Source organism: Pseudomonadota bacterium (assembly GCA_039028155.1).
GTDB lineage: Bacteria > Pseudomonadota > Alphaproteobacteria > SP197 > SP197 > JANQGO01.
Map to the genome: position 1 here is coordinate 1 of JBCCIS010000011.1, position 114,648 is coordinate 114,648.

The following is a 114,648-nucleotide window of genomic DNA, read 5'->3' on the forward strand; positions in this document are numbered from 1 at the left end:
AGAACCGTAAATCCATTAAGAGATTGATACTGATAGTCGAGTTTATTCACATGGAGTGTGAATGTCTTTTTGTCCTTAACGTCAATTGTGAGGATATCGCTGTAACCCTCTTGACCAATGAAACCTGCGGCCGGTTCGCGGCCGAGGTTCCAGGTAAAGAGGACATCGTCGGTCGTCACCGGGGTGCCGTCGGCCCAGGTCGCGTCGGGATGGATCGTGTACGTGACGGCGACGCCAGTCGTGCCGTCGGGCAAGGTCTCTTTGACCGCCCGGCCGTTCTCGAAGCTGGGCAGTCCGGTACACAGCAGGCAGACGAGCTCCCAGGCCTGGTCGAACACGGTGAATGGCCGCTGGGTCATGCCCAGAACGAAACTCTGCGCCAGGCTGGTGTCGAGCACGGGGTTGAGCGACGGCGGGAACTGGCTGATGCCGATGATAAGCTCCGTGCGTTCCGCCGCCGCCGCGCGGGGCAGCAGCAGGACGACGATCGCCACCACAGTCAACAGTCTCAACACCGCCGGCACGTCCTCCAGGCCCCCGCCCGATGATTGTCACTGCTTAACGGCGTTCTGCCAACCGGTAGAGGGCCTTTTGTGTGACCACAAAGTCGACGCGGTCGTCGAGCAGGGCCCGCTGGCACTGTTCCGGGGTGTCGACAATCGGCTCCTCGTGCACGTTGAATGAGGTATTGATCAGCACCGGCAGGCCACTCGCCTGCTTGAAACCTTGCAGAATGTCGAAGTAGAGCGGGTTCGTGTCGCGCCTGATAACCTGGGGCCGCGCGGTGCCATCGACATGGACAACGGCGGGGATGCGCTCGCGCCAGGCCGGCTTGACCGCGCAGGTGATGGTCATGAAGCGGCAGGCGTAGCGGTTGAGGTCGCCGACTTCGAAGACCTCGCCGGCGTCCTCTTCCGCGACGACCGGCGCGAACGGCATGAACTCGCTCCTGGCCAGCCGCTGATTAAGGCTATCATTGATGGTTGCATCGCTGGGGTTGCCCAGGATCGTGCGTGCGCCGAGCGCCCGCGGTCCGTACTCCATGCGTGCCGTATAGATGGCGCCGGCCTGACCATTGGTCAGGCGCGTGACCGCCGCGGCGATCGGATCGCCCGGATCGACCGTCACGCCGGGCGTGCTTCCCAGCGCGGCGTCGATCGCGTCGCCGTGGTCCCGCCCCAGATAGACGTCATCCAGCCGATAGCGCTGATCGAGCCAATGGCCAAAGCCGTCTCGTTCGCGCAGGGCATCCAGGCAGGCGCCGACCGCCAGGCCATCATCGCCCATCGCCGGGAAGACGAAGACCTCATCGACATCGGTCTCTTCGGCGAGCAACCGGTTCAGCCTGACATTGGCGAAGATTCCGCCGGCCAGGCCCAGACGCCGGGCCGGGAAACGCGTCAGGAATCGCCGAACCGATCCCAGAACATGGTGCTCCAACAGCTGTTGGATCGATGCCGACAGGTCTTCGCGGCTGAACTGTTCGGCAAGGCCCGCCAGGAAGGTCTTCATCTCGGCATAGCTGCCGAAGTCGCTGGTGATCTCGCCGTTCTGGTTGACGTGGAATTGTTGCGCCATCTGATCAAAGCAGACGGGTTCGCCATAAGCCGCGAGCCCGGTCAGCTTGCCTTCGTGCCGGTTCATCTTCCAACCCAGCGCCTGGGTACAGTAGCCATAGGCCAAACCCAGACTGTCGATGCGGTTGGGCCGCAGCAGTTCCTCGTCGCCGCCATAAAGCGTCTGAAGCCCGCCGTCTCGGAAACCGCGCATGGAGTACTGCACGTTGTCGCCGCCGCCGTCGGCCGTATAGAGCAGGGCTTCGTCCCAGTCGGTGAAGAACAGCGCCGGCAAGGCGTGAGCTTCGTGGTGGTTGACGAAGAAAAGGTCCACGTTGTCGCGAAAGCCATAGCGGTCCAGCAAGGCCGCGCGATCGATGATGCCGAGCGCGTTCACGCTGTCGGCGCGGCGCAGCTCGAGCGCCAGAAAGCGTAGCTTCTCCGCATCCAGGGCCTGGCGTACGCGCCCTTCAATGGCGCGTCGGCCGCGGAAGTGCGTGTAGAGGCTTTGCGGCAGCGCAGAACGGGTGCTGGCGACGACATCGACATCGCGCCGCGTGACGCCGGCGATCGCCAAGACTTCGTCTACGCAGTCAACGGGTACATCGCCCCGGCCGTCACCCTTGCGCCTGGTCAGCCGCTCACGCGCGACCGCCGCCACCAGGCGGTAGCCGTCGAACAGCGCTGCGGCTGCATCGTGATAGCCGGGGTGGATCCCAAGGGTAAGCATAGGGCCGATGCTGAGAGGTTGGCGGGCAGGGGACGCATAACGGTTTCGCCCTGCTTGTTCAATGGCCGGCGGAGCCCGCAACGCTGGCCGTCAGGTCCGAAAATTGCCATCTTGGTTGGCGAGTCTGTGGCGTGAGGGGCTGACGGAGGGAGAGGGGAGTTATGACGACGGATTACGATCTGGTCGTGGTCGGCGGCAGTTTCGCCGGCCTGATTTGCGCGCGCACGGCGGCCATGCGCGGCCTGAAGGTCGCCGTCATCGACCGCCGCCGCGAACCCGGCGCTGCGGTCCACACCACCGGCATTCTGGTCAAGGAAGCCGCTGAGGAGATCGATCTCCCACCCGATGTGGTGCGGCGCATCCACGGCGTTCGCCTCTATGGTCCGTCACTCGCTTCCATCGATCTGGCCGAGCCCGGCTATTACTTCCTGGCGACCGACACAGCGCGTCTGTTGCGCTGGCTGGCGCTGGATACGGCCATGGCCGGCGCCAAGCTGTGCTACGGCACGTCCTACCGCGGTGCCTGTTACGAAGAGGACGGTCTTCGCCTGCGCGGTATCGATATCACGACCCGCTATCTGGTCGGTGCCGATGGCGCGCGATCGGCTGTCGCACGCACTTTCGGATTGGGCCTGAACAATCAGTTTCTGCAAGGCATCGAAGCGCATGTTCCGCTCGACGGCGGTATGGCGCCCAATCTGTTGCATTGCGTGCTCAACCGGCAACTGGCGCCGGGCTACATCGCCTGGGCGGTGCCCGGTGTCGAAACGCTTCAGGTCGGTTTGGCCGCGGCACGTGGGGTCAAACCGGATCTCGAGGCGGCGCTCGCCATGATGAACCAGATCGGCGGCATCGATACGTCGCAGGTGTTCGAACGGCGCGCCGGCCTCATCCCATGCGGCGGTCCGGTCCGCCCGTTCGCCACCGACCGTGTCCTGCTGGTCGGCGACGCGGCCGGTCTGGTCTCGCCGTTGACCGGCGGCGGTATCTATAACGCCTTCCGCTTTGGGCGCCGCGCCGCGCAAGCGGTCAGCGACCATCTTCTCGATCATGGACCTGAACCCAGCCGGGTCCTTGCCGGCGAGTATCCGGGCTACGGCGCCAAACTCATGATGCGCCGCGCGATGGATCACGTGGTCGGCGACCGTCTCGTCGACATGATGTTGAAGACGCCGTGGTTCGCCGAGGCGGCGCGGCAGATCTACTTTCGCCCCAGAGGCCTGTTGCGCGGCGTCAAGCTGGCGCCCGCGTTTCGCCCTTCAACGGTATCGCGCGCGATGCGTTAGCGGGCGCCAGATTAATCATCGACGGCCACCGGCGAGCTTGCGTGCGTCCGGGTGCGCCCTAAGCCGCAGCATGGCGATAACGCCGGCCGCCGGACCGATTGCCAGAAACATGAAAGCGTATTGCCAGCCGACCAGGTCGACGACCCAGGGCACGAGCTGGATGGTGATGAGTGTCAGAAGAAAACCGCCGCAATTTTGGGCCGTCAGCATGGTGCCGACCAGTTCCGGTTCGGCGAGTTCGGCCACACTGGCGGAAAACTGCGCGGAGTCCGCAACCACGGCAAAGCCCCACACCGTACAGACCAGCATCAGAACTACCGGTGGGCCGCCGAACAGGAAGCCGATGACAATCGCGCAGGCGCCACTTAGCGTCATGGCTGCCGAGGTCAGCAGTGTGCGGCCCCAGCGGTCGGCAATCACGCCGCCGGCGAGGCACCCCAACGCGCCACCCACGCCGATCGTGGCGAACGTCATGAAACTCGCCCAACCCGATGCCGAGGACCCGCCTGGATTGATCGCGAAGCTGGCGTTCAGGAAAACGATCAGCCACGCCCACATGGCATACAGTTCCCACATGTGACCTAGGTAGCCGAGGTTAGCCAGGCGCAAGGACGGCACGGTCCATGCCTTGAACGCGAGTCTGGGGTCGAGCTTCGGTGATTTGCCGAGGTTCGGACCCGGTTGGAAGAACCTGATGAGAAGTCCCGCGGCTACCGCGGCGACCGACGCCGTGGCAATAGTGAAACGCCAATCGACGCCGCCGAACCCGTTGAACAGATGCGGTGCGGCCGATCCCAGGGTCAGCGCGCCGACCATAATGCCGACCAGGGTGCCGAGATCGCCCTTGGCCCAGCTCGCGGCAAGCTTCATGCCGACGGGATAGACGCCCGCCATGCACGCGCCGGTAATGAACCGCAGCACCAGAACCCAGCCAGTATCGGGCGGCACGACCAGCATCAGCGCGTTGGCGGCGGCGGCGATCAGGCAGCTCGCCATGAAGAAGCGCCGTGGATCGAAACGATCGGCCAGTGCCAGCAAGGCGCTTGCCAGCGTGCCCGCGACAAAGCCGATCTGCACGCTGCTGGTTAGAAGCGAGGCCTGTGTGCCGGTCAGGCCGTACTCCAGAACAAAGGTCGGGACGACGGCAGAGGCGGAAAACCACAAGGCCATCGCCAGGACCTCGGCAAGCGCGAGAATGGCGATCGAACGCGATTTGGCAGATACCAGCAACGGGAACTCGGCGGCGGATTACGATCGGCGGTAACGCCATCTTGCAGTTTCAGTTAATCGCAAACCAGGGCATTCATGACCGATCGCACACACGGTCAATGTGTTGCTTGATAAATGCTTGGAATCAGTGGAAGACTCAGATGAGGCAACGGTGCCGATGCAGCAGTCCCAGGGGGCCGACCATGACCCACCGGTCAATCGCAGCGACCATTCTAAGCGCCTTCGCGCTCGTGGCTTGCGCCAGCGAGCAGCCTTATGAGCCGCCGCCGGTGAACTATTGGGTCACGGCATCGTCGGTCGACGTCGCATCGGCGTGCCTGGTGCCGGCGATGGATGGGTCGCTGGAGGGCAAGATGCACTATGAGTTGCCGCTCTTGCCGGGAGAGTACGCGGAGGTTCGCCCCGACAATGCGAAAGTCATGGGCGGCGGCGATCTCTACTATGTGAGCGTGCGGCGCCATACGGCTGGATCGACCGTTGAACTTCACGGCTATGGCGAGGCGTCGGACGTCTTGCGTCCGGTGATCGAGGGTTGCGTCTGACGGGACTGCGCCGGACGAAACGGCGGCCGTAGAAGCTGTCGATTGCCGCCTCGTGCGGCATGATGAAAATGGGGCACGAGAGTGATCTCGCCCTGGAGCATGGGGCAGGGATGAACGGTTCGGCAAAGCCGCAGGGAATCAAAACCAAAATAGCAGCGGCTGGCTTGGGAAACGTGCTCGAGTGGTATGATTTCGGCTGTTTCGGGTTTTTCGCCGTCATCATCGGACGCCACTTCTTCCCGTCCGATGATCCCTTCACCTCACTTCTATCGGCGTTCGGTGCGTTTGCCGCCGGTTATCTCGCGCGCCCGATCGGCGCGCTGGCGCTCGGCCATATCGGCGACAAGCTGGGACGCAAGACGGCGATGACCCTAGTCATCTCGGTCATGGGTGCGGCGACCGTCGGCATCGGTCTGTTGCCTGGCTACGACACGATCGGCGTGGCGGCGCCGATTGCTCTTGTCCTGCTGCGTTTGCTTCAGGGCTTCGCGGTCGCCGGCGAGTACTCGACCTCAACGGTGTTCCTGATCGAGCATGCGCCTGTCGAACGCCGGGGTTACGTCTCCAGTTGGTCGACCTTCGGCCAGTTCGTTGGTTTGATTTTGGGATCGGGGGTCGGCGCGCTCGTCAGCTCCTTGCTGACGGAGGCCCAGGTCGATGCCTGGGGCTGGCGTGTGCCGTTCCTGCTCAGCGTCATCATCACCGGTCTGGGCTTTTACTACCGCGCCGGCATCACAGAATCGCCAGCCATGGAAGATAGCGAGGCTCAGCACGGCTCGCCCGTTGTTGAGGCCGTGCGGACCGAGTGGAAGACGATCTTCATCTACCTGTGCATGATCGTCATGACCGGTGTCGGTTGGTTTGTCGCCTATGTCTACGCGGTCAACGATCTGACGTCGCGCATGCACGTCTCGACCGCCAAGGCCTTGGACATCAACACGCTCGCGCTGTTTGGCATTCTGGTCGTCACCCCGTTTGCCGGCTTGCTTTCCGACAAGATCGGCCGCAAGCCGTTGGCGATCTTCGCGGCCGTCGGCACGGGCGTGCTCGCTCTGCCGCTTTGGTGGCTGATCCACCACGAAAACTCGATCTACATCATCATCGGACAACTCACCTTCGCCGTCCTGTTCGCGGTCGGCTGGGCGGTCTATGCGGTGATGATGGTCGAAATCTTGTCGCCGCGTGTGCGCTGCACGGTGATCAGCATCGGCAACGGCATTGCCTATGGTGTCTTCGGCGGGTTGACGCCGCTGATCGCGACCTATCTGGTCGAGCGGACCAGTGACGATTACGCGCCGGTCTACCTTCTGATGGTGATGGCCCTGATCTCTTTCGTCGCCACCTTGACCGTGCCGGAAACCCTGAAGCGGGTGCGCGGCAGGCAAAGCGAAACGCCCTAGTCTGCTGTCATCGAGCGTCGATGCGGCTTGCCTGCGGTCGAACGCGGACGTGTGGCATTGCCGGGTCTCATGGCGCGCCGCCAAGCCCGACCGCGTCCCCGTTTGTTACCCCGCAAAAAGATCGATTCCGCTACCGACAACACAAGAAGTCGAACGTGTTCAACTTATCTGAGCGAGCCATACTTACCGCACTGCTGTAAGAAATGGTCATAGTCGTATGATTTAAAAAGAAAAAGGGGCCGGTCCTAAAACCGGCCCTAAGTTAATACCACGTTTATCAACATCGCGTGGCCGGGAACCCTGTTCACGCTCTGGATTGCCGTCGACGCGACGCAGCAACCATACACAATCCTCATTCTCTATCAATAAGGATTACTACTTTTGGAGTATGAATCCATGAGTTGTTTTTGTCATGTTCCTGCGATGGCCAATGACTGAACCGACTGAGTTGGCGTCATGCAGCCGGGCCGACCGACGGCTAAGGCGCGGGTCGCCTGGCGGCAACAGGATTGGCGGATGTGGTGAGTGGAGGCCCGGACCGGAATCGAACCGATGTAAACGGATTTGCAGTCCGCTGCATAGCCACTCTGCCACCGGGCCTTGGGGTCAGAACGAGCGGCGCTTGTCATAGGCCCGGCTTGGCTCCCGGTCAACAGCGCTCACACTTCCCTTTGTTCGCGTTTGTGCCGATGGGGATCTAGGCCTATAAAGCGCCGCAGGACCGGTTGACGGAGAATTCATGCTCGATTTCGATCAGGCACGGGAAAACATGGTGGAATGCCAGATCCGCACCAACAAGGTGACGGATGAGCGCCTGATCGAGGCTCTTAGAACCGTGCCGCGCGAAGCTTTCCTGCCGGAAGCGCTTAAGAGCGTTGCCTATATCGATGAGGATCTGCACCTGGGCGGCGGCCGCTACATGACCGAGCCGATGGTCTTGGCGCGTCTGTTGCAGGCCGCCGATGTCGGGCCGGGCGACGCCGCGCTGGTGGTCGGCTGCACGACCGGATACGCGGTCGCGCTGTTGGCGCAACTGGCCGAGACCGTTGTCGGTATCGACGATCGCGCGGAGCTTGTTGCCGCGGCGGAAAAAAACCTGTCGGCGCTGGGCATTGATAACGCGCCCGTCATCGAACGATCCCTGACCGAGGGATACCCCCAGCAGGCGCCCTATGCGATTATTCTGATCGAAGGCCGCTGTGGTGAGGTGCCGCAAGCCATCACAAGCCAGCTTGCGCCCGGCGGTCGGCTGGTGACGGTGATTGATGACGACGGTGTCGGCAAGGCGACATTGATCAAGCGCAGCGGCGACGTCGTATCAAGCCGTGTCCTGTTCGACGCACAGGTGCCATCGCTGACATGTTTCGCGCGTAAACCGGAGTTTGTTTTTTGACCACCAACGATCTCGACGCAGCTTTGGGAGTTTTCCGATGAACGTTGTGTTCAGAAGCGTGTATGCCGGATTGGCGGCAGGCGCGGCCTTGGTGGTAAGCGCGGTGCCATTGCATGCACAGTCTCTGGAAGAGGCGCTGGTTCAGAGCTACCTGAGCAACCCGACCTTGATGGCGGCACGTGCCCAGTTGCGTTCAGTCGACGAGAACATCGCGCAGGCACTCGGCGGATACCGACCGACCGTGACGGCCACCGGCGATCTGACACAAGAATGGACGGAAACCGACGTCACATCTTGGGACTCATCCAATCCCAACTCGCTCAACCTGACGATTACCCAACCGCTCTATACCGGCGGCGAGACCGAGGCGAGCACGAAAGTCGCTGAGAACCAGATCTACGCGCAACGGCAGTCACTGCTGTCGACGGAGCAGACAGTCCTTTTGGATGTGGTCACCGTCTACATGAATGTTGTCTTGGCGCGTGCAGTCTTGGAGCTCAACCGCAACAACGAGAGCCGCCTGGAGCGCCAGTTGCAGGCTACGCAGGACCAGTTTCGGGTTGGCGAGGTGACCCGAACGGACGTCTCGCAAGCCCAGGCCAGCCTGGCGACCGCGGTTGCCGATCGCCTGGCGGCGGAAGGCAGTTTGGCGTCCGCCGGTGCAGACTATGAAGAGATCATCGGCAGTCCACCCGCCGAACTGTCAAACCCGGGGCCGCTTGTTGGGATCCCGGCGACCAGCGACCAAGCGTCCGAAATTGCCGAGACTGAACATCCCGACATCTTGTCAGCCCAGTTTTTCGAACTCGCGGCAATCGATGGTGTCGACGTCGAGGAAGCGGATCTGTTGCCGGACGTCGATCTGGTCGGGTCTTACACACGCAACTACGACGTTAGCACCACCATCGACCGCCAGGATGTCGCGACGATCATGGCGGAGGTCACGGTGCCACTGTATCAGGCAGGCGTCGCCTCGTCGGAGATCCGCCAAGCCAAGCAGGATGTTTATCAGCTGCGCGAACAGGTGTTCGAAACGCGCCGGGAAGTTCTGGCGGACGTGATCACCGCATGGGAAGACCTGATCACGGCGCGCGCGCAGATTTCGGCGTTTCAGGAGAGCGTGGCGGCCAACGAAATCGCGTTGGAAGGCACCCAGCGCGAGGCAGAAGTCGGTGAACGAACCGTCCTGGACATCCTGGATGCCGAGCAGGCCTTGTTCGAGAGCCAGGTTGACCTGGTGAACGCCCAGCGCGACGAAGTGGTCGCGAGCTATGCCGTTCAATCGGCTATCGGCCGTCTAACCGCCGAGCGTCTACAGCTTCCGGTAGAATTGTATGATGTTGAAGCGTACTATCGCGAGGCGCGTGACTCATGGTGGGGCTGGGGTGGCCTTGAGGTTGAGGAGTGAGTGAGGCATTGCCGCAGAAGGGCGGCACCGGTAACCTTGACCCCGTCGAGTGCAGCGCAGGCCTGAAAAGCGAGGTTTAATGGCGAATCGACCCAGTGGGCAGGATCCCTCGATGGAGGACATCCTGGCCTCGATCCGTCGGATTATCGTTGATGACGACGACAAGGCCGCGGCGCGCGGGGATACTCCCGCTGCGGCTGCCGCCAACGATTCCGACGATGACGACGTTTTGGAACTGACCGAGGTGGTCAGTGATGAACCCGCCGGTGAAGCTGTCGGGTCGGATGCGAATGCGTCGGATAGTGATGACGATGACTCCGACGACGGCGATGTTCTGGTACTTGAGACCAAGCTGGACGACGAGGCCGAGGATGCCTTGGCCATCCCGTCAGACGTAGACGAGACCCAGGAAAACGAGGAGACCGCCGACGGCGGAGCAGACACAACCATGGCACAATCACCCGATAAATCCGACGACCGCCTGATGTCGCAATCCGCCGCCACGTCGGCCGCTTCCGCGCTGTCGAACCTGGTCCAGGCGTCCGATCCCGATCCCATGCGCGACGTGCCGAAGGGCAGGCCGGTCGAAGACCTGGCCATGGAGCTGTTGAAGCCGATGCTGCGCGAGTGGCTGGACGAGCATCTGCCGGCGATTGTCGAGCGGATCGTCGAGCGCGAGGTACGGTACCTGTCGCGGCGGCCTGCGGACGACTGATTACGCTGAAGTTTCGAATAGATCGTCTATAAAGCGGCGCCGCCGGGGAAACCGGGCGGCGCCGTTCTCTATCATTGGGATGAAGTGATGTTGGACAAGACGTACGACGCGCAAAGCGTCGAACAGAAGCTCTATGAAGGCTGGGACAAGGCCGGCAGCTTCGCCATCGGCGGGCGTGACAACGCCGAGCCTTTCACCATCGTCATCCCGCCGCCCAACGTGACGGGCAGCCTGCACATGGGGCACGCGCTGAACAACACGTTGCAGGACATCCTGATCCGGCGAGAACGCATGCGTGGCCGTGATGCACTCTGGCAGCCAGGCACCGACCACGCGGGCATCGCGACACAAATGGTGGTCGAGCGCATGTTGGAGGCCGAGGGCACCAACCGCCGCGACCTCGGTCGCGACGCGTTCATCGATCGGGTTTGGACGTGGAAGGCGGAGTCCGGCGGTTTGATCTCACGCCAGCTTCGCCGTCTCGGCGCGTCGGCGGACTGGAGCCGCGAGCGCTTCACCATGGACGAGGGACTGTCGAAGGCCGTGCTGAAGGTCTTCGTCGACCTCTATCAGCAGGGGCTGATCTACAAGGACAAACGCCTCGTCAACTGGGATCCGAAACTGCTGACGGCGATCTCCGATCTGGAGGTGCAGCAGCAGGAGGTCAACGGCCACCTCTGGCACTTCAAGTATCCGATCGATGGTCAGGAAGACCGCTTCATCACCGTTGCGACAACCCGGCCGGAGACGATGCTGGGCGACACCGCCGTTGCGGTGCATCCCGACGACGAACGCTACAAGGATCTCATCGGCAAACACGCCGTGCTGCCGCTGGTCGGGCGTAAGCTCATCATCGTCGCCGACGACTATGCCGATCCCGAACAGGGCACCGGCGCCGTCAAGATCACGCCGGCGCACGACTTCAATGACTTCGAGGTCGCGAAGCGCCACGGACTCGACATGATCAGTGTGCTCGACAAAGAAGGGCGGATTGTCAGCAGTTCGTTCTCAGATTTTCCCGATCGTCCCACGGCCTACGACGAAAGTGGCCTTGCTTACATTGGCGGTCAAGATGGTGTCGTCGGACCGATAACTGTTGATGAGATACCCGACGCGTATCACGGCCTCGACCGGTTCGAGGCGCGCAAGAAGATCGTCGAGGACATGGAGGCCGAAGGGCTGCTGGCCGGCATCGAGGACCACGTGCACATGGTCCCCTATGGCGACCGCGGCGGCGTGCCGATCGAGCCTTATCTGACGGAACAGTGGTATGTCGACGCCGCGACCCTGGCCAAGCCCGCGATCGAGGCGGTCGAGCAGGGGCGCACGCGTTTTGTCCCGGAGAACTGGACCAAGACCTATTACGAGTGGATGCGCAACATCCAGCCCTGGTGCATCTCGCGCCAGCTCTGGTGGGGCCACCAGATTCCCGCCTGGTATGGACCGGACGGTGAGATCTTCGTCGCCCACAGCGAAGAGGAAGCCAGCGCCGCCGCCGCCGAGCACTACGGCAAGACGGTCACGCTGGAGCGCGACCCCGACGTTCTCGACACCTGGTTCTCGTCGGGTCTGTGGCCGTTTTCGACCTTGGGCTGGCCCGACGAAACGCCGGAACTGAAGCGCTACTATCCGACCGACGTTCTGGTCACCGGTTTCGACATCATCTTCTTCTGGGTCGCCCGCATGATGATGATGGGGCTGCACTTCATGGGCGAGGTGCCGTTTCACACCGTCTACATCCACGCGCTGGTCCGTGACGAGAAGGGCCAGAAGATGTCGAAGTCCAAGGGCAATATCATCGACCCCTTGGACTTGATCGACGAATACGGCGCCGACGCGCTGCGCTTCACGCTTGCCGCACTCGCCGCGCCAGGCCGCGACATCAAACTCTCGAAGCAGCGGGTCGAGGGTTACCGCAACTTCGCGACGAAGCTTTGGAACGCCGCGCGCTATTGCGAAATGAACGGTTGCGTTCCCGACCCGTCGTTCGATCCGGCGTCGTGCAAGGAAACGGTGAACCGTTGGATCGTCGGCGAAATGGTCAAGCTGCGCATGCAGATCGACGGCGCGCTTGATGCCTACCGTTTCAACGATGCCGCGCAAGCTGCCTATCAGTCGACATGGAACACGTTCTGCGACTGGTACCTTGAGTTCACCAAACCCATCCTGACGAGCGACGACGCCGAGGCTGCTGCCGAAACGCGGGCGGCGACCGCGTGGGCGCTCGATCAACTGCTGCTTCTTCTGCATCCCTTCATGCCGTTTGTGACCGAGGAGCTGTGGGGTCAATTGGGCGGCGAAGGGCGTGGCGATCAATTGATCAAAGCCTCCTGGCCCGACTACGACGACGGCCTTGTCGATCACTCTGCGATGGCGGAGATGGACTGGGTGGTCCGCCTGGTCTCGACCATTCGCACGTTGCGCGCCGAGATGAACGTGCCGGCCGGCGCCAAGATCCCGGCGCTGCTGCGCGGCATGGAGGCAGAGACCGCCGCGCGGCTGGAACGTCACCGCGACCTGATCCTTCGTCTGGCGCGTCTCGACTCCGTCACTGCGAGCGACGAGACGCCGAAGGGTTCGATCCAGGGCGTGTTGGATGAGGCGACCCTCCTGCTACCGCTGGCCGATGTCATCGACATTGACCAGGAACGCGCACGGCTGGAAAAGGAGATCGCCAAGCTGGAGGGCGAGATCAAGGGCTACGACAAGAAACTCGGCAACGAGAAGTTCCTCGCCAAAGCGCCGCCAGAGGTGGTCGAGGAGCAACGCGAGCGGAGCCAGAGCGCGTGCCAAACCCGCGACCGCCTGCGTGACGCGCTGGCACGTTTGAGCGCGGCGTAAGTGGCTCACAATGGTGAAGTGAATTCAGGCGTCCGCTTAGAATTAGAAACTGGATTCAGGTGACGGCTCGGCTAACCTCACGGAAAGATATTTGCTGCCCGTGAAACCGAGGAAATCATGTCGAGCCGACGCCGCGTCCTTTACCTGATCCACAACCCCGCCTGGACCGACTGCCGCATCGCGGACGTCTTGTGCGCGCGCGACTATGAGATCGAGTATCTCTGTCATCCCCATGGTGATCCGCTGCCGGCTTCGATCGACGGCTATGCCGCCATGATCGTCGGTGGCAGTGATGAGGGCCACGCGGGCGAACCCGGCGCGCATCCCTGGGTGGCGCGCGAGATCGATTTCATTCGCGATGCGGTAGAGGCTGGCATGCCTTACCTCGGCATCTGCATGGGCTCGCAGCTCTTGGCGGCCGCATTCGGCGGCAAGGTCATGGCGCGCCCCGACGGTTTGACCGAGCTTGGCTTTTACCAGATCGAAGCGACGCCGGATGGCGTCGACCTCTTCGCCGGGACAAGCCACTTCTACCAGGCGCACTACGAAGGTGTGTTCGCCCTGCCTGACGAGGCGACCTTGCTGGCGCGTGGCCATCAGTTCCCCGTCCAGGCGTTTCGCATCGGACGCCACGCCTACGGCCTGCAGTTTCATCCCGACTACAAGCTATCGTCGGTGACCCACGAGGCGCTGGCCGATGAGCCCTACCTCGCCAGAATGGGTGTGCAGAGCGCGCACGAACAAGTCCGGCTTGCGCCCGTCTATGAAGCGTCAATCCAACGTTGGTCCGAGCGCTTTGTAGAGGGCTGGGTCGGCCTCGCGACGACAAGCGCTGCCGCTTGACAGAGGCTTAATCTTCTTCCGACCCGCACGGGGCCATGCCACAGTTGGGGTATGGCTGAGCGCATCAACCTTCCTGCCGGCGCAGCACGAGCGATCGCGTTAGAGCTCGGGGAGCGTGTGCGGATCGTCAACGTGGAGGGTCACCAGGTCGTTGATACCTGGGCCTTCGCAGCCGACGACTTGGCTGAGCACCTCTCGATGGAACACAGCCGCTCGGCGACCTATCGCATCCTGTTCAAACCGGGTGATACGCTTGTCACCAATCAGTTCAGGCCGATCCTGACCATCACCGACGACACGTCGCCCGGTATCCACGATACGCTGCATGCTGCATGCAGCGCGCCCAGCAACGTGTTCTATGGCGCCCCCAACACTCATCCCAATTGCGAGGACAACCTGAAGGCCGCCATGGCGGTGCGCGGTGTCGCGCTGGATCATGTGCCGTGTCCGTGGAACCTCTTTGAACACGCACCGGTGGCGCCGGATGGCTCCCTGTCCGATGAACCGTCCGCGGCGGAGCCCGGCGACTATGTCGAGCTTCAAGCCGAGATGGATATCGTACTCATCTGCTCGGCCTGTCCGTCGACGGTCGGCGATATCAGCGCAGGCCCGCCCCGGGGTGCGGCGATCGACTGTCTTGGCCGCCCCGATTCCGAGCCCACATGATCTCAAGTGTCCCGGCGGCAAGGATCAGCGCGCCACCAACGATTTCCCGCCAGCCGAACGCTTCACCTGCCCACAACGCCGCGCTGACCATGCCGACAATGATCTCCGACAGGATCAGGATACCGAACATGCCCGGCCTGATCCGCGTCGCGCCCCACAACAAGATCGCGTTCGACGGGATCAGGAAGAGGAGCGCAAGGAGGATCAACCACGGCAACACGCCAAGCATGGTTCCGCCACTCGGGGTCGGTCCCAGATGCGCGCCGAGCAGCCAGGCGAGGACGCCGGCGATGATCGAGCCATAGAGAAAGTAGGCGAACAACTGCGGGAACATGCCGGCCGGCTTGACCGCGTTCAGGCGCGCCGCGCCGGCGGCGATCATCAAGCCACCGGTCAGTGCCAGCCAATCGCCGGCATTCTGCGGCCATGGGATGCCGGTGTCCTCGGCAAACACGACCCACAACCCGGCAAGTGCCAGGAGAAGCGCAACCCAGCGCGCGCGAGTTGGAAGGTGGCGGTGAACCGCGCATTCGATCAGCGTGCCCCAGACCGGCGTGATGTAGAACAGCAGCAGCGCCCGCACGACATCGGTCAACAGAAAGCTGTTGGCGTAACAGGCGATCGCGCCACCAGTCAGGACACCGATGACGATCATGTCGACGCCGGTCGATTTTCCTTGCCGCCAGCGAACCAATGCGACGGGCGCCATCAGCGCAAGGGGCACGAGGTATTGGCCAAGCGTCGCCCAACCGCCGGTCAGCCCCGCGCCCTCGAGCGCGCGCTGGGGTAGCCAGTAGATGCCCCAGGCCGCCGCGGCCACGGCGACGGCGAGGGCGGGGATCAGCTCGGTCGATCGTTGCATAGGGGCTATCGGTCATTGTTCTGCGCCGGGCCAGCCTGCCTATACTAGCTGGCGGCGATGCGCACGGTTATTGTCGGCGTCTAATGATGTGGTCAGGAGATGGACATGGCGAGCTTGGACGAACGGTTGTCGAACGGCAGAACGGTCATCATGGACGGCGGCGTCAGCACGGAGATGGAGCGCAAAGGGCTCGCCATGAACGACGAGGTGTGGAGCGGTATCGCCCACGTCGTCAACGCCGATATCGTGCGCGAGGTGCACGAAGACTACATCAAGGCGGGCGCGGAGATCATCACGGCAAACTCGTTCGCCGCCGCACCGCATGTGTTGGAAGGCGTCGGCAAGCGGGACGACGCCAACCAAATCAACCACGACGCCATCAAGCTCGCCCAGCAGGCGCGCGACAACGTGGCATCCGTTGACGTATGGATCGCCGGCTCCATGTCCAGCATGCCGAGCCTGGAGAACATCGCTGTCACGGCCACCGGTCCCGATGCGCGCGAAAGCTATCGCCAGCAAGCCACGGTTCTGGCCGAAGCAGGCTGCGATCTGATCCTCGCCGAAATGATGATCGATACCGAAAACACGACCCTGGTCTTGGAGGCTGCCAAAGAGACCGGCTTGCCCGTGTGGATCGGCTTCAGCGCTGCCACCGACGACAAAGGCGAGGTGACGGCCTATCACGCGGAGATCGACTTCGCCGACATGCCGCCCGGCGACTTCGGCGAGGTCGCGGATAACGCCTTGGCATTCGAAGGCCAGGCCGCCGGTATCATGCATAGCGAGATTGAGGACACGACGCCGGCGCTCGACATGCTGCGCGAACACTGGTCCGGACCGCTGATGGCCTATGCGGAGACTGGCAAGTTTACCAACCCCCACTGGGATTTCTCGCGGGCGGTATCGCCAGATGACTATGCCGAGATTGCCGCCGATTGGGTGGCCAACCACGGCGTCAGCATCGTCGGCGGCTGTTGCGGGACGGGTGCCGATCACATCCGGGCGCTCAGCGCGCGTCTTGCGGGCTGACAGGAGGCTTGCGCGGCCTTATTGTCCGCGCAACCTAGCCAAGATCAATGTGGGAGAAACACCCCCATGACCCGATGGGATAAATCGAACCTGCCCAGCCGCCACGTTTCGGTCGGCCCGACAAGCGCGCCGCATCGCGCCTTCTATTACGCCATGGGTATGACGGACGACGATGTCGCCCAGCCGTTTGTCGGTGTTGCCACGACGTGGAACGAGGCCGCGCCCTGCAATATCACGCTAATGCGCCAGGCCCAGGCCACCAAGAAAGGCGTCAAGTCGGCCGGTGGAACACCGCGCGAGTTCACGACGATCACCGTGACCGACGGTATCGCCATGGGGCACGCCGGCATGAAGGCGTCGCTCGTCAGCCGCGAGGTGATTGCTGATTCCGTCGAGTTGACGGTCCGCGGTCATTGTTATGACGGTCTCGTCGGTCTGGCTGGGTGCGACAAATCGCTGCCCGGTATGATGATGGCGATGGTGCGCTTGAACGTGCCATCCGTGTTCCTCTACGGCGGCTCGATCATGCCCGGCAAGTTCAAGGGTCGGGACGTGACGATTGTTGACGTGTTCGAAGGTGTGGGCAGTCACGCGGCGGGCAATATGTCGGACGAGGATCTCCACGAGCTCGAGCATGTTGCGTGTCCGTCCGGTGGTTCGTGCGGCGGCCAATTTACGGCCAACACCATGGCGACGGTTTCGGAAGCCATCGGCCTTGCGCTGCCGAACTCCGCCATGACGCCGGCGCCCTTTGACAGCCGCGACAGCTATGCCGAGCAAAGTGGCGAGCAGGTCATGAAGCTGATCGAGATGGGCCTCAAACCGCGCGATATCGTGACGCGGAAATCGCTTGAGAACGCCGCCATGGTGGTTGCGGCGTCCGGCGGCTCGACCAACGCGGGCTTGCACCTGCCGGCCATCGCCCACGAAGCCGGTATCGATCTCACTCTGGATGACGTCACCGATATCTTCCGCCAGACACCCTACATCGCCGACATGAAGCCGGGCGGCAAGTATGTCGCCAAGGATCTCTACGAGGTCGGCGGCGTCCCCATCTTGATCAAGGCGCTGCTTGATGGCGGCTATCTGCACGGCGACGCCATCACGGTGACCGGCAAGACACTGGCGGAAAACCACCGCGATATCGTCGTGCCCGATGGACAGGACGTCATCTATCCAACCTCCAACCCGCTGTCGGAGACCGGCGGGGTTGTTGGCTTGAAGGGCAACCTAGCGCCCGAAGGCGCCATCGTGAAGATCGCCGGCATGGAGCGTCTGGCGTTCACCGGTCCCGCACGGTGCTTTGACTCCGAAGAGGAATGTCACCAGGCGGTCCTTGACCGCAACTACAAGGAAGGCGAGGTGCTGGTGATCCGCTACGAAGGTCCCAAGGGTGGGCCGGGCATGCGCGAGATGTTGGCGACCACGGGCGCGATCTCCGGTCAGGGCATGGGCCAAAAGGTCGCGTTGCTGACCGACGGGCGCTTTTCCGGTGGCACGCGGGGTTTCTCCGTCGGTCATATAGGCCCGGAGGCTGCGGTCGGCGGCCCCATCGGCCTGCTGAAGGACGGCGACATGATCACGATCGACGCGGTGAAGGGCACATTGGACGTCGATGTGTCCGATGCCGAAATGGCCGATCGTCGCAAGGCCTGGACCGCGCGGCAGACCGACTTCAACGCCGGCACGATCTGGAAGTATGCCCAGACCGTCGGCCCCGCGCGCTACGGCGCGGTGACGCATCCTGGTGGCCAGGCGGAGACGCACGTCTATAGCGAGATCTAGAGCGGGTCATGGTGAGGTGGAACCGTCTGACGGTTCCACCTCACCATGTAAATCCGCTCCCCATCAATGAGCGGAGCAGATTCACCTGCCCTGGCAGAATCGCGAAGCGATTCCCTCAATGCAGGATCTGCTCTGGGCGTCATTTGTATGATTGCGTGAGACGAGCGGTCGCGCCATGATCCGCCGTGCGAATGCGATTCGCACGCCCTGTGGCGGGGGCAGGGGCCACGTTATCTAGCCATATGGAGCCGCCGGCATGACGTCCGCTCAAGAAGAAAACCCTCGCGGCCGCCGTCGCGGCGGCCGCCAGGCTCGTGTTGCTTTACGCGCCGCGCCGCTGGCCGAAGAAGTCAAACCGGTCAGGCCGGGTTTGGAAGGCGGCACGTTCAAGCCGTTGGAAGACGACGGCATCAAACGCATCAACGAGACCGCGCTGCAGGCGCTGGAAGAAATCGGCCTGGCCGATCCGATCCCGTCATGCATTGAGATCTGCACGGCGGCCGGCGCGGTGCTGGGTGACGACGGCCGGCTGAAGTTTCCGCGCGCGTTGGTCGAGGACACCATCGCCAACGCCAATCGCGAGCTCGTGCTTTTTGGTCAGGAGTCCAGGCACGATATGGAGGTCGGCGGCCGGCGCGTCTACTACGGCACGGCGGGCGCCGCGACCCAGGTTATCGACCCGCTTGAGCGCACCTATCGCAACGCGACGGTCGAGGACCTTTACGAGGCCGCGCGCATCGTCGATGTGATGGACAACATCCACTTCTTCCAGCGGCCGCTGACGCCGACCGACGTGCTGGACCTTCAGATCCTGGATATCAACACGCTCTACGGCCCGATTGCCGGCACCACCAAACATGTCGGCTGCAGCTTCACGCTGGGCGAGAACATGGAGATGGTGTTCGAGCTTTTGCACCATGTCGCCGGTGGCGAGAAGGCGTGGCGCGAACGACCCTTCGTCTCGAACTCCAACTGTCATGTCGTACCGCCTATGAAGTTCGCCGAGGACGCCTGCCGTGTGCTGGAGGCGTGCGTTAGAAATGGCATGCCCGTCTTGCTGCTGTCAGCCGGTCAGGCCGGTGCGACGTCGCCGGCGGCACTGGCCGGTGCCGTCACGCAGGCAGTCGCCGAAGTGCTTGGCGGCCTGTGCTACGTCAACGCGATCAAACCGGGTGCGCCGGCTATCTTCGGCACGTGGCCGTTCGTGTCGGATCTCAGAACCGGCGCCATGTCCGGCGGGTCGGCCGAACAGGCGCTGCTCAGCGCGGCGTGCGCGCAGATGGCACAGTTCTATGATCTTCCCGGCGGCGCGGCCGCGGGCATGTGCGACTCGAAACTGCCGGACGTACAGGCCGGCTACGAAAAGGGCATCACCAACGTGATGGCGGGCCTGTCCGGGCTCAATCTCGTCTATGAGTCCGCGGGCATGCACGCCTCACTGCTCGGCTTCTGCCTCGACAGTCTGGTCATCGACAACGACATCCTGGGCAAATGCATGCGCTGTGTGCGCGGTATCGAGGTCAGCGAAGAAAGTGTCTCGCTTGATGTGATGCGCTCGGTCTGTCTCAGTGGGCCTGGTCATTATCTCGGCCACAACCGCACGCTGGAGCTGATGGAGCGCGAGTACATCTACCCAGAGATCGGCGACCGCACGAGCCCGAAGGAGTGGGTCGAGCGCGGCCGTCCAGATATCGTCGAACGCGCGGTCAAGACCAAGCAAGACATCCTGGCCAATCACTTCCCACGCCACATCAGCGACGACATGGATGCGCAGCTTCGCGCCAAGTTCCCCATCGAGCTGACCCGCGAGCAGATGGGCTTTGCTACGGTTTAGGACTCAGTTCTGTTGGCTGGCGCCGAACCTCTCCAGTCGCGGCAACCCGTCATCGGGGTCGATCCACGGCAGGCGATCCAGGCAATAGGTATGGACCGTCGGCGGAAAGGCGTCGGGATCGTCCAGGGTCGCCGTGAAGACGTGGACCTCGCCAGGCCAGTTCTCGCCGGCGAATGTCAGCGACGACCCGCAGGCCTTGCAGAAGCCGCGTTTGACGCCAGGTGACGATTCAAAGATCGCCCGTTCGCCCTTCAGCATCTCGAACTGATCATCGAACACGCCGACAAAGGCCACGGCTGGTGCGCCGGATGCGCGCCGGCAACTGCGACAGTGGCACATCGACTGGAACTTCGGCGTGCCAGTGATGCGGTAGCGAATGGCGCCGCACAGGCAGCCGCCTTCGTGGTTTTCTTCGGCCATCACGTCTGCTCCCCCGGGGCCGGGAGATCGATCTTCAGCCAGGCGATCCGGTCTTCGTTGTAGGTCGCATTGTCCGGCACCCAAGGCGCCGGATCGTCGAGTGTCGCAGACAACAGGTGCACTTCGCCGGGGAAGTCGTCGGCTTCGTAGGTGAGGGCGGTGCCGCATCTTGAGCAGAAGCCGCGCCTCACACCGGGCGATGAGGCATAAAACGAAGGTTCGCCGGCCGTCCACGCGAAGCCACCGGGATGAAGGTCGACAAAACCGGCGACCGGCCCGCCGGTCGCGCGTCGGCAGCTCTTACAATGGCATAAGCCGACGCCCTTCGGCGTGCCGGAAATGCGATAGCGAATGGCGCCGCACAGGCACCCGCCTTCATGGTCAGCAACCATATTGTCTCCTTGGTCATGGCGCGGCGTGCGGCAGGAGATTGTGGTCAGCTTACTAACACAGGTTCGTTCATGCAATGTTCTTATGCGATTAGGCTGTTGATGACTTGGCTTTGAGCGCGGTCACGCATCCGGTAGCCACGGCTGGCAGATATGGCGACTAGGAAGCTTAGTGGTCGTCCAGCTCGCACCACACCGGCGTATGGTCGGACGCTTTTTCCTCGCCGCGCGGCCCGCGGTCGATATCCGAGGCCTTCAACCGGTCAGCGGCATGCGGCGACAGCATAAGGTGGTCGATCCTGAGGCCGTTATCCCGCTGCCAGGCGCCGCGTTGGTAATCCCAGAAACTGTAGCGGTTGGGTTCTGGGTTCAGCACGCGGAAGGCATCCGTGAAACCGAGATACATGAGCGTACGAAAGTGCCCACGGCTTTCCGGCCGGCATAACGCATCATCGGCCCACCCGGCGGGATCGTAGACGTCGGCGTCGGTCGGACACACGTTGTAGTCGCCGGCCAGCACGACCAGCTCCTCGAGAGCCAGCAAGTCACGCGCGTGGTGGATCAGCTTTTCCATCCAGGAGAGCTTGTAGGGGAACTTTTCCGTGTTGGTCGGGTTGCCGTTCGGCAGGTAGATGCTTGCGACCCTGATGCCGCCGGTGAAGGCTTCGATATAGCGGGCTTGCTCGTCTGCCTCGTTGCCGGGCAGGCCGCGCCGTTCGACCTCTATCGGGTGTTTGGAGAGAATGGCGACCCCGTTATAGGTCTTCTGGCCATGGGTCTCGACGTTGTAACCGAGATCCTCGATTTCCATGCGCGGGAACTTCTCGTCGACGCATTTGAGCTCCTGGAGCAGGACGACATCGGGCGAAAACGACGAAAGCCACGCCAACGCGTTGGGCAGGCGGGCCTTGATGGAGTTGACGTTCCAGGTGGCGATTTTCATGGCGCCACCTTAGAGCACGGGGTGGCGCTTCAAAAGCTCAAGCAGCGCGTTTCGGCCGGTAAAGCGCGACGGCATTGTCGTGGAGCACGCGCGCCAGTCCGTCTTCGCCAATGGCCGAAGCGATGAGGTCGATGTCTCTCGTTTCGAACGGTCGCGGCGCGCGCGTCGACGGCATATCGGTGCCGAACATCAGGGCATCGGGATTGGCGACATCGATCGCCTTGAGAGCGGCGCTGATATCAAAGTCGAGGCGGCCGAAGCCGGTTGCCTTCACCTTGGCGCCGTGGCCGGCGAGGTCGAGCAAAACGGATTGGCCCGCCTCAGACAGGCCGAGATGATCGATCACGACACGAGGCAGGCTCTTCAACATCGCTAGATGCGGTGCGAGACTCTCGGCATCGGCATAAAGCTCGACATGCCAGCCGGCGAGGTCATGAACGCGCCGCGCCATCCGCTCGAGATTGTCCAGCCCCTCCGAGCCGCCACGCCGAAGGTTGAACCGCACGGCCCTGATGCCGGCCTGATCGAGCGACACAATGGTCTCGTCCGGCGTGTCGGCCGGCAGCTGGGTTACCCCGACATAGGCAGGCCCCAACACCCTCAGGGCATCCGCCAGGTAATCCTGATCGAAGGCCTGAAACGATCCGCTCACCACCGCGCCACCACAGACACCTAGTGGTTCGGCGCGATCCCGGTAATCGGCGGCCGTGAACGCCGGCGGCAGATAGCCGTTGTTGGCGACCAGCGAGAATTTTGGGTCAATGATGTGAAAGTGGGCATCGAACAGATGCCGCTTGGCGCTCATCGTCCAGCCGGGCCGATATCGCGCTTAAATGGCGAAGGACGTACCGCAGCCGCAGGACGAAGTGGCGTTCGGATTGTTGAGCGCGAAATAGGAACCTTCGAGGTTCTGAATGAAGTCGAGCTCGGAACCGGCGATATACTGAATCGAGATATCGTCGACCACGACCTTGGCGGCGCCTTGAGCGTACTCGATATCGCCGTCTTCGGGGCCCTTATCGATCTCGAAGTGGTACTGAAAGCCCGAACAGCCGCCGCCGGTCACAACGATCCTCAGCCGGCCCGCCCCAGGGTCGCCGCATTCCGCCGCCATGATCTCGCCAATGCGTTTCGCGGCGCTTTCGGTCACCGCAATACCGGCCGTGGGGGTTTCTGCGTTCATGGGGCCATCCTTCGTCCGCTCGTCCAATGTATGATGGCAGCGGGTTTTGTCAATGCAACGCTTTCGCATTGCCGCTAGCCGAACGGCCTACTACGTTCACGCCATGACTGAAATAGAAGGCTTTGGACCTCATTTGGCGGTTTACGCCTGCCGGCCAGAGGAAAGCCGTGGTCGCCGGTTTCCTGAACCGGAAAGTCCCGCCAGGACGGTGTTTCAGCGCGACCGCGACCGTGTGGTCCATTGCCGGGCGTTCCGTCGGCTGATGCACAAGACCCAGGTCTTCGTGACCACCGAAGGCGATCATTATCGTACCCGCCTTACCCACAGCCTGGAAGTAGCGCAGATCGCGCGTTCGGTATGCCGTAGTCTGGGATTGAACGAAGATCTGGCCGAAGCCCTTGCGCTGGCCCATGACTTGGGGCACACCCCGTTCGGACATGCGGGCGAGGATGCGTTGGACGCCGAAATGCAACCCTTCGGCGGGTTCGACCACAACGTCCAGACGTTCCGTATTCTGACCGGGCTTGAAACGCGATATGCCGCGTTCGATGGGCTCAATCTGACCTGGGAAACCCTGGAAGGCGTCGTGAAGCACAACGGACCCATGATCGATGGACCGGCCGGAAACGGCGTGCCCCAGGCTATCCGTCGCTATTGCGAGGCGCACGATCTGGAGGTCGACACCTATGCCAGCGCCGAGGCGCAGGTGGCATCCTTGGCCGACGATATCGCCTATCACAGTCACGATATCGATGACGGTCTTCGCGCGGCGCTATTCGATCTCGACGATTTGGCCGACGTACCGCTGGCAGGCGATGCGGTAGCCGAGGTCCGCGCCACCTATGACGGCGTCGAAACCGCGCGTTTGGTACAGGAAACCGTCAGGCGCATCATCGGGCGTCTGGTCTCAGACCTGACTGAGGAAACCGGTTTGCGCCTGGCGGAATCAGGCGTCGGCTCGGTCGATGACATCCGCTGGTATGGCGCGCCCGTCGTCGCCTTCAGCCCGGCCATCGATGAGGCGAACCGCGCGTTGAAAGCCTGGCTCTTCGCCAACATGTACCATCATGAGCGTGTCATCCAGGGCCGCTATGACGCCGAGACCGTGGTCAAGGGACTCTTCACCCGCTTCATGGCCGATCCGGCGCGCATGCCCGCCGAGTGGTCCCGCCGCGCCGCTGATCGCGACGAGAACGGTCGGGCGCGCGTGGTCGCCGACTACATCGCGGGCATGACGGACCGCTTTGCCCGTGACGAACATGCCCGGGTTGCTGTAGGTTAAGAAGATGAATGTTTACAGTCATTTCCAGGAAAGAGTTCAGGAGCTGGTGAAAGCCATGCACGCGGCCGGCGCGTGGTCGGCCGAGGTCGATGTCAGCCGTATCATGGCCGAACCGCCGCGCGATCCCGCCCATGGCGATGTCGCGACGAACGCCGCCCTGGTGCTGGCCAAGCAGGTCGGCGAGAAACCGCGCGACCTTGCCCAGCGCATCGCCGACGGGCTTGAGGGCACCGATGTGGCGGCGACCGATGTCGCCGGCCCGGGCTTCGTCAACATTCGCCTGGCCGACACGTTCTGGCATGACCGGCTGCGCGAACTGCTGTCCCTGGGGCCGATGGCGCTGCTCGGCGATGTCGGGCAGGGGCGCACCGCGAACGTCGAGTATGTCTCGGCCAATCCGACCGGGCCGCTCCATGTCGGCCACGCCCGCGGCGCGATCTACGGCGACGTCCTGGCTTCGCTGTTCGACGCCGTCGGTTTCAATGTCACACGCGAGTACTACGTCAACGATGCGGGCGCCCAGGTCGACACGCTGACCTGGTCAGCTTATCTGCGTTACCTCGAGGCGCTCGGCGAGACCATGGACGAGAGCGCCTATGAAGGCCTCTATCCCGGCGATTACCTCGTGGCGGTCGGTAAGACTCTGGCGGAGGAGCATGGAACGTCCCTGAAGGGCGCCGTTGGAGAGGCTTCGCGCAACGGTGCGTTGCCCGACGCGCTCGTTCCCGTGCGCCAAGCCGTCATCGACGCCATGATGGATCTGATCCGCGAGGATTTGGCCCGGGTCGGCATCACCCAGGAAATCTTCACCTCCGAACGGGCAATGGTCGATTCCGGCGGTATCGAGCGGTGCTTGGAGGCGCTGGAGGCAAAGCAGCTTGTCTACACCGGCGTTCTAGAGCCGCCCAAGGGCATGAAGCCGGAAGACTGGGAACCCGTCCCGCAGACTCTCTTCAAGTCGACCGAGTTTGGTGACGATCTCGACCGGCCGCTGAAGAAGTCCGACGGGACATGGACCTATTTCGCGCCGGACATCGCCTATCACAACGACAAGGTCAGCCGCGGTTACGACGTGATGATCGATATCTTTGGTGTTGATCACGCCGGCTATGTGAAGCGCTTGAAGGCTTCCGTCGCCGCGTTGTCGGACGGTAAGGCCGATTTCGATATCCTGCTGACTCAACTCGTCAACTTGTTCGAAGACGGCGAGCCACTGCGCATGTCGAAACGGGCGGGCCGGTTCGTCACCGTGCGCGACGTCGTCGACGCCGTCGGCAAGGACGTCCTGCGCTTCATCATGCTGACGCGGCGCACCGACGTCCCGCTCGACTTCGACCTGATCAAAGTCAAGGAGCAGTCGAAGGATAATCCCGTCTTCTATGTGCAGTACGCGCACGCGCGCGTCTGCTCAGTCATGCGCTTGGCGCGCGAAGCCGGCTTCTCGACCGATGATATTGCGAACGTTGATCTGTCGCCGTTGACCCATCCGGATGAACTGGCGCTGATCAAGCAGATGTCGCTGTGGCCGCGCATTGTCGAAGGTGCCGCTGAAGCGCATGAGCCACACCGCATCGCGACATACCTTCATGAGCTGGCCTCGGCGTTCCACAGTCTCTGGAACCTTGGCCGCGATGACCCGTCGCTGCGCTTCATGATCGACGACAACAAAGAGGTGACCCACGCACGTCTCGCGCTGATTAGCGGCGTGCGTCAGGTGATCGCCGCCGGGTTGGGCATATTTGGCGTTGAACCGGTGGAGGAGATGCGCTGAATGCGCGAGGAACCGAAACTCTTCGGATCACAGGGCCGGCCCGAACCCCGTCTGACCAAGGACGTCAACCTGCTCGATGTCGAGCCGGAGGCAGAGGACGTCTATGAAGAAGAGCCCATCGATGAGGTCTACGAGGACGACGATGGCGAACGCCGGCGCATTCCGTTCAAGGTGCTGGCGGCCGTGGCAATCATCGCGGCAATCGGCGCAGGCGCTCTTGGCGCGGCGATGTTCCTGGGCGTGACGGAGACGGCGCGCGAGCCCGTCGATGTACCGCTCATGACCGCCGACCCGACGCCCTATAGGGAGCGTCCCGAAGACCCCGGCGGACTAGAGGTGCCCTATCAGGACATCGAGGTCCTGGAGGCGATGGACGAAGACGAAGCCGGTGGCGAGAACTTCGAGGTCCTTCTGCCCGATCCGGAAGAACCGATGGCGCCGTCCGAGGTCGCCGAGGCTGAGACGATCGAGCCGGAGATACCGGTGATCGACATCGAGGATACGACGGCCGGCGGCGACATCGTCATTGAGGATACGCAAGGCGAGCTGGTCGGCACCGATACGGAAGCGCAGACTGTCGACATCGCGAGCTCGTTGCCGGTTCCGCCCCTGCCACCGGCCGCACCCGCCAAGCCCGGCGTCGCCACGGGTTCCGTAACGACACAAGAGACCACCGAGCCGAGCTCGACGGACACGGGTGGCGAGCTCTCGTTCGATGATGTGGCAGCCAGTCTGGGCGGCGATGGCGCCCAGGCGTCCGCGCCGTCAGCTAGCGCTGTTGGCGGCACGAAGATACAGATCGCCTCCTTTGGTTCGGAGGCCAAGGCCATGGAGGCGTGGACCAGTCTGCAGGCGCGCTTCCGCGATATCCTTGGCGCCTATCAGCCGGTGATTGACGAGGCGGTGCTCAGCAACGGGACGTTCTATCGCTTGCAGGTTGGTCCGTTCGCGTCGGATACCGAGGCGCGCAGCGTGTGTGACAGCCTGAAGGTCCGTCAGGTCGAATGCATCATCGTGGCGCCTTGACGTCTTTATGCCGAAAGCGCTGATCACGGATCTCGAGGGGCTGACCCTCAGCGATGCCGAAGCGCGCTGGCTCGAGGACGACGATCCACTCGGCATCATCCTGTTTGCGCGCAACATCGACACGCCCGAGCAGGTCGCAAAGCTGACCGGCGACTTCCGCGCCGTCGTCGGGCGCGATGACGCGCCGGTCATGGTCGATCAAGAAGGTGGCCGCGTCGCGCGCCTGCGCCAGCCGCACTTTTGGGACGGTGTCGCCGCCGGCAGACTTGGCGCTCTGGCGGATGACGACGCGGCCGAAGCGGTGTTTTTGGCCAACCGCATCATGGCCGACGACATGGCCCGCTGCGGCATCGATGTCGACTGCGCACCTTGCCTTGATCTCAGGCTCGCCGGTGCCGACAACGTCATCGGCGACCGCGCTTTCGACGCCGACCCCGAACGCGTCACGGTGCTGGGTCGCGCCGCTGCTGAAGGGCTGGCTGCCGGTGGCGTGCAACCGATCATCAAACACATGCCGGGTTACGGCCGGGTGCAGGCCGACCCGCACGTCAAGCTACCGGTCATCGATGCTTCGCTGGAGGAACTCCAAGCCGCCGACCTCGTTCCGTTCAAGGCGCTGCGCGGTCAGGCCTGGGGCATGACGGCGCACGCGGTTTACAGCGCCATCGATCCGGCCCGGCCGGCGACCCTGTCGCCGATCGTCATAAGCGAGGTCATTCGCGGCGCGATCGGTTTCGACGGCGTACTTGTCACCGATGCCCTGGACATGGAAGCGCTCTCCGGCAGCCATGCTGAACGCGCCATGCAGTGCCTGGAGGCCGGCTGCGATATCGCCATGCATTGCAACGCGCCGCTAGACGTGCGCCGCGCGGTCAGCGACGCCGTGCCGGATCTGAGCGGCGAAGCGAAGCGCCGGCTCTCCATCGCCGGCTCATCGAGACCTGCGCCGGCTTCGGGTTTCGATCGCGCCCAAGCGATTGACCGGCTGGGTTCGCTGATGGGCGAGGCGATTCACTGATGGGCGACATCACGGGTATCCTCTACACGATCTCTGTCTGGCTTATCCCAGCCATCACGGCGATCACGCTGCACGAGGCCGCCCATGGCTGGGTCGCTTTGAAACTCGGCGACGACACGGCTCAGCGGATGGGGCGTGTCACGTTTAACCCGATCAGCCATATCGACCCGTTCGGTACGATCCTGCTGCCAGGTATGCTCCTGCTGGCCGGCGCGCCGTTTCTGTTCGGTTACGCCAAACCGGTGCCGGTCAACTTCGCCCGCCTGCGGCAGCCCAAGCGCGACATGATATGGGTCGCCATGGCTGGCCCCGGGATCAATATCGCCATGGCGTTCGCGGCAGCGTTGCTGTTTCACCTGGTGCCGCTCCTGCCGGCCGGCGGCGGCCAAGAGTGGGTGATAAGAAATCTGCAAAATGCCTTTCTTCTCAATATCATACTGGCCGTTTTTAACATGTTGCCGCTGCCGCCGCTCGATGGGAGCCGCGTGGTGGCCGGTCTGCTGCCGACCGCGCAGGCGCGCGAATACCTGAAACTCGAGCGTTACGGCCTCTTCATTCTGATCGCGCTCCTGGCACTACCGCCTTTGATCGGGGGGCAGTTGGGGATCGATCTGAATATTCTTCGATGGATTCTCTTGCCGCCGGTCGACTTTGTGAGCGATATCCTTATTCGTGCGGCGGGGTTAAGCGGTTGACGACAGTAGAGCAGGAAACCGAGCAGGCGGTGGTTCAGGAGGCTTTTGAAGACCCCTGGCCCGGCCAGCGGGAGGTGCCGGGGGCGTCAGGCGCCTTCATTGTCGATCTCGGCGGGTTCGAGGGCCCGCTCGACGTTCTGCTGTCGCTCGCCCGCCAGCAGAAGGTCGACCTTACCCAGATCTCGATCCTGCAACTGGCCGACCAATACCTCGCCTTCATCGCCAAGGCCCAAGGCATCCGGCTCGATCTGGCGGCCGACTATCTGGTGATGGCGGCGTGGCTCGCCTACCTCAAATCCCGGCTCTTGCTGCCGGAGGAAGAAGAGGAAGAGCCCAGCCCTGAGTTGATGGCCGAGGCGCTGCAGTTTCATCTGCGCCGCCTGGAAGCGATCCGTGACAGCGCGCGGCTTTTGCTGCAGCGCCCGCAACTGGGCAGCGAAGTCTTCCGCTGCGGCAACGCCGAAGGATTGCCGGTCGAGATCGAGTGGACGTGGGATGCCAATCTCTACGAGTTGCTGCGCGCCTATACGACCCACGAACAGAGAAAAGGCGGGCGCGACTATCGGCCTGCGCCGGTCACGCTTCACTCCATGGAGGATGCGCTGTTGCGGCTGACCAAGCTGGTCGGACACCTGCCGGATTGGCAGGACATGTTCGCCCTGCTGCCGGCCGAGATTAAAGACAGCCTCGTCTATCGTTCCGCCGTGTCGTCGACCTTTGCGGCCAGCCTGGAGCTCGCGCGCCAGGGTCGTATTCAGCTCAGGCAAAGCGGCACGTTCTCGACGATCGAGGTGCGCTCGCCGGAAGGCGAGGGGGCGTCATGAACGAACCGGATCTCAATCTTCGCATTGTCGAGGCGCTGTTGTTCGCCTCGCCGGAGCCGGTTTCGGAGGAGCAGATCGCCGAGCGATTGCCGTCGAAAGCCGACGTGCCGGCCTTGTTGGGCGAACTCTCATCTCACTACAGCGGCCGTGGCGTCGCGCCGACCAAGATCGGCGGCAAGTGGAGTTTCCGCACCGCCGAAGACATCGGTCCGCGCCTGAAGATCAAGATCAAGCGCACCCGACGATTGTCACGCGCCGCGCTCGAAACGCTCTCGATCATCGCGTTGCACCAACCGATCACCCGCGCCGAGATCGAGGAAATCCGCGGCGTCGGCCTTTCCAAGGGCACCATCGACCTGTTGCTGGAGATTGGCTGGATTCGCCCCGGTGGGCGCAAGCGCACACCCGGACGCCCCCTTCAGTGGCGTACCAGCGACGAGTTCCTGCAGCACTTCGGTCTGGAATCCCTCGACGACCTGCCGGGCCGCGAGGAGATGAAGGCGTCGGGGTTGCTTGATCCCCGACCGGACCTTCCGCCGGTGGGACGTCTCAAGGACCACGAGGACGCCTTGGCCGGCGACGACGATGACGACGACGACGAGAACGGCGGCGACGAAGACTAGTCCCTAGTCGCGCGCCGTCACCGCCGCGACGACCTCATCCAGTGTGTAGACCTTGAGGTCCGGCTCCAGTTCGTCGGTTGCCATCGTCATGCCGCGTTCGGGCCTATCGCCGACACGGTCAAGCCAGACACAGGCAAGGCCCAGTTTGTGACAGGGCGCGATGTCGTGGAACTGGCTTTGCGCGACGTGCAGCCAATTGCGCTGGTCGATACCTCGCGCTTCAAGTTCGCCAGCCATCTTGCGGAAGAGCGCGAGGTCGGGTTTGTAAGTCTCCACGTCATCAGCCGTGACGATGATGTCGATTTGACCGTCGAGGCGTTCGGCATGAACCCTCGCGAAACTCTGGTTGTCGACGTTCGACATGACACCGAGGGCCGCGCCTTGTTTCAAGGTGTGGAGGCCAGCCACCGTATCGTCAAAGGCTGGCCAGTCCGGCACGCTCGCCGCGAAGGCGGCGGCACTTTCGCGAGTGCGGTCGACACCGTGGTCGGCGGCCAAATCGAGAAAGGCATCGTGCAGGACGGTGCGGTATGACTTGAAGGGTTTTGCGGCCTGGTGGCGGCGCTGGGCGACGGCAAACTCCGTCGTCAGCTTGTCGGCGCTGGCGGCCACGTCTTGATCGGCGGCCCAATGTTCCAGGATCTCGCCGATCCCTCGGTTCCAATCGATCAGCGTGCCGAAACAGTCGAAGGTGATAGCTTCTATTTGTTGCGGCAGCGGCATGGCGTGTCCTGGTAGCAATGGTGGTTTTGGCGGGCGCCAACCGTAGACGGCATGGCCGGAACCGTCATCCTCCGCCGTTGTTGCAATTGAGAATAGTTCACATCACATTGCCTTAACCAACAACCGCATCCAGGCGCCGATGACCGGTCTTGCTTTTCGCCATGTCAGCCATCGTTATGGTGACGTTGCGGCCCTGACGGAGTTGACCTTTGACATCGACGACGGCGAGGTTTGTTGCCTGATCGGTCCGTCAGGCTGCGGTAAGACAACAGCGCTGCGCATCGCGGCTGGCCTGGAGACCTTGCAGGAAGGCGAGGTTCAGATCGGCGATCGTATCGTGGCGGGCCCCGGCATCCATGTACCGCCGGAAAAACGCTGCGTTGGGCTGGTCTTCCAGGATTTCGCGTTGTTTCCACATATGACCGTCGCCGACAACGTCGCATTTGGCCTGCGCGGGCGCGACAGCGCGACCCGCCAGCGTCTGGTCGGAGAGTATCTGGACCTCGTCGGTTTAGACGGGTACGCCGACAAGTACCCGCATATGTTGTCGGGCGGAGAACAGCAGCGGGTCGCGCTGGCGCGAGCGCTGGCGCCGCAACCTGGTGTGATCTTGCTGGACGAACCGTTCTCGGGGTTGGACGTGCGCCTACGCGAGGAAGTGCGCGAAGAAACCCTTGCCATTCTGCGGCGCGCGGGCGCGACGGCGCTTGTCGTGACGCACGACGCCGAAGAAGCCATGTACATGGGCGATCGCATCGCCCTCTTGCACGATGGCCACCTGGTCCAGCTAGGCCCGCCACATGATGTCTATCGCCAGCCGAATTCGGCGTTCGTCGCCAAGTTCTTAGGCGACGTCAACTGGCTACATGGCATCGTCACCGACGGCATCGCCAGCTCTGCCGTTGGCCCTGTGGCAGCCGCGGGCATGAGCAATGGCGAGCGAGTTGATGTGTTGATACGCCCGGAGGGGTTGCATCTTTGCCGCGAGGCCGGTGCGGGAGGATGCGAGGCCAGGGTGGTTTCCAACCATCTGTTGGGTCACAGCAGCCTGGTCATCCTGAAACTCGACGAGGGTCAGGAGGTGCGTGCCCGGATCGCTGGCGACAAGCCGCCCGCGCCCGGGGATGACGTGAGGATTCGCATCAATGACGATGCGGTTTTTGTCTTCCCCTGTGCCGTCCAGGAGACCCAGAACGCGGGCTGATGGCGACCACAAATCCGCCTGATTGGGGGCTAGAATGCGATCAACCGGGCAAGCGATAGCGCAGATTTGCTCTGGCAGCCCCGGATCAAGATCTATATATCGGATCAAACGCCGTTCGGGCTCTGGCCCGTGGGCGCCTGAATCGGGAGTGAAAAAGAGGCACTAATGGGTACCTTTAGCATCTGGCACTGGCTCATCGTGCTGGTCATCGTCCTGCTTCTGTTCGGCCGTGACCGAATTCCGAAACTTGCCGGCGACCTCGCCAAGGGCATCAAGGAATTCAAGACCGGCATGAAGGACGAAGACAAGGACAAGGCGGACGCCGCCAAGACCGTCAGCGAAGAGCCGCCGACCATCGAAGGCTCGGCCACCACGAACAACGCCGCTTCGGACGATACGGCCAAAGATAAGAACGTCGCCTAAGACGCTTTTTTTGAGGCGCACCTGCCATGTTGGACATCGGATGGTTCGAAATGGCGGTGGTCGGCATTTTGCTGCTGGTCGTCGTCGGACCGAAGGACCTGCCCAAGGTTCTTCGAACCGTGGGCTATTGGACGGGCAAGGCCCGTTCGATGGCGCGCGAGTTCCAACGCAGCCTCGACCAGTATGTCAAGGAAGCCGAACTGGAAGACGTCAAGAAGGGGGTCGACAAGCTGAATGTGCGTAAGACCATTCAGAACACCATCGACCCCAAGGGCGCGATCAAGAAAGAACTGAGCGAGACCGACAAGGCGCTGCGCCAATCGCCCAACAAGGCGAATGGCGCTGCGGCTTCGGCGGCTGACGACGTTGATCCGACGACGCCGGAGCCGAAGTCTGAGACCCCAAGTGACCCGGCGCCTGAGCCGGAGACGACCGTTAAAACACCAAGCGTCACGGGAACGGCGAGCGAGGCGAAGCCCGCGAACGGCGCCGACCAAGGCGGCGAGGAGCCGCGAAAGGCTCAGGCGGGCGGCGCGCGGTGATCCGCGATATCGACAACACCAAGCAACCGCTTCTGGAGCATCTGGTCGAGCTCCGGCAACGGCTGGTCAGAAGCGCGATCGTTATCGTGATCGCGTTCCTGCCGTGTTTCTATTTCGCCCAGGACATCTACAACTTCCTCGCCATGCCGCTCTACGATGTCGTCGTTAAGAGTTCGTGCCAAGAGCCTGGCGTCGTCGAGTGGGTCGACAGTCTGCTGGTCGAGCATTTCAACTTCGGCATCCTGGACGAAGCCGAAAGGAATGCGACGCCCCAGGACCTCGCCAACTGCGAGGAGATCCAGGAACAGTCATTCCGCATCATCTTCACCGGCCCGGCCGAGGCGTTTCTGACCTTGGTCAAGGTCGGGTTCTTCGCCTCGCTCTGTATATCGTTGCCGATGATCGTGTTGCAGCTTTGGGGATTTGTGGCGCCCGGTCTTTATCTCAAAGAGAAGAAGGTCGTTCTGCCGTTCATGTTCTTCTTCCCGCTGCTGTTCCTGATGGGCGCGGCGATGGTGTACTACGCCTTCTTCCCGGTCGCGTTGGAGTTCCTGCTGAGTTTCCAGCAGGACGCCGGTCCCGATCAGTTGCAGATCGACGCCGAGTTCCGAATAAGCGAGTACTTCAATCTGCTGCTGAAGCTGATTTTCGCTTTCGGCGTCAGTTTCCAGTTGCCGTTGATCATCTATTTCCTGGCCCGCGTCGGCGCGACATCCAGCAAGGGCCTACGCGAGAAGCGCAAGTACGCCATTGTTGGCGTGTTCGTTCTGGCCGCCGTCATCACGCCGCCGGATCCGTTCAGCCAGCTTGGTTTGGCGCTCCCCTTGATCCTGCTCTACGAGATCTCGATCTGGGTCGCGGGCATCGTCGAACGCCGGCGTGGTGAAGCGATGGGTGAGGGCGACGACCCCGATGGCGGCGACGATGATGCGGCCGACGTCGATGACGATTTCATCGAGGAAACCGACTTCAATCCGACACGCTGACGGCTCTGATAAGGCCGCACAGTTTGTGGACCCCGACGTGTAGGAGCCCTATATAGGGCGCCGTTTCAAACACGGATCGGAAAGATGCACGACATTGCCTGGATCCGGGATAACCCGGAGGCCTTTGACAAAGGCTGCGCGGCGCGGGGCCTTGACCCTCACGCCGCGCGGATTCTCGACCTTGACCGCCAGGTGCGCGCGGCCAAGACGTCGCTGCAGGAAATCCAGCAACGGCGCAACGAGTTGTCGAAGCAGATTGGCCAGGCAAAGTCGTCCGGCGCCGATGCCAGCGAAGCGATCGCCGAGGTCGGTACGCTGAAGGACGCCATGAAGGCGGCGGAAGACGATGAGCGTACGGCGGCTGACGCGCTCGACACTCTGCTTGCCGGCATTCCCAATATTCCAGACGCCGACACGCCGATCGGCGCCGACGAGAGCGACAACGTCGAGATCCGCCGCTGGGGCGACCCACGCAACTTTGCGTTTGAACCCAAGCAGCATGACGAGATCGGTGAGGCGCTCGGCCAGATGGACTTCGAGACGGCGGCCGAACTCTCCGGTTCCCGCTTCGTCGTCCTGACGGACCAGTTGGCGCGTCTTGAAAAGGCGCTCGCGCTCTTCATGCTCGATGTGCACACGCAGGAGTTCGGCTATCGCGAAGCCTCCACGCCGCTGTTGGTGCGTCCCGAGGTCGCTTATGGCACCGGCAACCTGCCGAAGTTCGAGGACGACCTGTTCAAGACGACCGACGGGCGCTACCTGATCCCGACATCGGAAATGACGCTGACCAACTTGGTGCGCGAAAAGATCGTCGACGAGGGGGCCTTGCCGTTCCGCTATACCGCCCTCACGCCGTGTTTCCGCTCGGAAGCGGGCGCGGCCGGCAAGGACACGCGCGGCATGATCCGCCAGCATCAGTTCTGGAAGGTCGAATTGGTCAGCATTACCGCGCCCGACCAGTCCGAAGCCGAACACGAGCGTATGACAAGCTGCGCGGAAGTCATCCTGCAGCGGCTGGGGCTGCCCTATCGCGTTGTTGTGCTGGCGACCGGCGATATCGGGTTTTCGGCGCGCAAGACCTATGACCTGGAAGTCTGGCTGCCGGGTCAGCAGGCCTATCGCGAGATTTCGAGCTGCTCTAACTGCGGAGATTTCCAGGCCCGACGCATGATGGCGCGGTTCCGCCCGGAAGGTGAGAAACGAACCCGTTTCGTCCACACCCTCAATGGGTCGGGCGTCGCTGTCGGCCGCGCCTTGATCGCGATCCTGGAGAACTACCAGGAGGAAGATGGCTCCGTAACGGTGCCGGAGGTCCTGCAGCCTTACATGGCTGGCCGCGACCGGATCGAGAAGGTCGCCTAGCCCGCATGCGTATCCTGATCAGCAACGACGACGGCATCAACGCGCCGGGCTTGGCGTGCTTGGAAACCATTGCGGGCGAGTTGAGTGATGACGTCTGGGTGGTCGCGCCGGAGACCGAGCAAAGCGGCAAGGGCCACGCGGTATCGCTGCGCACGCCCGTGCGCCTGCGCCAGTTGAGTGAGCGGCGCTTCGCCGTCGACGGTACGCCCGGCGACTGCGTGATGATGGGTCTCAGGCACGTGCTCGACCAGCCGGCGGATCTGGTGCTGTCTGGCGTCAACCGGGGATCCAACGTCGCCGACGACGTGACCTATTCGGGGACCGTCGCGGCGGCCATGGAAGCAACCCTCCTGGGCGTGCCCGCCATGGCCTTCAGCCAGGACTACCGCAATCGGTTGGTGCACTGGGATACCGCGCGCTCTCACGGCCCCGACGTCATTCGCCGGCTGCTCGATACCGGCTGGCCGGAAGGTGTCTTGATCAACGTGAATTTTCCCGCTGTCGAGCCGGGCGCTGTCGCGGGTGTCTCGATCTGCCGTCAGGGCCAGCACGACTTCTCCAAGCAACGCCCGGTCAAACGTTCCGATCCCTTCGGTTATGATTACTTTTGGATGGCGGGCTGGGGACTGGATTTGGAAGCGACGAAGGCGGGCACGGACCTGCGCGCGCTGGCCGAAGGGCGGGTCGCGGTGACCCCGATCAGCCTCGACATGACCGACAACCAAACCATGGAGAGCCTGACGGCACGCTTTGCATGATCGCGGAGACGCGCAAGATCCGGCTTCTGATGGAGCTGCGCAGCCAAGGCATCACCGACGCCCGTGTCCTGAGCGCCATCGAACGCACGCCCCGCGATCTGTTCGTCGCCGACGGCATGCAGGATCAGGCCTACGAGAACACCGCCCTGCCCATCGGCCTGGGACAGACGATCAGCCAGCCGATTGTCGTCGCCATGATGACCCAGCGCCTGGACGTCGGCGATCGCATGCGGGTTCTGGAGGTCGGCACCGGATCGGGCTATCAGGCCGCGATCCTGTCGCACCTGTGCCGCCGGGTTTACACGATCGAGCGCCACCGCGATCTGCTGCGTCTGGCGGAGGAGAAGTTCAAGCAGCTCGGCCTCGACAACATCACGACCCGCTGGGGCGATGGCGCGAAGGGCTGGCCCGAACAGGCGCCCTTCGACCGGATCATTGTCACCGCGGCGGCCACCGCCTTGCCGCAGGACCTGGTCGATCAGCTCAAGGACGATGGCCTTATGATTGTACCAATTGGGCAGGATACATGGGATCAGCGTCTTCTGGCGGTTCGACGCACAGGCGACACCATCGCCACGGAAGCCTTTATGGATGTACGTTTCGTGCCGTTGGTTGAAGGGCGTGGGGATGAACGACCGCGCGAGTGACGGGAGCTCAGGGAAGATGATCTGGCGGGGATTGCTCCTTCTGCTGGCCTCGGTGGCGCTGGCGGCCTGTAATCAGGGTCCGCCGCCGGTGCCCTACACCACGTCCGCATTCGACACGTCCGTGCCCGCCACGCCCGGCGCGGCCGCCGAACCGGCGGTGCCCCTGCCACAGCAGAAACCGGGCACCACGATCACCGTGGTCCCGTCACCGCCAGTGCCCGCTTACAAACCCGGCAGCGAACCCAGCACGGTTGTCGTGATCGCCGAGCCCGAACCGGCGCCGCCGGTCGAGGTGATCGCCGAGCCGGAGCCGCAGACTGTCTTCGTCGATGAGGAACTCGTGCTGGCGCCGCCGGCCGCGCCGGAAGGCCAGGACGTCAAGGTCCAGGCCGGCGACACGGTCTATGCGCTGTCGCGCCGTTACGGCATCGCGGTGCGCGATATCATCCAGGCCAATAACCTGGTGCCGCCCTATCACCTGCTGATCGGCCAAACCGTGCGCTTGCCGGCACAACGGACCCACGTGGTGCGCGGTGGCGAATCCATTTACGGCATCTCGCGTCTCTACGGCATCACGACCAGCGAGCTTGTACGCGCGAACGGGCTGAACCAGCCCTACCAGCTTTTTGTGGGCCAGCGGCTGGTATTGCCCGCCGGTGACGGATCGGTGCCGGCACCGACGACGCCCGCCACGCCGGCGACGCCGACCACACCCAGTATCGAGCCGGCGGAAACCACGGTCGTGGTCGAGGCGCCGACACCGGAACCGCCACCGTCTCCGGCGCCTTATACCGTGGCCGGCGTGCCGCTGCCGCAGGTGAAACCCACTGCGCCGGCCGTGACTTCGCCGGCCGTGACTGCGGCGCCGGTCAATGTTGCCGATATCCCCGCGCGAACAGGTGGCAAGTTCTCCTGGCCGGTCAGGGGGCCTGTCCTGTCGTCATTCGGACCGAAGGACAACGGCTTGCACAACGACGGCATCAACATCAGCGCGCCGGCGGGAAGCCCGGTTTTCGCCGCCGAAGACGGCGTGGTCGCCTATGTGGGCGACGAACTGGACGGCTACGGCAATCTGGTCCTGTTGCGCCACGGAGACGGTTGGGTCACCGCCTATGCCCACAATGCCGACGTCCGCGTTGCGCGCGGCCAGCGGGTGATCCGTGGCCAGGTCATCGCCAGCGTCGGCACCACCGGCGGCGTCGGCGGGCCGCAGACCCATTTTGAGATAAGGAAAGGGTCGGAAGCCGTCGACCCGATGCTCTACCTGGAGCCGCTCTAGGTCGCAGCGCCCAGCCGTCCCGAAAGGTCCTGGACGAATTGCCAGGCGACGCGGCCGGAACGGGCGCCGCGTGTTGTCGACCATTCGAGAGCCTGGGCTTTCAACTCCTCGTCGCCAATGGAAAGGCCGAAGTGATCGACATAGCCCTTCACCATGGCGAGATAGGTGTCCTGATCGCAGCCATGGAAGCCCAGCCACAGGCCGAAACGGTCCGATAGCGAAACCTTTTCCTCGATCACCTCGGCCGGATTGATCGCTGTTGAGCGTTCGTTCTCCATCATGTCGCGCGGCATCAGATGGCGCCGGTTCGACGTGGCGTAGAAGATCACGTTTTCAGGCCGACCCTCGATGCCACCCTCCAGCACCGCCTTCAGTGATTTGAAGGTCGTATCGTCGGTTTCGAATGACAGGTCGTCACAGAACAGGATGGCGCGCCGACCGGTCGCGCGTAGCAGATCGAGAAGGCGCGGCAGACCGGCGATGTCTTCGCGGTGGATTTCGATGAGCGCGAGGGAACCTGGCTTGTCGGCATTGACTGCCGCGTGCACGGCCTTGATCAGGCTGGACTTGCCCATGCCGCGCGCACCCCACAACAGAGCGTTGTTGGCGCTGAGACCGTTGGCGAACCGGCTGGTGTTGCCGTGCAGGATGTCGCGCACCAGGTCGATGCCCTTAAGCAGATCCAACGGCACGGCGTTGACTTTGGCGACCGGCTTCAGGTCGGCGTTCTCGGCGTCCCAGACGAAAGCATCGGCCTGATCGAGATCGATCGCGGCCGGCGGCTGTGGCGCCAAGCGATCGAGCGCGTCGGCGATGCGCGCCAAAAGCGCGATTTTATCGGTATCGCTCAACGTCCGTTCCCGTCGTTTGCCGCCGTTGGCTGGGCGCGCTGATTGAACAGGATCTGGCGCTCCTCGTCGCTCGGCGGCGCGTTGCGGCGCTGATCCTTACCCAGATCGACACCGCGGCGGACAGCCGGGCGCTCCTTCACGGCCTGACGCCAGCGGGTAACGTTGGGAAACTCGTCAAGCGGTTGGCCCATTGCCTTGGCGATCAGAATCCAGGGGAAACTCGCCATGTCCGCGATCGAATAGTCGCCCAGGATGAACTCGCGGTCCTCCAGCCGGCGCTCCAAGACGCCGATGCAGCGGTGGTACTCGTCGGCATAGCGTTTCTGGCCATAGTGCTGATCGTCAGGCGCGTAGTTGAAGAAGTGGCTATGCTGGCCGGCCATCGGCCCAAGATTGCCGACCTGCCAGAACAGCCATTCGCGCAGCTCCTTTTGGCCGCGCCGATCCGGCGGCACAAAACGCCCGGTCTTCTCCGCCAGATGCATCAGAATGGGACCAGACTCGAAGATCGGCAGGGGGGACTCGTCGTCGTCGTGATCGACAATGGCCGGCATGCGGTTGTTCGGACTGATCGCCAGGAACTCCGGCGCGAACTGATCACCCTTGCCGATGTCGATGGGGATCATGCGGTAAGGCAAGCCGCACTCCTCCAGCATGATCGAGACCTTCCAGCCGTTGGGTGTCGGCCAGTAGTAGAAGTCGATCATGCGGCCACCGGGTCGGTCGGCTGACCGAGCACGCCGTCGCGGCGCAGCGCCGCGATGTCGTCGTCGCTGAAGCCGACCTCGGCCAGGATTTCCTCGCCGTGCTGACCCAGATCGGGACCGCCGTGGCGGTGTTCCGTCGGCGTCCCGGAAAAACGGGCAGGGGGACGCGACTGTCGCAGGCGTCCGGCCATCGGATGCTCGATCTCGTCGACGATGCTCTGGGCGACGATCTGAGGATGGTCGACCACCTCGGTGCGGGTCAGGACCGGCGCGCAGGGAACGCCCTCGGCCTCCAATCGTTCGAGCCAGTGGGCTGATGTGTTGTCGATCAGGACCTCCTGGGTCAGGGCCAGGCGGTCGTTGATGTTGTCCTGGCGCAACGCCGGCGTCAGGAAGCGCGGGTCATCGAGCCACTCCGGACGGTCAAGCGCACGCGTCAATGCCAGCCACTCTTTGTTGGCCTGAACGGCGGCGCTGATATAGCCGTCCTTCGTTTCGTAGATCAGGTCGATGAAGCTCGCCGCTTCCTGTTGCGGAAACTCGCCGCCGACGAAGGTCTGGCTGCCCATGTCCGAGCCCCACAGGAACGACACGACACTGGCCAGCATCGAGACCTCGACATGCTGACCATGGCCGCTGCGTTCGCGTGCGAGCAGGGCCGCCGTGATCGCCTGGGACGCTGTCACGCCGGTCAGCTTGTCGGGCAGGATGGTGCGCACCAGGCGCGGGCGCTCCTCATCGGACCCGGCCTGCACCGTCGCCAACCCGGAAAGCGCCTGGACCAGGGGATCGTAGACCGGCTTATGCGCATAGGGACCGTCCGGCCCGAAGCCGCTGATCGAGACATAGACCAGATCGGGACGCACGGCGCGCAGCGCCGCCTCGCCGATCCCCATGCGGTCGACGACACCCGGCCTGAAGTTCTGGACAAAGACATCGGCGCTGGCGACCAGACGCATCAGCGCGTCGATGCCGCGCGGGTCTTTAAGGTTTAAGGCAACCGACCGCTTGTTCCGGTTGTTGTTGAGGAACGAGGCCGAGAAGCCGTTTCTTAGATTGGAGGACTCCCGCGTGTGATCGCCGCCGTTGGGGTTCTCTACCTTGATCACGTCCGCCCCCTGGTCGGCCAGCATCATGGTGGCGTAGGGGCCTGAGACCATCGCGGTGACATCGATGACACGAAATCCGTCCAAGGGACCGGGCATAAAGTCCTCCTTCGGTACACTTATGGCGATGCATCTATCAGCCCTCGCAGACTATCTCAACGGGTGTGCCGACACGGGCGCGTGACCATCGGTATCATTTAGCAGGCATTCTGGGCTTATCCCCAGGGGGACTCCTGCGAATTGCCGTATCCAACGGGGTACGTCGTCAGACTGGCACGATACCTGCTTCTAGCTATTCCGAATGTGCAGCCCGTACCAGCCGGGTAACGGCGGGTCGACGGGTGAGGGTTTCAGGCTTCAGGACCAGGGGTAGTTGACATGAGCTCCACCGAAACGAACGCAACCGTTGTAATCGTTGATCCTAACCGCCTTTCGCGGGAAGGCATGATCCGCCTGTTTGACAATTCCAGCTTCGAGGTTATCGGCCAGATTGCCTCCCTGACCGAGTTCGTCGACGGCGACTATGGCCCCGAGGAACCCAGCATGTTGATCGTGAATGCCCCAAATCGGGACAACGAGACACATGCCAAAATGGAACAGTTGCGCAAGGACAAGCCGGAGATGAAGCTGGTCGTCCTGGTCGACGACCTCGATCGCAAGGTGCTCGGCGACTACTTTGGCGCCGGCGTTGACGGCTATCTTTTGAAGGACGTGTCGCCCCAGGCGCTGCTCGCCTCGCTGAAGCTGGTCCTGACCGGCGAGCGCGTGTTCTCCTCCGGTCTGATCCCCATGGTCATCGAGCAGGCTGGCGCGCGGGGCATGGGCGACCAGCTCGGCCGTTCGGTGGATGGCGTCGACCTCTCCGACCGCGAGACCGAGATCCTGCGTCATCTGGCCGCCGGCGAAGCCAATAAGGTCATCGCCAATCAGCTCAACGTGGCTGAGGCGACCGTCAAGGTTCACATCAAGCACATTTTGAAGAAGACGGCCGTGCAGAACCGCACACAGGCCGCCATTTGGGCGATCAACAACAGGATCGCCGCCTAACCAAGTCCTCCCTTAAGGGGGTCGAGCGCGTAAATCGGCGTTGAGCGGAACGGCAGAACCGCTCAACGCCGACCCTTTTTCTGGCCCGAAGTATCCCTGCTGAGCAGGGATGGTGAGGCCACCGCCTCCAGTCATGGGCGTCCCTATCAGTATCACCGAAGGTTGAAGCCGATTGGGGCGGATCTGAGACGACTTTGTGGTCGTCGCGCCGCTTGCATTGGGGCCGCGTGTGGCTATAGTCCGCCGTCCCTTTCCGACAGGAGAAACGCATGCTGATTTCACCGGCATACGCACAGGCCGGCGGCGGCGGCGCCGGCGGATTTGATCCGATCTTCATCTTCATGATGGTGGCCATGTTCGCGGTCTTCTGGTTCTTCGTGATCCGGCCGCAGCAAAAGCGCGCCAAGGACCACCGCCAGATGCTGGGTGCCCTGAAGCGTGGCGACCAGATCGTGACCAATGGCGGTATCATCGGCCGCATTGCCCGCATCGAAGGCGACGGCGTGCTGCTGGTCGAGATCGCGCCTAATGTGAAGGTCAAGTGCCGCCAGTCCATGATCGCCGATACCTATCAGCGCACGGAAGCGCGGGACGACGATCGCGACGACGACAAGGACGAAAAAGAAGAAAAGAAGGACTCGTAACAGGCCTCGATGCTTCACTTCCCCGCCTGGAAGATTACCGTCGTCGCTGTCGTTTGCGCGCTCGGCATACTCTTTGCGCTGCCCAATCTGTTGCCCAAAGACAGTCTGGACGGACTGCCGGACTGGCTGCCCCATAAGCAGATCAGCCTGGGTCTCGACCTAAGGGGCGGTTCCTATGTTCTCCTGGAGGTCGAAAGCGAGACGATCCTGGAAGAGTGGCAGGAATCGATCGAGGGCGACTTCCGCGCGATACTGCGGGACGAACGCATTGGCGTGCGCTCACAAGGCTGGGGCAATCAGCAACTGGTCATGATGCTGCGCGAGGCAGCCGATCTGGAGGCGGCCCGTTTGGCGGTGCAGGGTTATGACGACGATCTCGTGGTCGATTTCGAGGACGACGGCACCATTGCGGTCGCGTTGACCGAGCAGGGCATCAACGAACGCATCAGCAACGCCACCGAACAGGCCATCGAGATTCTGACACGCCGCCTCAACGAGTTCGGCGTCAGCGAGCCGATCATCCAGCGCCAGGGGCTGGACCGGATCATCATCCAGCTGCCGGGCATCAGCGATTCCAGCATCATCGATCCGGACACGGTCGCCAAGCTGACCTTCCGCATGCTCGACAACGAGACGCCGCTCAACCAGGCACTGGCGGGCGATATCCCGGCGGGCTCCGAGCTCTTGAAAGAACACCGTACCCCTGAGCAGATTGCGGCTGGGGTACCGGATCAATACTACGTCGTGCGCAAGCGGGTCATGGTCAGCGGCGAGCACCTGACCGACGCGCAGCCATCGTTCGAGCAGGGCCGCCCGGTTGTTTCCTTCCGCTTCGATAGCGCCGGCGGCCGACGTTTCTGCGACACGACAACGGAGAACGTCGGCCTGCCGATGGCGATCGTGCTGGATGACGAAGTCATCAGCGCGCCGCGGATCAACGGCCCGATCTGCCAGGGGGCCGGCGTCATCACCGGTAACTTCTCGCCCGAAGAGACCAACGATCTCGCGGTCCTGCTGCGCGCGGGCGCCTTGCCGGCGCCACTGTTGATCCTGGAAGAGCGCACGGTCGGCCCCAACATGGGCGCCGATCAGGTGCGCGCCGGCGAGATGGCCGCTGTCATCGGTCTGGTCGCTGTCATCGTCTTCATGGTGTTGAGCTATGGCCTGTTCGGCATATTCGCCAACGTGGCGCTGGTCGCGAACATCATTCTGATCGGCGGGGCACTCTCTACCTTGCAGGCGACGCTGACACTGCCTGGCATTGCCGGCATCGTCTTGACTATCGGTATGGCGGTGGACGCCAACGTGCTTATCTTCGAGCGAATACGCGAGGAGATCGCTAATGGGCGAACGCCCTTCAACGCGGTCGATGCGGGCTACAAGCGCGCGCTGACGACGATTATTGACGCCAATGTCACCACGTTTATCGCCGCGGCTTTGCTCTACACCCTGGGCGACGGGCCCATCAAAGGATTCGGCGTGACGCTCGCGATCGGCATTCTGACATCGCTCTTCACGTCGATCATGGTGACCCGCCTGTTCGCCGTTCTGTGGCTGCGACGCCGCCGGCCGCAGGCGCTGCCGCTTTAGGACGATGCCATGAAACCGCTCCGCCTCGTCCCAAAAAACACCCACGTGCCGTTCATGCGCTGGCGCAACCCGGCGATCGGCCTGTCGGCGCTGGGCATTGTGGCCTCGATCGTTCTGTTCCTGGTCATGGGCCTCAACTTCGGCATCGATTTTCGCGGTGGCACCTTGGTCGAGGTGCGCACCGAAGGCCCGGCCGATATCGAAGGCATGCGCAATGCGCTGAACGCGCTGGAGTTGGGCGAGGTGTCGCTGCAGGAATTCGGCCAGGATACGGACGTTCTGATCCGGATCCAGCGCCAGGATGGGGATGAAGCGGCCCAGCAGGCGGCAGTCCAGATCGTGCGCGACGTCTTGGACACCGATTTCGGGCCCGTGGACTACCGGCGTATCGAGTTCGTCGGACCCCAGGTCAGCGACGAACTGATCGAAAAGGGCATCATGGCCGTCCTGATCGCGCTGGGCGCGATGCTGATCTATATCTGGCTCAGGTTCGAGTGGCAGTTCTCTCTGGGCGCCGTCATCGCGCTGCTGCACGATGTCATCTTGACCATCGGGCTCTTTTCACTCACCCAGCTCGACTTCGGCCTGCCCATCGTGGCCGCGCTTTTGACCATCGTCGGCTATTCGATGAATGACACGGTCGTCATCTATGACCGCGTGCGCGAAAACCTGCGCAAATACAAGAAGCTGCCGTTGGTCGATTTGCTCGACAAGTCGCTGAACGACACCCTGTCACGTACCATTATGACCAGCGGCACCACGCTGTTGGCGCTTTTCGCCCTCTATTTCTTCGGCGGCGAGGTGATCGCCGGCTTCACGCTGGCGATGATCTGGGGCGTCATCATCGGTACCTATTCCTCGGTTTTTGTCGCCGCGCCGCTGCTGCTCTATCTGCGGCCCGGCCGGCGCGTATTCGACAGAGACGAGGACAAGGCCGAAGACGGCGAAGAGGACGCATCCGCGGACGCCACGCCCTAGATCGATGCGGGATATGACGCCGGATCCCGAACGCAGCCCAAAGCTGGTGCAAGGTTATGGTGACGGCGGGTTTCGGATTTCGGGCCAGCGCTATGAAGGATCCCTGATCGTTCTGCCGTCCATCGTCCATGCCTGGCCGATTGGCTCGATCAGCGAGGTGACGGCGGAAAGCCTGATCCAGGTCAGCGAAGCTGATGATCCCATCGACATCCTGTTGATCGGAAGCGGGCACGGGGTGCCCCGGATCGACGAGGCCGTGCGCAACGTGCTGCGACCGCGCGGCATTGTCACCGATGTCATGGATACGGGTGCTGCCTGCCGAACCTTCAACCTGCTGGTCGCCGACGCGCGCCGCGTCGCGGCAGCCATGATCGCGGTCTAGCCAAAATAAGAGCGGGACCCGAAGGCCCCGCTCCTTAGACAAAACGTTGCTCGTCAGAGATCACCACCACACATTTTGACCCGAAACCATGCAGAACAGCATGGGGATCGAGAGCATGGTGTTGGTCCGCGAGAACAGCATGGCTGTTCGGGCGGACTTCGCTTTCGTGTCAGCATCCGCCTCGACGATGCCTAGCGCCCGCTTCTGATTGGGCCAGATCACGAACCAAACGTTGAACCACATGATCGTACCCAGCCACATGCCGATACCGATCGGCGTGCTGGACCCTTGGTCAGTGATGCCAACAGCGATGGCGTCGACCAAGTAGCCATTTAACCAGGCCAAGATCAGACCGGTCACGATCGTCGCCATGGCACCCCAACGGAACCAGAACAGGGCCGCAGGCGCGATCACTTTGCCGATCGCCGGCTTTTGCTCGTCCGGAATCTTCGGCATGTTCGGGATCTGTACGAAGTTGAAGTACCACAACAGACCGATCCACATGACGCCGCTCAGGACGTGCAGGTAGCGGAACAAGAACATCCAGAAGCCATACAAGTCGTCCATGTTTACCCCTCAATCTGCCGGGCGCGTCAACCGACCGCGAGAATGATGATGGCGACGATGATCGTAAGAACAACGCCGGCAGTCACCGTTGCGGGTAAAGACTGAAGAATTTTCGCCATTGGTTAACCCCCACCACATCTAGATGGTTTTCCATAGTGAACGCCGTTCACCGCTATCAGTTGTAGCTGTTCGCTTTGCCCCTTTAGCGCTCGACCGGCGCTGATTTCCGACGAGCACCCAGTGTCGTCGGTCGTGTTCACGGGTGCCATTTAAGAGCCAGAAGGCGCGTCGTGTCTAGATTGAGAAGTAAATTCTTTCTAATTCACTCCCAACAAACGGACCTGGCTTAACCGGCCAGAGCCAGCTGCGCGGCCCGATTACCAGAGCGAATTGCGCCTTCGATGGACGCCGGCAGACCAGTGTCGGTCCAGTCGCCAGCGACGAAAAGGTTGGCGAGCGACGTCGCGGACGGCGGACGTCGGCGCTCGTTGGCGCAGGTTTGGGCAAAGGTGGCGCGCTTCTCTTTCACGATTCGAAAAAGGGGTAGGGGTTGGTCGCCCAGGTCCAAGGCCTGGGTGATGTCGCGCCACAGGATCGCGGCGATGGCATGGTTGTCCTGGGCCGCCAGATCATTGGCGGCGCTGACCGTGGCGGAAACGATCCCTTCGCGCCAAAAGAGCCATTGCGCGGTCGCGCCGACCAGGCCCATGGCACCGGGCCGGCCGTCTGCTTCGCCGACCTCCTTGACCAGGAAGTGTCCGTTGACGATCGCATTGTCGCCCTGAGGCGTCGTGAGGTCGGGAATGAGATCGCCGGCTGCTTTCGGGCCCGTGGCGACGATGACCGCGTCACCGTCGGTGAGCCTCAGGGATTGGTCGCCCAGGGACAGCATGGTCGTTCTGCCCTGTTCGATTGTGAGGCCAACAACCCGTTGGCCGAACGCCGTGCGCGCGCCGCGTTGCACCAGTCTGGCGAGTGCCGGGTCGACGAAACTCTCGCTCAGTCCATCGCGCGCCATATGCATCTGAAGGCCACGGCGGCCATGGCGGAGGATCTCGGTCAGCGTCTGACGCAGCATGCGGGCGGATGCCTGCTGGGGTGGTGTGTTGAGGATGGCGTACGTCATCGGCGCCCAGAAACGACGCATCAAAAGTCCGGATCCAAGCGCCTGGGCGACCGTGCGGTCCGTGCCGGGGAGAAACAGACTGAGCGCGCGCAGGAATTGCCACGGTCTGACGCCGGGCATGGAGCGTCCGGCCTCATAGGACCACCGTTCGCCGGTTTCCAGATCGGTAAAGCGATAACCGTCGAGGTCCAAGCGCATGACCGTCTCCCGCGCGCCTATGGCCTCGAGGTAGGCAAACGCGGCGGGGTTGGCGCCTAGCAGCACATGGCTGCCGTTATCAATCCGACGTCCCAAGGTGGCGTCGTCAAGCGACCGGCAGCGCCCGCCGGCTTGGGGAGTGGCCTCGATCAAGGTCACGCCAGCGCCTGCCTGGGCGGCGGTCAAGGCCGCCGCGAGCCCGGACACGCCCGCGCCAATGACGTAAACCGTCACAACAGCCCGTGATAGACGCCAATGGCGAGCTTTTCCGCAGCCGACAAGCGGGCCTTGTCACCGGTCTGCGGCCAGCCGCGCCGCTCCATTTTGCGCAGCAGTCGGCGATAGCTCACCATCATCACGACAGCAGGGCGGACCGCGCGGCGGTCGCATGCCGCCAGGGCATCGTCGGCTTGCTTGAAATAGCCATCGGCCGCCGCCGCCATGGTGCGGCAGACATCGCCCAGCGCGGGATCGTTCATGATCGTCTCGGGCGACAACGCCTCGATGCCCGCGTCGCGCAGCCACTCGTCGGGCAGGTAGACCCTGCCGTCAGCCGCGTCCTCACGCAGGTCTCTCAGGATGTTGGTGAACTGGAGCGCGCGGCCCAGCGAGCGGGCGAGCATCTCGCCGGCATGGCCTGTGGCACCGAAGATGGCGACCGACAACAGCCCGACGGCACCGGCAACGCGATCACAGTAAAGCTCCAGTTCGGCGAGGCTCGGACGGACGACGGGGCCGTTGGCATCGGTCGCGACTCCGTCGATAACGGCCAGCAGATCATCGCGTTGAATAGGAAAGTCTTGGCGGACATCGTTGAGAGTCCGGCCAAGAGATGTCGTTGGCGCGTTGTCGTAAACAGCGTTCACCTCCCGGCGCCATGCCGCAAGGCCTTGTTGTTTCTCGGTTTCGGGCGCCGGCTCGTCGGCAATGTCGTCGAGTTCCCGGCAATAGGCATAGACCGCGAACATGGCACGGCGCTTGGCGACGGGGAGCAAACGCATCGCCCAATAGAAGGAGCTCTTTGATCCCTGCACCAGGCGTTCGACATGGGCCCAGCTGTCGGCCTCGCCAAGGCTGTTGGTTGCTTGGGTCATCGCTGCCGCAAGCCCCGAAGCAAACCGCGGGCAAGGCAGACGGCGCGCTCGGACTTCGTGAGCGCGATGCGGTGCGCCAGAGGGTCGCCGCGCCTCAATCGGTTTCTTAGCCGGCAGGCGATCGCATGGATGACCGCCGCGTCGTAGCGCAGACGGCTGTGCCCGAGCAGGCCCGAGAGCGGCGTTGCCTGGGCCAGCAGGACATCGACGCCGTCCAGGCAACGGTCGAGCACCTTGCGCAGAGCAGGGCTCGCCCGATCGCTTTCCAGATCCTCGACCGACGCCCCTTCGGCGGCCAGCCAATCGGTCGGGATATAGACGCGGTCGATGCGCCGGCGGTCGTCGCCGCAGTCCTGGAGATGGTTCAGCACCTGAAGCGCGGCGCAAAGGGCGTCCGACGCCGGGTAGGCGGCGGCATCCTCGCCGGTCGTGTCGATCAAAAACCTGCCCACCGGCGCCGCCGAATAGCGACAGTAGAGCATCAGGTCGCTCCAGGTCCGGCAGCGTGGGTTCTCCGCGTCCCGGCGGAACGCCTGCAGCACGTGGCGCGCGTACTGATCGGTGACACCGGTCTGCGCCAGGCTCTCAACCAGCTGGGCGGCGGCTTGCTCTGGCCCGTCGGCCGGCTCCGCGCCATCCAGGACGGCCAGCATGCGATCCAGGCGGGTGCATTTCTCGACGTCCGTGCCGCCAGTGCCGTCGGCGATATCGTCGGCGGCCCGCGCGAAACGGTAGAACGCCATCACGTGCGGCCGGCTTTCCTTGGGCAAAAGCCAGGAAGCGACTGGGAAATTCTCCGATGTGTGGTCGCGGGACGGCGCTTGAACCTCCATGATCGTGCCACAATGTGCGGACGGAGCAGTCATTCCATTCGGGTCTGGGGGCAAAGTGGGCCGCGCTGACGCCAATCTGTCGGCATGTGCGGTCGCGGTCAAACGCTATGACCGCGACCGTTGGTTCTGCGCGCTTTTTGCGCCGCCCGACCGGCGCGAGGACCTGTTGGCCATTTACGCCTTCAACACCGAGCTCGCGGCGGTCCAGGACAAGGTCTCCGAGCCGATGTTGGGCGAGATCCGCCTGCAATGGTGGCGCGAGGCGGTCGACGGGCTCTATGGCGGCACGACGCGGCGCCACGACGTGGTGGCAGCACTCGCGCCGGCGATCGACCGTCACGATCTCGACCGGGCGCTGTTTGACGGGCTGATTGACGCCCGCGGGGCCGACCTGGAAACAATCCAGCCTGAGACCCTTGCGTCGCTGGAGACCTATGCGCGGCGCACCGCTTCCCCGGTCGTGGCGCTGGCGCTCGGTGTGCTCGGCATCAAAGCCAGTAATCTTCGCGCCGTGGCGGACGCCGCCGGTACGGCCCAGGCGCTAACCGGTCTGCTGCGCGCGACGCCGCACCTGCTGGCCGCCAATCGCATCCTGCTACCGTCCGACACCATGCTTAAACACGGTTTGAGCGAGCGCGACCTCAGATCAGGCAAGAACAGCCCGGCACTTGCGGCGACGGTCGAGGCCGTCGCGGACTTGGCGGATGAGCACATAGGACAGGCCCGCTCATTGTCGCGGGAACTGCCTGGCACGGCCGTTCCTGCGCTGTTGCCGGTCACGTTGGCGACCATCGACCTCGCCCGATTACGCCGGCTGGGCCACGACGTCTTCAATCCCAGAGTTGCTGAACGCGGGGCCGGGCGCATGCTTAAGGCGGCGCTCCACGCTATGACGAGGCGGATCTAGGGCAGCTTACTGTGCGGCTTCGGCCTCACCGAGCCAATTGCTGAGGTCGTGGCGAGCGCGGCTGACAAAGGAAGCGCGGCGCTCGGATTTATGCAGGCGCGGGTCGGGCGGTGGAAAGAGGCCGAAATTGCAGTTCATCGGTTGAAACGTCTTGGCGTCGGCGCCGATGGTCACGTGATTGAGCAGGGCGCCCAGCGCCGTCGTCGACGGCGGCGGAATGATCGCCCGCCCGGCGGCCTCCAGCACGGCGAAACGCCCAGCCAGAAGGCCCAGCGCCGTGCTCTCGACGTAGCCCTCGACCCCGGTGATCTGGCCCGCGAACCGCAGATGGGGCTGGCGGCGCAGTCTGAGCGCGCCGTCCAGGAGCCGCGGACTATTGATGAAGGTGTTGCGGTGGATGCCGCCCAGACGCGCAAACTGCGCCTCCTGAAGGCCGGGGATCATGCGGAACACCTCGGTCTGCGCGCCGTACTTCAGCTTGGTCTGGAAGCCCACCATGTTGAAGAGCGTGCCCAGAGCGTTGTCCTGGCGCAGTTGCACGACGGCAAACGGCTTGGCGCCGCTATTGGGATCGGTCAGGCCGACCGGCTTCATCGGCCCATAGCGCAGGGTGTTGCGCCCGCGTTCGGCCATGACCTCGATCGGCAGGCAGCCCTCGAAGTAAGGCGTGTCTTCCTCCCAGTCCTTGAATGCGGTCTTCTCGGCCGCCATCAAGGCGTCGATAAAGGCGTCGTACTGCGCCATATCCATCGGGCAGTTGATGTAGGCCGCCCGGTCGCCGGCCGGCCCCGCCTTGTCATAGCGCGACTGGAACCACGCGATATCCATGTCGATGCTGTCGCGGTGGACGATCGGCGCGATGGCGTCGAAAAACGCCAAATGCTCCTCGCCGGTGGCCGCGCGAATGTCCGCTGCCAGGTTCTCGGACGTCAGCGGCCCGGTGGCAACGATGACCTGGCCCCAGTCGGCATCGGGTAGGGCGCTGATCTCGGACCGCTCGATGGTGATCAGGGGTTCAGATTCGATGGCCTCCTGGACCGACGCGGCAAATCCGTCGCGATCGACCGCCAGCGCGCCGCCCGCCGGCACTTGATGGCGGTCGGCCGCCGCCATAATGACTGATCCACCGCGCCTGAGTTCCTCGTGCAGCAGGCCGACGGCATTGTTCTCTGCGTCGTCGGAGCGGAACGAGTTCGAACAGACCAGTTCTGCCAGGCTGTCGGTCTTGTGGGCTTCGGTGCCTTTGACCGGTCGCATCTCGTACAGCACGACGGGAAGGCCCGCGCGAGCGATTTGCCACGCGGCCTCTGATCCGGCCAGTCCGCCGCCGATGACGTGGATCGTTTGTCCCATGCAGGCGAGGTAGAACGCCGGCCCGGCATCGTCAACAGGTCCCGTTGTCGATCGAGACGAACCAACCCGTGGATGGAACGGTGTTCTTCACGCCGTGGAAAGTGAGGATAATGTTGCAAGTATTGGAAAATATTGGAGTCTTAGCCCTGACTTCATGTGGAACATTATGATGGCGGATTGTGACTGGATGGGCGGTTTCGGACCTTTCGTGGTCGCGGCCACCTGTTAGGTTACCCTCTCACGCGAACCACCGGACCGGCACGCCATGGCCCAGGCGCCGACGCCACTGTTTCCAAGCGCCGATGACGGCGACAAGGCGGAGGCTGGTTTCACGACCGGCGTCCTGCCGTCACAACGCATCCGCGACCTGATCGGCGCCGACATCCTGCCGGCGTCGCCACTGGACGACGACCAGATCCAGCCGTCCAGCATCGATCTGCGTCTGGGCGATGTGGCGTGGCGGGTCAGGGCGAGCTTTTTGACCGGCAAGCGCGCGCCGGTCGAGGGCAAGCTTCGCGAGCTCGGCATGCACCAGATCGATCTGGCCGGCGGCGCGGTGCTGGAGCGCGGCTGCGTCTACATTGTGCCGATCCAGGAAGAGCTCAGGCTGTCGGGCGACATCGCCGGCATCGCCAACCCGAAGAGTTCGACCGGCCGGCTGGATATCTTTACCCGCATCATCACCGACTACGGCACCGAGTTCGACCGCATCCCTAAGGGCTACAAGGGCAAGCTCTATGCCGAGGTTTCGCCGCGCACGTTCAGCGTCGTCGTCAGGCCCGGCTCGCGACTGTGCCAGCTCAGGCTACGGCGCGGCTCGCCCCAGTTCGGACGCGATACGCTGGAGCGGCTGCACGAGCAGTATCGGCTGGTCGATACACCCGACGGGGCCCAGACGATCCGCGAGGACTCCATCGCATTCACGCTTGATCTGGAAGGCGACGGCGCGGGGTCGCTGGTCGGCTACAAGGCCAAGCAACATGCCGACGTCATCGATGTCGACAAGAAGGGCGTCTTGGATCCCGAGGACTACTGGGAACCGATCCATGCCAAGCCGGGAAGGGGCCTGATCCTGAACCCCGACGACTTCTACATCCTGGCGACCCGCGAACGGGTCAAGGTGCCGCCCGAACACGCCGCCGAAATGGTCGCCTATGACACCCTGGTCGGCGAGTTCCGCGTGCACTACGCCGGCTTCTTCGATCCCGGCTTTGGCTGGAGCCCGGACGACGATGCGGGATCGCGGGCGGTGCTGGAAGTCAGAAGCCACGAGGTCCCGTTTCTTCTGGAGCACGGCCAGATCATGGGCCGGCTGCGCTACGAGCGCCTTATGCAAGTGCCCGACAAACTCTATGGCGCCGATCTGGGCAGTCACTACCAGGGCCAGGCGCTCGCTTTAAGCAAACACTTTCGGCGCTCTTGATCGTGTGGGATGCCGTTTTTGCGCGCGTCCGTGTTAGAATTTTTCGCGAGAGATCCTTCTCAACCGACAAACAAACGCAGCGCCGCCGCCCAAATCGACGCTGCCAATAAGGGAGTGCGACATGGACGTCAGTCAATTTCAGGACCTCTTGTTCAGCGGCAAGATTACGCGCCGCCAGGCCAAGAAGCTGATGGGAGCTTTCGGCATCGGCACCGTGGCAATGCCGATCCTGAGCAACGGTGCCCGTGCCTTCAACGAAGATCATCCGGTGTTCTTCACCTGGGCCGGCTACGACAGCCCGGAATTCATGATCCACTATGTCGAAAAGTACGGCGTCGAACCCAACTACACGTTCTTCGATGATGAAGACGCCGCCTTTAACAAGATGCGCGCGGGCTATGAGCCTGACATTCACTTTCCCTGTCTGACGGTTCTGCCGCTGTGGAACGATGCGGGCCTGCTGGCGCCGATCGAGACCGATCGGCTGTCCAATTGGCCGGATGTGATCCCCAGCTTCAAGGACCTGCCGGGCTCCGTGGTCGATGGCAAACGCCTGTTCGTGCCGGAAGATTGGGGACAGACCTCGATCATGGTGCGCGGTGACCTGGCGCCGGAGTACGCCGATCCGGCGAACCAGACGTGGAACGCGCTGTGGGACGAAAACTATGCCGGCCGGGTCTCGATGATCGACTACTCGACGGAGGCATCCTCGATCGCGGCCGTGATACTCGGCCTTGACCCGTGGAACCTGAGCGATGACGACCTGGCGAAGGTGCATCAGAAGCTGAAGGAGCAGCTTCCGCTCAACCGCTTGCTCGGCAGTTCGATGACAGAGATCGCCCAATCCATGGCGTCGGGCGAGATCATCATGGCGGTCGGCTGGAACTCGCTGATCTGGAATGCCCAGGAAGCCGATCCTGAAGCCCAATGGATCTGGATGAACCCGAAAGAGGGCGCGTTCACCTGGGTCTGCGGCTTGTGCATTCACCCCGCGGCGATCGAGCATGGCATGTACGAGAAGGCCCACGAGGTGATCGATTCCTTCATCTCGCCGGAAGCTGGCATCTTTGAAATCGAGAACTGGTACTACGGCCACGCCAACGTGAAGGCTTACGAGCCCTTCACCGACGAGTTCCTTCGTTCAATCGGCCTGGCCAAGGATGTCGATGCCTACCTCGCGTCGACCCAGTTTTACCGCTATCAGGCCAATGTCGATAAGATCGCCGTGATGTGGGAGGAGGTGAAGGCCGGCGTCTAGATTGCGCGCCAGCCTGCCAAGATTTGGTCATGAAGATGGCGGAGGTTCCATGCGGCCTCCGCCACTTTAGATGGTTTCACCCATGAATGGCGGTGTCCTATGATTACAAGCCCGTCGGGGGGCTTCCTCTGAGCGTTCGAGGAAATGGGGGGACCATGACACACGCCACTGGAACCATTTTGAAAGGCCTTGCCCTGGCCACGGTGTCGGTGCTTTTGCTCGCGACACAGCCGGCGCTGGCCGATGACTCCGCCGAAGAGATCGCCGAGGCCGCCCTTCATGCCGGCTACGCGTCGAATGGCGCCGAGATCGGTGATATCCACACGCACCTTCAGCATGTCGTCAATTGCCTGGTCGGCCCGGACGGTGTTGGCTTTCACGCCGGCGCCGGCAACCCCTGCGACGGTATGGGCGCGGGTGCCATCGCCGACACCAGCGACGCCGATACGCGCTTCGCCCTGGAGAGCGCGCTCACGTCGGCTCTGTCGGGGCTGGGTTCCAACGACATCATCACAGCCAAAGATGCCGCCGGCCGTACGCAAGAGACGCTTGAACAGTTGATGTAAACGTCTATTCGGCGGCGTCAGCCGTCTTGCGGGAAGGTTTCAGCAACCCGGCCAGATAGTGACCGGTATAGCTTTCCTCGACGCCGCTGACCGCTTCGGGGGTGCCCGCCGCGACGATACGGCCGCCGCCGTCGCCGCCTTCGGGGCCCAGGTCGATGATCCAGTCGGCGGTCTTGATGACTTCCAGATTGTGCTCGATCACCACCACCGTGTTGCCCTGTTCGACGAGGGCGTGCAGCACCTCAAGCAGCTTGCGCACATCCTCGAAATGCAGGCCCGTTGTCGGTTCGTCCAGGATGTAGAGCGTGCGGCCCGTGGCGCGGCGCGACAGTTCCTTGGCCAGCTTAACCCGCTGGGCCTCGCCGCCGGAGAGCGTCGTCGCCGGCTGGCCGATCTTGATGTAGCCCAGGCCGACTCGATTCAACATCTCAAGTTTCTGCCGGATCGCCGGAACAGCGTTGAAGAAACTGAGTCCTTCCTCAACAGTCATATCAAGAACATCGGCTATCGATTTGTCTTTAAATAAAACTTCCAGTGTTTCCCGATTGTACCGCGCGCCCTTGCAGACATCACACTGGACGTAAACATCGGGCAGGAAGTGCATCTCAATCTTGATTAATCCGTCGCCCTGACAGGCCTCGCACCGGCCACCCTTGACGTTGAAGCTGAACCGGCCGGGTTTGTAGCCGCGCGCCTTGGCCTCGGGCAGGCCGGCGAACCAGTCGCGGATCGGCGTGAAGGCGCCGGTATAGGTCGCGGGGTTGGATCGTGGCGTGCGGCCGATCGGCGATTGATCGATGTCGACGACCTTGTCGAGGAATTCGGTGCCCGTCAGCTTGTCGTGGGCGCCCGGATGCATGCGTGCGCCGTTGAGTTTCTTGGCGAGCGCCTGGTAGAGCGTTTCGATGATTAGGGTCGACTTGCCGCCGCCCGAAACGCCGGTGACGCAGGTGAAGGTGCCCAGCGGGATGGTCGCGGTTACCTTCTGCAGGTTGTTCGCGGTCGCGCCGACGACCTTCAGCGCCTGCTTCTTCTTGCCCTTGCGCCGCGTCTTCGGCACCTCGATCTGGCGCATGCCGGTCAGATATTGGCCGGTCAGGCTCTCCGGGTTGGCCATGACCTCCGCCGGCGCGCCCTGGGCGACGACCTTGCCACCGTGTTCGCCCGCACCGGGGCCCATATCGACCACATACTCGGCCGCGCGGATCGCTTCTTCGTCATGCTCAACGACAATCACCGTGTTACCGAGATCGCGCAGGCGCACAAGCGTGTCCAGCAGCCTCTGGTTATCACGCTGGTGCAGCCCGATGCTCGGCTCATCCAGCACATAGAGCACGCCGGTCAGGCCCGATCCGATCTGCGATGCCAGCCGGATGCGCTGGCTCTCGCCGCCCGACAGCGAGCCGGAATTCCGTGACAAAGTCAGATACTCCAGCCCGACCTTGTTCAGGAAACCCAGCCGTTCGTTGATTTCCTTCAGGATGCGATGGGCAATGGCCTGCTGCTTTTCGGTGAGCTTGGCTTCCAGCTCGGCGAACCAGCGCCCCGCGGCACCGATCGACATCTCGGAGACCTCGCCGATATGCAGGGCGTCGATCTTGACCGCCAGCGCTTCCGGCTTCAGGCGGTAACCGCCACAGGATTCGCACGGCGCGGTGTTGTGATACTTGGCGAGTTCCTCGCGCACCCATTCACTTTCGGTCTCGCGCCAGCGCCGGTCCATGTTGGGAACGACGCCTTCGTAAGGCTTGTGAGTCTCGTAGGTCCTCAGGCCATCATCGAAGGTCATGGTGACCGGCTCGTCGCCTGAACCGTAGAGAATGGTCTGGCGCATGTCCTTGGGCAGATCTTCCCACGGCGTCGCCATGTCCTCGCCGAAATGGGTGGCGAGCGATTCCAGCGTCTGCACATAGTACTGCGACGACGAGTTGGCCCATGGCGCGACAGCACCCTTGCCGAGCGACAGGCGCTCGTCGGGCACGACAAGCTCCGGATCGAAGTAGAGGCGGGAGCCCAGGCCGTCGCAGGCGGGGCAGGCGCCGAACGGGTTGTTGAACGAAAACAGGCGCGGCTCGATCTCGTCGATGGTGAAGCCGGAGACCGGGCAGGCGAACTTGGCCGAGAAGATGGTCTGGTCGCCGGTATCGGCGTTCTCGGCGAAGACCAGCCCGTCGGCCAGGCTGAGCGCCATCTCGATGCTGTCGGCCAGACGCGTCTCCAGACCTTCGCGCACGACGACGCGGTCGACGACGACCTCGATGTTGTGCTTCAGCTTCTTGTTTAGCTTCGGCGCGTCTTCGATCTGATAGACCTCGCCGTCGATCTTGACCCGCTGGAAGCCGCGCTTCATCAACTCGGCCATTTCCTTGCGGTACTCGCCCTTGCGGCCCCTGACGATTGGCGCCAGCAGCATCAGGCGGGTGCCGGCTTCCATGGCCATCACCCGGTCGACCATCTGGCTGACCGTCTGGCTCTCGATCGGCAGGCCGGTCGCCGGTGAATAGGGGACGCCGACTCGCGCCCACAAAAGACGCATGTAGTCATGGATCTCGGTCACCGTGCCGACGGTCGAGCGCGGATTCTTCGATGTCGTCTTCTGTTCGATGGAGATCGCCGGCGACAGGCCCTCGATGTGCTCGACATCGGGCTTTTCCATCAGCTCCAGGAACTGACGCGCATAGGCCGACAGGCTCTCGACGTAACGGCGCTGGCCCTCGGCATAAATCGTATCGAAGGCCAGCGACGACTTGCCCGAGCCACTGAGACCCGTGATCACCACAAGCCGGTCGCGCGGGATCTCAAGATCCACGTTCTTCAGGTTATGTTCACGCGCGCCGCGGATGCGGATCGACTTGTGCATGCTGTGTCTCTTCCCTCAAGGACGAGCTTGTTAGAACGCGGGCCGCGGGCTGGCAAGTTACCCACGGAAATCGACGTCCAGCGCGCCTTGCCAGGGGTGCTTTTTCGGTCCCGCTAGTGTGTCCTACGACGGTCGATTCGCCATGGATGACACGTCCGGGGCAGTCAGCTAAGGTGCCGAAAACGTCGAGGAACAGGAGTAGAACATGGCCGGCAGCGTGAACAAAGTCATTTTGGTGGGGAATCTCGGCCGCGATCCGGAAATCCGACGCCTCAACAGCGGCGACCCTGTGTGTAACTTGTCGCTCGCGACCTCGGAGTCATGGAAGGACCGTCAGTCCGGTGAGCGTAAGGAGCGCACGGAATGGCACCGGGTGGTGATCTTCAATCCTAACCTGTGCGATGTTGCCGAGAAGTACCTGAAGAAGGGCTCGAAGATCTATCTGGAGGGCCAGCTCCAGACCCGCAAGTGGCAGGATCAGTCAGGTCAGGACAAGTACTCGACCGAGGTCGTGGTCCAGCGCTTCCGCGGTGATCTGCAGATGCTCGACAGCCGCGGCGAGGGCGGTGGCGGTTATGGCGGCGGAGGCGGCGGCGACGACTACTCCGGCTATAATCAGGGCGGCGGCGATGCCGGCGGTATGGGTGGCGGTGGCGCCGGCAGCGACATCGACGACGAGATCCCGTTCTAGCGAAGCTTCTCCAACGCTTCGTTGATTTTGGACCGCGCCAGTCTCTCAAGCCGGGATTGGCCAAAACAGAGGTAGACGCCTTTTGCCGCAAGACGGGCCGCCAGGCCGTTCACCTTGGTGTCGATCATCTGATGCGCCACGCGGCGCGCCCGCTTTCTGATGTCGCTACTGAGTTCGTCCAGGTTCACCACGCTTGTCGGGGGGCGTTCTGGAACCGCAACGCGAGGTTTTGCATCGCCGCATAAGGGAATGATCGGGATCAGATGCGTCGTCCCGTCATCGGCAAAGCGATGCCGTTCATTTTCCTCATCGTAGATGCGGAATTGCTTCAGCGTCTCCTGATCGACGCCGGCGAAGATCTCCTTGTTGTCTTCGGGCAGTGCGAAATGCTGGCTTAAGAATCTCTGACAGTTTCGTCGACCCAGCTGGAAGTCGTGCTGACGGAAAGCTTTGGCCAAAAAGCCGCCGAAGCCACCGAGGACCGAGGCCATCATCGCCGGCTCTATGAGTTTCTTTTGCTCGTTGCGAAGTGTCGGTGCGATCATGAAGCGACTGTAGTCGCTCGTGTCGCCGGCGATCTCAAGCTCCGATGGCTTGAACCGGGCTTGATTGACCAGCGCGTTGAACATGGACGACGCGATGATCAGGACGTCGTCTGACAACTTGTCTTCCTTTTCGAGATCGACCTTGTTTGGGAACGGGTCGATCATGATGACGGCCCGGTGCGCGTCGGTGCAGGCGGAATCACCGTGTTGACCATCGCCGCCCTCGAGATATCGACGCGCGAGCTCCAGTGGCTCGTTGTTCATCAGGCCGCCATCGACACAGAGGAAGTCGTATGGTGCGGAATCGGCCCCCGGCAAACTAGATGCACCCTCGAAGTCGAGGCGCTCCTTGTATTGCCCGACTGGACGCGTGAGCTCGCGGGCTTGCAATCCAATGGGAAAGGCGCCGCTGGCCAAGGCGGCATCAGCCAAGGTGCGCCAGTTCTCGTCCACCTTGCCTTCTCGGCAAAGTTTGTCCGGGTTGAGCAGGTCGTACAACGGATCGCCACCATCGCTGCGCGTTACTTTGAAACGCATATGATCGGCATGGGCCAGCATGCCGTAGCGCGACGCGCCGGGGTCACCTTCCAGGCCAAAGCCGTAGGGCACGCCACGCAGGTTCGCGACCGTGAGGAACACAGCGAGGTCGTCGTCGACGTAAGGCCGTGCCTTGGACAAGGGGTCCATCTTCAGGCCACACATCGCGATCTCGCGCAGGACCGTTGAGTCCAGCGCTGAACAGACGGGTTCGCCGGGATGGAGGTCTTGTGCGCCCAGCAGGTGGCTGATGTCGATTTGTTCGACCCATGAATGAAACAGGCGGTTGCGGCTGGGATCCGGTGGCTCGGTCACGTCATTGACGGGCTCGGTCTTGGCATTTAGCGCGACCGCCGCCAGCGCCGTACACATGGCGCCTGCCGACGCGCCCGACATGACACGCAGCTTGACATCGTGCGGCAAGATCGGCGTCGAGCCGTCAGCTTTTTCGGCGTACCAGGCGTCGAGCGCCTGGATCAGGAAGTCGACCACACCGGCGGCGTAGGCGCCGCCGGAGATGGCGCCGGCCATTACGAGCCCGAGTTCAAACGTGCGATCGGCCATTATCCGAGCCCCCCTCGAATCCACAACGCCCGCGAGAGAAAAGATACAGCCATACAGGGCTTGCGCGAACGAAAATCATCCGCCGTCGCGACGGTAAACCGACCTCTCACAGAGTTTGTTCGCGGCTGCGAAGAATGGTAAACTTCGCGCTTCAAATGCCTAGGATCTGGTGGCCGAAAAACTGCGCCACCACAACATCTTGTAGAAATACGCACCACCTTGACCGAGATCCCACCTCCCGAGTCGTCTGACGTCGCGCCGATCACGATCGAAGACGAAATGCGGCGCAGTTACCTCGATTACGCCATGAGCGTCATCGTCGCGCGCGCGCTTCCGGACGTGCGCGACGGGCTGAAGCCGGTGCAGCGGCGCATCCTCTATGCCATGCACGAGGAGGGCTATACCTCCGACAAGGCCTACCGCAAATCGGCGCGTATCATCGGTGACGTCATGGGCAAGTATCACCCCCATGGCGACAGTGCGATCTATGACGCCATGGTCCGTATGGCGCAGGACTTCTCGCTGCGTCTGCTGCTGATCGACGGCCAGGGCAATTTCGGCTCGATGGACGGCGACCCGCCAGCGGCCATGCGCTACACCGAGGCGCGGCTCGCCAAGGTCGCGGAGACGCTGCTCGAGGACATCGACAAGGATACCGTCGACTTCCGCGACAACTATGACGGCAGCGAGAGCGAACCGTCGGTCCTGCCGGCACGCTTCCCCAATCTGCTGGTCAACGGCGCCGGCGGTATCGCCGTCGGCATGGCGACCAACATCCCGCCGCACAATCTGGGCGAGGTGATCGACGCCTGTTGCGCGTTCATCGACAACCCCGGCGTCTCGTCCATGGACCTGATGCGCTATGTGCCCGGTCCTGACTTCCCAACCGGTGGCCTGATCATGGGGGCCGGCGGCATCCGAAGCGCGTACGAGACAGGCCGCGGCTCGGTCATCATGCGCGCCAAGGTGCACATCGAGGAAATCCGGAAGGACCGCGAGGCCATCGTGGTCACTGAGGTGCCGTATCAGGTGAACAAGGCCAGGCTTCTGGAACGCATCGCCGAACTGGTACGTGACAAGCGCATCGAGGGCATTTCCGACCTGCGCGATGAATCCGCGCGCCAGGGCGTGCGCGTCGTCATCGAGATCAAACGCGACGCCATGGCCGAGATCGTCCTGAACCAGCTCTACCGGTTCACGCCGCTGCAGACCTCGTTCGGCTGCAACATGCTGGCGCTGGTCAATGGCAAACCGATCCTGTTGACGCTACGCGAGATCATCGAGCAGTTCGTCCGCTTCCGCGAAGAAGTCGTCACCCGACGCACAAAGTACCTGCTGGGCCGGACCAGAGCGCGCGCCCATCTGCTGCTGGGTCTGACCGTCGCCGTCGCCAATGTTGATGAGGTCGTCGCCTTGATCCGCAATGCCGCGGACCCGGTCGAAGCCCGCGAAAAGCTGATGGCGCGCGACTGGCCGACTGGCGACATCGTACCGCTCATCGCGCTCGTCGAGGGTGACGAGGCGGCCGCCGCTATCGCAAAGAAAGGCAGTTACAAACTCTCCGAGGAGCAGGCCCGCGCCATCCTCGAACTGCGCCTGCAGCGCCTGACCGGCCTGGAACGCGAGAAGATCGTCGAGGAGCTCAATGAGCTCGTCGAACACATCTCCGAGTACCTGGATATCCTGCGTTCGCGCGACCGCCTGATGACAGTGATCCGCGAGGAAATGCTGGACATCAAGGACCGGTTCGCCGACCCCCGCCGTACCCAGCTTGCCGAGGCCGAGGCGGACCAGGACGACGAAGACCTGATCCAGCGCGAGGACATGGTCGTCACCGTCAGCCACAAGGGCTACGTCAAGCGCGTACCGTTGGCGGCTTATCGCGCCCAGCGGCGCGGCGGCAAAGGCCGTTCCGGCATGGCGACCCGCGATGAGGATTTCGTCAGCCGCGTCTTCATCGTCAACACCCACGCCTGGGTGCTGTTCTTCTCGACCGCAGGCAAGGCCTATCGCCTGAAGACGTATCGTCTGCCCATGGCGACCCCACAATCGCGCGGCAAAGCCTTCGTCAACCTGCTCCCCTTGGAAGAGGGCGAGACCATCTCCACCGTCATGCCGATGCTGGAGGACGAGGAGAGCTGGGGCGATTATCACATCATGTTCGCGACGGCCCACGGTTCGGTGCGCCGCAACCTGTTGTCCGACTTCGCCAACATCCGCGCCAACGGCCTGATGGCCATGAAACTGGACGAGGGCGAGCGCCTGATCGGCGTTGAAACCTGCCGGCCCGACCAGGATGTCCTGCTGTTCACCCGCCAGGGCAAGTGCATCCGTTTCCGGGTCGACGACGTGCGCGTCTTCTCCGGCCGCTCGTCGTCGGGCGTGCGCGGCATACGCCTCGCCAAGGGCGACGAGGTGCTCGGCATGACCATTCTGGACCATGTCGAGATCGACGCGCCGACACGTCGCGCTTACATGAAACGCATCAACATGGAACGCCGCGCCAACGGCGCCGAAGATGACGATGCTGAGGCCGATGACACGATTGTCGAAGAGGCCACTGGCGACGAGGATGCCGCGACCGACGAGGTCGTGCTGGAGGAAGCCGACTTCCAGGACATGAAGGCGCGCGAACAGTTCCTGCTGTCGGTCGCCAATGACGGCTTCGGCAAGCGCACGTCGGCCTACGAATATCGGGTGACGGGCCGTGGCGGCAAAGGCATCGACAACCTGGAACTGGGGCGCGGCGCCAAGAAACCGCGTGCCGAGGTCGTCGCCGCGTTCCCGGTCGCCGACGGCGACCAGATTGTCCTGATCTCCGACGGCGGCCAGATCATCAGAAGCTCCGTCGATGAAATCCGTCAGACCGGCCGCAAGTCGCGGGGCGTCACCATCTTCCGCGTCGCAAAGGACGAGACGGTCGTCTCCGTCGCCCATATCGACGACGAAGAGGCCGGCGAAGACGATGACGAGGAGGCGTTGACTGAAGGTCAGACTGATAGTGAGTTCGCTGATGAGACGGGGGTCGAAGGGCCCCCGGATGACGAGGCGTAACCACGGAATCACACGACCCTTGTCCAGGGCGCGCATCCTCGTCATGATGCACTGCACAAATTTCCTGTCAGAAAGGCTGTGAGCACCATGGCGAAGCAGCGTATCGGCATCTATCCCGGCACCTTCGATCCGATCACCAACGGTCATCTGGATGTCATCAAACGTTCGCGCAAGCTGGTCGACAAGCTTGTGGTCGGCGTCGCGATCAACGCCGGGAAGGGGCCGTTGTTCAGTCTGGACGAACGGGTTCAAATGGTGGCCGACGAGATCGCCGACTTCGACGGCGACGGTCTTGCCGAAGTCGAGGTCCGGCCGTTTCGTGGCCTCCTTATGCACTTCGCCCAGGCGTGTGACGCCGGCATCATCGTGCGCGGCCTGCGCGCGGTATCCGACTTCGATTTCGAGTTTCAGATGGCCGGCATGAACGCCCGGCTCGACGATGAGATCGAGACCGTGTTCCTGATGGCGTCTGAGAACCACACCTTCATTGCGTCGAAGCTGGTCAAGGAGATCGCGCTGCTAGGCGGTGCCTATGACAGTTTCGTGCCGGAGCGTGTCGTCCGTCGACTGGACGAGGCAGTGCAGCGCCATCAGCGCCAGACCGCCGACGGCGATTGACCGAAGGCCCCGCCAACAGGTTCGCTGACCCATGCGGGTCGACCAGTTCGATTTCGATCTTCCCGATCACCTGATCGCCGACCACCCGGTCGAGCCGCGCGATGCCGCGCGGATGCTCGTGGTGCGCGGCGACGGCCGGTTCGAGGATCGTGTCTTCGGTGACCTCACGGGCTATCTGAGCGCTGGTGACGTTCTCGTCGTCAACGACACCCGGGTCTTCCCGGCCCGCCTTTCTGGGAAGAAGGGCGATGGCAAGGTCGAGGTTACGCTGACGCGCGCCAATGCCGATGGCACCTGGCAGGCGCTGGCGCGCCCGGCGCGCAAGTTGAAGGCCGGCGTCTCGATCGCCTTCGCCGACGGATTCTCGGCTGACGTCACCGCCAAGGGTGAGGGCGGTGCGGTGACGCTCTTGTTCGCGACAGGCGACGCCGACCTCATGACCCTCCTGGATCGTCACGGCATCATGCCCCTGCCGCCCTATATCGACCGCAAGGCGGGTCCGGAGAACCGCGACCGGCAGGACTACCAGACGGTCTATGCGGTGCAGACCGGCGCCGTCGCGGCGCCAACAGCCGGACTGCACTTCACTGAAGATCTGCTGGCACGCATCGAGACAATGGGTGTTCGCGTGGTCCGCATCACACTTCATGTCGGGATCGGCACGTTCATGCCGATCAAGACCGACGATACCGACGACCATGTGATGCACGCGGAGTGGGGTGAGATCTCAAAGGCAGCCGCCGCGTCGATCAACGACGCGCGCCGTCAGGGCGGCAGGGTCTTTGCCGTCGGCACGACCAGTGTGCGTCTCCTCGAAAGCGCAGCCAATGACGTCGGCGATGTCAATCCGTTCTCGGGTGACACCGACCTCTTCCTGGTGCCGGGCAGCCGGTTCAAGGTGGTCGACCGTATGATCACGAACTTTCATCTGCCACGCTCGACGCTCTTCATGCTGGTCTCGGCGTTCTCCGGCACCGCGCGCATGAAGGCGGCCTATGCCCACGCCGTCGCGGCGGGCTATCGGTTTTACTCTTATGGCGATGCCTGTTTGTTGGAGCGGCAGCCGTCACCGGACGGTGCGCTCTAGCGCAACCAGGAGGCGATAGTTCTGCTTTTCCCTTCGCGTTCGCCTGCTTAAACTAACGTACCGGCTGGTTCTGCGACGGCCTCAGACTAAAGTCGGCCGAACTTTTGCCTTAAGGGGGAGGTTAGCACCATGTATCGACGTCTATGTGCGGGTATGGCGGTCGCCGCGTTTGTGCTGTTCATGGCTCCGGCCTTTGCCGGGGTGCAGGACTTCTACGTCCGCAACTACGGTAAGTTCGCGGTGTTCTACATTTTTGTGTCGCCGGACTATTCCGACGACTGGGAAGAGGATGTGCTGGGATCGGAGGTCCTGATGCCCGGCGAGGAACTCGAGATCACCATGCACGGCTATGGCAATCACTGTTTCTTCGATATCTATGTTGAAGATGAGCGGGGCAACTATCGAGAGTATTGGGGCGTTGATTTGTGCTCCGTGCTCTATGTCGATTTCCCCTAATGACCGTGTCCGGCGGGCCGCGTTAGAGCGGGCTGACCCGTCTTGTCGCAGTTGCGAAACGGTCCCATCAAGACCGGCTCTGCTCTAGTGACTTATGAGATCGTGCAGATCCGGCGGCGGGCTTCTTAGGCTCGCGTCCTGGTACCAGGAGTCGTAGGAAGCGCTGATGATGCTGTCGCGTTGGCGCCAGTCATCGAGCACGAAACTCACCCAGATCTCACACATCTCCTCGTTGGAACCCCAGCCCCATGTGACATCAACCGGCGGGACGGCGGGGTTGTAGGGATTGTCGGACGAGTTATCAAAGCTGAACCAGGCATCGATCCGGCTGCCGGCCGGCAGGTGAAGCGGTTCCCGCAGGACGTAGACGTTCTGCCAGCGGAAGTCCCACTTCTCGATATGGATCAGAGGGATCACCTCGCCGTCCGGCAGCGTTGCCGTGGCGATGACCTCCTTGCCCAGGTAATGCATGTGGGGCAAGAGGTCGACCAGCGTCATGCCGGCGGGGATATCCATGTGGAACTGGCGCCAGTAGTCGTCGTCCTCCGGCTTGATGTCGAGGTACTGTGTACCGATGACAAAGCCGTCGACCCATTTCGAAACCGGCTCGTCGGCGAAGTAGAACGCCATGCGGCTCTGGTCGGCCGTCGCTTTGCCGCTCAGGTGGTAGTGAATTTCGAAGACGATGTCGCCTTCGCCCTCCGGCAGCCACATGCCGTAGCCGTCGGGCATGGTGTAAGGGATGGCGCCCGGCGTCCATCCGCCGATGCCCCAGGTATCCTGTTCGCCGTTGTAGTCGAAGAAACCGCCGGTGCCGAAGACCGAGAAGCCGGGCTCCGCGTCCTTGGCGTCTTCGCGCCGGGCACGCCCGCTATAGTCGACGAAAACGTTGGCGTGATGCACGACGGATGTGTCGCCGGGCCGAAACTCCATGCCCTTGATGGCGGTCTCGCTGAACAACTCGAAGGGGATGACGAAGTAGCGGTAAATGTCGGGTCCGGTTGCCGGCAGGTCGAAGGGCTCGGTCATTTCAACCACCAGATCCGGTTCGCCGATCTGCCAGCCGTCTTCCGGCCACAACGGTTCGGGCAGGGCATCGGCCTGCTCGCCCAGAGGCGCGCCGGCATTCGACCATTCCAACAACAGGGCGATTTGGCGTTCGCTCAAGTGGCGCTCGTCGCGGAAGGCGCCGAATCCATGGGCCGCGCGCCACGGCGGCATAACACCCTGCAGCGTCACCAGGCTCACCATGGTAGCGCGGCGTCTCAGCTGCTCGTAACTCTCAAAGGAGAACGGACCGACGCCGCCGTCGCGGTGGCATTCCACGCAGTTGGCGTTCACCAACGGCGCGATGTCGCGCGTGTAGGTAACCTCTTCCGGCATACCGTGGTTCCAGGCCTCGAACACGCAGCCGACAGGCATGGTGCGTTCTGGAAGAAGGGGATCCCCGGTCTTAAGCGCGGTCATTGTGTCCAACAGGTCGTGTGAGGTGATGGTGTTGCGCAGGACGCCAATGGCTTCGAACCGGTTGTCGATGCGGCCGCGATAGACGACCTCGTTGTCCGGGCCGATAACGAACGCTTCGGGTGTCGCCAGGGGGTCGAGGCGCACGGCAAGTTCGCCCGACCCGTCGAAGATGACGGGAAAGCCGATGCCATAGTCACGAGCGAACTGCCGTGCTTCCTCGGGCGTGATAAGGGGGTCGGACATCACGCCATAGAACTCGATGCCGGCGTCGGCCGCCTGATCGGCAAAAGCCTGAAGCTCCGGCGCATAGCGGTTGGAGACGGGACAATAGTTGTCGAGGAAAACGAGGACCGCCGGCCGGGCCGAGTTGGCGATGCCGATGTTATGGATCTGGCCCTCCAGGTCGACGACTCGCGCACCAATCACATCGACCGTCTCACCCTGCCAGCTGCTGAAATCCTGAGGGTCGGGTTCCATCAGATCGTGGTTCATGGTGCCACCCATCTCACCATGATCCATGACCATATCGTCCGCATGCAACGTCACGAGCGGTAAGGTCAATCCGATGGTAACGGCGACGATGGCCGGAGCCATCAGCCGGATCAATGGCGCCATCGATGTGAGGTGTTTCATGGCCTAGTCCGGTGGATTGTCGGATATGAAAATCTTGAGTTTTGCCTATAAATTGTCAACCTTGAAAATGTACGCAGATCTTTACCAACCGTCTTGTTGTGATAAGTGAGGCCCATGCCCAGACCCGACCTGACTGAAGAGCGTACGGCCATGATTCTAGACGCTTTTGCGCGCTGTGTGGCACGCAAGGGACTGGACGCCACATCGCTTGAAAACGTCGCTGACGAGGCCGGCGTTAAGCGGTCAATTCTGCGTCATTACGTCGGCAATCGGGACGATCTGATCAATGCGCTGGCGCAGCGCGTTGACGCGCGCTACCGCGAGGTGATGGCCGAACTGGTGGCCAGCTTGCCGAAGCAGCGGCCGGCCAACGCGCTCCTGGACTTTCTGTTTTGGGACTATGGCGATGAGACCAATCACGATGTGCAGGTGGCCGAGGTCTTGATGGCCGCGGCCCGCAACAACGAGTCGCTTCGGACGATATCAAAGGGCTGGCTCGACGATTTCACACAGATTGTCGCCGATGCTCTGCAGCGCCACTACCCGAAGGCCGGTAAGAACCAGTGCTGGACCGTGGCCTATGGCGTGGTGTCGATTTACTACAGCCACGAGTCACTCAGACAAATGCCGCTGCCGGAAAAGTATCGCCGCGCCGCCCGCGCGTCAGCCGAGATGTTGACCGATACGCTGGCGTTGTGATTGCGGGATCGGCCACAGTTCCTTGAATCACACGACAACGACATTTGGCCTGACCGTTCAAAACACGGACGGTGAAGCGCGCACCGGCACGTTGACGACCGCTCATGGTCCGGTGCGCACGCCCGCCTTCATGCCGGTCGGCACCGCGGCGACGGTCAAGGGCATGTTGGCCGATCAGGTGCGTGGGGCGGGCGCGGATATCGTGCTCGCCAACACCTATCATCTGATGTTGCGTCCGGGGTCCGAACGCGTCGCGGCGCTGGGCGGCTTGCACCGCATGATGGATTGGCCGGGCCCGATCCTGACCGATTCCGGCGGCTACCAGGTCTTCTCTCTGGCCGAGCGGCGCGAGATCACCGAGGCCGGCGTCACGTTCAAGAGCCATGTGGACGGCAGCCGGCATGAGCTGACACCCGAACGCGCCATGGCGATCCAGAACGATCTGGACGCCACCATCACCATGGCACTGGACGAGTGCACCGCCTGGCCGGTCAGCCACGATGTCGCGAAGGACTCGATGGAACGTTCCATGCGCTGGGCGGGACGGTGCCGCGAGGCCTTTGTCGAGCGGCCGGGCTACGGCCTGTTCGGCATCGTCCAGGGCAGCACCTTCGAGGACCTGCGCCACGCCTCGGCGGACGCCCTAACCGCGATCGGTTTCGACGGCTATGCGATCGGCGGCCTGGCGGTTGGCGAGGGTCAGCAGATGATGTTCGATGTGCTCGACATGACGATGCCGCACTTGCCGGCGGACCATCCGCGCTACCTGATGGGCGTCGGTCGCCCCGATGACATCATCGGCGCGGTGAAGCGTGGCATCGACATGTTCGATTGCGTGCTGCCGACTAGGTCCGGGCGAACCGGCAAGGCCTTTACGTCGCGCGGCACCGTCAACATCCGCAACGCGCGACACCAGGACGACACACGCCCGCTGGACGAGACCTGCTCGTGCATTGCCTGCACGCGCCACAGCCGCGGCTACTTGCATCATCTGTTCCGCTGCCAAGAGATGCTGGGACCGATGCTGCTGACGATCCACAACATCACCTTCTACCAGAAGCTCATGGCTGACTTGCGCGGCGCCATAGCCGGCGGCAATTTGACTGTTTGGGCCGACGACTTCCTGGCCGCCTATGAACGCGGTGACATAAATCCGCTATAGTATTGGCCGACGTTTGAGCGAACGGGTTCCGGGGCATTATGACCATATCGAACCAGAACGACCTTGAGGCGCTGCGGGAGATCGGCGGCATCGTCGCGCGCGTCTTGAAGGCGATGGCTGACGCGCTAGAACCGGGCATGACAACGCGCGAACTGGACGATCTCGGCAGGCGCCTCCTCGAAGAGGCCGGGGCGCAGGCGGCACCGGAATTGTGCTACGGCTTCCCCGGCGCAACCTGTATCAGCATCAACGAAGAAGTCGCCCACGGCGTCCCCGGAGAGCGCGTGATCGCACCGGGCGATCTCGTCAACATCGACGTTTCGGCAGAGAAGGGCGGGTACTTCGCCGATACCGGTGGCAGTTTCCCGGTGCCGCCCGTCGAACCCGACATCGCACGACTGTGCCGCGACGGCCGACGCGCACTATGGCAGGGCATCCACGAGGTGCGCCCGGGTCGTCGTCTGAACCGCATTGGCGCGCGCATACAAGCGTTTGCGGACAAGAAAGGCTATTCGCTCATTCGCAACCTGGCGAGTCACGGCGTCGGCCGCAGTCTCCATGAAGAACCGGCCGTCATCCCGACTTGGCGCGATCGCCACGACAGCCGGATCATGACCGATGGGATGGTTTTCACGATCGAGCCGTTCCTGTCGACTGGCGCGACCTGGGCCGAAGACACCGAAGACGGATGGACGCTGGTTACCGCGCCACAGCACCGCTCTGTCCAGTACGAACACACGCTGGTCGCAACCAAACGGGGACCGATCATTTTGACCGAAGCTGCATGATCCATGGGGACATGCCGCTCCGTATCACGTAAGAGCGGAGGCATTTTTGGGGGAGGGACCATGAAACGTCGTAATTTTGTCTTGGGCGCGTTGGCCGGCGTGACACTGCCGATTGCAGCACGCGCCGACGACCTGCTTGATGGCATAACCGATTCGCTGGGCGACTTAGGCAGCACCGGATCGAGCACCAGCGGATCCGGTGGTGGCGATCTGGGTGCCGGGCTCAGCAATGGCGAGATCGATTCCGGACTACGCGAGGCCCTGCGCCTGGCAAGCGAACGGACCGTCGACCAGGTTGGCGCGGTCGATGGCTTCAACGGCGATCCATCCATTCACATCCCGCTGCCGGACTCTCTGGATACCGTGCAGAGCGCGCTGAAGACGGTCGGCATGTCGGACATGGCCGACGACCTTGAGCTCAAGATCAACCGTGCGGCTGAGGAAGCGTCCGGCGAAGCGGTCGACGTCTTTTTCGGCGCCATCGACCAGATGACCCTGGATGACGCGCGCGGCATCCTGAACGGGCCCGATGACGCCGCGACCCAGTACTTCCGGCGCACCACGAGCGATGATCTGAAGACGCGCATGCGCCCCATCGTTGACAGCAGCCTGAGCGACGTCGGCGCTATCCAGTCCTATGACGCCATGATGGGCGAGTATGACAGCATCCCCTTCGTGCCGGATGTGAAGGCTGATCTCACCGACTATGCGCTGGACGGCACGCTGGACGGCATCTTCCATTACCTCGCGGAGCAGGAAACGGCGATCCGCACCGACCCGGTAGCGCGCTCGACCGAGCTGTTGCAGCAGGTGTTCGGCGGCTGAGAGAGGTTTGTTGCATTACCGGCGTAATCGGCTAAAACCCCGTCCCGGTAGCGCCCGTAGCTCAGGTGGTAGAGCAACTGACTTTCGATTGGGAGCCCCGGCGGGAAACCGTCGGGTGACAAGGTGTCAAATTCGGGGAACCCTCAGCGGCTGGAAGGCCGGTGGCAATCCCGAGCCAAGCCCCAGGGAGCACGTCCTGGGGAAGGTGTAGAGACTAGACGGCACCCGCCTACGTCCCCATGGGATAGGGCGAAGGTATAGTCCGGGCCACAAACCCGAAAGGGGCGGCGAAAGCCGTGGTGGTGGAGTAATCAGTGGGTCCTAGGTTCGAGTCCTAGCGGGCGCACCAAACCTTTTCCGCATCGATAGCCGGGAGGCGGCGATGGCTCTAAGCGACCTTCACGCGCGATTGGCGGTAGGCGAGATCGTCATCCTGGACGGCGGCACGGGCACTGAGCTTGAACGCCGCAACGTCCCGATGAACGACGATGCCTGGTGCGCGCTGGCAACCGAAGTCGACCCGGATGCCGTGCGCCAGGTCCACGAGGACTACATCGCCGCCGGCGCCGACGTGATTACCGCCAACACCTATGCCAGTTCCCGCAACATGCTGGGGCCGGCCGGCATGGGCGACAAGGTTGCGCCGCTCAATCGACGCGCCGTCGAGATCGCCCGAGACGCGCGCGACCGAGCCGCCGGTGACCGCGACGTCGTGGTCGCGGCCTCGATGTCGCATATGATGCCGATGGTCGCCGGTGAGGCACGCAACGATCCCGATGCCTTGCCGTCACCCGACCAACTTGTTGCCAATGCCCGCGAGTTGGCCGGTATCATCAAGGACGGCGGCGCCGACCTCATCATCATGGAGATGATGTCGCGCCCGTCCCAGATGAAGCCCCTGATCGAAGCGGCGCATGAGACTGGTCTGCCTGTCTGGGTCGGTATGAGCGCGCGCTTGGAAGACGACGGCCGGGTCGTCTCCTTCGCCTGGGAAAATTACCCGTTCGATGAGGTGGTCGACGCCGCGATCCAGGCCGGCGGCGGTGCGGTCATGGGACCGATGCACACCAATGTTCACGTGATCGGCCCGGCGCTCGACATCCTGCGCAAACACTGGTCCGGTCCGATGATGGCCTATCCGGACTCCGGCTACTTCAAGATGCCGCAATGGCAGTTCGACGACATCATTCCTCCGGCCGGACTGGTCGAGGAAGCGAGGGGTTGGATCGACCAGGGCGCGTCGGCCATCGGCGGCTGTTGCGGCATCGGCGTCGAGCACATCCGCCTGTTGAACGCATCACTTCGCGGCGATGCCACGCATGTTGAACAAGCGGGCGACTAGTCCGATCACCGCCAGATTGCCGAATGCGTAACATCTGACGTGGCGGACGCGATCCCACAACACATCGGCATTGCCGCCTGTTCGGCCGAAGGCGCCTCACTGTGCTATCGCACAATCTGCACCGAGGGACCGGCGATGTTGGGCGGTCACGCCCATCCCGAAATCACCATGCACACCCACTCATTGCAGGAGTACACCGAATGCCTGGGGCGCGGTGACATGCAGGGTGTTGCCGATCTGATGCTGGCTTCGGCCGAGAAGCTGGCGGCGGCGGGCGCCGACTTCCTGATCTGTCCTGACAACACGATTCACCAAGCCTTCGATCGGGTCGAGCCGCGCTCGCCGCTGCCATGGTTGCACATCGCCGACGTCGTCGCCCACATGGCCGTCAGTCGCGGCTGCCGCAGTCTGGCCCTGACGGGAACGCGCTGGTTGGTCGAGAGCGATGTCTATCCCGATAAACTCCGTGGCCAAGGCTTGCGGTGCGTAACCCCAGACGCTGACGAGCGTGGCAGAATCGATCACATCATCATGGACGAGTTGGTGCGCGGCATTACCAAGCCGGAATCAACAACCTACATCTTGAAGGTGATCGAGCGCCTCGGTGACCAAGGCTGCGACGCGGTCATACTGGGATGCACGGAACTGCCGATCGTTGTCGATGACAGAAATTCGCCGCTGCCAACGCTTGATTCGACACGCCTTCTGGCCCGCGCGGCACTACGCCGGGCCGTGAGCGATTAGGTTCCCGTGAACCGCGGATCCCGTTTCTCGAAAAAGGCACGTGCGCCTTCGCCATGATCCCGTGTTCTTGCGGTGACGACCAGGGACTCCGTTTCAAAGTTCAGCATGGTTTCGAGCGAGGCTTCCTGGCCGCGATCGATCATCGTCTTGTGTAGCTGGACGGGCAGGGGCGCGCGGCTGGCGATGCGGTTTGCGAGCTTCTCAGCCTCCTCGCGCAGGTTGCCGGCGGGAACGACACGGTTGGCCAAGCCTATGCGATAGGCTTCCTCGGCATCGATGAAGTCGCCGGTATAGGCAAGTTCGCGCGCCCGAGCGAGCCCGACCTTGCGCGGCAGCAACCAGGTGCCGCCATTGGTGATGGTGACACCGACATTGACTTCCGGGAAACCGAACAGCGTGCCCTCTGCTGCCACGACGAGGTCGCAGGCGAGTGTCACCTCGCACCCGGCGCCGACGGCGACGCCTTGGACGGCGGCGATGACGGGAAAACGTGCCTTGCGGATCAGCCGTGTCGTCTCCTGCAGCAACTTCTGGTTTTCATGCAGGTCGCCCAGAGTGTACTCGCCGGTCTCGAACTGCTCGACGTGCTCGACCATTTCGCCGACATCGTGACCGGCCAGAAACCCGCGTCCTTCGCCGGCCAGGATCAGACAGCGGATCTCGCGGTCTTCGATCAATTCACGCAGGTGACGGCCGAAGTCGCGCCATCCCTGGCTCGACATGGCGTTAAGTTTTTCCGGCCGGTCGAAGATCAGCCAGGCGATATGGCGGTCCTTTTCGACCACAAACCGGTTCTTGTTGGTGGTTTCCTCGCTCATGGCATCGCCCTCCCAATGCATGTAGACTTATCTGACATCTGACGTCGTGGAGGAGACTACGATGGCTCAGTCCGGAATCGAAACCGTTGATCCGACAGTTGGTGCGGAAGATCTCGATGCGATCTTGAAGCGGGATGGTTGTGTTATTGTCGCGGATGCCATCGACCACGGCGCGATCGACCGCCTGCTCAGCGACCTCGCTCCTTATCTCCAGCAGAAGTCGTGCGGCGAAGGTGATTTCGTCGGCTATCACACCAAGCGGCTTCACTCGCTCTTCAACAAGAGCAAGGCGATCCCGGACTTCATCGTCCACGACAAGGTACTGGAAACCATGGATCTGACGCTGGGCCCGTGGTGCGACAGCTACCAGCTCAACTCGAATTCGATCACGGCAATCGGGCCGGACGAGACGCCTCAGCCGCTGCATCGCGACGATTTGCTATATCCGCTCGCTCACCCCAGTGAACGCAATGCCTGTTGCACAGCCTTTTGGGCGTTGACGGACTTTACGGAAGAGAACGGCGCGACGCGCCTGATCCCCGGGAGCCACCTTTGGGACGATGAGCGTGTGCCCCAAAATGAGGAAACCGTCCCAGCGGTCATGCCGAAAGGCTCGTTCTGCGTCTTCCTGGGCGGCACTTACCACGGCGGTGGCCGTAACGTGACGTCGGACGAGTGGCGCATCGCGATGTTCGCCGGCTATGCGCTGGGCTGGCTGAGGCAAGAGCAGAACTGGTACTTGTCGCTCACCGCTGACGAAGTCCGGCGGATGCCGGAGGTCCTGGCGCGCCTGCTGGGTTTCAATTTGCACAAACCATTCCTGGGGTGGGTCCAGGACTTCCAAGACCCCTATGACATCATCCACGGCTACCAGGAACTGTCTTCGGGCGGCAACGACCTGTTTGCCGACGGCGCCGAACGGCCGATCCAGGGCGACAAGGTCAACGTCGCATAGGTTAACTCCCGTCGCGTCGCCAAGCGTAGGGCGTCGTCGTGGATCCTGCGATCAATGTTCTAATCGGACCGACAAATGCTCCTTCTCCTAAGGGGTTATTGATGGCAACCGAATAGTCGCTGTTAAAAGTACCGTGCCAAGTTAGTGTATCCGCACAATTTCGCGTCACTCTAAAGAGCTCTTTCCCACCCGATGGAAGATTGGCTCTGTTTTACTGAGGCGAGATCGTTTTCCTGTGGCCGGTAAGCCCAACTCACCCCCTGTTAACGGCAACAACGACATGGCACAGATCGACACCGCTCGGCACGACCGCCCCAGTCTGCGTTCCGTACTCCGAGGCCTACTTGAGCCGACGGGGCTTCTGCCCCTGGCACGCCGCGTCAAATGGCACCTGCAGGCGCGCGGTTGGCTTCGCTGGACGCCGCTGGTGTCCTCGCAACAGTATTCGGCGGGATGTGACTCGGCGATTCAGAAGCTACGGGAAGACGGCCACAGCTTTGGCAGCTATCTTGAGTTCGGTGTCAGCCGCGGCACGTCCATGTCGTGCATGCACCACGCCCTGCGTAAGGCCGGCCTTTCCGACATTACCTTGTTCGGCTTTGATTCGTTCGAAGGCATGCCCGCCGAGGCGGCCGAGCAGGGTTGGGATCCCGGCCGTTTCGCATCCGCCATGTCCATGACCGAACGTTACCTGGGCGATCATGGCGTCGACGTTAATGATGTCCGCTTGGTGAAGGGTTGGTTTCAAGACACGCTGACAGACGAAGCGGCTGCGGAGCTGGGGATCGAAAAGGCCAGCCTGATAATGGTCGATTGCGACATCTACTCCGCTTCGAAGGAGGCGCTGACGTTCTGTGCGCCGCTGATTAAAGACAAGGCCATCATCTTCTTCGACGACTGGGGCTCCCGCTTTAACAAAGGCGCGATTGGCCAAAATGAAGCGTTCAATGAGTTCATCGCGGACAATCCCGATCTTTCCGCCGAGCCACTGGCGGCCTATTCGTCCGACGCTCGCGTGTTCCTGGTCCACCGGTCGGGCGGTCAAACGTAAGCAGGCGGCGTGTCAACTCAGGTCGGGAAAACTGTCACGGTAGTAGATGGTGTAACCCTCGTCGTTCGGGTCGTTAAGATCGTTCAGCGGCGTTGATCCGAATACGCCGACGTAGTCGCCGTTGCGCAGGGCGTCATCGGGCGCGATCACCATCGGCTTGACGGCATGGTGATCCTGGTTGTCGAAGACCGGCGCGTTGCTCACGCCGTTATAGGAAAACTCCAGCAGCAACCGGTCATGGTCGGCACTGTTGTCCCCCGAGGAGTGAACGACATTGCCATGAAAATAGAGGCCGTCGCCTGGCGCCAGCTCGACCGCCACATCATCGAAACGGTCGAGCATGCCGGTAAGGCGGGCCGGGTTGATGTTGGCGTAGGCGTGGTCGTCGCGAATGCGATCGACACGACCCATTCTGTGCGAACCCTTCAGCATATGCAGGCACCCGCTTTCCTCGGCCGCCGGCGTCAGCGCGACGATACAGGTCAGCATATCGGGCATCAGGCAACCGTCCTGATACCAGCCGCCATAATCCTGGTGCCAGACCACCTTGCCGCTGCGACCGGCAGGTTTTTTCACCAGCTTGGAATGGAAGTGATAGACCGGCTCCCCGATCAACGTCGCCGCACCGTCGACGATACGGGCAAGCCGCGTGCACGTGCCCAGCCAGTCATCGCCGTGGCGCACCCACCCTAGATAATCGTGCTGCGTCTTCTGACTGCCGTCGTGGACCGTGGTCAGGCGCCCGCCGATGCTGGGATCGTCCTGGATCGCCTGCTGCATGGGCGCCAGCTCATCGGTGCTCAGGAAACCTGGGATAACGACATACCCGTCGCGGTGATAGGCGACAATCTCGTCTGGTGTCAGGGTGCGTTGACTCGCCATCGGCATCACTCCCACATATATCCACCCACTATCTGACCCGACAGCGTGTGTCACCGCAAGTGTCGTGAACTGGTGGCGTCGCCGACGCTGTTCGCGAAGGCCAAGCCAAACTCAACGCTTCAGCTTGATTCCAGCGGATTCCCGATCCCATGTGGTTGGCGTCACGCCTTGGCCGCGCAACTCAAACTTCTGGATCTTGCCGGTCGGTGTCTTGGGCAGCGCAGTCACAATGTCGACGAAGCGGGGCACCATGAAATAGGCCATACGCGGCTCCAGAAACCGAATGAGATCGATCGGATCAAGGGCCTCGCCTTCCTTGACCACAATGCTCGCCATAACCTCGTCTTCGGTGTGTTCGCTGGGTACCGGAAAGACAGCGGATTCGAGCACGGCCGGATGGCTGTTGACCTCGTTCTCGACCTCCATGGACGAAATGTTCTCGCCGCGGCGCCTTATGGAGTCCTTCACACGGTCGGCGAAGTAATAGAAACCGTCATCACCGCGGTACATGGCGTCACCGGAATGAAGCCACAGGTTTCGCCACGCGGTCTCCGTCCATTCGGGGTGACGCCAATAACCTGCCATCAGAAGCCAGGGTTCCTTAGCGCGAATACAAAACTCTCCAACCGTGCCGTTCGGCACCTCTTCATCATGTTCGTCGACGATCTTGGCTTCGAAGAATTCGTCATCGAGGTAGCCGCAGGTCTTCCAGTCGGGGTGGTCGTAGTCCAGGCGATGGGGCGCGTTAACCTCGGTCGACCCGTAGGTCGTCTTAATGCGCATGCCGAACCGTTTCCCGAAGGCATAGACCTCAGGGAACATCGGCACGACCAGTGCGCGATCGATGGGCGTGTCCTTGTCGTCCGGCTGTTCGGGCTGACCGGAGAGGAAGTTCGCCATGGCGCCCAGAAAAAACGTGACGGACGCGTTGAACCGTTTGGCGTCGTACCAGAACCGCTCGACGCTGAAGCGTTCGGTGATGACGGCAGCCGCGCCGCCAATCATCGCGGCATAAACCATCGCCCACTGGCCAGCGATGTGAAACAGCGGCAAGGGCGCGTAGTAGACATCGCCCGGCGCCAGGTCCATCAGATCGACGCCACCATGGGCGTAGGTATAGGCATGGGCATGGGTAATCATCACGCCTTTGGATGGGCCTGTCGTGCCGGAGGTGTACATCACTGCTTTGATGTCGCGATAGCTGGGAAGGCACTCGCGCGGCGTCTCCGGGGCCTCGAGCAGCGTGGCGAAGTCCACATGCCGCATGGAGGCGAGGGGCGCCGGTATCGATACGGCGCCACCAACGCGATCGAATACGATCAGGCGTTCCAGGTGTTCCAGCTTGTCGGCGACATCCGCCACACGTTCCAGGAACTGCGCCTCGACGATCATCGTGCTCGCCGAGGAATCGTTCATCACATGCACAAGCAGATTGCCGCGATAGGCGGTGTTGACGGGCACCTGGATCGCGCCGCACTTGCCGAGGCCCAACCAAACGAACGCGAACTCCGCCACGTTAGGCATCATGACAAGCACGGTTTCGCCTGGCTGGATACCCAGTCCCGCGAGCGCGTTGGCGACCCGGTTGGAGGCGCGGTCCGCATCCCGATAGGAGAAAACGACATCGTCGTCGCAGATCAGGAACGGCGCGTCGCCATGGCTCTCGACTCGCTTGGCCAGTACCTTGCCGACGCTTTGATCGTCACGCGGATCGACTTGTGGCATCGCCCTCAAACCCGGACCGTGTGGCGAGAGAATAGGCGGCCCAGCCGCGCTTGGAAATGCCGGCTACAAAACAAAGCGGGCCGGCACATGGCCGGCCCGCAAATCGGCTGAGTGGTTAGCTCGGGTCAGAAACCAGCCTTTATTTCGTCGAACAGCGCGATGTACTTCTCACGCGTCGCCGGCGGAATCTCAGAGAAGAAACGGCTGTCCGCCAGGAACGTTTGTGGATCGGACAGTCCCAAGTCGGCCAGAGTTTCGGCCGGCACCGCCTCGAACGCCTTCATGTTGGAGTGGCCGTAACCGTATTCGGTAATCTCGAAAATGCCGGACTCGACTGAGGAGACGGCGTTCAGATAATCGTAGACTTTGTCCTGATTGCCTTCGCCGGTGGCGATGTGAACGAGTCCGCAAACCCAGGTGTAGATACCTTCCTTGGGGTTCATGTACTCGATCTCGACGCCTTGTTTCTTGAGCTCGACGACGGAGCTGTTCCAAGCATAGGACGCGACGAGTTCCCCGGTTGCCAGGCCTTGCTCGACCGCGGTGATGTCGGTCCAGTACCAACGCAGGACATCGCGTTGCTGGCGCATCATTTCGGTCGCGCGTTCCAATTCCTCATCGGTCATGTCGAACGGGTTCTCTGCGCCGATTACCGCACCGACCACGCCGAAAACACCGTCGACGGAGTCGTAGATGCCGAGACGTCCGGCATACTTCTCATCGAACAGGATCATCCATGAGTGGTTCTCGGCGCCAGCATACTCCGGCGCAAGGTCGGGCCGGAACAGAACCGAACTGTTGCCCCAGTCGAGCGGGAAGAAGACCTGCTCGCCTTCGATCTGGGCACCGTCAATCGTCTTGAGCGTTGGAAAGACATCACCCCAATGCTCCAGACGGCTGGTGTCCAGGTTCGCCAGCAGGCCGGCGTCCCACCAGCGCTTCAGGCTGTAGGAGCACGGCCAGGCGATATCAGGCCGGAAGCCGGCGCGCATCTTCTGGAAAGCCTCTTCTTCCTCACCCCACAAGGTGAAGGAAGGCAGGGCGTCGTGCTTCTCGATGTAGGTGCCTGCCAGCTCAGCGACATCGTAGCCAGCCCACGTAAACACCATAAGGTCGGCATCGGTGCCCAGGCTCTGGGCATTCGCGACACCGGGGATCGCCGGCAACATCACCGTACCCAAACCGGCCGAGGCCAAGACTTTGTGGACGTCTCGGCGTGAAATGTCGCGGTTGTCCAAGCGCGACCGGAACTCCTGAATATCCATAATCTTTGTCATGATGTTCTCTCCCTGCATCCGGATTGGCGATCGAGCCATACTCTAGGCCAGAAAATGCGGTCGACGCACCTGGAAAGCGCACCTACAACTGGTGGTGTGCATCGTTGACCACCGAGGTATCGCTCTTATGGCAAGGTGGGTGATGACTAGACGGAGTTCGGACATGGACGCTTTTGATGACTGAGCTCTTTGCGACGTCGGAGGAACTGCGCTCGGCGGCGCGGGCGGGTCGTCATACCGGTCATACAGCCGGCCAGGCGCCTGGCTTTGTGCAAGGCAATGTCGTCATCCTGCCCTCAAACTATGCGGATGATTTCGCGCGCTACTGTCAGGAGAACCCGAAACCGTGCCCGCTTCTGGGACAAGCGGAGCGGGGCGATCCTGCGCTGCCAGATCTAGGCGAGGCGATCGACATACGCGGCGACCTACCGTCCTACCGTGTGTTTCGCCACGGCCGTCGTAACGGCGATGTCAGCGATATCTCGGACCTCTGGCGCGATGACTTCGTCACCTTCGTCCTTGGTTGCTCGTTCTCGTTTGAAGAGGCTCTTATGGAAGCAGGCCTGTCGCTGCGCCATATCGAGCAAGATACGACGGTGCCGATGTATCGTAGCCGGATACTGACCCGCGAGGCCGGTCCGTTTGGCGGCCCGATGGTCGTTTCCATGCGGCCCTTCACGCCAGACGATGCGAAGCGCGCCGCGACAATCACCGGACGTTTTCCCCACGCGCACGGCGCGCCAGTCCACATCGGCAAGCCCGCGGAGATCGGCATTGCCGCATTGGACGAACCCGACTTCGGCGACCGCGCCGCGCTGCGCCCTGGCGAAGTACCATTGTTCTGGGCATGCGGCGTAACGCCTCAAGTCGCACTGGAACGCGCGAGGCCTGAGATCTGCATCACCCACACGCCAGGCGCCATGTTGGTGACAGACCTGAAGAACGCCGAGCTGATGACGGGCGCTCCCTAGGGCAGGCGAATCTGTTCTGCTCTAGGCCGCGCGATGCGCGACCATGATGTCCATGAGGCCCTGCAGCATGGGGCCTGAGACAGAGCGCTCCAGGCACAGGTCAAACATGCGGCGCGATGCCGGGAAGCGCTCGCTGAAATCCAGAGGTTCGTCGAACCCATAAGCCATCCACATCGCCAGGTGAAGATCGGCGCAGCTCGCGCGGTCACCAAGGTGATAGGGTCCATTTGCCGCAAGCCAGTCTTCCAGGATCTGCCAGCGCTCGCAGATAATCTCGCGGCTCTGCTCGCGCAATGCCGGTGCGTCTTCTTCTCGCAGCGCGTAACGCGAGGCATAGCCGGATCGCTTGAACGAAGGCTGAATATCGTTGGTGAAGTAAAAGATCTTGCTCAAAAAAACACCGCGCTGCGGATCGGTCGGTGCGGGCGCCAATTCCTCCAACCCATGGCGGTCGGTCAGGTAGAGCATGATGGCGGCGGCCTCGTGAAGGATGTCGCCTTCCGGCGTCTGGAGAGCCGGAACAAAGCCCGCCGGGTTGATCTTGCGGAAGACCTCGCCGCGAAACTCCTGGTTTTCCATGTCGACGACATGGAGTTCATAGGGCAGGCCTGCTTCTTCAAGCACCATTTGCGGCGCAAGGGCGCGCGTAAAGGTGCCGCCGTAGAGCTTGTACATGGCGGTTCCTCAGTAAACGTGGCGTGCGGAGACTACTCCTTGGGCGACCAGGCGCCTAGTAGCTTGGGCAGGTCACTGAAACGCGCGACCAGCGAGAAGACGACGACAGCCAACAGGATGAACATCACCGCCACTGATGCGGTGACCGGCGAATAGCCGGTTCTCAAATTGGCCAGGATCTGCACTGGCAAGGTGATGGTCGCCGACTGACCCAGGAAGAACGAAATGATGTACTCGTTCATGCTGACGACGAAGACGAACGCGTAGCCGGCGAACATGTAGGGGATGATCATCGGGAGGATGATCGTGAAGAAGGTCTGCCGGCGGTCCGCGCCCATGGTCTCGGCGGCTTCGAGATGCTCGTTGTCAATGGACTCCAGACCAAGCGAGATCATGACCATGGGCAGCGTCACGAGAAAGACGCCATGGGCCAGGATGATGTTCTCAATGCGGCCGACATAGCCGACCCACTGGGACCAAAAGATCAGCATGCCGAGCGCCGTGATGACCGGCGGCAGGGAGAACGGCACCAGGCCCAGGCTGAACAGGACCTTGGCGTAGGTCACACGATAGCGCCACAGGAAGTAGGAGGTCGGCAGGGCGATCGAGACCGCCACCAGGCCGCCAAGCCCCGCGATGATCAGGCTGTTCGTGAGTGCCTCGTACCAGGCCGACTTCTCGAACACCTCTGGGTACCACTTGAGCGACAAACCCATCGGCGGAAAGAACATGACCTTTTTGGCGTTGAGCGAGACGCCGGCAACGATGAACAGCGGCGCGCTCAAGACGATGAACATCGACGCGATGAAGATGCGTTTCCAGACAGCAACCATTATCGTCTAGCCCCCACCGGGCTTCGGCGTTCCTTGCCAAGCAAAAAGGTCAGTGCGACCAGAGCCAATGTTACGAACACCAGAAAGACACCCAGTGCCGCGGCGAACGGTGCGTTGTTGCGGGCGAGCATCTGGTCGGCGATCAACTGCGCATACATCGTGTCTTCAGGCCGTCCCAACCACTGCGGTGTTACGAAGGCGCCCATGGTGAAGACGAAGAGCAGAATGAAGCAGGCCAGGATTGCTTTCCAAAGAAGCGGAATGACGACCGTCCAGAACGTCTTGACCGGCGACGCCCCCAGGGTCTGGGCGGCCTCTGTCAGCTCGCGGTCCAGACGGGTGCACTGCGGATAGAGGACCAGGATCGCGAGCGGCACATTGAAGTATGTCAGGCCGCAGATAACGGCCCAATAGCCGGGATACCAGGACGACGGTCGCTCGACCAAGCCCAGGTAACCGATCAGTCCGGGAATGCCGGCCGACCGCGACAGCAGCACCGACCAGGAAAACGCGATGATGACTTCCGACAGTGAGAGAACGCACAGGATGAAGACCAGGGCGACGACCTGCGGCTTGCGCCGGAAACGGCTGACAAAGAACGTGAACGGTACCGAGAAGACCAGACACAGGGCGCTGGAGAAGATGGAGAATTGAACGGAGACCCAAAGGTGGGTCGTGAACAGCGGCGAGAAGAACCGTGCGTAGTGCGTCAGTTCGAAGGCGCGTTCATAGGTCCGCGACTCCACCCGATGCCAGAAACTGATGTCGATCATGATCAGGAAGGGGATAAAGAAGAATATCCCCAACATGATCGTTGGATAGATGCCGAAGGGATAACGACGCAGCGGCTTGACGATTCCGTCGACGAAGATTCGACTGATCAGAGAAGGCCGTGGTTCGGCGGCAGCGTCCGTTGTCGCGTCGGCGACGCTCATGGCCTGACCACCACGCACGCCTCGCTGGGCAGTTCGACCTTAACCTGGTCACCGATGTGAATATCGGGGCGTTCCTTCGGGGTCGCCAAGCTGATGATCGTGATGTCACCACAGTCGACAAACGTCTCGACGCTGGCGCCGACATCGCGAACAAACGTCACCTTGCCGCTCAACTGGTTCGCGCCCTCATGGCTCTCGGGCAAGACATGCACTTCCTCGGGACGAATGGAGAGCACGCCATCGCCACCATTCGAAAGGCCTTCCGCGATGGACTGGACCGCGAAACGCCCTCCGTGTGCCTCAACCTCTTGTGCGTTGTTGACCTTAACGTTGATCAAGTTACTGGTGCCGATGAACTCCGCCACGAACGCCGTCGCAGGGTTGCGATAGATTTCGAGCGGCGAACCCATTTGCTGAATCCGCGCCGTCGACATGACGACGACCTCGTCAGACATGGTCATCGCCTCACGCTGGTCGTGGGTCACGATGATGGTCGTGATACCAAGCCGCTCCTGAAGAATCCTGAGCTCGACCTGCATCTCCTCGCGCAGCTTGGCATCAAGTGCGGAAAGAGGTTCGTCAAGAAGGAAGAGCTTCGGTTCAAGCGCCAGGGCACGGGCGATCGCGACACGCTGCCGCTGACCACCCGACAGCTGCGAGACCCTTCGGTCTTCGACGCCGGGCAGGCGCACCAAGTCCAGAAGTTCACTCGCCTTTGTCCGGCGCGCGGCCTTATCGACGCTGCGTATCCTCAGACCATAAGTGATGTTCTCCCAGACACTGAGATGCGGAAACAGTGCCAGAGACTGAAACACCATGCCGATGTTGCGCTGATGCGTCGGGATCGGCGTGATGTCCTCGCCATCCAGAAGGATCTCACCGGAGGTCGGGTTTTCCAGACCGGCAATCATGCGCAACAAGGTCGTCTTGCCGCAACCCGACGGTCCAAGGAACGACACGAACTTGCCGTTGGGAATGTTGAGATCGATATCTTGGACGGCCGTAACCTGCCCAAACTTCTTCGTAATTCCGCTTAACAGAAGACCACTCATGGAATCACCCGCCTTGCCCCTGTCCCTAACGAGACGGCGTCACAAAGGATGAAAGGGGGGAGGTCTTCGCCTCCCGCCCCGTCAACGTTTGCTTAGGCTCCGGTCAGGAGCTCTTGCCACTTTTCACCAATCCAGTCGCCGTTCTCCAGGTAGACGTCGTAGTTGGGAACGATCGGCGGAATCTCACTGGACGCGAGACTGAATGCTTCATCACTCAGGTTTGGCAGCATATCCCGTGGCAGGACAGGCGCCGTCCACAGGTTTTCCGTGGTCGTTGTCTGCGCCTCAGGCGATGCACACCAGTTGAGGAATTCGTAGCACACATCCTCTTTATCGGTGGTGGTCAGCATGCACCATGCGCCGAAATCGATGACGCCGCCCTCCTTCGGGAAGGTCGAGCGCATCGGGAAGCCGTCGTCGATCATGACCATCGTGACGTCATGATAGTACTGGCCGCCGGTCAGTTCGCCGGACTGCAGCTGCGCCTGGAACTTGCCTTCATCGGCGTACCAGAGCTTCACATTGTCCTTGAGCTCGACGCCTTTTTCCATGCACTGGGTCAGGCCTTCCTTGGTCTGCATGATCTCATCGCCGCCCATGAAGGTGTGGGCAACGATGTCGATGATGAAGCTGGATTCGGCGTCACCGGACCAGCCCAGGGAATCGACAAACATGGGGTCCCAAGCGTCGGCCCAGCTCGTCGGAGCTTCCGGCCAGGCTTCGGTGTTTGTGATCAAGGTTGCATACCAGGCCAGCATGGGGGAGGCCGCCGGCATGTCGGTGTCCGGCATGTTGTAGATCAGGTAGTCCGGGATGTTGGCCATGTTCGGCGCCTTGTTGACGTCCAGCGCCTTGAACAGATGGTTGGCACGGCGCACGGAGCTGCCGCCAGCCATCGTGATGTCGACCGGCGCGTTACCGGCGTCCATGCCGTTCTCAAGCTGTGTGAACCAGGCGAAGCCACCCGGCTGCGAAACCGTTTCGACCTGAATGCCCGAAGCTTTTTCGAACTCTGGATAGGTGTATTCCGTCAGCATGTCTTCGAAGTAACCGCCATAGGACGACACCTTGATCGGCTCCGCCGCCCAAGCGCGGCGCAGGAACGTCCCCACCGGCAACGTGCTGGCGGCCGCTGCGGCGGTCGTCTTCTTCAACACATTCCGGCGGGTGGTCGTAAACTTCTTGATCGTCATATTGTCTTCTCCCATTGAAGCCACAGTTGTCGATGCGGCGGAGGCCGCTGGACCCTTCTTGAGATCTATTTCAGCGCTTTTTTTACCGCAAGGCAACTCGATCGGTGTCAATCTTGATCAATTGGTCGAGCAAATCCCCCGTCGTATTGTAGGTTCGACATGAATACATTCCGATTTCCTGATGGAATGACATCGCAGGAGTTTTTGACCGGGGTATGGCAACAGAGTCCTTTACTTTGCCGACGTGCCTGCGCCGACGTCCTGTTGCCCTTCGATCCCGACGATCTTTTTGACCTCGCGTGCGAGCCGGAAGCCCAATCTCGCTTGGTCTTGCGCCGAGGACGCGAGTTTGACGTTCTTCATGGTCCCCTCGATCCGGCCGTCCTCGACGATCTGCCGGACGTCGGGTGGACCTTGCTTATCCAATCGATGGAAGTATGGGTGCCAACACTACACGCATTGATTGCGAAACTCGACTTTCTACCGCGCTGGCGTGTCGACGATGTCATGGTTTCGCTTTCGGCGGCGGGCGGCGGTGTCGGGCCGCATGTCGATCAGTATGACGTCTTCTTGTTGCAGGCCAAGGGCCGGCGCTCATGGGCCTACGGCGGACCCGCTTCGCCTCTCGTACCGGGTCAGCCCCTGCGCTTGCTTTCCGGTTTCGAACCGCAGGACCAGCACGATCTGGAATCCGGCGACATGCTCTACCTACCGCCGGGCGTGCCGCACGACGGCGTCGCGCTCGACGACAACAGCGTCACGCTGTCAATTGGATTCAGAGCGCCAGGTTTGTCCGACCTCGCCAGCAAACTCGCCGATCAGCTTCTTGCCCGGTGGCACAACGACGCCGAAGGCGAGCCGCGTTTCACGGATGCCGGCCGCCGACAGCTTGTCGACAACACGAGCGAAATCGCGCCGGACGATGTCAGGGCGATGGCGGACTTGCTGGCGGCCTGTTCACAAGACCTCGATCAGATGACGGCACTGGCAGGCGAACTGGTCAGCGAGCCGCGCATGCCGCCACATCCGCCTGCGGCGGCGCCTGATGGCACGTCGATCCGTCGGCGGCTTTGTGAAGGTGATGTTCTCGAGCGTTGGGCCGGGTCGCGTCTGGCCCACGGCGCCTTGTCGGACGGACAATCCGTCCTCTTCGCCGACGGGCTATCGATACCTTGCCCGGGCGAACTCGCCCGCATCCTGTCGTCATCGACGTCCATCGACCTTGCGGCGATCAGCGGGCCCTTCGACGCGGATGCGGTCGATGGCGTCCTGGCCCAACTGGTCGAGCAGGGCACCTTTGGTTTCGCTGACCAAGATCGGGACGCAGACTAAGTCATCGCCGCAAGCGCTTCGTCGGCCGTTTCCAACGTCACATCGACTTCTGCATCACCGTGCACCGCCGACATGAACCAGGTGCCTCGCGCGGTGATGCGCACGCCGCGATTCTGCATTTCCTCAACGAAACGCAAGCGCATCGCTTCGTCCGTGCTCTTGTAGTCACGGTAGTTCTTCAGTGGGCCATTATCGGAGAACACCGTTGTGAAGATGGTGCCGATACCCTGAGCATGCAGGGGAAGACCGTGCTTGCGGCCAAGCTCACTCAGGCCGTCGACCAAACGTGCGCCGGCCTGCTCCATACGCCGGTAGGCCGCTTTCTCGTCCCGTTCCAACTCGTCGATCGCCGCGCTGCATGCGGCGATACTGGAGGTCAGGCCATTGTACGTGCCGCCGTGGAGCACGCCGTCGGTGACGCCTTCCATGATGTCGCGCCTTCCCGCAACGATACTGATGGCAAAACCGGCCGCCGCGGCCTTCGCGAAAACAGCGAGATCCGGCGTCACCCCGTAACGCTCCTGCGCGCCGCCCAGGCCGGCGCGGAACCCCGTGATCACCTCGTCGAAGATCAGCACGGCACCTTCGCGGTCGCAGAGTTTGCGCAAGCCTTCGAGAAAACCCGGCTCCGGCTCAATGACGCCGGAGTTGCACGCGATCGGCTCCAGCACGATAGCAGCGATCTCGCCGGCGTGCTCTTTCAGCGTGGCGTCGACCTGGTCGACGTCGTTGAACGGTTGAACGATCAAGGTCTCGGCAACGTTCTCCAGTTGGCCTCGGCTGTGCAGAACCGTCGTTGGGTGATCGCTGGGCCCGGCCTCATTCAACGCCGGTGCGACACTGGCCAGGACGTTGTCGGCCCAGCCGTGATACTGCCCCTCGAACTTGATGATCTTTGTCCGACCCGTGTGGGCACGGGCCAATCGCAGTGCGATCTGGTCCGCCTGGGTGCCGGAGATGTCGAAGCGCACGAGTTCAGCGCAGGGAATAATCTCCGTCAGCCGGCGTGCCAGTTCCAATTCGCCGCGGTGGATGGCCGTAAAAGCCTGACCGATATCCAGCGACCGGCGCACCGCATCGATCACACCCGCCGGACTGTGGCCAAGAATCGCCGGACCGTTGCCAAGCACGTAGTCGATGTAGCGGTTCCCGTCGGCGTCCCAAATGTAGGGTCCGTCGCCACGCTCAAAACACAGCGGCACCGGAATGGCGTGGTACCGAAAGTTGCTGGAAACACCGCCTGCCAAGAATCGGCGCGCTTCCTCTTGAATGGCGATTGACGTGTCGTAGCGGCCCATGGTGTTCGCTCCCTTCGTTCAAACTCACCGCACGTGCAAGAAGGTTACTTTGTCCTTTTGCCGGTCCAGGGGAAAGCGTCGGTGGTGTCTTCCAGGCTGGACCACGCGCCGGCGAACGATTGATAGTCATCGGCGAACATGATCGTCAGCGTGCCAGCGCCGAACGCGTCCTGCCAGATAAAGGTCACGTCGCCCTGTTCCGACAAACGCGCTTTGGTGAGTGTGCCGTCGAACCATTCGCCGCCTTGGCGAAAGCTGTATGTGCCAACGAGATCATCGTTACTGTCGACAGCGAAAACCGTGACCACCTCAACCGCCTCGCCACCGCTAAGCGCCTGACCTTGGAAGGTGCCAACGATCCGCGCGGGGTCGACGGGACCGTCTTGGGCAGATGCCGGTGTCGTGGCAACGATCAGCAGAGCGATCAAAGCCAGAATGAAGGGGCGTGCGAGCGTCATGGCTAACCGTCCGACTTTGGCAGCAGGCGTTTGATGATGCCGGACGATGTCATCACCACGCGCTCGCCGACGACGACATCGCAGCGCATGAACGAAAACGAACCGGTGCGACGCACGATGCTGGACCGGGTTTCCAGAAACTCGCCGATCTGCGCGCCCGCGACGAAGTCGTTGTTCGCCGATACCGTGATGGCGCCTTCGTTGGGGTCATGCCAGCGTGAGTTCATGCAGAGCGCCGCGTCGGCCATCATCATCATGACGGCGCCATGGACGGCGCCATACTCATTGGCGTGGCGCTCGTCGGCCAACAGGCCGACCTCAACACGGCCTTCGCCCATGTCGTTGATGTAGACCAGACCGTTGATGTCCTCAAAAGGGTCATCCGACACATGTTTGACGAAACCATCGGGGATCGGTGCGGGAACAGTCTTATCCATCATCAACTCTCGAAGGCTGTAATCGGCGGGTGGGCGTCTGGATCAACCATGACGTCGATGACGGTGGTGGCTTCCTTAGCCGCGGTAAACGCCTCGGCCAGCGCTGGTTGAAAGGCCGCGGCTTCAGTAACGGTTACGCCGCGACAGCCGCACGCTCGCGCGATCGCGGCGTGGTCGACCGGTTGAAAATAGACGGCGCCCGTATGGTCACCGTATCGCGCATTCTCCGCGTGTTTCTGATAGCCGAGGATCTGGTTGTTCAGTACGACCAGGACGACATGCAGGCCGTGACGAAATGCGGTCTCCAGTTCGGACCAAACGTGCGCAAAACCGCCATCACCGACCAGCGCGAAAACCGGCGCCTTGGGTTCGGCGAGTTTGGCCCCGAGTGCATAGGGCAGCCCCCAACCGAGGCCCGCCATGCCGCGCGGGGTCAGAAAACGCATGCCCGGACGTCGGCTCATCAGGTTGTTGCAGATCCAGATCGAGGCGTAGCTGGCATCGGCCACGACGATGTGCTCAGGGGTCAGCATGGCATCCAGGTCGGCCATCATCTTCTCGGGCCGGATCGGATGAGCGTCGCCGTTCACACGCGCCGAGCGTTCTTCGAGGTGTTGAAGCCGCGCGGAGGAAATCTCCGTCTCGACACGGCTGCGCGCAGACTGACGCTTGGTGAGGTCGCGCTGCTCCAATTGCGCCAAAATTGCGCGCAGCGTCAGGCTTGCGTCGCCGACCAGCCGAAGCGCCTCGTAATTGCGGCCGACCTCCATAGGATCGATGTCGATATGAATGATGCGCGCGCCTTCGGGCAACAGCGACCAGGAGTCCGTGCCGTTCTGATTGGTCCGGTTGCCGACCGCCAAGATGACATCGGCACGCTCGACCATCGGGCGCAGGTAACGGGTCGCACCGCCCGTGCCCATGTAGTAGCCGATCACGCCCATCGACAGCGGATGGCTCTCGTCGATCACGCCTTTGCCCATGGTCGTCGTCGCGACCGGCAGGTGACAGGTCTCTTGAAGTGCGGCGACGTCACCCCAGGCACGCGAGCTATGCACACCCCCGCCGGCCCAGACGAACGGGTTATCAGCAGCGGCCAGCAGGTCGGCGGCCTTGCTGATCGCAACGGGATCGGCGACCGGCCGATCGATCGGGTAGGTGCCCAGGTTTTCCTGGCGCGAAGACGAAGCGATGCCTGCGCGCTCAATCAGGTCGGCCGGACACAACAGCACGGCCGGGCCCGGACGTCCGCTTCCGGCGGCCTTGAATGCCATGTCCACATAGTCGTCGATCCGCCCGGGTTCACTGACCCGTCTGATCCACTTGGCCGCGCCCTTGAAGAGCTCGAGTTGATCGAGTTCCTGAAACGCGTTGCGGTCGCGGTTCTGGGCCGGCACTTCTTGCACCAGGGCGACGATCGGAATGGAGGCGGTCAAGGCCTCGGCAAGACCCGCGACCAGAAGCGTCGCGGCCGGACCGTTCTGGGCGGTGACGACCGGAATGCGGCCTGAGATCCGCGCATAGGCATCGGCCATGACAGCGCCCGCGTTTTCGGTGCGGTAGGTGATCTGCTCGATGCCGTAGTCGGGGGTCGCCAGATAGAACAGCGTCGGAATGCTCTGGCCGAACATGATATCGACGCCGTGGCGCTTCAAAGCCGCAATAAAGACCTGCGCGCCGGAAAGATTGGATGCCATCGTGTTCATGTTATGGGGTCACCGCCTTGTTCTTCCAACTCGTCTCTATCGCCCGCCGCCGACATCGAAAAGAGCGCCACTGACATACGTTGCCTCATCACCACACAGCCATACGGCAAGGCCGGCGATCTCATCGGGCTCGCCGCCTCGGCCCAGGGGGACGCTAGTCTGCGCCATCTTGTCCACGCCTTCGCGACCCCCGTTCTGATCATGGATATCAGAGTGGATCAAACCGGGCCGGATGGCGACAGCGCGAATACCCTCCGGCCCCAGCTCCTTGGCCTGGCCCAGGGTCATGCTGTCCACCGCGCCCTTGGTGGCGGCGTATCCGATAGAGCCGGGCAGCCCGCCCGACGCCGCGGCGCGCGAAGAGATGTTGACGATGGTGCCGCCACGGCCACCAAACGAGTGACCCATACGCCGGACAGCATGGTGGGCACATAGAAAGTAGCCCATGATATTGACGTCGATCATGCGGCGCAGACGCGCGGCGTCAACCTCGGACGTCGTCATCTTCTCCACGATCCCGGCATTGTTGATCAGGGCAGTCACCGGCCCCAAGGCGTGGTCTGTCTCACTGAACATGGCCTCGACCGCTTGCGCATCGGCGGTATCGGCCTGGATCGCGACCGCACGCCGACCGAGTTTCTCGACATCATCGACGACTTCCGCCGCCTTGTCGGCGCGGCCGGCATAGTTGACAGCGACATCGTAGCCGGCCTGGGCCGCGCGGCGCGCGATCGCCGCGCCGATACCCCGACTGGCACCCGTCACCAGCATCACGCCACCCGTCAATCCTCATCCTCCCCGGCATTGGCGCAGGTGTCATAGCACAGGCGATCACCACTTTGGCGGCATGATGCCTGGGTTCCCGCAAATTTTGTGGCTATCTTGCGCCGAACAATTGGAGAAACGGACACCATGGCGCTCGACCAGGAAACACTTGATCAGTTCGTCGAAACGATCCAGCGCTTCGTCAGGGAACGTTTGATCCCGGCGGAAGCCGAGGTCGACGCCACCGATACGATCCCTCAGGCCATCGTTGACGAGATGAAGGAAATGGGCCTGTTCGGCCTCACCATTCCCGAACAATACGGTGGTCTGGGTCTCTCGATCACCGAGGAGGTGAGGGTCGCTTACGAGATCACCCACGCCGCGCCAACCTTTCGATCGGTCTTCGGCACCAATGTGGCTATCGGTTCCCAGGGCATCCTGATCGACGGTACCGAGGAGCAGAAACAGGCCTACCTGCCCAAGCTTGCCTCCGGCGACATGATTGCCTCCTTCGCGCTGACCGAACCGGACATCGGGTCCGATGCGGCCTCGGTAAAGACACGGGCCACCGGGGACGGCAACGGCTACGTGCTCAACGGCACGAAACGCTACATTACCAACGCACCGTCGGCAGATCTGTTCACCGTCATGGCGCGCACCGATCCCGACCAGAAGGGCGCCCGCGGCGTCTCCGCCTTCGTCGTCGAGGCCGATACGCCGGGCATTCGGCTCGGCAAGCCCGAGAACAAGATGGGCCAAAAGGGCGGCCAAATCTGTGATGTCATCTTCGAAGACTGCCGGATACCGGGTTCGGCGCTCATCGGCGGCGTCGAGGGGCAGGGTTTCAAGACGGCCATGAAGGTGTTGGACAAGGGTCGCCTCCACATTGCCGCGTGCTGCTGCGGTCTGGCCGATCGCCTCATACAAGAGTCCCTGGCCTATGCCATCGAACGACAGCAGTTCGGCCAGCCGATTGCCGACTTCCAGCTGATCCAGGCCATGCTGGCCGATAGCCAGACCGAACACGATGTCGGTTGGGCATTGGTGCGCGACGCCGCGGTGCGTTACGAAGCCGGCGAGAAGCTGCCGCGCATCGCGGCCGAAGCGAAGTACTACTGCAGCGAGATGCTGGGCCGCGTCGCCGACCGCGCCGTGCAGATCCATGGCGGCGCCGGCTACATCAACGATTATGCGGTCTCCCGGCTCTATCGCGATGTAAGGATCTACCGCCTCTACGAAGGCACCTCGCAGATCCAGCAGCTCGTGATCGCCAAGGATATGATCCGCCGCGCTAGAGAGGTCGCGTCATGAGCTACCGTCTGTTCGGCCGGCCGTTCGCCGGCTCACTCGCGGTCGAGTGGCTGTTGGAGGAGCTTTCTGTGCCCTATACGCGGGTACTGGTCACCGGCTACCGCGACCAGGTCGAGCCCGCCTGGTACGCCGAACTCAACCCACTCTGCCAGGTGCCGGCGCTTGAACTCGATGATGGGCGGCTGCTGACAGAGTCTGGCGCCATCATGCTTTATCTGGCCGACCGTCATTCATCCGGTGACCTGGCGCCAACGTTTGATGACCCCGCGCGACTTCCCTACTTGCGCTGGTTGTCGTTCCTTTCTGCGTCGGTCTATCCCGCGTTCATGCAGCTTGTTCATCCGGAGAACGCGATCGACGATCCCACGCAGTTCGACGCGGTCAAGAAGCGCGCATCGGTCGTCTTGGCCACGCAATGGACCATGCTTGAGGAGGCGTTGGGGGCAGATGGTCATTTGGCAGGTGGATCGCTGAGCGCCGCGGACTTCTATCTCGTCATGTTCGTTCTATGGATAGACGACGACGTAGAGGGCTTTATGATCCACCACCCTGCCATTGCACGCCTGGCGAGTGATCTGACGCAACGTCCCGCTGTTGCCGCGATCCTCGAGCGTCACGAAGCCGGGCACTGGAGCGACTAGATGACCGAGACCCCGCGCACCGTTTGGCTGCAGAACCTGCGCTGGCCCGAAATCGAAGCTCACCTCAAAGTTGATGATGTGGCTCTGATTCCGATTGGCGCCACCGAACAACACGGCTTCCATCTTCCGCTGTCGGTCGACACCGGTTGGGCCGTGACCGTATCGGAGGAAGCCGCCCGAACGACCGGTGCGGTGGTGACGCCGCCATTGCATTTCGGTTGGTCGCCGCACCACATGGGGTTCCCCGGAACCGTCACACTGGGCGGGGACACGTTGCGTCGCGTCAGTCTGGATATCGCACGCTCTCTGATCCACCATGGCTTCCGGCGTTTGATCTTTGTCAACGGCAACCGCATTGCCAATCTGCAGCCGTTGGAACTTGCCGCGGTCGAGCTGATCAACACGACCGGCGCGCTCGTCGCGGTTGCCGACGCCGGCCTGATCGCGCGTCACGAAGTGAAGGCCTTGTGCGAGGCCGATGATGGCGGCCTGGAGCATGCCGGCGAGGCGGAGACATCGCTCGCCCTTCTGTGGGCGGGCGACCATGTCGCCATGGATCAGGCGGCCGTACCTCCGCTTTCCAACGCCCCGGCTAATGAGACCGGTTTTGATTATCCGGTCGAACTTGATCCCGCGCTGGATGGCAACGCCGTCTCGCGTTTCATGACACCGGACGCCCTTCGCATGGCGTCGAGCCCCGCTGGTTCGGTCGGCGATCCCCGACCGGCCAGCGTCGAGAAGGGCCGGGCCATGGTTGCCGCGGTCGCGGCCAACCTGGCACGGCTGATTGAGCAGTTGCGCGCGGCGGAAGTGGGGCAGACCCACACCGACATCCCCTGTTGATCGCGCGGCGCCACGTGGCGCAGTTGGCATGACATCGCGCGTTGTGTCCCATGGGGGCCTCCGATAGGGTCGCCGCCCATGACGCGCCAGACACTCACGCCTGAGAACGTTCCCGACCTCGACGACGAAAAACGCCGGGCGGAGTGGCACCAGTACTATTCCGAGAAACGCATCGGCCATCAGTGGCTGCAGGTGCATATGCTGGCCGGTCTTGACGTCAGCCGGATCCTGGAAGTCGGGCCCTATCTGGGTCTGGTGACGGCGATGCTGGACAACGGCGGGTACGACGTCACTACGTTGGACCTTTTCCCGCCGCCCTTCGACAAACCAGTGCGGCCGAACATCGAGGCGGACCTCACCGCGCTCGACTCATCGCGCATCGAAGGGTTCGACGCGATCATGTGCTGCGAGACACTGGAGCACCTTCCGTGGGACGCTTCGCCTACGATCCTGCGAACGTTTCATGCCAGCGGCGCCCGCCACCTCGTGCTGTCGGTGCCCTATGAGGGGTTTCAGTTCGCCTGGTCGGTCTACCTCAACCCCTTCACATGGCGGCAGTATCTGTCACTTAAGAAGTTCCGCAGCGTCAGGTCGTTCACACCCGACACCGATCCCTGGGGACACAAGTGGGAAATTGGCTACAAAGGCTACGCGGTCAAGGACTGGGAGGCGGTGATCACGGGAGCTGGTTGGCGCATCATCCAGCGTGAGTTCTCTCACCCCTGCCGCTCGGTCTTTCACCTGTGTGAGAGGACCGCCTAAGTCGCGTCCTGGAGTGCTTCGATCAGCATCGCTTCGGCCTTCTGCAGGGCAACGCCGCGCGGCAGGCCGGGCTGCATGTCCGGATGATAGAGCAAGCGTAACGCCAGGCGGTCCCACTCTGAGTAATCTTCGGAACGAAACGGCGCGTTACGCATGGCCAGCACGGATGGCATTGACGTATCCGCCGCCGGGCTCATCCAATGGTTGGCAAAACCCATGGCGTGCATCAATTCGTGGCGCAGGCAATCGGTGTACTCTTCGCTGATATCGATGCGCGCGAAGTAGAGCGCGCCGCGCGCGCCGCGCGTGTGGGTGTTGCATACCGCGCCGGGTGAGGGGAACTGGCCATCGATCTCATCGTGCGGGCTGACGATGATGTCGATCGTGCCGACCCGCGTAACGCCGTCGCCCTCCAGCACAAGTTCGTGGCCGGTCAGCCGCGTCAGGTCGTCAATGGCGGCCGCGACATCGTCGCGAAAGGTCTCCGAGATCGCGCCGTGCAAGCGCACGGTCGCCGGCCAGCCCCATTTCCTGACCCAGGTATGACGGACGGTGCCGCGCCGCACTTGCGTCAATGCCAGCGTATCAAAAAACGCTACGGCGCTTGCGGTACTGACCTCCGGCTGCTCGCTCAGCAGGCCCGCCGGCACCTCGGGCAACACCAGGGCGGCGGCCGAGAACAGGGCGCCGTCTTTCAGAAACCGCCGCCGGCTTGCAGTACCAGGCGACCTGTCATCACGATCAGCCATCGCCGTCACGGTCGGCAATCCGCCGCTAACGTGCAAATCACCGCTGGGTGAGTTTGTGAGCTCGTTGTCGATCAATCAGCCCGAAACGTTCGCCCGTGCGCGCCGACGGCGTCCGTAACGGCGGTGAACGATTCACGGCCGGAACCGTCGGGAATGACGCAGGTGGGCGCCAGGATGTGGCGGACGCCATCGCTGACCGCCAGGGCATGGTCGGCCTGCGCGCGGACCGTTTGTGCACTCACAGGAAACGCGCCTTCTTCCATGCCGGCGACAATCACCCGGTCGGTCTGTTCAAAGGCCTCACGGAAAGACGGTTCTGAGAAACCATGATCCCAACAGATTGCCTCGACGGGATAGCTGTTACAGAGATCGAAAAACACGTGCTCACCGCACAGGTGCAGGATGATGGGCTCGGCGTTGTCCCAGGCCTCCAGGAGAGCGATGTCATAGGGCTCGCCAAAGGCCGCGTGGTCTGCCTCGCTCAACAGGGTGTGGCTGGCATATTGTGTCGCGAAGTAAAGACCATGAGCGCCGGTGTCGCGGATGGCCTTTGTGAACGCGACCATCGTGTCGGTGATGACCGCAAGCCCGTCATGCAGTGCGTCAGGTGCGTGTTTCATGTCATCGACAATACGCGCGCCTGCAAGCTTCCCGGCCAAGGTCAAAGGGCCGAACAAAGTCATGTAGACGGGCACCTCCGAACCGATGGTGTCGCATACAATCCGCAACGCCTCCAATTCCCGTCCCAGCGCACCCTTACGAACGTCGAGTGCGTCGAGGTCGTGCCAATCAAAGTCGAGATTAAGGGCGTAAGGCAGATTGTCGGTATCGACCGTCATATCCCGACTACCGGTCAGGGCTTCGACCCAATCCTCAACTGCGAACATCCCGTTGGGCGTGTGTTTGATCAGGTCCGGACGCCAGGCGCGGGCGAAGTCGACGGTGGCGTCGGCCAACGCGCGCGGCGAACCCTCTGCGCTCGGGAAGTGCTGCCACAGCGCGAAGGCAGGGCGATCGGGCTTGTCGCCCGCCAGCACGGAACGAATTCGTTGGTGAGCATCCATCGGAACATCCGGTTTTTCGAGGCCGCCCAAGTCTAAACAGAAAACGGCCGACGTGCGGAAGCCTTCTTCACGTAGGCGAGGGACGCCTCTAAGCTCCTCGCGAACGCATGACCGGGGGAAACATGGTCGAAAAGAAAGAGGCAGAGGCAATTGCCGCTGCGGTCGAGCACGGGTTCGACGAACAAGTGCGCTTTACCCAGGATCTCGTCCGCTTTCCCTCGCTCAGAGGTCAGGAGGCGACCGCACAGGATTTTCTGGCGCGCGAACTCGGTGCTCGCGGATTCGCCGTCGATCGCTGGAAGATCGACGTTGCCGACATTCAGGACATGCCGGGCTATTCGCCGAAGCTGGACGGTTACCAAGACGCTTATGTGACGGTCGGCGGCTTGCGGTCATCGAATCCGCAAGGCCGCTCCCTGGTCATCAACGGACATATCGACGTGGTGCCGGAAGGCCCGCACGAGATGTGGCAGACACCGCCCTTCGACCCCGTCATCAAGGACGGCTGGATGCATGGACGCGGCGCCGGCGACATGAAGTCGGGTTGGGTATGCGGGCTGTTCGCCCTGGAAGCCCTGAAACGCGCCGGATTCAAACCGGCAGCCGACGTCTTCATCGAGGCCGTGATCGAGGAAGAATCCACCGGCAACGGCGCGCTTTCCTGCCTGCAGCGCGGTTACCGCGGCGACGCCGCCTTGATTCCCGAACCCATGGGCGACGCCCTGATGCGCGGCCAGGTCGGCGTCATGTGGTTCCAGGTCACCGTGCGTGGCCATCCCGTCCATGTCGCCTATGCCGGCAGCGGCGCCAACGCGATCGAGGCGGCCTATCGCCTGATCGGCGAACTGCACAAGCTGGAGGACGCCTGGAACGCCAGGGGCCACGACCGCTATGGCCACATGGACCATCCACTCAACTTCAACGTCGGCAAGATCGAGGGCGGCGACTGGGCATCCAGCGTGCCGGCCTGGTGCACCTTCCATATGCGCGCCGGCCTCTTTCCCGGCCAGGACCTGGGTCAGGCCCGCCAGGAGATCGAGACGTGCCTGAAGGACGCCGCGCGTGACGACCCGTTCCTCGCCAACAGCCCGCCGGAGATCACCTGGGACGGCTTTCAGGCCGAAGGTTTCGTTCAGGAAGAAGGCACCGAAGTCGAGGCTATCCTGCGGTCAAGCCATCAGGCGATCTATGGTGACGACCTGCCAGAACGCATGTTGACCGGCACCACCGACGCCCGTTTCTTCGGCCTCTACGCCGACATGCCGGCGCTTGTTTATGGGCCGGTGGCCGAGAACATCCACGGCTTCGACGAGCGCGTGAACCTGGAGTCGTGCAAGCAGGTGACCAAGTCGATCGCGCTCTTCATCGCCGACTGGTGCGGGCTGGAGACGCGCTAGTCTCCCGTCGCGGCGGTTTTCGGCGTCGAAGGCTGCCACGTCGTCTTGTCCCACTCCGCCAGCTTGCCCGGATGGTAGGGCATCTGGTGCACGTTCGGTGTCCAGGAGCCATCGGCCGTGATCGTCGCGATGTGCGCGGCAATGTCCTTCAGCGGCGCGAACCAGCAGTTTGCGCGCGACTGCATGTATTCGATCATCTCGAACATCATCTTCGCGCGCGCCGGGCGGCCTGAGATCCAGGGGTGCCAGACGCCGACCCATAGACCACCGTCGTCGCACACCGCATCGAACTCTGAGAGATAAAGCTCCTTGGCGCGCGCCGGTGTCGAGATCTGGTTGGTCGCGCCAAGGTCCCAGTTGTGCGAAAAGTGCGGCCAATCGTCGTGGATGATCGTCGCCGGTATCTCGATGAGGTCGCGTCCGCTCTCGCGCATGACGTAAGGCACGTCGTCGCCCATCAGCGAGGAGTCATAGAGGTACCCGGCGTCGTTCAGGAGCGACTGGGTCACCGGCGAGACGTCAAAGCTAGGCGCACGATAGCCCGTGATCTTTTGGCCGGTAATCGCCTCCAGCCCTTCATGGGCGCGCTGGAACCAATAGGCCTCGTCTTCAGGGCTCTGCAGGTTCGGGCTTTCGTGCAGGTAACCGTGGTGACCGATCTCGTGGCCGTCGCCCAGCATGCGCTCCATGGCGGCGGGATAGCGCTCGGCGACCCAGGTCGGCACGAAGAACGTCGTCTTGTGGCCGAACTCCGACAGGATGTCGCAGATTCGCGGCACCGCGGTCTCCGGGCCGTAGCGCATCGCCGACAGACTGAACAACCGCTTGTGCGCGGTGTCCGGATGGTCGATCTGCAGGACGGATTCCGCGTCGACGTCCCAGGTGAAGGCGACGGCGCAGGTCGCCCCGCCGGGCCAAGGAACGGGATTTCGGATCATGCGCATGGAGGCCTCCTACTCGAAACGTCGGACGGTCAACAATAGTCGCCGTCATGCGCCGGCACCATGGCTCAGACGAGCTTGAATTGCGGCAGGGAAACCGCGCGCCCGAAGAAAAGGAACGGCTGCATCCAGGATCGGGTCAAGACGGCGCGCGCGCCATCGGTGATAAAGTGATAGGCGCCCGACTGTTCCATCAGGTCCTGCATGGCGACGTACTTGTCGCTGCGTTTGGTCGCGTCCATCTCCCTCATGGCTTCATCGTTAAGCGCACCATACTCATCGCTTGCCCAGCGCTCCCAGTTCCACACGCCAATCTGTTCGGGTGTAAACCAGACGGTCATATAGGCGGGATCGGCGGTCGTGCTGTAGCGCATCAAGGTGAGTTCAAGGTCCCGCCAGTCGTCACCTTCGGATTCCACACCCAGGTTCCAATAGACGGCGGGGTCATAGGTCCGAATGTCGGCACTGATACCGACCTCCGATAGATTGGCCTGAATGATCTCGCAGACGGTCCGCGACGTCGTGTCGTTAAGGCAGGAGAGCGTCGTCTGAAAACCGTTGGGCACGCCGGCTTCGGCAAGCAGGTTGCGCGCTTGGTCGAGGTCGCGTCCGGTAACCATGCGCGCGTCGCGATGACCGATCTGTCCTGGTCCGATGATGCCCGTTGCCGGCCCGGCCAGGCCGCTATAGGCGCCCTGCAAAATCATATCGATGTCCACCGCATACTGGATGGCGCGACGCACCCGTTCGTCCTGTAGATTGGGATGATCCGTGTTCATCCCGAGCCAGCTGTATCCGGAAGGCGGGGCTTCCATAAGGCGACTGTCCTCAGGGGGGTTGTCGCGATAGCGCAGGATCGAATCGACGGTCACCTCCGTGAAATCCAGTTCGCCGGCCTCGAACGCGATTTCAGCCGTCTTGTCATCAGGAATGACCAAGATTTCGAAACCGTCGAAATCGGGCTCCGGCCCCGCCCAATCCGGATTGTGTTCCAGCACGATCTTCACCGATGGCTGCCAGTCCACCAGACGATAGGGTCCGCATTGCGCAGGAAACGAGGTCGTGAACGTGCCGCCGACATCCTCAAGAGCCCGCTTGCAGACGATGCTGCCGGCCAATGCAGGCAGCGACGTCGTAAAGAGCGGCGCGAACGGCTGCTTCATGTGAATGATGCCGGTCAGGTTGTCGACCACCTCGACGTGGTCGAGCGCCTCCCAGGTGTACTGCCAGGGTGATCCGCCGTCCGGATCGGCAATGCGCTCAAAGGAGAACTTCACATCCTCGGCACTCAGCGGTCCATAGCCGTCGGACCATAAGATGTCGTCACGCAACACGAAGCGCACCGTGCGGTCGTCAATCGCTTCGATAGACTGGGCCGCATAGGGCTCGACCTCGGTACTGCCTTGCTCGACATAACGCACCAGGGTCATGAGGCAGGCCATCTTCAGCGTTTCCTCAACACCGCCTATGAAATCAAACGGGTCGAGGTGCAGGATGTCGTTGTCGGAGCGGATACGCGGTACGCGCCGCTGGGCCAGGGAAGGGAGAGAGAACAATGGAAGCGCGGCGGCGCCCGTAAGGCCCGCCAAGAACGGACGTCGTGGCAGTGTCGGGAACATGGGTATCGTCTCCTGTCGTCGCTGCGGAGGGGCCGCGGCCTCCTGGCACATGATCGTGACGCTCGTTCAGTAATAGGTGTTACGCGGGACACCGGCTTCAAGCCGGACATGCGGATGAACCGCGCAAGGTCCTCGACGTTCGGTCGTTCAGCCGCCATGGTGTTGCCATGCGGTTTTCTGGCCACCAACGCGAACCAGACGACGTGAACGAGCTGATGTCTCGGCGCGCACGCGGCAGCCGCACGATCATGATGGTCTTGATCGTTGCCGCCATTGCGGTGGTGGGCCGCGAGTCCGGCTTCTTCGGTCCGACCGTCGACGGCCGGAGTTTGACGACCGTCGACCAGGCCGCCCTGGAAGAGAGGCTCGCCGCCGCAGGGCCGCTGTTGATCGAAGGCAACAGCGAGGGCGACGTAACGATCATCGAACTCTTCGACTACCGCTGCCCCCATTGCCGGCGGATGGCGCCCGTTATCCAAGACCTCGTCGACAGCGACCCCGGCATACGCCTCGTCCTGGTCGAATACCCGATTTTGGGGCCGGAATCCGACACCGCCGCGAAGTTCGCTGTGGCAGCGGCCAATCAAGACGCCTACGGCCCGTTCCACCGGGCGCTCATGTACTCGACGGTCACCTGGACCGAGGCGGCCATGGTCGAACTGGCTGAAAGCCTCGGTTTGGACAGCCAAAAACTACGCGAGGACGCAAATTCGCCGGAAACCGCCGCCATACTCTCCGCCTATCGGGCTGCCGCCCGGGAGGACGGCATCGACAGCACGCCGGCCTTCATCGTCGGCGATGCGTTGTTTATCGGCACACTCGACGAGCCGACCTTGCGCGAGCTCGTCCGTATGGCAAGGTCTGACGCGGGCGCAGATTGACCTCACTCAGGGGTTATTTGACCAAAGGGGCCGAAAACGCCTAAACGGGCGGGTAAAGGAGTCGATGTATGCGCCTATTCTCAACACTCTTTCTCGGCGGCCTCTTGGCATTTTCCGCTGTGCCGGCAATCGCGGCGGAGGAATTGCCTGAGCTGAGCCGAGAGCAGGTCGAACAGATCGTGCGCGAGTATCTGGTCGAGAACCCGGAAGTCGTCATCGAAGCGCTGCAGGCCTATGAGCAGCAGATGGCGGCTAACGAGGAGGCTCAGGCCCAAGAGAACATGGCGCGCCTGGCCGATGTCATCTACGGCGACCCGGAAGCCCCGGAAACCGGCAACCCGGACGGCGATGTCGTGATCGTGGAATTCTTTGACTATCGCTGCGGCTACTGCCGGCGGGCGGCACCCGACCTGTTCGCCACGGTTGCCGACGATCAGGGTATCCGGCTGATTTATAAGGAATTTCCAATCCTGGGCGATCCGTCCGTTGTGGCATCGCGCGCCGCGCTCGCCGCACGCAACCAGGGTCTCTATCAACCGTTTCACGAGGCCTTGATGGTCGCCGACATCGACTTTTCCGAAGCCTCGATCATGGCGCTTGCGGAAAGCGTCGGCCTCGACACCGAGCAGCTGCGCGCCGATATGGATGACCCGGCGATCGACGAGCATCTTAACAACAACTATGAGCTCGCCCGGGCGCTTGGCGTTCGCGGCACGCCCGCCTTCATCATTGGGGACGAATTGGTCCCGGGCGCGGTTGGTCGCGCGGAATTGGAGGCCCTGGTGGCCGAAGCGCGCGGCAGCTAGCCGCTGCAACAGATCGCGGTCCGCTCTAATCCGGCAACAGTGCTTCCAGGTTGGCGATAACGTCGGCTTCACCGGCCGGTTTGTCCCAGCGAATGCGTGAAATCCTGGGGAATCGCATAGCGACGCCGGATTTGTGCCGCGTAGAGCGCTGCAGCCCCTCAAACGCGACCTCCAACACCAGTTCCTTGGCGACTTCGCGGACCGGGCCAAAGCGCTCGGTCGTGTTGTTGCGCACCCAGCGGTCGATGTCCTTCATCTCCTCGTCGGTGAAGCCGAAATAGGCCTTGCCCACAGGCACCAGATCGCCGTCGCGCCAGACACCAAACGTGTAGTCCGAATAGAACGACGAGCGCTTGCCGTGGCCGCGTTGGGCGTACATCAAGACCGCATCGACCAGGAACGGGTCGCGTTTCCACTTGAACCACGGGCCTTTCGGCCGGCCCGGCACATAGGCGCTGTCGCCGCGCTTCAGCATCAACCCTTCGACGCCGGGCGCCAGCTCGCCCTCACGAAGCGCCGCCAGCTCGTCCCAGGCGGCAAACGGCACCTGGACCGAAAGATCCATCAGTGGCGGTTGGTTGGCGGCGAACCAAGCCTCCAGGCGCCCGCGCCGCTCGTCGAACGGAATGTCGCGAACATCCTGACTACCCTCCATCAACACGTCATAAAGTCGAACGTGAACTGGATGGCTTAATTGCATCTTTTTACTAACAGTTTTACGGTTCAGTCGTTTCTGGAGATCGCTAAAGGGCGCGACGTGGCCATCGCGCACGACAAGCAGCTCGCCGTCCAAGGTCGCATCGATATCCAGGGCGCCGACCAGATCGGGAAACGACGCGCCGACCTCGTCTCCGGTTCTTGAATAAAGCCTGAGGCGTCCGGCTTCGCCGACGACCTGCACCCGGATGCCGTCCCACTTCCATTCGGCGCGATAATCGGCGGGATCCAGGGTCTCGAGATCCCGTTCTTCCAGGGGATGCGCCAGCATAACCGGGCGAAACGCCGCGCTCTTGGCGGGATCCGGGCGGGGACCGCGTCCCTCCAGCCAGGCGAAGAGGTCTTCGTAAGGCGGCTCGACGGCATGCCAGACCTCCTCGATCTCATCGGGCTCACGGCCCCACTGAGAGGCGAGCGCCGTCTTGGCCAGCCGGGCCGACACGCCGACCCTCAGCGCGCCGGTGATCAGCTTGATGGTCGCCCAGCGCTCGTTCGGCCCCATCGCATCGAACAGACGCGCCAACACGCCTGGCAACTCGCTCTTGCCTGCCTGGCTCAGCGTCTCCACGAGTTCGCCGAGCGGTGGTATGCGATTGGCGCCGGGTTCCGGCGGCCAGATCAGTGCGACGGTCTCGGCGAGATCGCCGACATAATCATAGGAGAGGCCGAACAGGATGGGATCGACCCGCTCCATGACCAGGCCGCGCACGAGGCCCGCCTTGGCGTAGCGGAACTCCAGCCCGCCGGTCATGGCGGCTATGGCGTAACCGCGATCCGGGTCCGGCGCGTCCGCCACATAACGCTTGATCAGCTCCAGCTTGGCGTTGCGGCTGTGCTGGTAGGCGAGCCGGTCGAGCAGGTCTGCGAACGCCTTCATTCGGCGTCGTCCTCATAGCCGATCAGTGCGAGCGCCTTGGCCGCGAAACCGCGCTCCGTTGCCGCATGGACGAGGGCTTCTTCCGCCCCGTGCGTGACCCAGACATGGGGTGCGCCGACATCGTCCAGTGTCGTGTTGAGTTCATCCCAATCGGCGTGGTCGGAGATGACCAGCGGCAGTTCGACGGCACGCTGGCGGGCGCGGGCACGCACCCGCATCCAGCCGGACGCGAAGACGGTGACGGGATCGGGCAGGCGGCGTGACCAGCGCTCGTTCAGCGTCGAGGGTGGCGCGACAACGATTTCGCCGGCCATCTCCTTCTTCTCGGTCTCCATCACCAGGCGCAACTCACCGAGATCGATGCCGAACCGCGTGTAGATCCGATTAATGCCCTCAAGTGCGCCGTGGATATAGATCGGCCGGTCGAAGCCGAGTTCCCGGAGCCGAACGATGATGCGCTGCGCCTTACCCAGCGTATAGGCGCCGACAAGGTGGGCGCGCTCAGGGAAAGTCTGCCGGGATGCCAAGAGCTTGCCCAGCTCCTCGCCATCGTCGGGATGCCGGAAGACCGGCAGGCCGAAGGTCGCCTCGGTGATGAAGAGATCGCACGGCTCGACCGCGAAACGCGCGCAGGTCGGGTCGTGGCGTCGTTTGTAGTCACCGGAGACGATAATGCGTTCGCCGTTGTACTCGAGAACCGCCTGCGCGCTGCCCAGCACATGGCCCGCCGGGATCAAACGAATGGTGACTTCGCCAACCATGACCGCTTCGCCATAGGCCAAGGCTTGGCGGCCTGGTGTGTCTTCTTCCTCGTAGCGCGCCGCCATGATCGCCAACGTCTCAGCCGTTGCCAGCACCTTGCCGTGGCCCGCCCTGGCGTGGTCGGCGTGACCGTGGGTGATGACGGCACGATCGACCGCACGGGTCGGATCGACGTAGAAGTCGCCGGGCGCGCAATAGAGGCCGCCCGGAACGGGCCTCAGCCAAGTCGGCGCCGTACCGGCCATGTGTGTTCCCCTTTTGTCGCCAAACGCTATGATGCCCATATGGCGCTCGTTTCCGCAACATCCAGCCCCCCGGCCGTTCTGCCGTCAGGCTTCACCGGCTGGTTCGAGTCAAAGGGCTGGGCGCCCCATCCCCATCAGCTTCAAATGGTCGAGGCGGTCGCCGGCGGCCACTCATGTCTGCTGATCGCGCCAACCGGCGGCGGTAAGACGCTGGCCGGCTTCCTGCCCAGCCTGATCGATCTGGCCGGCGGCGCGGCAGGCGAAGGGCTGCACACGCTCTATGTCTCGCCCTTGAAGGCGCTTACGGTCGACGTCAAACGCAACCTCGAAACACCCGTCGCGGACATGGGCCTGCCGATCCGGCTGGAGGCGCGCACCGGCGATACGCCGTCGTCGCGTCGTCAGCGCCAGCGCCGCGATCCCCCGGACATCCTGCTGACGACGCCGGAATCGCTCGCCCTGCTGATTTCCTATGAAGACGCGCCGCGCCTGTTCGGCAACCTGCGTTTCGTCGTTATCGACGAACTTCATGCGCTCGCCGGCACCAAACGCGGCGACCAACTCGCCCTCGGGCTGTCCCGCCTGGCGGCGCTGTCGCCCGGGCACCGGCGTGTCGGGTTGTCGGCCACGGTCGCCGAACCTCAGAAGCTCGAGGGTTATCTTGGTTCGGGCGACAACGTGAAGCGCATCCAGGTATCCGGTGGCGCCAAGCCCGATATCGGCATCCTGGTGTCCGGCGCGCGGGTGCCGTGGGCCGGCCATACGGCGCGCCATGCCTTCCCCGAGATCTACGAGATCCTGAAGAGCGTTGAGACGGCGCTGATCTTCGTCAACACGCGCAGCCAGGCCGAGATCATCTTCCAGGAGCTCTGGCGCCTCAACGACGACAACCTGCCGATCGCGCTTCATCATGGCTCACTCTCGGTGGAGAACCGCCGCAAGGTCGAGGCGGCGATGACACGCGGCACGCTGCGCGCTGTCGTCTGCACCTCGACACTTGATCTGGGCGTCGACTGGGGTTCGGTCGATCTGGTTATCCAAGTTGGTGCGCCGAAGGGCATCTCGCGCATGCTGCAGCGCATCGGCCGCGCCAATCATCGGCTCGACCTGCCGAGCCAGGCGTTGATGGTGCCGGCCAACCGCTTCGAACTTCTGGAATGCCAGGCGGCGCTCGAAGCCATCGGCGACGGTGTCATCGATGGCGCGCCGCGCGACGATGGCGGGCTCGACGTGCTGGCCCAGCACATTCTGGCGGTCGCGTGCAGCGGACCATTCGACCCCGATGCTCTCTATGAAGAGATCATCGCCGTGCCGCCCTATGCGCGCATCGACCGCGCGCTGTTCGACCGTGTTCTCGACTACGTCGCGACCGGCGGTTACGCGCTGCGCGCCTACGACAAGTACAAGCGCCTTTACCCGACAGAGGACGGGCGGCTGCGCATCGCCAACCCGCGCATGGTCCAGCAGTTCCGCATGAATGTCGGCACCATCGTCGAGGACCCGGTCCTAAAGGTGAAGCGCAAGCGCGGTCGCGAGATCGGCGAGATCGAAGAGCGGTTCATCCTGGGGCTGGAGCCCGGCGACACCTTCGCCTTCGCCGGTCAGATCTGGAGCCTGGAAGGCATCCGCGACATGGTCGTCATCGTCAGCCCCGCCAAGTCCGATCAGCCGCAGGTACCGGTCTATGGCGGCGGCAAGTTTCCGCCGACCACCAACGTCGCCGAACGGTTGCGCGCCGTCCTGGCCTCCAAAGACCGCCAGCGCGGACTACCCGCCGACGTCCGCAACTGGCTGGACATTCAGGCCTGGCGCTCGGTCCTGCCCAGGCCGGGTGACCTGCTGGTCGAATCGTTCCCGCGCGGCGGCAAGTTCTACATGGTCTGCTACCCCTTCGAAGGCCGGCCCGCGCACCAGACACTCGGCATGCTCTTGACCCGTCGCATGGACCGGCGTGGCCTCGGCCCGCTCGGCTTCATGTGCAACGACTACGCTCTCGCGATCTGGGGCCTGAAGCCGGTCGAAGCGGTTGATGCTCTGTTTGACGAGGACATGCTGGGCGACGATCTCGAGGAGTGGATGGCGGAGTCCAGCCTTCTCAAGCGCACCTTCCGCAATGTCGGGGTTGTCGCTGGGCTGATCGAACGGCGTCACCCAGGCAAAGAAAAAACCGGCCGGCAGGTGACCTTCAGCTCTGATTTGATCTATGACGTCTTGCGGCGCTACGAACCCGACCACGTCTTGCTGCAGGCGACATGGGCGGAGGCGGCCGGCGGGTTGCTCGACGTGCGCCGGCTGGGCGACATGCTGAAACGGATCAAGGGGCGGATCGTGGTTAAGGAGCTCGAACAGGTGTCGCCGCTCGCCGTTCCCATCATGCTGGAGATCAGTAAGCAGATGGTGCAGGGCGAGGCGATGGACGACCTGCTTGACGAGGTCGAGGCCGAACTGATCGACGACGCGACCCGGATGTTATGATCGTCAACGGGGTTACGTTGGAGGTCGATCTGTCGGGCGCCGTCTACTGGCCGGAGTACGGCGTGCTGGCGGTCGCTGACCTGCATTTTGAGAAAGGCACATCTTACGCGCCGCGCGCCGGCCTCTTCCTGCCCCCCTATGACAGCCGCGCCACACTCGAAGCGCTCGGCGACGTGATCGCGCGCCGCCAACCCGAGGTCGTGCTGTGCCTGGGCGATAGCTTTCACGATACCGATGCCGGTCGACGCCTGGACGACGACGATCGCACAAGCATCCAAAAACTGACGGGATCGCGCGACTGGATCTGGATCGCCGGCAACCACGATCCCGAACTGCCCGATGACATTGGCGGCAAACGTGTCGAGGAGATTGCGATCGGCCCGCTGCTGTTCCGCCACGAACCCCAGGCCAGCGGCGTCGCCGGCGAAATCGCGGGCCATTTGCATCCCTGCGCCACCGTCAGGGTGCGGGGCAAATCGCTGCGGCGACGCTGCTTCGCCAGCAATGGCGTCCGCACCGTTCTTCCGGCGTTCGGCGCCTATACCGGCGGCCTGGATGTCTTCGACGAGGCCTTTGCCGAGCTCTTTCCCGGCGGCTTCGACACCTGGCTGATCGGGCGCGAACGTGTTCGCAAGATCCCGGCGAGCAGGCTGCGCCAACCCGCGAAATCACAGACCCAAGGAGACGACGATGAGCAACCCGAAGCAGCTGTTTGACCTGTCAGGCCAGGTCGCCATCGTCACCGGCTCGACGCGCGGCATCGGCCGCGCGGCCGCTGAAGCCCTGGCGGCTCACGGCGCGCGCGTCGTGATCTCCAGCCGCAAGGAGGCGAGCTGTCTGGAGGTCGCCGAGACGCTGACGTCGATGGGTTACGAAGCGATGGCCGTGCCGTGCAATGTCAGCCATGCCGATCAACTGGAGTCGCTGGTCGAGACGACCCTGGGTGCGTGGGGGCGCATCGACACGCTGGTGTGCAACGCCGCGGCCAACCCGCATTACGGTCCGTTCCTGGATATCCCCGACGACATGTACGACAAGACCATGCTGGTCAATGTCCGCAACGTCATGAAGCTGTGCCGTTTGGTGATACCCGGGATGGCCGAGCGTGGCGACGGTTCCATTGTCATCGTGTCGTCGACCGGCGCGCTGCACGGCAGCGACTACCTGGGGACCTACTGCCTGACCAAGGCCGCGGACGTGCAGATGGTGAAGAACCTGGCCGTGGCCCACGGAGCGGATGGCATTCGCGCCAACGCCATTCTACCGGGCCTGGTGAAGACGCACTTCGCCAAGGCGCTTTGGGAAGACCCCGACAGCCTGGCCGCGGCGGAGAAGGCGACGGCATTGGGCCGTATCGGCGATCCCATCGACCTTGCCGGCATCGCCGTCTACCTTGCTGCGCCGGCCAGCCGATGGACCACCGGTCAGACCTTCGTCGTCGACGGCGGCTGGGCGATCACGGGCGAATAGAGAAGGGGCATCGAATGACTGTCAAAAGCAATCCCGACGACTGGTGGATGTCGACCGGCGACTACGCCAAACGCATGAAGGGCGTGACGCTGAACCTTCTGGTGCGCGAGGTCGAGCACTGCGTTCCCTTCCATACCGAAGTTCTGGGTGCCAAGGCCGAGTACGTTTGCGTCGACTTCGCGTCGTTCGCTTACGACGACACCACATGGATGCTGCATGCCGACCACACCTATGACGGCCACCCGCTCTTTCGCAGCCTGACCGCCGACCTGGACCGCGGCATCGGCTGCGAGATCCGTGTCCACGGCCGCGATCCAGACGAAGCCTGCGCCGCGGCCGATCGTCTGGGTTACAAGGTGCTCGAACCCGCGACGACGAAAGGCCACGGCACGCGCGAAGCCTTCATCTACGACCCCGAGGGTTACCTGTGGTGCGTCGACGTCGTGACCTGACAGGCTTGTCAAATGCGCCGAAGAGCGAAGTCGAAACCAAGTTGTAAATGAGACACCGCGAAGCGTGAAGCCTACACAAAGGTTGACGAAGGTCAGCGCGGCACCGGCTCAAGCCACCGCATATCGATCGATGACCCACAACCACGTGCCGTCATCCTGCCGGCGGGCGACCTCAGCAGTCACACTGCCGTCGGGAAGGTGGGTCGACGTCAATGCCAGATCTCCGCTGACGACGGCGGGGCTCTGCTCGCCGGCACTGAACTTCTCACCATTCGAGACGGCATCCGCGAACAACGTCCTGATTGCTTCTCTGCCGACCGCCAACCGCCCGTCACCGGGATCGAGGATGGCATTCGGTTCGTAGAGAGCGACCATGCCCTCGACATCACCTGCCCATTGGCGTGCGATCAGCAGACGCTCCAGGTCTTGCGGGTCCCGTGCCGGCTCGCGATCACTAGGATCAGTCATTCAACCAAACTCACTCAATCTGGATAGGCTGTTGCCTTCGCCGCATCACGTGCGGCCATGGTCGCGGTCCACGCCGACAGCTTGCCGCAGCCGCTGATGAGGTCACGGCCTTGGGGTGCCCGTTGGAAGTAGTCGAAGATCGGCCAAGCGTGAACATCGGCCAGGCTGACGTTGTCACCGGCAAGGTACGCCGATCGCTTTAGCTGACCATCCAGTATCGCCGTGACGATCGCCGCGGTTTTCATGCCGGCATCGACAAGCGCCGCATCGGTCTCGCCACCTTCCTGCGGTTTGGCGACCACCTCGACGAAAACATCCCAGACCAGGGCGCGATAGGCATAGCTGTCCAGAACGCCGATCGTCTGGGCCATCAACGCGCGGGTCGCAAGATCGCTCGGCGTCAGCGTGGGTCCGTCAATCGCTTCATCGACATAGCGGCAGATCGCGGCGGTCTCGTGGAGGTTGACGTCTCCGTGTTGAAACGCCGGGATGCGCGCGAAAGGATGGCGGTCCAGGTAGCCGTCCGGCGGGCCGTCCTCTGCGAAGATATCGATTTCTTCCAGGCGATAGTCGACGCCTTTTTCGGCGAGCGCCATCCGCGCGATGCGCGTGTAGACGCTATAGGTCGCGCCGAAGACGACGGGTCTGGGGTCAGAATCTGCCACGGTGACGTCCTTTGGTGTGTACGGCCAACCTAGCCCCTGCGGTCGGTCCGCTCAACGACGACCAAGCGCTTCATCTTCGACACGAATGCGCCACCACAACATCGCTGCGTTCAAGACCGTGAACACAAGGGCGATCTGCCAGGCGCCGAAGGCGAGCGGCAGCACCGCGATTTCAGCGGCGACAATCGCATAGTTCGGATGGCGCATGAAGCGGTAGGGACCACGAACCACGAGCGGCGCATCGGACAGCACAATGATGCGTGTCGACCAGCGCGGTCCCAGGCTTGCGAGGACCCAGACGCGCGCCGCCTGCAACAAAACAAAAGCGCCAAGCAGCCAGAAGTTCGGCGCGGTCGCCGGGTCGACAAAGACGAGCAGCGCGATCAGCCACAGAACATGGAGTGCAACAATCAGCGGGTAGTGGCTGCGACCGGCTTCATGGGCGCCGGCGGCCAGAAGCTGTTTTGTGTTGCGCGCCGATACGACGAGCTCGGCCAGCCGCTGCAGGACCACAAACGCAACGATAGCGTAGAGCCACATCAGGCCGCGTCGAGGGTTAGGAAACCGGCCGAAAAACCCGGCCCCAGCGACGACAGGAGACAACGGCCAGGTTTTCCCTGGTCCAGCGCGCGCGCCAGGACAAACAGAACCGTCGCCGCCGACATGTTGCCGTAGTCGCGCAAGGTCTCACGTGACAGCGCGAGGGCGTCGGGGCCGAGGTCGAGCGCGTCTTCCAACGCCGCGACAACCTTCGCGCCGCCTGGGTGACACAGGAACGCATCGATGTCGTCGAGGCCGATGGCCTGGTTGCTCAGATAGTCCTCGGTCACCCGGCGAAACTCCTGGCGCACCATCGCGGGGATATCGCGTGAGAACAGCACGCCGAAACCGTCGTCGACAATGTTCCAGCCCATGATGTCGAGCGATTGCGGCCAGGTGTGCTCGCCCCAATGGGTCATCGCCGCGCCATCGATATCCGTCGCAATAACGGCGGCGGCGGCGCCATCGCCGAAGAGGGCCGTGGCGATGAAGTTACTCTTGGAGCGGTCGAGGTGACGGAAGGTCAGGCCACACAGCTCGACACAAAGATAAAGGACGCGAGCTCCGGGGTGGGCGCGGGCCATCGCCGCGGCGCGCGACAGCCCGATCACCCCGCCGGCGCATCCCAAACCGAAGATCGGCAGCCGCATGACGTCGCGGCGGAACGGCATCGTTTCCATGAGCAGAGCGTCAAGGCTTGGCGTCGCGATGCCGGATGTCGAGACCACCACGATGATGTCGATATCGCCGGGCGTCAGTCCAGCCTGGTCCAAGCTCTGGGCAGCGGCCTCCTCAAGCAACGCGACGGCGTTCTCGATGTAGAGCGCATTGCGTTCGCCGAAGCTGTGCTCGTTTAAATACCATTCCAGCGGCACACAGGAGTATCGCCGCTCTATACCGGCATTCGGGTAGACGGCGAGCATCCGGTCGAGATCGCGGAAATCCGCGTGGAAAAGGCGCTCCCCCACCGTTCTCACGTCGTCTTGACTTAACACATGCCGGGGTACGGCGGTCGCCAGTGCGGCCAGCGTTGGATGAGACGGGTGATCGGTCGGCATCAGGTATCCTGGATAAGAACGGTCTATCACAGTTTACTCGCGGAAACCGGTGATCGGATGACTCAAACCGCGATCACATCGTGGTGCGCGCTTGCTTGCGTCGGGCCGGCTTGGTCCCCATAGTGCGCCCGAATCGCCCCGTGGAGACCCATGAGCGACATAAAAGGTACACACGACGACCCGCATCCGCCCAAGCGGAGCTTTTGGCTTAGATGCCGTAACTACTTCATCACCGGCATTATCGTCGTCGCGCCGATCACATTGACGATCTATCTGGTCTCGCTGGTCATCAACCTGATCGACGAGAAGATCGTTCCGCTGATCCCACTTCGCTACAACCCCGAGACCTATCTGCCGTTCGCCGTCCCGGGCATCGGCGTCGTCATCATGGTAATCGTGCTGACCCTCATCGGTTGGCTGACCACCGGGCTGGTCGGCCGCACGGTCGTTCGGGTCGGCGAGAACCTGCTCGATCGTATGCCGATCGTGCGCAGCATCTATTCGGCGCTGAAGCAGATCTTCGAGACCGTCTTCACCCAGAATTCGCGGGCGTTTCGAGACGTCGTGCTTATCCCGTACCCGCGGCAAGGCTGCTGGGCGATCGGGTTCGCTACCGGCACGACGAAGGGCGAGGTGCAGGACGCTATCCAGGACGAGGTCGTCAACGTTTTCCTGCCGACCACGCCGAACCCGACATCCGGCTATCTCCTGTTTCTGCCAAAGACGGACGTCATCTTCCTCAGCATGACCGTCGAGCAGGGTATCAAGCTCGTCATCTCCGGTGGCGTCGTGACACCTGAGATGGCCAAGGGCGCGGTCAAAGAACCGGTGCCGGTCAAGGGCGGCAACAGCCAAGCCGCAGACTGACACAGGCGACGCCGGACCTGCGTTTCCTGCTTTGGAAACGCGCGCGAAGATGTAAACTTTCCAAACACGGGTGCCGAGGCGCTGGCGAAGGTCGCGGCAAGGCGTGCGCATCGACCAGCGTCCTTGGATGATTGAATACATCATCAAGCAGGGAAGGGCAGGTCATGGACAACACGAAACTCACGTGGATGGTTGGCGAGGTGAAGGCCGGTCGCATGGACCGGCGTACGTTTGTCGGCCACGCCGGCGCCTTAGGCGTCACGGCCGCAGCCGCCACGACCTTGTTGTCGCACCACGGTGTCGCGGCAGAACCGAAAGCGGGTGGCACCGTATCGGTCGCGACCGAATACGCGGGCTCGGAGGAGACCTTCGACCCGACCAAGATGACGAACTCCACCGACATCCAACGTTCCTATCAGGTCTATGACCGAATCACGAACCTCGACCGTGACATGCAACTCGTACCAAACCTCGCCACAGAATGGGAGACCAACGCGGACGCCACGGAATGGACGTTCAAGCTGCGCAAAGGCGTCGAGTTTCACGACGGCAAGCCGTTCACCTCGGCCGACGTGATCTATTCGATTACCGAACACATCAAGGAAGGTTCGGAGTCACCGGCCAAGCCTTTGTTGGCGCCGATCGTCGATATGAAGGCGGATGGCGACCATGTGGTGAAGATCACGCTCAACTCGGGCGACGCTGATTTCCCGGTCATGCTGGGCTACGACTACCACACGTCGATCGTTGCCGAGGGATGGGTCGACGGCGACCCGGTCAACGGGACGGGCACCTATCGCCTGGTCGAGTTCTCGCCGGGACAGGAATCGGTCACCGAGAAGTTCACCAACTACTGGAACGCCGATGCCGGTCACGTCGATAGCTTCATCACCATGGGCATTCCCGATAACGTCGCGCGCTCGAACGCGCTCAGGACCGGCGATGTCGACATTATCCGCAACATCGAGCCTAAGGTCGCCAATCTGATGGAGCAGGACCCGGGCGTCGAAATCATCTCCTCGGCGTCTGGAGCGTGGTTCGCTTGGATCATGATGACGGACCGGGCGCCGACCGACGATGTCAACGTGCGCCTCGCGCTCAAGCATGCGGTCGATCGCCAGTACCTCGTCGACAACGTCCTCCTCGGTCACGGCCAGGTGGCAAACGATTTTCCGGTCAACCCCGGCCTGCCGACCTATTGTCGCGATATCCCGCAGCACGACTTCGACCCCGATAAGGCGAAGTTCTATTGGGATAAGTCGGGCCTGTCCTCGATCGAACTCAATGTCTCGAACGCGGCCAACTCGAACGCAATCGATTGCAGTCTGGTCTTGCAGGAGCAGGCCAAACAGGCGGGCGTCACGATCGACATCAACCGCGTGCCAGACGACGGTTACTGGAGCCATACCTGGATGCAGGTACCGCTCTGCGTGACCGGATGGAATTCGCGCCCGACCGCCGACTTGATCTTAACGATCGCACATCAGTGCGGGGGTTCGTGGAACGAGACCGGGTGGTGCAACGAACGGTTTGACGAACTGCTCGCCATGGGCCGCGTCGAAACCGATCCGGAGAGGCGCCTGGAGATCTATTGTGAGGCCTGCACGCTGCTGCATGACGACGGTGGTTCGTTCATTCCGTTTTTCACCAACGACATCAACGGTATCACCAAACGCATTCAGAACTTCCACGGCAGCCCGGCCAACCAGATGGGCGCCGGCTGGCCCTATCAGGAGACCTGGATCGACGACAGCC

The 114,648-nt window shown here is 62.6% G+C and carries 109 protein-coding genes and 1 tRNA gene (1 of these 110 only partly in view); 64 read left to right on the forward strand and 46 right to left on the reverse strand.

The window, feature by feature from the left end:
* Both AAF563_07935 and AAF563_07940 read right to left on the reverse strand, forming a co-directional pair.
* Positions 1-515, reverse strand: a 515-nt coding sequence (locus AAF563_07935) for an ABC transporter substrate-binding protein (GenBank protein MEM7121187.1), incomplete at its 3' end; no start/stop codon positions are given.
* A 43-nt stretch (positions 516-558) separates the two neighbouring features.
* On the reverse strand, positions 559-2,286 hold the full coding sequence (locus AAF563_07940) for a carbamoyltransferase C-terminal domain-containing protein (GenBank protein MEM7121188.1): 1,728 nt from the start codon (positions 2,284-2,286) through the stop codon (positions 559-561).
* A gap of 161 nt (positions 2,287-2,447) precedes the next feature.
* Here AAF563_07940 and AAF563_07945 point away from each other — a divergent pair, with 161 nt between their 5' ends.
* Entirely contained in the window at positions 2,448-3,572 is a 1,125-nt protein-coding gene (locus tag AAF563_07945; protein ID MEM7121189.1) for an NAD(P)/FAD-dependent oxidoreductase, read from the forward strand.
* Positions 3,573-3,587: 15 nt separating this feature from the next.
* Here the strand turns inward: AAF563_07945 and AAF563_07950 are convergent, their stop codons facing one another.
* On the reverse strand, positions 3,588-4,802 hold the full coding sequence (locus AAF563_07950; protein MEM7121190.1) for an MFS transporter: 1,215 nt from the start codon (positions 4,800-4,802) through the stop codon (positions 3,588-3,590).
* Positions 4,803-4,984: 182 nt separating this feature from the next.
* Between AAF563_07950 and AAF563_07955 the strand changes: the two genes are divergently transcribed.
* Both AAF563_07955 and AAF563_07960 read left to right on the forward strand, forming a co-directional pair.
* Positions 4,985-5,344 carry a hypothetical protein gene (locus AAF563_07955; protein ID MEM7121191.1) on the forward strand — a complete coding sequence of 120 codons (360 nt, stop codon included), beginning with the start codon at positions 4,985-4,987 and terminating at the stop codon, positions 5,342-5,344.
* Positions 5,345-5,508: 164 nt separating this feature from the next.
* Positions 5,509-6,744: an MFS transporter gene (locus tag AAF563_07960; GenBank protein MEM7121192.1), complete on the forward strand. Its 1,236-nt coding sequence runs from the start codon at positions 5,509-5,511 to the stop codon at positions 6,742-6,744.
* A gap of 526 nt (positions 6,745-7,270) precedes the next feature.
* Here AAF563_07960 and AAF563_07965 read toward each other — a convergent pair.
* Positions 7,271-7,344, reverse strand: a tRNA-Cys gene (locus tag AAF563_07965).
* A gap of 139 nt (positions 7,345-7,483) precedes the next feature.
* Here AAF563_07965 and AAF563_07970 point away from each other — a divergent pair.
* From AAF563_07970 to AAF563_07995, 6 genes are all read left to right on the forward strand, one after another.
* Positions 7,484-8,137, forward strand: coding sequence for a protein-L-isoaspartate O-methyltransferase (locus tag AAF563_07970; GenBank protein ID MEM7121193.1), 654 nt, complete (start codon positions 7,484-7,486; stop codon positions 8,135-8,137).
* A gap of 37 nt (positions 8,138-8,174) precedes the next feature.
* The gene (locus tag AAF563_07975; protein ID MEM7121194.1) at positions 8,175-9,545 is read left to right on the forward strand and encodes a TolC family outer membrane protein; all 1,371 of its coding nucleotides are present in this window, start codon (positions 8,175-8,177) and stop codon (positions 9,543-9,545) included.
* A gap of 112 nt (positions 9,546-9,657) precedes the next feature.
* Positions 9,658-10,260 carry a DUF2497 domain-containing protein gene (locus AAF563_07980; GenBank protein ID MEM7121195.1) on the forward strand — a complete coding sequence of 201 codons (603 nt, stop codon included), beginning with the start codon at positions 9,658-9,660 and terminating at the stop codon, positions 10,258-10,260.
* 87 nt (positions 10,261-10,347) lie between these two features.
* Entirely contained in the window at positions 10,348-13,101 is a 2,754-nt protein-coding gene (locus tag AAF563_07985; GenBank protein MEM7121196.1) for a valine--tRNA ligase, read from the forward strand.
* Positions 13,102-13,218: 117 nt separating this feature from the next.
* Positions 13,219-13,944 carry a gamma-glutamyl-gamma-aminobutyrate hydrolase family protein gene (locus tag AAF563_07990; protein ID MEM7121197.1) on the forward strand — a complete coding sequence of 242 codons (726 nt, stop codon included), beginning with the start codon at positions 13,219-13,221 and terminating at the stop codon, positions 13,942-13,944.
* A gap of 51 nt (positions 13,945-13,995) precedes the next feature.
* Positions 13,996-14,610, forward strand: a complete 615-nt coding sequence (locus AAF563_07995) for an urea carboxylase-associated family protein (protein ID MEM7121198.1) — start codon at positions 13,996-13,998, stop codon at positions 14,608-14,610.
* Here the strand turns inward: AAF563_07995 and AAF563_08000 are convergent.
* On the reverse strand, positions 14,543-15,472 hold the full coding sequence (locus AAF563_08000; protein ID MEM7121199.1) for a DMT family transporter: 930 nt from the start codon (positions 15,470-15,472) through the stop codon (positions 14,543-14,545). The genes AAF563_07995 and AAF563_08000 overlap by 68 nt on opposite strands.
* A 105-nt stretch (positions 15,473-15,577) precedes the next feature.
* Here AAF563_08000 and AAF563_08005 point away from each other — a divergent pair, with 105 nt between their 5' ends.
* The 3 genes from AAF563_08005 to AAF563_08015 all read left to right on the forward strand — a co-directional run bounded on the left by AAF563_08005 (position 15,578) and on the right by AAF563_08015 (position 20,120).
* Entirely contained in the window at positions 15,578-16,501 is a 924-nt protein-coding gene (locus AAF563_08005; protein MEM7121200.1) for a homocysteine S-methyltransferase family protein, read from the forward strand.
* A 66-nt stretch (positions 16,502-16,567) separates the two neighbouring features.
* Positions 16,568-18,286: a dihydroxy-acid dehydratase gene (gene ilvD, locus AAF563_08010; GenBank protein MEM7121201.1), complete on the forward strand. Its 1,719-nt coding sequence runs from the start codon at positions 16,568-16,570 to the stop codon at positions 18,284-18,286.
* 256 nt (positions 18,287-18,542) lie between these two features.
* Positions 18,543-20,120, forward strand: coding sequence for a trimethylamine methyltransferase family protein (locus tag AAF563_08015; GenBank protein ID MEM7121202.1), 1,578 nt, complete (start codon positions 18,543-18,545; stop codon positions 20,118-20,120).
* Between the two features lie 3 nt (positions 20,121-20,123).
* Here the strand turns inward: AAF563_08015 and AAF563_08020 are convergent, their stop codons facing one another.
* From AAF563_08020 to erpA, 5 genes are all read right to left on the reverse strand, one after another.
* The gene (locus AAF563_08020; protein MEM7121203.1) at positions 20,124-20,540 is read right to left on the reverse strand and encodes a GFA family protein; all 417 of its coding nucleotides are present in this window, start codon (positions 20,538-20,540) and stop codon (positions 20,124-20,126) included.
* Positions 20,540-20,932 carry a GFA family protein gene (locus tag AAF563_08025; protein ID MEM7121204.1) on the reverse strand — a complete coding sequence of 131 codons (393 nt, stop codon included), beginning with the start codon at positions 20,930-20,932 and terminating at the stop codon, positions 20,540-20,542. Before AAF563_08025 ends, AAF563_08020 begins: the two co-directional genes overlap by 1 nt.
* 166 nt (positions 20,933-21,098) lie before the next feature.
* Positions 21,099-21,872 (reverse strand): exodeoxyribonuclease III, encoded by a 774-nt coding sequence (gene xth / locus AAF563_08030; protein ID MEM7121205.1) that lies wholly within the window; start codon positions 21,870-21,872, stop codon positions 21,099-21,101.
* Between the two features lie 37 nt (positions 21,873-21,909).
* Complete coding sequence (locus AAF563_08035; protein MEM7121206.1) at positions 21,910-22,677, reverse strand: amidohydrolase family protein; 768 nt, start codon at positions 22,675-22,677, stop codon at positions 21,910-21,912.
* 24 nt (positions 22,678-22,701) lie between these two features.
* Positions 22,702-23,055 (reverse strand): iron-sulfur cluster insertion protein ErpA, encoded by a 354-nt coding sequence (gene erpA, locus AAF563_08040; GenBank protein MEM7121207.1) that lies wholly within the window; start codon positions 23,053-23,055, stop codon positions 22,702-22,704.
* Positions 23,056-23,158: 103 nt separating this feature from the next.
* On the opposite strand from erpA, the gene AAF563_08045 reads away from it, so the two are divergent.
* Genes AAF563_08045 through scpB form a run of 7 tightly spaced genes read left to right on the forward strand, consistent with a single transcriptional unit; the run spans position 23,159 to position 30,294 of the window.
* On the forward strand, positions 23,159-24,337 hold the full coding sequence (locus AAF563_08045; GenBank protein MEM7121208.1) for a deoxyguanosinetriphosphate triphosphohydrolase: 1,179 nt from the start codon (positions 23,159-23,161) through the stop codon (positions 24,335-24,337).
* Positions 24,338-24,341: 4 nt separating this feature from the next.
* Positions 24,342-26,108, forward strand: a complete 1,767-nt coding sequence (gene argS, locus AAF563_08050; GenBank protein ID MEM7121209.1) for an arginine--tRNA ligase — start codon at positions 24,342-24,344, stop codon at positions 26,106-26,108.
* Positions 26,109-27,134, forward strand: a complete 1,026-nt coding sequence (locus AAF563_08055; GenBank protein MEM7121210.1) for an SPOR domain-containing protein — start codon at positions 26,109-26,111, stop codon at positions 27,132-27,134. It abuts the gene before it with no gap.
* A gap of 7 nt (positions 27,135-27,141) precedes the next feature.
* Positions 27,142-28,152: a beta-N-acetylhexosaminidase gene (gene nagZ, locus AAF563_08060; protein MEM7121211.1), complete on the forward strand. Its 1,011-nt coding sequence runs from the start codon at positions 27,142-27,144 to the stop codon at positions 28,150-28,152.
* 8 nt (positions 28,153-28,160) lie between these two features.
* Positions 28,161-28,847, forward strand: coding sequence for a site-2 protease family protein (locus AAF563_08065; GenBank protein MEM7121212.1), 687 nt, complete (start codon positions 28,161-28,163; stop codon positions 28,845-28,847).
* A complete protein-coding gene (locus tag AAF563_08070) occupies positions 28,844-29,671 on the forward strand; it encodes a ScpA family protein (GenBank protein MEM7121213.1) in 828 nt (275 codons plus the stop codon). The genes AAF563_08065 and AAF563_08070 overlap by 4 nt, the downstream gene beginning before the upstream one ends.
* Complete coding sequence (gene scpB, locus AAF563_08075; protein MEM7121214.1) at positions 29,668-30,294, forward strand: SMC-Scp complex subunit ScpB; 627 nt, start codon at positions 29,668-29,670, stop codon at positions 30,292-30,294. Before AAF563_08070 ends, scpB begins: the two co-directional genes overlap by 4 nt.
* Before the next feature lie 3 nt (positions 30,295-30,297).
* Here scpB and AAF563_08080 read toward each other — a convergent pair whose 3' ends face one another.
* Positions 30,298-31,017 carry an HAD-IA family hydrolase gene (locus tag AAF563_08080; GenBank protein MEM7121215.1) on the reverse strand — a complete coding sequence of 240 codons (720 nt, stop codon included), beginning with the start codon at positions 31,015-31,017 and terminating at the stop codon, positions 30,298-30,300.
* A 139-nt stretch (positions 31,018-31,156) separates the two neighbouring features.
* On the opposite strand from AAF563_08080, the gene AAF563_08085 reads away from it, so the two are divergent.
* From AAF563_08085 to AAF563_08120, 8 genes are all read left to right on the forward strand, one after another.
* Positions 31,157-32,221: an ABC transporter ATP-binding protein gene (locus AAF563_08085; GenBank protein MEM7121216.1), complete on the forward strand. Its 1,065-nt coding sequence runs from the start codon at positions 31,157-31,159 to the stop codon at positions 32,219-32,221.
* Positions 32,222-32,386: 165 nt separating this feature from the next.
* The gene (locus tag AAF563_08090; GenBank protein MEM7121217.1) at positions 32,387-32,644 is read left to right on the forward strand and encodes a twin-arginine translocase TatA/TatE family subunit; all 258 of its coding nucleotides are present in this window, start codon (positions 32,387-32,389) and stop codon (positions 32,642-32,644) included.
* A 26-nt stretch (positions 32,645-32,670) separates the two neighbouring features.
* The gene (gene tatB, locus AAF563_08095) at positions 32,671-33,186 is read left to right on the forward strand and encodes a Sec-independent protein translocase protein TatB (GenBank protein MEM7121218.1); all 516 of its coding nucleotides are present in this window, start codon (positions 32,671-32,673) and stop codon (positions 33,184-33,186) included.
* Positions 33,183-34,172 carry a twin-arginine translocase subunit TatC gene (gene tatC / locus AAF563_08100; protein MEM7121219.1) on the forward strand — a complete coding sequence of 330 codons (990 nt, stop codon included), beginning with the start codon at positions 33,183-33,185 and terminating at the stop codon, positions 34,170-34,172. Before tatB ends, tatC begins: the two co-directional genes overlap by 4 nt.
* A gap of 84 nt (positions 34,173-34,256) precedes the next feature.
* The gene (serS, locus tag AAF563_08105) at positions 34,257-35,534 is read left to right on the forward strand and encodes a serine--tRNA ligase (GenBank protein ID MEM7121220.1); all 1,278 of its coding nucleotides are present in this window, start codon (positions 34,257-34,259) and stop codon (positions 35,532-35,534) included.
* Positions 35,535-35,539: 5 nt separating this feature from the next.
* A complete protein-coding gene (gene surE / locus AAF563_08110; GenBank protein MEM7121221.1) occupies positions 35,540-36,292 on the forward strand; it encodes a 5'/3'-nucleotidase SurE in 753 nt (250 codons plus the stop codon).
* Positions 36,289-36,939 carry a protein-L-isoaspartate(D-aspartate) O-methyltransferase gene (locus AAF563_08115; protein ID MEM7121222.1) on the forward strand — a complete coding sequence of 217 codons (651 nt, stop codon included), beginning with the start codon at positions 36,289-36,291 and terminating at the stop codon, positions 36,937-36,939. The genes surE and AAF563_08115 overlap by 4 nt, the downstream gene beginning before the upstream one ends.
* A 16-nt stretch (positions 36,940-36,955) precedes the next feature.
* Entirely contained in the window at positions 36,956-38,218 is a 1,263-nt protein-coding gene (locus tag AAF563_08120) for a peptidoglycan DD-metalloendopeptidase family protein (GenBank protein MEM7121223.1), read from the forward strand.
* Here the strand turns inward: AAF563_08120 and AAF563_08125 are convergent.
* From AAF563_08125 to AAF563_08135, 3 genes are read right to left on the reverse strand one after another with little or no spacing between them, the layout of a single operon-like run.
* The gene (locus tag AAF563_08125; GenBank protein MEM7121224.1) at positions 38,215-39,069 is read right to left on the reverse strand and encodes an ATP-binding protein; all 855 of its coding nucleotides are present in this window, start codon (positions 39,067-39,069) and stop codon (positions 38,215-38,217) included. The genes AAF563_08120 and AAF563_08125 overlap by 4 nt on opposite strands.
* Entirely contained in the window at positions 39,066-39,776 is a 711-nt protein-coding gene (locus tag AAF563_08130) for a glutathione S-transferase N-terminal domain-containing protein (GenBank protein ID MEM7121225.1), read from the reverse strand. The genes AAF563_08125 and AAF563_08130 overlap by 4 nt, the downstream gene beginning before the upstream one ends.
* A complete protein-coding gene (locus AAF563_08135; protein MEM7121226.1) occupies positions 39,773-40,981 on the reverse strand; it encodes a CaiB/BaiF CoA-transferase family protein in 1,209 nt (402 codons plus the stop codon). Before AAF563_08135 ends, AAF563_08130 begins: the two co-directional genes overlap by 4 nt.
* 345 nt (positions 40,982-41,326) lie before the next feature.
* On the opposite strand from AAF563_08135, the gene AAF563_08140 reads away from it, so the two are divergent.
* The 5 genes from AAF563_08140 to AAF563_08160 all read left to right on the forward strand — a co-directional run bounded on the left by AAF563_08140 (position 41,327) and on the right by AAF563_08160 (position 45,523).
* On the forward strand, positions 41,327-41,929 hold the full coding sequence (locus AAF563_08140; protein ID MEM7121227.1) for a response regulator transcription factor: 603 nt from the start codon (positions 41,327-41,329) through the stop codon (positions 41,927-41,929).
* Between the two features lie 269 nt (positions 41,930-42,198).
* Entirely contained in the window at positions 42,199-42,573 is a 375-nt protein-coding gene (gene yajC, locus AAF563_08145) for a preprotein translocase subunit YajC (protein MEM7121228.1), read from the forward strand.
* A gap of 9 nt (positions 42,574-42,582) precedes the next feature.
* Positions 42,583-44,163: a protein translocase subunit SecD gene (gene secD / locus AAF563_08150; GenBank protein ID MEM7121229.1), complete on the forward strand. Its 1,581-nt coding sequence runs from the start codon at positions 42,583-42,585 to the stop codon at positions 44,161-44,163.
* Positions 44,164-44,172: 9 nt separating this feature from the next.
* Positions 44,173-45,141 (forward strand): protein translocase subunit SecF, encoded by a 969-nt coding sequence (gene secF / locus AAF563_08155; GenBank protein MEM7121230.1) that lies wholly within the window; start codon positions 44,173-44,175, stop codon positions 45,139-45,141.
* A gap of 13 nt (positions 45,142-45,154) precedes the next feature.
* Positions 45,155-45,523: an Mth938-like domain-containing protein gene (locus tag AAF563_08160; GenBank protein ID MEM7121231.1), complete on the forward strand. Its 369-nt coding sequence runs from the start codon at positions 45,155-45,157 to the stop codon at positions 45,521-45,523.
* A 60-nt stretch (positions 45,524-45,583) separates the two neighbouring features.
* On the opposite strand, the gene AAF563_08165 is transcribed toward AAF563_08160, so the two are convergent.
* The 4 genes from AAF563_08165 to hpnC all read right to left on the reverse strand — a co-directional run bounded on the left by AAF563_08165 (position 45,584) and on the right by hpnC (position 49,341).
* The gene (locus tag AAF563_08165; GenBank protein ID MEM7121232.1) at positions 45,584-46,090 is read right to left on the reverse strand and encodes a urate hydroxylase PuuD; all 507 of its coding nucleotides are present in this window, start codon (positions 46,088-46,090) and stop codon (positions 45,584-45,586) included.
* Positions 46,091-46,436: 346 nt separating this feature from the next.
* On the reverse strand, positions 46,437-47,648 hold the full coding sequence (hpnE, locus tag AAF563_08170; GenBank protein MEM7121233.1) for a hydroxysqualene dehydroxylase HpnE: 1,212 nt from the start codon (positions 47,646-47,648) through the stop codon (positions 46,437-46,439).
* A complete protein-coding gene (gene hpnD, locus AAF563_08175; protein MEM7121234.1) occupies positions 47,645-48,508 on the reverse strand; it encodes a presqualene diphosphate synthase HpnD in 864 nt (287 codons plus the stop codon). Before hpnD ends, hpnE begins: the two co-directional genes overlap by 4 nt.
* Positions 48,505-49,341, reverse strand: coding sequence for a squalene synthase HpnC (gene hpnC / locus AAF563_08180; protein ID MEM7121235.1), 837 nt, complete (start codon positions 49,339-49,341; stop codon positions 48,505-48,507). The genes hpnD and hpnC overlap by 4 nt, the downstream gene beginning before the upstream one ends.
* A gap of 55 nt (positions 49,342-49,396) precedes the next feature.
* Here hpnC and AAF563_08185 point away from each other — a divergent pair, with 55 nt between their 5' ends.
* Positions 49,397-50,248, forward strand: a complete 852-nt coding sequence (locus tag AAF563_08185; protein MEM7121236.1) for a phytoene/squalene synthase family protein — start codon at positions 49,397-49,399, stop codon at positions 50,246-50,248.
* A gap of 6 nt (positions 50,249-50,254) precedes the next feature.
* On the opposite strand, the gene trmFO is transcribed toward AAF563_08185, so the two are convergent.
* Complete coding sequence (trmFO, locus tag AAF563_08190) at positions 50,255-51,601, reverse strand: methylenetetrahydrofolate--tRNA-(uracil(54)-C(5))-methyltransferase (FADH(2)-oxidizing) TrmFO (protein ID MEM7121237.1); 1,347 nt, start codon at positions 51,599-51,601, stop codon at positions 50,255-50,257.
* A gap of 265 nt (positions 51,602-51,866) precedes the next feature.
* Between trmFO and AAF563_08195 the strand changes: the two genes are divergently transcribed.
* From AAF563_08195 to AAF563_08205, 3 genes are all read left to right on the forward strand, one after another.
* Positions 51,867-53,024 (forward strand): 2'-deoxycytidine 5'-triphosphate deaminase, encoded by a 1,158-nt coding sequence (locus AAF563_08195; GenBank protein MEM7121238.1) that lies wholly within the window; start codon positions 51,867-51,869, stop codon positions 53,022-53,024.
* Positions 53,025-53,145: 121 nt separating this feature from the next.
* On the forward strand, positions 53,146-54,282 hold the full coding sequence (locus AAF563_08200) for an extracellular solute-binding protein (protein MEM7121239.1): 1,137 nt from the start codon (positions 53,146-53,148) through the stop codon (positions 54,280-54,282).
* A 155-nt stretch (positions 54,283-54,437) separates the two neighbouring features.
* The gene (locus AAF563_08205) at positions 54,438-54,848 is read left to right on the forward strand and encodes a hypothetical protein (protein MEM7121240.1); all 411 of its coding nucleotides are present in this window, start codon (positions 54,438-54,440) and stop codon (positions 54,846-54,848) included.
* Positions 54,849-54,852: 4 nt separating this feature from the next.
* Here AAF563_08205 and uvrA read toward each other — a convergent pair whose 3' ends face one another.
* Positions 54,853-57,708, reverse strand: a complete 2,856-nt coding sequence (gene uvrA / locus AAF563_08210; protein ID MEM7121241.1) for an excinuclease ABC subunit UvrA — start codon at positions 57,706-57,708, stop codon at positions 54,853-54,855.
* Between the two features lie 205 nt (positions 57,709-57,913).
* On the opposite strand from uvrA, the gene ssb reads away from it, so the two are divergent.
* Positions 57,914-58,399 (forward strand): single-stranded DNA-binding protein, encoded by a 486-nt coding sequence (gene ssb, locus AAF563_08215; GenBank protein ID MEM7121242.1) that lies wholly within the window; start codon positions 57,914-57,916, stop codon positions 58,397-58,399.
* On the opposite strand, the gene AAF563_08220 is transcribed toward ssb, so the two are convergent.
* Positions 58,396-60,045 carry a patatin-like phospholipase family protein gene (locus AAF563_08220; GenBank protein MEM7121243.1) on the reverse strand — a complete coding sequence of 550 codons (1,650 nt, stop codon included), beginning with the start codon at positions 60,043-60,045 and terminating at the stop codon, positions 58,396-58,398. The genes ssb and AAF563_08220 overlap by 4 nt on opposite strands.
* A gap of 219 nt (positions 60,046-60,264) precedes the next feature.
* Here AAF563_08220 and gyrA point away from each other — a divergent pair, with 219 nt between their 5' ends.
* The 4 genes from gyrA to AAF563_08240 all read left to right on the forward strand — a co-directional run bounded on the left by gyrA (position 60,265) and on the right by AAF563_08240 (position 65,260).
* Positions 60,265-63,099 (forward strand): DNA gyrase subunit A, encoded by a 2,835-nt coding sequence (gene gyrA / locus AAF563_08225; protein MEM7121244.1) that lies wholly within the window; start codon positions 60,265-60,267, stop codon positions 63,097-63,099.
* A gap of 87 nt (positions 63,100-63,186) precedes the next feature.
* Positions 63,187-63,717, forward strand: a complete 531-nt coding sequence (gene coaD / locus AAF563_08230; protein MEM7121245.1) for a pantetheine-phosphate adenylyltransferase — start codon at positions 63,187-63,189, stop codon at positions 63,715-63,717.
* 31 nt (positions 63,718-63,748) lie between these two features.
* A complete protein-coding gene (gene queA / locus AAF563_08235) occupies positions 63,749-64,804 on the forward strand; it encodes a tRNA preQ1(34) S-adenosylmethionine ribosyltransferase-isomerase QueA (protein MEM7121246.1) in 1,056 nt (351 codons plus the stop codon).
* Positions 64,805-64,933: 129 nt separating this feature from the next.
* Positions 64,934-65,260 carry a hypothetical protein gene (locus AAF563_08240; GenBank protein ID MEM7121247.1) on the forward strand — a complete coding sequence of 109 codons (327 nt, stop codon included), beginning with the start codon at positions 64,934-64,936 and terminating at the stop codon, positions 65,258-65,260.
* Positions 65,261-65,344: 84 nt separating this feature from the next.
* On the opposite strand, the gene AAF563_08245 is transcribed toward AAF563_08240, so the two are convergent.
* Positions 65,345-67,360: a redoxin domain-containing protein gene (locus AAF563_08245; GenBank protein ID MEM7121248.1), complete on the reverse strand. Its 2,016-nt coding sequence runs from the start codon at positions 67,358-67,360 to the stop codon at positions 65,345-65,347.
* 114 nt (positions 67,361-67,474) lie between these two features.
* Here AAF563_08245 and AAF563_08250 point away from each other — a divergent pair, with 114 nt between their 5' ends.
* From AAF563_08250 to AAF563_08275, 6 genes are all read left to right on the forward strand, one after another.
* Complete coding sequence (locus AAF563_08250; GenBank protein ID MEM7121249.1) at positions 67,475-68,059, forward strand: TetR/AcrR family transcriptional regulator; 585 nt, start codon at positions 67,475-67,477, stop codon at positions 68,057-68,059.
* 22 nt (positions 68,060-68,081) lie between these two features.
* Positions 68,082-69,221: a tRNA guanosine(34) transglycosylase Tgt gene (tgt, locus tag AAF563_08255; GenBank protein MEM7121250.1), complete on the forward strand. Its 1,140-nt coding sequence runs from the start codon at positions 68,082-68,084 to the stop codon at positions 69,219-69,221.
* 38 nt (positions 69,222-69,259) lie between these two features.
* Positions 69,260-70,009, forward strand: a complete 750-nt coding sequence (gene map / locus AAF563_08260) for a type I methionyl aminopeptidase (protein ID MEM7121251.1) — start codon at positions 69,260-69,262, stop codon at positions 70,007-70,009.
* Positions 70,010-70,069: 60 nt separating this feature from the next.
* On the forward strand, positions 70,070-70,834 hold the full coding sequence (locus tag AAF563_08265) for a DUF4197 domain-containing protein (protein MEM7121252.1): 765 nt from the start codon (positions 70,070-70,072) through the stop codon (positions 70,832-70,834).
* A gap of 382 nt (positions 70,835-71,216) precedes the next feature.
* Positions 71,217-72,176, forward strand: a complete 960-nt coding sequence (locus AAF563_08270; protein ID MEM7121253.1) for a homocysteine S-methyltransferase family protein — start codon at positions 71,217-71,219, stop codon at positions 72,174-72,176.
* Between the two features lie 51 nt (positions 72,177-72,227).
* A complete protein-coding gene (locus AAF563_08275) occupies positions 72,228-72,920 on the forward strand; it encodes an amino acid racemase (GenBank protein ID MEM7121254.1) in 693 nt (230 codons plus the stop codon).
* On the opposite strand, the gene AAF563_08280 is transcribed toward AAF563_08275, so the two are convergent.
* Positions 72,917-73,738: an enoyl-CoA hydratase/isomerase family protein gene (locus AAF563_08280; GenBank protein MEM7121255.1), complete on the reverse strand. Its 822-nt coding sequence runs from the start codon at positions 73,736-73,738 to the stop codon at positions 72,917-72,919. The two genes, AAF563_08275 and AAF563_08280, sit on opposite strands and share 4 nt — an antisense overlap.
* Before the next feature lie 61 nt (positions 73,739-73,799).
* Here AAF563_08280 and AAF563_08285 point away from each other — a divergent pair, with 61 nt between their 5' ends.
* Together AAF563_08285 and AAF563_08290 are read left to right on the forward strand one after the other, a co-directional pair.
* On the forward strand, positions 73,800-74,693 hold the full coding sequence (locus AAF563_08285) for a phytanoyl-CoA dioxygenase family protein (GenBank protein ID MEM7121256.1): 894 nt from the start codon (positions 73,800-73,802) through the stop codon (positions 74,691-74,693).
* Between the two features lie 280 nt (positions 74,694-74,973).
* Entirely contained in the window at positions 74,974-75,744 is a 771-nt protein-coding gene (locus AAF563_08290) for a TylF/MycF/NovP-related O-methyltransferase (GenBank protein MEM7121257.1), read from the forward strand.
* A gap of 12 nt (positions 75,745-75,756) precedes the next feature.
* Here AAF563_08290 and AAF563_08295 read toward each other — a convergent pair whose 3' ends face one another.
* The 3 genes from AAF563_08295 to AAF563_08305 all read right to left on the reverse strand — a co-directional run bounded on the left by AAF563_08295 (position 75,757) and on the right by AAF563_08305 (position 79,628).
* On the reverse strand, positions 75,757-76,626 hold the full coding sequence (locus AAF563_08295; GenBank protein ID MEM7121258.1) for a phytanoyl-CoA dioxygenase family protein: 870 nt from the start codon (positions 76,624-76,626) through the stop codon (positions 75,757-75,759).
* Positions 76,627-76,737: 111 nt separating this feature from the next.
* Positions 76,738-78,351 carry an AMP-binding protein gene (locus tag AAF563_08300; protein MEM7121259.1) on the reverse strand — a complete coding sequence of 538 codons (1,614 nt, stop codon included), beginning with the start codon at positions 78,349-78,351 and terminating at the stop codon, positions 76,738-76,740.
* 125 nt (positions 78,352-78,476) lie between these two features.
* Positions 78,477-79,628, reverse strand: a complete 1,152-nt coding sequence (locus tag AAF563_08305) for an extracellular solute-binding protein (GenBank protein MEM7121260.1) — start codon at positions 79,626-79,628, stop codon at positions 78,477-78,479.
* A 176-nt stretch (positions 79,629-79,804) separates the two neighbouring features.
* Between AAF563_08305 and AAF563_08310 the strand changes: the two genes are divergently transcribed.
* Positions 79,805-80,599 (forward strand): putative hydro-lyase, encoded by a 795-nt coding sequence (locus AAF563_08310; protein MEM7121261.1) that lies wholly within the window; start codon positions 79,805-79,807, stop codon positions 80,597-80,599.
* A gap of 21 nt (positions 80,600-80,620) precedes the next feature.
* On the opposite strand, the gene AAF563_08315 is transcribed toward AAF563_08310, so the two are convergent.
* The 5 genes from AAF563_08315 to AAF563_08335 form a co-directional block, all read right to left on the reverse strand.
* Entirely contained in the window at positions 80,621-81,274 is a 654-nt protein-coding gene (locus tag AAF563_08315; protein ID MEM7121262.1) for a glutathione S-transferase family protein, read from the reverse strand.
* Positions 81,275-81,306: 32 nt separating this feature from the next.
* Positions 81,307-82,107 (reverse strand): ABC transporter permease, encoded by an 801-nt coding sequence (locus AAF563_08320; protein MEM7121263.1) that lies wholly within the window; start codon positions 82,105-82,107, stop codon positions 81,307-81,309.
* Positions 82,107-83,042 carry an ABC transporter permease gene (locus AAF563_08325; protein ID MEM7121264.1) on the reverse strand — a complete coding sequence of 312 codons (936 nt, stop codon included), beginning with the start codon at positions 83,040-83,042 and terminating at the stop codon, positions 82,107-82,109. The genes AAF563_08320 and AAF563_08325 overlap by 1 nt, the downstream gene beginning before the upstream one ends.
* A complete protein-coding gene (locus AAF563_08330; protein MEM7121265.1) occupies positions 83,039-84,094 on the reverse strand; it encodes an ABC transporter ATP-binding protein in 1,056 nt (351 codons plus the stop codon). The genes AAF563_08325 and AAF563_08330 overlap by 4 nt, the downstream gene beginning before the upstream one ends.
* Before the next feature lie 92 nt (positions 84,095-84,186).
* A complete protein-coding gene (locus AAF563_08335; protein ID MEM7121266.1) occupies positions 84,187-85,287 on the reverse strand; it encodes an extracellular solute-binding protein in 1,101 nt (366 codons plus the stop codon).
* 441 nt (positions 85,288-85,728) lie between these two features.
* Here AAF563_08335 and AAF563_08340 point away from each other — a divergent pair, with 441 nt between their 5' ends.
* Positions 85,729-86,619, forward strand: coding sequence for a cupin domain-containing protein (locus AAF563_08340; protein ID MEM7121267.1), 891 nt, complete (start codon positions 85,729-85,731; stop codon positions 86,617-86,619).
* On the opposite strand, the gene AAF563_08345 is transcribed toward AAF563_08340, so the two are convergent.
* Genes AAF563_08345 through AAF563_08365 form a run of 5 tightly spaced genes read right to left on the reverse strand, consistent with a single transcriptional unit; the run spans position 86,616 to position 91,304 of the window.
* On the reverse strand, positions 86,616-87,917 hold the full coding sequence (locus tag AAF563_08345; GenBank protein ID MEM7121268.1) for an aspartate aminotransferase family protein: 1,302 nt from the start codon (positions 87,915-87,917) through the stop codon (positions 86,616-86,618). The genes AAF563_08340 and AAF563_08345 overlap by 4 nt on opposite strands.
* Positions 87,918-87,961: 44 nt before the next feature.
* Complete coding sequence (locus AAF563_08350; protein ID MEM7121269.1) at positions 87,962-88,375, reverse strand: hypothetical protein; 414 nt, start codon at positions 88,373-88,375, stop codon at positions 87,962-87,964.
* A 2-nt stretch (positions 88,376-88,377) separates the two neighbouring features.
* Positions 88,378-88,815, reverse strand: a complete 438-nt coding sequence (locus tag AAF563_08355; protein MEM7121270.1) for a hotdog domain-containing protein — start codon at positions 88,813-88,815, stop codon at positions 88,378-88,380.
* The gene (locus AAF563_08360) at positions 88,815-90,518 is read right to left on the reverse strand and encodes an acetolactate synthase catalytic subunit (protein MEM7121271.1); all 1,704 of its coding nucleotides are present in this window, start codon (positions 90,516-90,518) and stop codon (positions 88,815-88,817) included. The genes AAF563_08355 and AAF563_08360 overlap by 1 nt, the downstream gene beginning before the upstream one ends.
* A gap of 36 nt (positions 90,519-90,554) precedes the next feature.
* Positions 90,555-91,304: an SDR family oxidoreductase gene (locus AAF563_08365; protein MEM7121272.1), complete on the reverse strand. Its 750-nt coding sequence runs from the start codon at positions 91,302-91,304 to the stop codon at positions 90,555-90,557.
* 126 nt (positions 91,305-91,430) lie between these two features.
* Between AAF563_08365 and AAF563_08370 the strand changes: the two genes are divergently transcribed.
* The 4 genes from AAF563_08370 to AAF563_08385 all read left to right on the forward strand — a co-directional run bounded on the left by AAF563_08370 (position 91,431) and on the right by AAF563_08385 (position 94,840).
* A complete protein-coding gene (locus tag AAF563_08370) occupies positions 91,431-92,594 on the forward strand; it encodes an acyl-CoA dehydrogenase family protein (GenBank protein ID MEM7121273.1) in 1,164 nt (387 codons plus the stop codon).
* Complete coding sequence (locus AAF563_08375) at positions 92,591-93,235, forward strand: glutathione S-transferase family protein (protein MEM7121274.1); 645 nt, start codon at positions 92,591-92,593, stop codon at positions 93,233-93,235. The genes AAF563_08370 and AAF563_08375 overlap by 4 nt, the downstream gene beginning before the upstream one ends.
* The gene (locus AAF563_08380) at positions 93,236-94,078 is read left to right on the forward strand and encodes a creatininase family protein (GenBank protein ID MEM7121275.1); all 843 of its coding nucleotides are present in this window, start codon (positions 93,236-93,238) and stop codon (positions 94,076-94,078) included.
* 78 nt (positions 94,079-94,156) lie between these two features.
* A complete protein-coding gene (locus AAF563_08385) occupies positions 94,157-94,840 on the forward strand; it encodes a hypothetical protein (protein ID MEM7121276.1) in 684 nt (227 codons plus the stop codon).
* Here the strand turns inward: AAF563_08385 and AAF563_08390 are convergent.
* Positions 94,837-95,589: a DUF2927 domain-containing protein gene (locus AAF563_08390; protein ID MEM7121277.1), complete on the reverse strand. Its 753-nt coding sequence runs from the start codon at positions 95,587-95,589 to the stop codon at positions 94,837-94,839. The genes AAF563_08385 and AAF563_08390 overlap by 4 nt on opposite strands.
* Before the next feature lie 71 nt (positions 95,590-95,660).
* Positions 95,661-96,653: a uroporphyrinogen decarboxylase family protein gene (locus tag AAF563_08395; GenBank protein MEM7121278.1), complete on the reverse strand. Its 993-nt coding sequence runs from the start codon at positions 96,651-96,653 to the stop codon at positions 95,661-95,663.
* A gap of 122 nt (positions 96,654-96,775) precedes the next feature.
* Here AAF563_08395 and AAF563_08400 point away from each other — a divergent pair, with 122 nt between their 5' ends.
* Positions 96,776-98,050, forward strand: coding sequence for an ArgE/DapE family deacylase (locus tag AAF563_08400; GenBank protein ID MEM7121279.1), 1,275 nt, complete (start codon positions 96,776-96,778; stop codon positions 98,048-98,050).
* Here AAF563_08400 and AAF563_08405 read toward each other — a convergent pair.
* Entirely contained in the window at positions 98,047-98,994 is a 948-nt protein-coding gene (locus AAF563_08405) for a polysaccharide deacetylase (GenBank protein MEM7121280.1), read from the reverse strand. The genes AAF563_08400 and AAF563_08405 overlap by 4 nt on opposite strands.
* A gap of 65 nt (positions 98,995-99,059) precedes the next feature.
* Positions 99,060-100,610, reverse strand: a complete 1,551-nt coding sequence (locus tag AAF563_08410) for an ABC transporter substrate-binding protein (protein ID MEM7121281.1) — start codon at positions 100,608-100,610, stop codon at positions 99,060-99,062.
* Between the two features lie 167 nt (positions 100,611-100,777).
* On the opposite strand from AAF563_08410, the gene AAF563_08415 reads away from it, so the two are divergent.
* Positions 100,778-101,491, forward strand: coding sequence for a DsbA family protein (locus tag AAF563_08415; protein MEM7121282.1), 714 nt, complete (start codon positions 100,778-100,780; stop codon positions 101,489-101,491).
* Positions 101,492-101,559: 68 nt separating this feature from the next.
* Positions 101,560-102,297, forward strand: a complete 738-nt coding sequence (locus AAF563_08420; GenBank protein ID MEM7121283.1) for a DsbA family protein — start codon at positions 101,560-101,562, stop codon at positions 102,295-102,297.
* 25 nt (positions 102,298-102,322) lie between these two features.
* Here the strand turns inward: AAF563_08420 and AAF563_08425 are convergent, their stop codons facing one another.
* Together AAF563_08425 and AAF563_08430 are read right to left on the reverse strand one after the other, a co-directional pair.
* Entirely contained in the window at positions 102,323-103,891 is a 1,569-nt protein-coding gene (locus AAF563_08425; protein ID MEM7121284.1) for a cisplatin damage response ATP-dependent DNA ligase, read from the reverse strand.
* On the reverse strand, positions 103,888-104,898 hold the full coding sequence (locus AAF563_08430) for a ligase-associated DNA damage response exonuclease (GenBank protein ID MEM7121285.1): 1,011 nt from the start codon (positions 104,896-104,898) through the stop codon (positions 103,888-103,890). Before AAF563_08430 ends, AAF563_08425 begins: the two co-directional genes overlap by 4 nt.
* 39 nt (positions 104,899-104,937) lie before the next feature.
* On the opposite strand from AAF563_08430, the gene AAF563_08435 reads away from it, so the two are divergent.
* From AAF563_08435 to AAF563_08450, 4 genes are read left to right on the forward strand one after another with little or no spacing between them, the layout of a single operon-like run.
* A complete protein-coding gene (locus AAF563_08435) occupies positions 104,938-107,373 on the forward strand; it encodes a ligase-associated DNA damage response DEXH box helicase (GenBank protein ID MEM7121286.1) in 2,436 nt (811 codons plus the stop codon).
* Positions 107,370-108,089, forward strand: coding sequence for a ligase-associated DNA damage response endonuclease PdeM (gene pdeM, locus AAF563_08440; protein MEM7121287.1), 720 nt, complete (start codon positions 107,370-107,372; stop codon positions 108,087-108,089). Before AAF563_08435 ends, pdeM begins: the two co-directional genes overlap by 4 nt.
* On the forward strand, positions 108,064-108,843 hold the full coding sequence (locus AAF563_08445) for an SDR family oxidoreductase (GenBank protein MEM7121288.1): 780 nt from the start codon (positions 108,064-108,066) through the stop codon (positions 108,841-108,843). Before pdeM ends, AAF563_08445 begins: the two co-directional genes overlap by 26 nt.
* A 14-nt stretch (positions 108,844-108,857) precedes the next feature.
* A complete protein-coding gene (locus tag AAF563_08450) occupies positions 108,858-109,295 on the forward strand; it encodes a VOC family protein (GenBank protein MEM7121289.1) in 438 nt (145 codons plus the stop codon).
* 108 nt (positions 109,296-109,403) lie between these two features.
* On the opposite strand, the gene AAF563_08455 is transcribed toward AAF563_08450, so the two are convergent.
* The 4 genes from AAF563_08455 to AAF563_08470 are packed head-to-tail and all read right to left on the reverse strand — an operon-like array spanning position 109,404 to position 112,026.
* Entirely contained in the window at positions 109,404-109,763 is a 360-nt protein-coding gene (locus AAF563_08455; protein ID MEM7121290.1) for a nuclear transport factor 2 family protein, read from the reverse strand.
* A 14-nt stretch (positions 109,764-109,777) separates the two neighbouring features.
* The gene (locus AAF563_08460) at positions 109,778-110,428 is read right to left on the reverse strand and encodes a glutathione S-transferase family protein (GenBank protein MEM7121291.1); all 651 of its coding nucleotides are present in this window, start codon (positions 110,426-110,428) and stop codon (positions 109,778-109,780) included.
* Between the two features lie 51 nt (positions 110,429-110,479).
* Entirely contained in the window at positions 110,480-110,968 is a 489-nt protein-coding gene (locus AAF563_08465; GenBank protein ID MEM7121292.1) for an isoprenylcysteine carboxylmethyltransferase family protein, read from the reverse strand.
* Entirely contained in the window at positions 110,968-112,026 is a 1,059-nt protein-coding gene (locus tag AAF563_08470) for a 3-oxoacyl-[acyl-carrier-protein] synthase III C-terminal domain-containing protein (protein MEM7121293.1), read from the reverse strand. The genes AAF563_08465 and AAF563_08470 overlap by 1 nt, the downstream gene beginning before the upstream one ends.
* A gap of 150 nt (positions 112,027-112,176) precedes the next feature.
* On the opposite strand from AAF563_08470, the gene AAF563_08475 reads away from it, so the two are divergent.
* Positions 112,177-112,893: a DUF502 domain-containing protein gene (locus AAF563_08475; GenBank protein ID MEM7121294.1), complete on the forward strand. Its 717-nt coding sequence runs from the start codon at positions 112,177-112,179 to the stop codon at positions 112,891-112,893.
* Between the two features lie 164 nt (positions 112,894-113,057).
* Positions 113,058-114,648 carry the 5' portion of an ABC transporter substrate-binding protein gene (locus AAF563_08480; GenBank protein MEM7121295.1) on the forward strand. 8 nt of this gene lie beyond the right edge of the window, so 1,591 of the gene's 1,599 nt are visible here — the first part of the coding sequence; it begins with the start codon at positions 113,058-113,060; its stop codon lies off the right edge, out of view.

Coding starts and splice junctions, on each gene's coding strand:
- AAF563_07940 (MEM7121188.1), bottom strand. CDS start 2,286: ATGCTTACCCTTGGGATCCACCCCGGCTATCACGATGCAGCCGCAGCG.
- AAF563_07945 (MEM7121189.1), top strand. CDS start 2,448: ATGACGACGGATTACGATCTGGTCGTGGTCGGCGGCAGTTTCGCCGGC.
- AAF563_07955 (MEM7121191.1), top strand. CDS start 4,985: ATGACCCACCGGTCAATCGCAGCGACCATTCTAAGCGCCTTCGCGCTC.
- AAF563_07970 (MEM7121193.1), top strand. CDS start 7,484: ATGCTCGATTTCGATCAGGCACGGGAAAACATGGTGGAATGCCAGATC.
- AAF563_07975 (MEM7121194.1), top strand. CDS start 8,175: ATGAACGTTGTGTTCAGAAGCGTGTATGCCGGATTGGCGGCAGGCGCG.
- AAF563_07980 (MEM7121195.1), top strand. CDS start 9,658: ATGGAGGACATCCTGGCCTCGATCCGTCGGATTATCGTTGATGACGAC.
- AAF563_07985 (MEM7121196.1), top strand. CDS start 10,348: ATGTTGGACAAGACGTACGACGCGCAAAGCGTCGAACAGAAGCTCTAT.
- AAF563_07990 (MEM7121197.1), top strand. CDS start 13,219: ATGTCGAGCCGACGCCGCGTCCTTTACCTGATCCACAACCCCGCCTGG.
- AAF563_07995 (MEM7121198.1), top strand. CDS start 13,996: ATGGCTGAGCGCATCAACCTTCCTGCCGGCGCAGCACGAGCGATCGCG.
- AAF563_08000 (MEM7121199.1), bottom strand. CDS start 15,472: ATGCAACGATCGACCGAGCTGATCCCCGCCCTCGCCGTCGCCGTGGCC.
- AAF563_08005 (MEM7121200.1), top strand. CDS start 15,578: ATGGCGAGCTTGGACGAACGGTTGTCGAACGGCAGAACGGTCATCATG.
- ilvD (MEM7121201.1), top strand. CDS start 16,568: ATGACCCGATGGGATAAATCGAACCTGCCCAGCCGCCACGTTTCGGTC.
- AAF563_08015 (MEM7121202.1), top strand. CDS start 18,543: ATGACGTCCGCTCAAGAAGAAAACCCTCGCGGCCGCCGTCGCGGCGGC.
- AAF563_08020 (MEM7121203.1), bottom strand. CDS start 20,540: ATGGCCGAAGAAAACCACGAAGGCGGCTGCCTGTGCGGCGCCATTCGC.
- AAF563_08025 (MEM7121204.1), bottom strand. CDS start 20,932: ATGGTTGCTGACCATGAAGGCGGGTGCCTGTGCGGCGCCATTCGCTAT.
- xth (MEM7121205.1), bottom strand. CDS start 21,872: ATGAAAATCGCCACCTGGAACGTCAACTCCATCAAGGCCCGCCTGCCC.
- AAF563_08035 (MEM7121206.1), bottom strand. CDS start 22,677: ATGAGCGCCAAGCGGCATCTGTTCGATGCCCACTTTCACATCATTGAC.
- erpA (MEM7121207.1), bottom strand. CDS start 23,055: ATGAACGCAGAAACCCCCACGGCCGGTATTGCGGTGACCGAAAGCGCC.
- AAF563_08045 (MEM7121208.1), top strand. CDS start 23,159: ATGACTGAAATAGAAGGCTTTGGACCTCATTTGGCGGTTTACGCCTGC.
- argS (MEM7121209.1), top strand. CDS start 24,342: ATGAATGTTTACAGTCATTTCCAGGAAAGAGTTCAGGAGCTGGTGAAA.
- AAF563_08055 (MEM7121210.1), top strand. CDS start 26,109: ATGCGCGAGGAACCGAAACTCTTCGGATCACAGGGCCGGCCCGAACCC.
- nagZ (MEM7121211.1), top strand. CDS start 27,142: ATGCCGAAAGCGCTGATCACGGATCTCGAGGGGCTGACCCTCAGCGAT.
- scpB (MEM7121214.1), top strand. CDS start 29,668: ATGAACGAACCGGATCTCAATCTTCGCATTGTCGAGGCGCTGTTGTTC.
- AAF563_08080 (MEM7121215.1), bottom strand. CDS start 31,017: ATGCCGCTGCCGCAACAAATAGAAGCTATCACCTTCGACTGTTTCGGC.
- AAF563_08085 (MEM7121216.1), top strand. CDS start 31,157: ATGACCGGTCTTGCTTTTCGCCATGTCAGCCATCGTTATGGTGACGTT.
- AAF563_08090 (MEM7121217.1), top strand. CDS start 32,387: ATGGGTACCTTTAGCATCTGGCACTGGCTCATCGTGCTGGTCATCGTC.
- tatB (MEM7121218.1), top strand. CDS start 32,671: ATGTTGGACATCGGATGGTTCGAAATGGCGGTGGTCGGCATTTTGCTG.
- serS (MEM7121220.1), top strand. CDS start 34,257: ATGCACGACATTGCCTGGATCCGGGATAACCCGGAGGCCTTTGACAAA.
- surE (MEM7121221.1), top strand. CDS start 35,540: ATGCGTATCCTGATCAGCAACGACGACGGCATCAACGCGCCGGGCTTG.
- AAF563_08115 (MEM7121222.1), top strand. CDS start 36,289: ATGATCGCGGAGACGCGCAAGATCCGGCTTCTGATGGAGCTGCGCAGC.
- AAF563_08120 (MEM7121223.1), top strand. CDS start 36,956: ATGATCTGGCGGGGATTGCTCCTTCTGCTGGCCTCGGTGGCGCTGGCG.
- AAF563_08130 (MEM7121225.1), bottom strand. CDS start 39,776: ATGATCGACTTCTACTACTGGCCGACACCCAACGGCTGGAAGGTCTCG.
- AAF563_08135 (MEM7121226.1), bottom strand. CDS start 40,981: ATGCCCGGTCCCTTGGACGGATTTCGTGTCATCGATGTCACCGCGATG.
- AAF563_08140 (MEM7121227.1), top strand. CDS start 41,327: ATGATCCGCCTGTTTGACAATTCCAGCTTCGAGGTTATCGGCCAGATT.
- yajC (MEM7121228.1), top strand. CDS start 42,199: ATGCTGATTTCACCGGCATACGCACAGGCCGGCGGCGGCGGCGCCGGC.
- secD (MEM7121229.1), top strand. CDS start 42,583: ATGCTTCACTTCCCCGCCTGGAAGATTACCGTCGTCGCTGTCGTTTGC.
- secF (MEM7121230.1), top strand. CDS start 44,173: ATGAAACCGCTCCGCCTCGTCCCAAAAAACACCCACGTGCCGTTCATG.
- AAF563_08160 (MEM7121231.1), top strand. CDS start 45,155: ATGACGCCGGATCCCGAACGCAGCCCAAAGCTGGTGCAAGGTTATGGT.
- AAF563_08165 (MEM7121232.1), bottom strand. CDS start 46,090: ATGGACGACTTGTATGGCTTCTGGATGTTCTTGTTCCGCTACCTGCAC.
- hpnD (MEM7121234.1), bottom strand. CDS start 48,508: ATGACCCAAGCAACCAACAGCCTTGGCGAGGCCGACAGCTGGGCCCAT.
- hpnC (MEM7121235.1), bottom strand. CDS start 49,341: ATGGAGGTTCAAGCGCCGTCCCGCGACCACACATCGGAGAATTTCCCA.
- trmFO (MEM7121237.1), bottom strand. CDS start 51,601: ATGGGACAAACGATCCACGTCATCGGCGGCGGACTGGCCGGATCAGAG.
- AAF563_08195 (MEM7121238.1), top strand. CDS start 51,867: ATGGCCCAGGCGCCGACGCCACTGTTTCCAAGCGCCGATGACGGCGAC.
- AAF563_08200 (MEM7121239.1), top strand. CDS start 53,146: ATGGACGTCAGTCAATTTCAGGACCTCTTGTTCAGCGGCAAGATTACG.
- AAF563_08205 (MEM7121240.1), top strand. CDS start 54,438: ATGACACACGCCACTGGAACCATTTTGAAAGGCCTTGCCCTGGCCACG.
- uvrA (MEM7121241.1), bottom strand. CDS start 57,708: ATGCACAAGTCGATCCGCATCCGCGGCGCGCGTGAACATAACCTGAAG.
- ssb (MEM7121242.1), top strand. CDS start 57,914: ATGGCCGGCAGCGTGAACAAAGTCATTTTGGTGGGGAATCTCGGCCGC.
- AAF563_08220 (MEM7121243.1), bottom strand. CDS start 60,045: ATGGCCGATCGCACGTTTGAACTCGGGCTCGTAATGGCCGGCGCCATC.
- coaD (MEM7121245.1), top strand. CDS start 63,187: ATGGCGAAGCAGCGTATCGGCATCTATCCCGGCACCTTCGATCCGATC.
- queA (MEM7121246.1), top strand. CDS start 63,749: ATGCGGGTCGACCAGTTCGATTTCGATCTTCCCGATCACCTGATCGCC.
- AAF563_08240 (MEM7121247.1), top strand. CDS start 64,934: ATGTATCGACGTCTATGTGCGGGTATGGCGGTCGCCGCGTTTGTGCTG.
- AAF563_08245 (MEM7121248.1), bottom strand. CDS start 67,360: ATGAAACACCTCACATCGATGGCGCCATTGATCCGGCTGATGGCTCCG.
- AAF563_08250 (MEM7121249.1), top strand. CDS start 67,475: ATGCCCAGACCCGACCTGACTGAAGAGCGTACGGCCATGATTCTAGAC.
- map (MEM7121251.1), top strand. CDS start 69,260: ATGACCATATCGAACCAGAACGACCTTGAGGCGCTGCGGGAGATCGGC.
- AAF563_08265 (MEM7121252.1), top strand. CDS start 70,070: ATGAAACGTCGTAATTTTGTCTTGGGCGCGTTGGCCGGCGTGACACTG.
- AAF563_08270 (MEM7121253.1), top strand. CDS start 71,217: ATGGCTCTAAGCGACCTTCACGCGCGATTGGCGGTAGGCGAGATCGTC.
- AAF563_08280 (MEM7121255.1), bottom strand. CDS start 73,738: ATGAGCGAGGAAACCACCAACAAGAACCGGTTTGTGGTCGAAAAGGAC.
- AAF563_08285 (MEM7121256.1), top strand. CDS start 73,800: ATGGCTCAGTCCGGAATCGAAACCGTTGATCCGACAGTTGGTGCGGAA.
- AAF563_08290 (MEM7121257.1), top strand. CDS start 74,974: ATGGCACAGATCGACACCGCTCGGCACGACCGCCCCAGTCTGCGTTCC.
- AAF563_08295 (MEM7121258.1), bottom strand. CDS start 76,626: ATGGCGAGTCAACGCACCCTGACACCAGACGAGATTGTCGCCTATCAC.
- AAF563_08300 (MEM7121259.1), bottom strand. CDS start 78,351: ATGCCACAAGTCGATCCGCGTGACGATCAAAGCGTCGGCAAGGTACTG.
- AAF563_08305 (MEM7121260.1), bottom strand. CDS start 79,628: ATGACAAAGATTATGGATATTCAGGAGTTCCGGTCGCGCTTGGACAAC.
- AAF563_08310 (MEM7121261.1), top strand. CDS start 79,805: ATGACTGAGCTCTTTGCGACGTCGGAGGAACTGCGCTCGGCGGCGCGG.
- AAF563_08315 (MEM7121262.1), bottom strand. CDS start 81,274: ATGTACAAGCTCTACGGCGGCACCTTTACGCGCGCCCTTGCGCCGCAA.
- AAF563_08320 (MEM7121263.1), bottom strand. CDS start 82,107: ATGGTTGCTGTCTGGAAACGCATCTTCATCGCGTCGATGTTCATCGTC.
- AAF563_08325 (MEM7121264.1), bottom strand. CDS start 83,042: ATGAGCGTCGCCGACGCGACAACGGACGCTGCCGCCGAACCACGGCCT.
- AAF563_08330 (MEM7121265.1), bottom strand. CDS start 84,094: ATGAGTGGTCTTCTGTTAAGCGGAATTACGAAGAAGTTTGGGCAGGTT.
- AAF563_08335 (MEM7121266.1), bottom strand. CDS start 85,287: ATGACGATCAAGAAGTTTACGACCACCCGCCGGAATGTGTTGAAGAAG.
- AAF563_08345 (MEM7121268.1), bottom strand. CDS start 87,917: ATGGGCCGCTACGACACGTCAATCGCCATTCAAGAGGAAGCGCGCCGA.
- AAF563_08350 (MEM7121269.1), bottom strand. CDS start 88,375: ATGACGCTCGCACGCCCCTTCATTCTGGCTTTGATCGCTCTGCTGATC.
- AAF563_08355 (MEM7121270.1), bottom strand. CDS start 88,815: ATGATGGATAAGACTGTTCCCGCACCGATCCCCGATGGTTTCGTCAAA.
- AAF563_08360 (MEM7121271.1), bottom strand. CDS start 90,518: ATGAACACGATGGCATCCAATCTTTCCGGCGCGCAGGTCTTTATTGCG.
- AAF563_08370 (MEM7121273.1), top strand. CDS start 91,431: ATGGCGCTCGACCAGGAAACACTTGATCAGTTCGTCGAAACGATCCAG.
- AAF563_08375 (MEM7121274.1), top strand. CDS start 92,591: ATGAGCTACCGTCTGTTCGGCCGGCCGTTCGCCGGCTCACTCGCGGTC.
- AAF563_08380 (MEM7121275.1), top strand. CDS start 93,236: ATGACCGAGACCCCGCGCACCGTTTGGCTGCAGAACCTGCGCTGGCCC.
- AAF563_08385 (MEM7121276.1), top strand. CDS start 94,157: ATGACGCGCCAGACACTCACGCCTGAGAACGTTCCCGACCTCGACGAC.
- AAF563_08390 (MEM7121277.1), bottom strand. CDS start 95,589: ATGGCTGATCGTGATGACAGGTCGCCTGGTACTGCAAGCCGGCGGCGG.
- AAF563_08395 (MEM7121278.1), bottom strand. CDS start 96,653: ATGGATGCTCACCAACGAATTCGTTCCGTGCTGGCGGGCGACAAGCCC.
- AAF563_08400 (MEM7121279.1), top strand. CDS start 96,776: ATGGTCGAAAAGAAAGAGGCAGAGGCAATTGCCGCTGCGGTCGAGCAC.
- AAF563_08405 (MEM7121280.1), bottom strand. CDS start 98,994: ATGCGCATGATCCGAAATCCCGTTCCTTGGCCCGGCGGGGCGACCTGC.
- AAF563_08410 (MEM7121281.1), bottom strand. CDS start 100,610: ATGTTCCCGACACTGCCACGACGTCCGTTCTTGGCGGGCCTTACGGGC.
- AAF563_08415 (MEM7121282.1), top strand. CDS start 100,778: ATGCGGTTTTCTGGCCACCAACGCGAACCAGACGACGTGAACGAGCTG.
- AAF563_08420 (MEM7121283.1), top strand. CDS start 101,560: ATGCGCCTATTCTCAACACTCTTTCTCGGCGGCCTCTTGGCATTTTCC.
- AAF563_08425 (MEM7121284.1), bottom strand. CDS start 103,891: ATGAAGGCGTTCGCAGACCTGCTCGACCGGCTCGCCTACCAGCACAGC.
- AAF563_08430 (MEM7121285.1), bottom strand. CDS start 104,898: ATGGCCGGTACGGCGCCGACTTGGCTGAGGCCCGTTCCGGGCGGCCTC.
- AAF563_08435 (MEM7121286.1), top strand. CDS start 104,938: ATGGCGCTCGTTTCCGCAACATCCAGCCCCCCGGCCGTTCTGCCGTCA.
- pdeM (MEM7121287.1), top strand. CDS start 107,370: ATGATCGTCAACGGGGTTACGTTGGAGGTCGATCTGTCGGGCGCCGTC.
- AAF563_08445 (MEM7121288.1), top strand. CDS start 108,064: ATGAGCAACCCGAAGCAGCTGTTTGACCTGTCAGGCCAGGTCGCCATC.
- AAF563_08450 (MEM7121289.1), top strand. CDS start 108,858: ATGACTGTCAAAAGCAATCCCGACGACTGGTGGATGTCGACCGGCGAC.
- AAF563_08455 (MEM7121290.1), bottom strand. CDS start 109,763: ATGACTGATCCTAGTGATCGCGAGCCGGCACGGGACCCGCAAGACCTG.
- AAF563_08465 (MEM7121292.1), bottom strand. CDS start 110,968: ATGTGGCTCTACGCTATCGTTGCGTTTGTGGTCCTGCAGCGGCTGGCC.
- AAF563_08470 (MEM7121293.1), bottom strand. CDS start 112,026: ATGCCGACCGATCACCCGTCTCATCCAACGCTGGCCGCACTGGCGACC.
- AAF563_08475 (MEM7121294.1), top strand. CDS start 112,177: ATGAGCGACATAAAAGGTACACACGACGACCCGCATCCGCCCAAGCGG.